We start from the raw sequence: 115,343 nt of genomic DNA, 5'->3' as shown, positions 1-115,343 counted from the left end.
TTACATCAGGTTCTAGAAAAGTAGCTTTAACTTGGATAGAAAGTCATATTCCGCTTTCATCACAACGTGAAATATTATGTGATTTAGACTCTGCACGAAAAGAGATAATGAATCTAAATGGAAAAACGGATGCATTTGATAAAATCACCAAGACCCATGCTAACTTATTAAGGCAATGGGCGGTTACTTAACCGAATAAAACTCATTACAAATTCAATATTTAAAATTCGCTAAAATTAATAAAAAACCCTAAACATGTGTTTAGGGTTTTAGTGTGATCAAAAATTATATTACTATGCTCGTACAATTTTAAGTACACTTTAATTAGGTAATTCTTATTCCATGATTAAAAAACCGTCAGCCGCTTTGCAAACAAAAATTGAAGCTTCTAAATTAAAGTTTTGAGTATAATTATCTTCAACAGCTTGTTTAATGAGTTTTATATCATCGTCACGGCATAAGCACACAATTGCACCGCCAAAGCCACCACCTGTCATACGTACTGCGCCACGACTTTGTAAAGCCCCTTTACATATTTCAACTAAACCATCTGTCGCTGGCACTGTTACTTCAAAATCATGTTTTAAAGAATAGTGAGATGCTGCCATCAGCGCGCATAAACTTGCCATATCGTTGTTTTTTAAAGCCTCTGTGGCTTTTATTACACGACTATTTTCACTAATAACATGGTGTGCACGCTTATATTCATTGCTAGTTAAATCAGGTTTAGCAACATTAAGCATTTCAATAGTGCCATGGCGTAATGTTTTGATACCCAACTTTTTAGCTGCTTGCTCGCAATCTATCCGGCGCTGGTTATATTCACTATCAACGAGCTTTCTTGGATAATTAGAATTGATAATTACTAAATTTAAATCTTCAGGGATCGAAACTGATTTTGTTTCTAAAGATTCACAATCAATCAGTAATGCGTTATTTTTTTGACCTTTTGCTGATATGAGTTGATCCATGATACCGCACTGGCAGTCCATAAAGTCATTTTCAGCTTGCTGACCAAATAACGCCAACCCTTGCTTAGATAAACCAAGATCACTTACATGATTAAATGCACCGCCTACTGCAACTTCTAGTGCTGCTGACGAAGATAACCCCGCGCCTTGCGGTACATTACTTTCAATTAATAAATTCATGCCTTTGAGTTTTTTACCACTGCGCTTTAATACAAAAGCAACTGCTCGAATATAATTGCCCCACTGTGAATCACCTTGTGTAATTTCATCAGCTAAATTAAAGCTGTCTTGTTCATTTGGATATTGAAACGAATGTACTACAATGAGGTCATCGCCTCTTTGAGCAAAGGCAACTTGAGTAGTAAATTCCAATGCACATGGCAAAACATAGCCATCATTATAATCTGTAAATTCACCAATTAAATTGACTCTACCGGGCGAGCTAGCAATGCCAGTTGGTTCACAGTCAAAAATGGCTTTAAATCCTTTAGATAAAGCATCAAGGTTCATTTTATTTTCCTAGTTTATAATGTGTTGTACTGGCTGAGCGTAATATTTTAGCTGCAGTTTCTGCACTGAGATCTCTTTGGCTTTCAGCTAACATTTCGTATCCCACCATATGTTTTTTTACAGACTCAGAACGTAAAAGAGGAGGATAAAAATGAGCATGTAATCGCCAATGACTGTTATCATCTAAATTTGAGGGTGCATTATGCCAACCCATAGAATATGGAAAGCTACAGTTGAATACATTGTCATAACGAGTCGTTAGCGCTTTTAAAGCCAAAGAAAGTGATAACTTATGCGCCTGTGATAGTTGACCAAAATGTCGTATATCCTCTTTAGCTATCAGTAAAGTTTCAAATGGCCAGGCAGCCCAAAAAGGCACAACAACGAGCCAATGTTCATTTTCAAGAACCATTCTTGATTGATTCTCAATTTCTCGCGTTACATAGTCATTTAATAAATTTGTGCCATGCCGCTTTTGATAAGTTAATTGGTTTGTATCTTCTAATAAAACTTCTGTAGATAAATGATCATGAGCCCAAATTTGACCATGAGGATGAGGCTGAGAGCATCCCATAACAGCGCCTTTATTTTCAAAAATGTGTACACAGTTGTATGTTCTAGCAAGCTCAATATAATTGCTTTGCCACGTATTAATGACAGCGTCTATTTCAGCTATCGATAATTCAGGTAAAGACTTATTATGTTTAGGTGAAAAACATACAACACGACATTCACCATTGGCAATATTAGCCTTAAATAATGGATCATTGTTTGCTAAATTTTGTGTTTGTATTTGCTCATTCACTAACGCGCCAAAATCATTAACAAATACAAATGTATTTTTATAATCAGGGTTAGATTCATTATTAGCTCTATTATTACCAGGACATAATGGGCATGTTGCATCATGCTTTGGTAAATCATAATTTGAAGTGGTTTCGGTTGCCCCAAGCCAAGGTCGGTTATTTCTATGTGGAGACACTAACACCCAATCTCCCGTCAATGGATTTTGACGTCTATGGGTAAACTCTAAATTATGCATACTATTTCTCCAGACCCTAAGCATGTGACTTCATCACTTATATTTATTTGTATTATAAATAGGATTTTATTTTTGTATACAAAATAATGTCTGGAAAGTATTTTAATTACATTACGTAATAATTGATTTGGGCGAAATATTCATCCATATATGCATTTCCTCTTGAGGAGATAGAGATTTAATTCCGGTATTTTTATCACCTGCTTCAGCCATATTAATCGCATCAGTACAGTGTGTTACTGGCTCTATACATACAAAACCAGATTTATCTGGGCTATATACAACCAAAAAGTCACAGTTATTTGATGTGGTGATATCAGCTTTTGCTTGCCATTCTGGCCAGTAAATTGAAGCCTGATAAGGGAAATTAATGAATGCATTATCAAGTACCGCATCATTAATTATATGTCCTTGTTTATCTTTAAAATCCTCTGATGCATTAATGATTCTTGTTGGCATACACTCATTATCAACTGCCCACATTTGGGATATATTTGTATGTAACGTGCACCTTTGTGTTCGAGTAAAAAAGGGATGAAAACCTAAACCTGCGGGCATTTCCTCAGCTGATAAATTAGTTAACGTCATCGACATTTTTAATGTCGTATCTATCAGTTTAAAACTTTGTCTTGCAAGATAACTAAATGGCCAAGCATCCGCTTTATGTTTATATTCTATCGTTACTTCACTCCCACTGTGTGATATTACTTGCCACGAGGTTTGCCAGCCATGACCATGAATAACATGTTTTTCAGGTAAGTGATTTAAAGGGAGTTTTATCTGTTTACCTTGCCAATCAAATTGTCCATTTTTAATCCGATTTGAAAAAGGCACTAAAGCAAAGCTTGCACTATCATGTATAGAATTTGCATCATCGGCGTTTCGAAAAACATCACGTAACGTACCATTGATCATTGCTGAGTAATGCAAAATACACCCACCCATATTTGGGTCAATAATTAACTTTGCAACTTCATTTTGTAACGTGATACAGCTCATATTTTAACCTTAGTTTCATTATCTAATACAAACTGATCCTCAGGTAAACCCTTAATGCCATTCAATTGATAAATAAATACATGGCCAGCTTTGTCATCTTGTTTCAGTTGTGATTTATTTAACCCTTGTTTTGCACTTGTTATAAATAACAGATCCATATTTGGTCCACCAATTGCCACACATGAGGGCTGTGATACATTCGTTTTAAGAACCCAATCTATTTCACCATCAGGCTGATAACGTACTATTTGACTGCCTGCCCACTGGGCATTCCAAAGGTAGCCTGCTTCATCAATACATGAACCATCAGGGAAACACCCTTCATCGGTAATGGCAAATCGCTTTTTATTGCTCAGCTGAGCTGTTTTAATATCAAAATCATATTGATAGATTTCTCGCGTTGGGGAGTCTGCATGATACATAGTTTTGCCATCAGGACTGAAACATAAACCATTTGAAACTGTAATGTTACTAAGCAATTCAGTACATTGTTTATGACTGTCACAAAAATCATCATAACAATATAACTTTGCTGTTGGTGCTGTTTCATTTTGATTCATTGTGCCGGCCCAAAACCGCCCTTGGCGGTCAATGCGGCCATCGTTAAATCTATTACCCTTAATTGACATCTCTGGTCGAGCTAACCATTCAATTTCATTGATTTTAATATCAAATAATGCAATACCTGTTTCAAAAGCAATGATCAAACGGTCCGAATTTTCGATAAAACCAAAACAACCAACGCGTTCAGGCATGCCATATTGACACAACTTTTTACTGGTTAAACAATAACTAAATAAACAAGCGTTTTGAATATCTGTCCACCATAAAAGTTGGCTTTGGATATGCCATTGCACACCTTCTCCCAACTGATTGCCAACTTTAATTGTAGTGATTAATTCTGCTGTTATTTTATTGTTCATTCAGTCATTCTCGAAACATTTTAAGTTGATAATATAGTCATTAAAGTGACGTTTATACCATTTACATTAATTACCTGATCACTCAGTAAGAATGGCTATTAATTTAAATCTCAATAAAAAAGCCTGTATACATTTACAACTATCGGTTAATAACTACCATAAATTGCAATGATTACAGGCTTATAAAAAATCATTTATTTATTGGAATTGGTATCACCACCAAGTAGTATAAAAACCTGCCAATATTAAACACACCGCAGCTGTTGAAACGCTAAAACTCTTTGAAGTACCAAAGCTAATGCCTTTTAAATCCACAGCATTTTCATGATTGCCTTTGTTTTCGACTAAAGACACCACAACGGCAAGTAGCATACATAAAATAAACACTAAACCGACTCGATCCATAAATGGTAATTCAGGCCACAACATCTTTAAAGCAAATGATAAAACAGCAGAGCCTAATGCAGCAGCAAGACCGCCATTTGCCGTTGTTTTCTTCCAAAACATGCCTAAAATAAATAAAACGACGATACCGGGTGTGAAGAAACCAGTAAATTCTTGTATATACTGGAATGCTTGATCAAACTGACCTAATAGCGGTTTTGCAACTAACATTGCTACGATTAAAGCTGTAAAGCTTACGATTCGGCCCACTTTTACATAATGTACTTCACTACGTGGATTCTTATCATTTTTGTATAAATCCATAGTAAAAATAGTCGCGATACTATTTGTCATGGATGCTAAAGATGACACAATTGCAGCGATTAATGCAGCAAATACTAAGCCTTTTAGTCCTGATGGCATTAAATTCATTAGTTCAGGATAAGCCTGATCTGGCTTGCCTAAATCTGGTAGCAATAACACAGCAGCAATACCTGGTAATACAACAATAATTGGCATTAATAACTTTAAGAATGCAGCAAACGCAATGCCTTTTTGACCTTCACGCAAATCTTTCGCCGCTAAAGTACGTTGAATAATATATTGATTAAAACCCCAATAAGATAAGTTCATGATCCACATACCACCTACCAATACTGAAATACCTGGCAAATCAGCATAATGCTCACTTTGGGGCGATAAAATCATATCAAACTTTTCAGGTGCTTTATCCATTAATACGTTAAAACCTTGGATAACCCCTTGACCTTGACCTATTAAATCAAGTGCCATATAAGATAAAAACAAGCCGCCAAACACCAATAATACCACTTGAATAATATCAGTGAATGCAACCGCTTTTAAACCGCCATATAAAGAGTAAGCAAGTGAAAAAACAGCTAAAAATATCATGCCATACATCATATCGATACCTGTGATGGTATTAAGTGCAAGCGCGCCTAACCACAATATTGCGGTTAAATTTACAAACACATACACTCCCAGCCAAAAAATCGCCATGATAGTGCGTACGCGACTATCAAACCTTTGCTCCAAAAATTGCGGCATAGTATAAATTTTTCGTTCTAAAAAAATCGGCAAGAAATATTTACCAACGATCATCAAGGTTATTGCAGCCATCCATTCATAAGATGCGATTGCCAATCCTATTTTATAACCTGAACCCGACATACCGATTATTTGTTCAGCAGAAATATTAGCTGCGATCAAAGATGCACCAATCGCCCACCAAGGTAAGCTATTTCCTGCTAAAAAATAATCATTAGCATTTTTTTCATGTCCTGCTTTTTCTCGTGATACGTAATATGCAATGCCGATTAAGGCAATGACGTAAAACACAAAGACTGATATGTCTAGTGTCGATAAAGTCATAACTTACCTCATATTGTTTTAGTTATAGTGCTTGAACTGAATAACGATTTAATAAATTTTAAAACGTGTATCCATCTCAATAGGTTTATTTGTATGATATATAGTATTAGCTTGTTGATTAAAATAAAACTAATATTTTATACAATCTACATTAACGTAAGCCACTAAAGCCTAATAAGGTAATTTTTTCTACATTATGCACAGTCGACTTTATGTTTTTTATAGATAAAACCTCTGAAAAGCAATCACTTAAATGTGGCGCGCCAATAATCTCTATACTTTCAAAACTTTCCATATTCCATTGCGAAGCATTCATTGCAGCCCTGATATCACAACCGATTAAAAAGCCTGATAAATAAGAGCATGCAGCATGCTCACTTAACTGGGAAAACAATTGCTTACTGCGAACACTAAATAAAGAGTGAGAAAATGCACCCTGTTCACTATTTATTGTTTTGTTTGCACCGCTTAAAAAAGCCTCTTGATTGAAATTAGATCCATTTTTTTGAATTAAAATGCTTTGAGTCGTTAATAAATCAAATAGCTCGCCTGTCATTGCAGTTTTAAAAAGTTGAATTTCGCCATCAATTAATAAAACCCATTTAGTATGTGTACCAGGTAAACATAATAAATAACGTCCTTTAAGATGGTTTGGATTTAATTTTAGCCAACCTAAAATTTGTAACTCTTCACCTCGCATAACATCAAATTCATCATTATTTAAGCAACAACTGATCCCTGGAACAATTGATACTTTAAAACCTCGAGCAGTAAAAGATAAAAAATCATTTTTGATTTTATAGGGGTTGATAGGGCAAGGTAAATATGACGCTTCATGCCAACCTATACTTGAGCCAATTTGACCGCATAAATATATTGGCAGCTTACCGTAAAGTTTTAACCAAGGATCAATGCAATCAAACAGAGAACTTTCAAAGCTTGATGTTTGTTTACTGACACCTAAACCTTTTTCAACAGCAATTAAATTAATATCTCCAGATGTCGCGATCTCGCATAGGTAAGCACGAAGGTGAGTTGTGCCCCAGTCAACGCCTATAATATAATTTTTAAACATGAATTATGTTTTACCGCCATCGATTGCAATGCTTTGCCCAGTAATAAGCGCACTATCATTTGATGCCAAAAATAAAGCTAAATTTGCAACGTCTTGGGGTTCTATTCTTTTTTTCAGAGCCATGGTTTGCATCCATCGATTCTCTTCTTCATTTGTAAGCCAACTATCAAGTTGTTTTTGTGTTGCGACCCAACCAGGTAATATGGCATTCACCCTTACGTTATTAATGCCAAAATCATGGGCTAAGGACTTAGTCATACCTATGATCCCCGCCTTTGCAGTGACATATCCTGCCATTTGTTCTTGCCCTAATAATGCATTGATTGAACTAAAATTAATAATGCTGCCTGACTTCTGGTTACTCATAATTTTGTAGGCTGCTTGAGAGGCAAAAAAAGTAGGATCAAGATTTATGCTCATGCACCTTTGCCATTCACTGATGGCTATATTTTCTGGTGAATGACGCATATCATTTGCCACATTGTTAATAAGTACATCTAAGCCGCCTAAGGCTTGCGCAGCTTCATCAACGGCGCTTTGTAAGCTTTGCGGGTTTGTAACATCCAAATTTTTATACCAATATGAATTAGACAAATTTTTTGCAAGTGAGCAAGATGCAGCTTCATCTATATCAACAAAAGCCACTTTAGCGCCCTGATCTGAAAACGCCTTAACCATTGCAGCACCAATGCCACTAGCGCCACCTGTTATAAAAATGACTTTATTTTTTAAATTATAATAATGAGTCGAAACGGTCACAAAAACTCCAAATGAATAGCTTAAAGAAACATCAGTAAGATACTTTCTCACTATCTAATACCATTCTCAAATCAGAAAAATCAAATTAAACACCTTTTCACTCAATTATGATATATTGTATTCAAAATAAAAACATGAAAATTTTGATATCTTGAGGTTTGTCTCGAATTTTTAATCATTTTTGTGTAAATTCCATTTATATGATTTAACACATCAATATTTACATATAGGCTATATCGTAATGATAAGTAATCAAAAACATAACTTAACCTACCAACTTACCCATGAATTAGGTAAAGCGATTGTGACTGGTAAATATAAAATTGGTGAGGGTCTACCTACGGAAGCTAATCTGTGCATTGAATATGATGTAAGCAGAAGTGCCACCCGTGAAGCTGTAAAAATGTTATCAGCGAAAGGCTTAATTGAATCAAGACCTAAAAAAGGCATTAAAGTTTTACCCGCAACTAATTGGAATATGTTTGATACTGATGTATTAGGCTGGATTTTAAGTAGTAATCCATCTTTATCACTTTTAAAGTCATTCACCGAAGTTCGTGCTGCAATTGAACCACAAGCTGCCGCTTTAGCAGCCGTTAATGCCACAAATGACGAATTAGATATGATCGAAGCCGCATTAAAACGTATGAAAGAAGCAGAAAAAGGATTAGATGATACTTTAGATTCTGATATTGCTTTTCATACCAGCATTTTAAAAGCCAGTGGCAATCCTTTTATCATTCAATTAAGTGATTTCATTAGTACAGCACTAAGAGTCAGTATTCGTTACACCAATAAAACAAAAGGTGAAGATGGCGATATCAACAAACATGCTTATATTTTTCAAACCATAAAATCTAAAAAACCAGAAAAAGCGAGAAAAGCAGTTCAAGAAATTTTAGATGAAGCGCTAGAGCTTATAAATTCAAATTTATAATCCACCTTTATTTTTATCTTTATCGGAGTTTTCTTTGCTCGTACTCCTTTCATGGGATCGGAACAATTACTGGCTACAAACATATCTGAACTGATTAACATAAACCACATCATTATTCATTTTTTCATGGAGAACTCCCTCTTGATTGCACTGTAATGATCTATTAATTTCAAATAAATTAAACTTGGACAGCTGGGAAAGTTTGTGGAGAAATTAAAAGCAAACCTCCTCTTTCACAATCTGTATCTAATCCATACTTTCTCCTAACTCCATCAATATCATTATCAAAACAAGAACGAACGTAACAGTAAGGAAATTAGATTAAAATAATATGCACAAAAACGCGCTATTGAAGATAAACATCTTATATACTAAATAAAAACTTGCTGCATGATAGTGAGACTAAACCACCGCTTTAATTTGGTAGTAACATTGAAAAATTTAAAAATAATGAGTGTATTAGCCGTTGTATTTTCACTGCTAAGCTATCAAGCTGATGCGTTAAGCTTTATTGAACTCAAAAAACAAGTTGAGTTAAAGCTGCTAAGCTCTGAGAAAATATCAATTCTATCAAATGTAAAATTAGATTCATTTACAGCAGTTCAAAAGGCAGAGTATTGGCTTTTGTTAGGTAATAACCTAGAGAAACAGCATAAAATGAATGAAGCTCAAACTGCATTTAGTAATGGAATAGCCATCTATAGAAGTAAAAAGCTTTCACCATCTGAGGTTTTAGTTAATTTATATATAATGCGCGCAAGAGTGACATCAAATATAGATCATTTTAATAAAACAGATTGTAAAGATAGAGAGCAGGCATTATCAATATCCAGAAGAATCGAGAAGCCAAATCTTATTGCTAAATCAATCGCTTATTATGCCAAGTGCTTACAAAGTGAAGAACATGGTATGAGTAAAGGCCTCAAGCTATATGATGAAGCTTTTAATATAGCCAAACAACATTACTTATCCTCAGAGATTAAACAAATAATATTTAATCAAGCGGCTTCACTCTCTTTTCGTGCATTAATGTACGATAAAGCATATGAATATAATATGTTGGTGTATAAATCATTTACTCAAACGAATGATACTAAGAGTATTTATAATTCCATTTTGAATTCGGTTCATTACAGTACAGCACTAGCAAATACAAAACTTGCTTGGCAACATCTAGCTGAACTTGATGATTTTTCAAATAAACATCCTAAATTAAAAGACGCAAAACTAAAATTCAATTATCTATCGGCAAAAGTAGCTCAATTAGACAATAACTTAGCATTAAGTATTCAATATTTAGAAGCAGGTTTAAAGGAAGTAAATAACAGTCAAAATGTATCATATATACAAGCTACTTATGAGTTATTAAGTATTAACTATTTTAAAATGGGAAAAATAGATAAGAGTTATCAAACACTTTTAGCTGTAGACAAGTTATATCCAAACAAAAAACCGATTAAAAAAGAAATATCACTGATCAGAGGGGTGATGTCTTCAACACCAGAAGATATTGCAAAATCAGCATTAAAGTTAATAGATAAAGAAAAGCAATCTAAAAATAACTTTGTTAAACAATCAACCATACAGTCAGCGCAGTTATTTGATGATAACCTAAAACAACTAGACAATATAAAATTAGAGCAACGCCTAATAATTGTCATCGTTTCAACAGTTTTTATCATATTACTCTTAGTGGGTTTCTCCTATTTGCAAATGCAAAGAAAAAAATTAGCGCTTAAAGAAACACATTTAATGGATAAACTACTCACAAAAAAAAACCAGCTACTTGCCGATGTTTCTCACGAGTTAACCACCCCTCTTACGGTATTAAAACTGCAAGTTGAATTATTAAAGGATGATTTAGAAGAAGATGTACAGGCTTCTTATCAAGCACTCGATAATAAAATAGATGATATTCAGCACCTAATAACTGATATTAGTCAATTAGCACAATCTGATGTCGGTGCTTTGCAACTCAATATAGCCACATTTGAACTTAACCAATCATTAGCTCTTTGGGAAGATGAATTAACGCAATTTGTTAATAAAAACAAACTCACATTTGAAATTAATAAATCTTTACCGGACAAACTGATGGTAGATCTTGACCCAGATAGAATCAAACAAATATTTACTAACCTTTTGACTAACAGTATTAAATACACACATAAACCAGGACAAGTTAAACTTTCGGCCACAGTTAAAAATAATAAACTAAAGTTAGCAATAGAAGATAGTGCGCCAGGTGTGTCTGATATGGATTTAATCAATATATTTGAGCGACTTTATCGTGTAGAAAGCTCTAGAAGTCGCGCCACTGGAGGTTCTGGATTAGGGTTAGCTATTTGTAAAAGCTTAATAGAAGAGCATAAAGGTAAAATTTTTGCTGAACACTCAGAGCTTGGTGGTTTAAAAGTAATTATGGAATTACCAATTAACTAATACAACTAATACAGTGATTAAATTTAAGATTTAAATCTTAGTTACAGATACTTAGGTATAATATAAGGTAGGTTTTTTAAACCATTAATAAATAAAAAAGTGGGGTTTATGTTAGGGTATTTAATTATAGCAACATGTCTTAGTGCGCTTATAGGTGGTGCTTTTTACCTTATTTTTGACCAACCAAGTGGTGCTGGTATTACAATGCTAGTTGCATTAATATTAGGCGGGATCTCCTGGAAAGTGAAAAATAAAAAATAGCCCCATACAAATAAAATTCGAATTGATAAGGACGTCAAATGAAAAAAACACTCTGGTAGTTGCTTATTATCACTTCAGTTCATACCTGGTCAAAACAGAGTATAGATGTGATTTCAATTGAATATCCCCCCTTTACCAGTAACGACATTAATGGCTATGGCATCAATTTTAAATTACTAGAAAAATATGCCACTGATAATTTTAAAACACCTTATCAACCTTTATTTGTACCTCCAGCTCGCGCACAAAAGCTGATGCGAACCAGTGATTGGTGTATTTCCTTTTATCCGCCAAAACCAAACGATAAATACGCTAAGTTTCTACCTCTTTCTGATGAAGTTATAAAGCTTGGGTTATATAGGCTTAAAAACTATAAACCATTTGAGTGGCAACAATTATCGGAATTAAAAAATAAATCTGTGGCCTTATTAAGACCAAGTAAAGAAGGTCCTATCCATCAGCAATTAATAGAAGCAAAAATGAAACTTGTTTTTGTCGAAACCGTTGAACAGGGACTATCAATGTTGATCCATAAACGCGTAGATTATGCCTTTGGTGACAATACAGCAATCAAGCAAACAAGCAAACAGCTATTGGTAAGATAAATAAAGAAAAGCTACAATTTAGTAAATCTTCTTTATTAGAAGCCCAAGTTGGTTTTTTTTACAATACTCGTTGTGAACATAAAATTTTTAATGACATAACATTTAATAAGAAATAACCATTTACTTATAAATTATGACACATCAAACTATTTACACTTCCCGCTTATAAAAAAATTAATAGAATTTTAAAAACTATTCATTGCTTTGAAATGATAATATTTTAATCCTTACATACGTATGTTTGTTTTCCTTTCATCACTTTTACGTCAATCTAACTACAGTCATAATTATGGAAAAATGAAATGCTTCGTGTACTCGTTAAATTAATACTGTTATTTATCTGGTTTAGTTCACCATTTTTATATGCCAACAACCAAAATAATAATATCATGGGTCCTTTATGGCTGAGCTCTTCTCCTGAGTTTCAAGATTTAAAAAATGATTTAGAGATAGCAAAAAACATAGGCATAAATGCGGTAACAATTGATGTATGGTGGGGTGCAGTAGAGAAAAGCGCAGATCAAAGTTTTGATTGGTCTTATTACGATAAAGTATTTAACCTGATTGAAAGCAAAGATCTCAAAATCATCCCTATCATGTCATTTCATCAATGTGGTGGAAACGTAGGCGATGATTGCAATATCAAGCTACCAAAATGGATTTGGTCTCACTTTAAAAATATTGAAAACAAAACATTAATGTATAAAAGTGAGCAAGGAAACTATTCAAAGGAATATATATCACTTTGGGCCGACACGCTCATTATGTCGCAATATATTGAATTTATGCAGGCATTTAAAAATCACTTCAAACATAAAGCGCATTTATTTGATGAAATAAATATCAGCATGGGTCCTGCAGGTGAACTAAGATATCCATCTTATAATAGCCATGATAATAACTCAGGTTATCCGACTCGTGGCAGTGTACAAAGTTACGGTAAGTTAGCAGTAGAAGACTTCCAACAAAACATGAAACAAAAGTACCACACTATAAAACAACTCAATGAAGCGTGGGAACAAAAATATACGAAATTTAATCACATTAAACCACCTGAAGATATGGCTCAATTTATTTCTAAAGGAAAACACCTAAATACACAATTCGGTAAAGATTATTTTTCTTGGTATCACCAAGCTTTAATAGATCATGGAACACGCATTTTACAAGCTGCTGATATTGCTTTTAATGATACTTTTTCAGATATTCAACTTGGGTATAAAGTAGCTGGTATTCATTGGTTGATGGCCAAAAATGGACATCTTAATCGTGCTGCTGAAATCGCATCAGGCATTATCCCAGCAAACTTAGCATCTACTAATTCGGGCTTGAGTTATCAAAAAGCTATCTCTATCGCAAAAAAAGGAAAGACCGTTAATCGCCAAGTAGTGCTTCACTTTACTTGTTTAGAAATGTCAGATAATCCCACTGCACCCGCTTATTCTAAAGCACAAACCTTAGTTAATTGGATCTCCAAAGAAGCTAACAAGCAAAATGTAATCATAAAAGGCGAAAATGCCTTAGCCGCAGGTATATTAAATAATCACGGTTGGAATAATATAGAAACAGCTTTTGAGCAAGGCATTTATTCTGGCTTAACTATTTTAAGGCTTAACAATACTCGCTCAAAAATAGTACAAAAACGCTACGCTGAATTTATTAAAAAGTGAAAAATATTATAGTTAAATATGGAACATTATTAGCTCAAATGTGGTTACTTGATAACAACATTTGAGCTAATCACTAAAACATACCCTATATATTTACAAATCGAATTAGTTGAAGCTATTTACTTTTATTTTTAAAAGAAAACATTCTAGAAATTGTTTGGTCTTTATCTATAAAGTGATGCTTCAGCGCACCTGCGATATGAAGCACTATCAGTGCAATAATTATTGGTACTAGCCCACTATGCAATGTATGACCAATTGAGGCTATTTGCTCATTTAGTGCAACTGCTTTCCCTGAGATTTCATCATAATTAGCCGCAACTAATTCTAAACCAAAGACATAAATACCATGTCCACCCGCACCTGACATCATCATGCCTGATATAGGGTATACCACTGTCATAGTAATCAAACCCCAGTGGGTCATTTTGGCTAGCAATAGTTGCATTTTTGAAGCTTTGCCTATTGGCGTTGGCCAGCCTTCTTTAATTCTATTTACAATACGATAAACAGCAAAAATAAATACAATAATACCGATAGATTTATGTATTGGATATAAAGAAAATGTCTCTGTATTGGACATATAAATACCAACACAGATCAAACAAATCATAGTAATGGCAATAAGCAAGTGCATGCATTTGGTGGTAATTGACAGTGCCATAAGCTTTCTCGAAATAAGTTAATTAACAAATAATATATGCATAAAGGTTAAACTTGGGTTAAATCTATTTATAAAGTCGTTTAATTTATCATTTTAGACTAAAAACTTGGTTTTATTCTAATGTAAACGCAATATCGACTTGATAGCTTTCACCTTGCTGGGAAATTTCATAATACCAACCAAATTGCGCAGTTAATTTTTCAACTAACTGCATACCTAAGCCAAAACCAAGACTATGTTTATTATTTATTAATACTTCATCATCACATTCAATGTTTTCAATACGTACTTTATCTTTACGTTGCGTAATGATTACATCGCCTTTTTGCGTATGTTGAAATGCATTTCTAATCAAATTATTTAATACTATTACACTGGGTGTTAGTGCCAAAGACACTTTACTGCTATCTGAGTCAACTTTTACATTAACATCTTTTGCAACAAGCAAATAAGATAATTCTTGATGAATATTATTAATCAATTCACCTAAGTTGATTGACTCATACTGTAAATTTTGGCCATCACCTCGGCTCATCCATAATAAGGTCTCGGTCATGGATTTCATCGTTAAACTGGCTCGACTAATACGGTCTCTCACTTCACGTTCTTTTTCAGATGGATTTGGGCTTATTTTTTCTAACAATGCGCTATTACTTCTTAAAACAGCAATCGGTGTTCTAAGTTCATGGCTTGCATAGCCTAAAAAATCTTGTTCACGCTCAATAGAGTTAGCCACTGATACTAAGTTACTATGAATTAATGATGATAAATCATTAAGCTCCTTAAATTTAAAATCCGGAATGTCTCGTTCAAGATCATTTAGCCCTAAATTCTTAGCCCATTTTTGTAACCTTTCCATAGGGCCAGCCATTCTTTTAAAAATACTTAGCAAAACAATAACAAATAACCCAATCCCTCCTAAGCCAAATAAAATTATTCTTACAATAGGATCAATATTAAAATCATGATCTTTATGTATTTTTTTTATTTTTTCATGAACATTTTCATCAAAACTAGATACATATACATATTTTTCGTTATGCTCTACAACCATTAAAGAATAAATTTTCTTCGGAGGAGAGAGATATATCCAATCAACAAATTTTGAATGCAACTTATTTGTTTCTTTGGGTATGTTAGGAAAATGGTCTCGCACTGGTTTAGGGACTTCTTGCCACTGCGTTGTAATATGATAATCTAATATTTGATGCTTTATCGACCCTAGCTCTGGGTATATTCTCCCTAATTCAAGCATCATATCTTCTATAACCATCTGAAAAGATTTAATAAATAAACTTGCACTTTGGTAAGACAACATAATAGCAATCAAGAGCACTAAACTTGTTAATAAACCAAAAATATATTTTCGAATACTCATTTGTATTTACCTAGTTTTAAACTGACTGTTTTAATACAAAACCAAAACCGGGTTCATTTTCTATTTTCAAATCTGCATTTACTTTTTCAAGTTGTTTGCGTAAATGATGAATATGCACTTTCAAACTATTACTATCAGGCTGTTCGTCACCCCATATCTCATACATTAATTCTTTTCTACTTACAGGAGATCCGCTTCCACGTAATAACTTTTCTAACAATTTAAAAGTGATCGGCGTGAGTTTAAGTGTCTGTTCATTATATTTTGCTGTGCGCTCTTTTAACTCCAATACGAGCTTACCCAAAGATAAATTTGATACTTGACCACTTTTTCTCTTAGAAAGCGCATTAACTCTGACGATTAACTCCTCTATTTCGAATGGTTTCACTAAATAGTCATCAGTTCCCGCGTTAAAACCAGCCACTTTATCTTTCAATGAGTCACGTGCTGTTAGCATTAAAACCGGTATGTCGTTACTCTCTTCACGTAGTTTTTCGCAGACACTTAACCCATCTAATTTTGGTAAGTTGAGATCTAATAAAGCAACTTGATATTGATTATTGTTGATTAAAGATAAACCTTGAATACCATTAGCTGCATGATCGCAGCTAATGTTCTCAAATGCCAAGTAATCAACAATCGTCGTTGCTAGGTCAATGTCATCTTCTATCAGTAATACATTAATGCTCATGCACTAATTCCTCTTGTTTTTTACCGATTACTTTTTGTTTTATTTTACTCATGATGGATATCGCATCTTGGTGCATCATTAATAATGACGGCACTAATATTAACGTGATAAATGTAGCAAATAAAATACCATAACCTAAAGACGCCGCCGCAGGAATAATAAACTGTGCTTGTGTAGAAGTTTCACTTAATAATGGCATTAAACCCGCGTATGTGGTGATAGATGTTAAGAGCACTGCACGTAATCGCCCTGTACATGCAGCCACAATTGCCTCAGAAACCTTATCTTTTGTTTGCTTTAACTGATTAAATCTTGATACAAGCATTAAACTATCATTCACCACAACACCACTTAAAGCAACAATACCATTAAATGATAAAACACTGAGCACCATATCATTAAGCCAATGCCCTAAAATTGCCCCTACTAATCCAAATGGAATTGCCATCATAATAATCACTGGCTGAACATATGAGCGTAACGGTATTGCTAATAAAATATAAATTGCTACCAATGCCATCATAAATAAGCGACTCATTGATTGTGCTGTTTCTGCTTGCTCTTCAGCTTCTCCTGCAAAGTGAATTGCTAAATCAGGAAATCGATTTTGTAAACTGGGTATCACGTTTTTTTCTAATGCAATCACCAGCTCATTGGATGAAATAATATCCTTATCTACTTGAGCACTTACATATACAGCAGGCAATCCAGATATACGTGTCAGTTCATTTTGTTGGTATTGAGAATGTAGTTTAGCGACAACAGATAATGGCACAACTTGACCATTATTAAGTCTCACATTAGCATTCATAACATCATTTACCGTTTGACGCGCACTTTGTGGATAACGGATCCTTACTTTAACTTCATCCTTACCTCTTTGATATCGCTGAACTATCTCGCCACCAAAAGCTTGAAGAACTTGCCGTGATAAGTCTTTAGTCGTTAAACCTAAGCTTAAGCCATGCTCATTTAATTCAAAACGTAATTGTGCTTGCCCTGAATCAAAGTTATCATCAATACCGCTGACACCTGATATTTGGGAAATAGCAGATTTTATTTCTTGCCCCGCTGTACGAATAGTCTCTGTGTTCCAGGCCTTTAATTCAACTTTAAAATTATCTCCGCCACCAAAACCAGACCGAATATCAAGCTTACGCACGCCTTCTGGCATTTTGGTTATTGATTTCCATATACGTGAAAACTCGTTTAGATTGTAAGGTGCTTGTTTATCTAACTCTACAACGATATAGCCCGTCAAATCACTGGTACCAATCACTTCAATTGTATCGATGGCAGTCCCTTGCATATCATATTTTTCCATTAACTTTTGATCTGCTTGTCTTGCTGATAACTCTAAATAATTGAGATTTTTATGTGTTTGACCAAAGCTGGCATCATTTTGCATTGATATATTCGCTTCAATAGTACTGCCTGGTATATCAGGGAAAAATGCAACGCGTACACCACCGTTTTGTGGCATACCAATAACAAAAATAAACAAAGCGATAAAACTAAACAAAACGCCATAACGGTATGTAATCGCTTTTTTAATTAGGGGCTGATAAATACGTATGCTAAACCATTGTAATGAATCATCCGCACCTTGCTGAATACGTGGCCAAATGCGTTTCCAACCGACACTTTTGTTACGATGTGTATCTAAATGCGCTAAATGAGCAGGTAAGATTAATTTAGATTCAACCACTGAAAGTAATAAACAAATGGTCACAACAACAGCAAATTGAGAGTAAACTTCTCCCATACCACCAGCGACGTTTGATAACGCAATAAATGTCGCAACCGTAGTTAAAACCCCAAAAATAGTTGGTACAGCAACTTTTTTAGTACCGGCAATTGTACTGTCAATACTGTCACCTTGTTCTTTTCGTGTTGTATAAATGCTTTCACCTACAACAACCGCATCATCAACAACAATACCCAAAGCTAAAATAAAACCAAATGTTGTCATTTCATTGATAGTCATACCAGTGAAACTATCAGTCATAAAAAACAAAGTGCCACAAAAAATAAAAGGTAATCCTGCGGTCACCCAAAACGCCACTCTCAGGTTTAAAAATAAAGCTAAAACAATAAAAACTAACGCGATACCTGATAAAGCATTTTTAACTAAAAGCGCCAGTCTATCTCTTATTAAACTACCGCCATCATTCCAAGTTTCAACCGTTACGCCTTGTGGTAATAAAGCACTTTTTTGCCATTTAGCAACGACTTTATTCGCTTGTTCTACAATCTTTAAAACATCACCTTGATCGTCTACTTTTATTTCAATGCCTAAGCCTGGTTCGCCGTTATAGCGCCCGATAATAAAAACATCATCTGCAAAGCTATCTTTAATTTTTGCAACATCACCTAATCGCAATTGACTGCCGTCAGCATGAGTCAGTAAAGGTATGTTGGCAAACTCTTTTTGCTGATACGCTTGCTCTGCAACCTTTAAGCCGATCACTTTATCAGCATTTCTTAAACTTGTTGATATTGCCGTTGAAGATTCACTATTAACTACATTTGCTACATCAGTAAATGATAAACCATATGCTTGTAGCTTTTGTTCATCTAATTCTATTGACATCATTGGCTCAGCTTCGCCTTTGATCTCTATATTTGAAATCGCATTTTGGGCGAGTAAATCAACTTTTAGCCGTTGTGCGATCGCTTGCAGCGCATCTCGCGTTGTGTCTCCATAAACCTTAATAGAGTAAGCGTGTACAAGTGAGGTCATTTTTTCAATGACAGGATTTTCTGCACCTGCTGGAAAATTATAGATAGAATCAACTTTCGCTTTAACATCTCGCAATAAAATATCCAAATTATAACTAGAATTAGCTTCTACAATTACCTTACTGCCATTTGCATTAGAGGTTGAAGTGATGCGTTTAATCCCTTGAACCGTTGCCAATGCCTCTTCTATTTTTATTGCTATTCCTTCTTCAGAAAGTTGTGCATCACCACTATCAAAAGTCATATTAATGCTAATAGAGTCGCTCGCCCAAGGCGGAAAAGCTTCTTTTCTTAATTGGTTAAATGATATTAAACCAAGAAAAATGATAGAGAGCATGAGTAAATTAGCTGCAACTGAATTCATAGCAAACCAAGCTATGATCCCTGTATGTTTTGTATTTGATGCGACCATTACATTAATTCCTCTACTTTTGGAGAGACTTTCATATTTACCAAATAACTAGACAAAGGACGATTAACAATTCGCGGCATTGCGATATTATTAATGGGTTTAACAAAGACAAAATTATCTTGAGAAAAGACAATAGAAACAGGCATACGCTTTAATAAATCATCATTATTAACTTGCCATACCGTATTATTATCAATCAATGCTGAAGCTGGCAATTTCCACAACGCACTATAAGCATTACCTTTAATATGTGCTTTAACAAATAAGCCTGGGAATAAAGGCACTTCTTGTTCAATTGGTTGCTCAACAACCGCAATTAAAGATCGCTGACGACTTGAACCATTAATATGTTGCTCAAAACGCTCAATACTGGCTATCCATTTATTTAAACTTCCCTCATCAATCAGTTGTATAGCCATTTTTGATAGTTTTTCATTTTGCTTTATATTAGGTAACAGTTCCCATTGCTGAGATGTTAAAGGTAACGAGATTTCAAATAGTGAAATGTCATATAATTGGGCTAAATTAACGCCCACCTGAATATTTGTACCTATCTGAATGTCTTTTGAAACAACTAATGCATCAAATGGTGCAATCAAATGTGTTTGCTTTAAATCATACTTTGCTTTTTCAACTTCTTTTAAAGCCATTAAATGCTTCGCTTTTGCTGCATTAAGCTGTGGCTTACGAAGTGCTAAGTCAGATGCTTGCTCTTTTGCTAAACCTGATTGCAGCCATTCTTGTGCCGCTTGGCTGCTATTGAGCAGTTCTTCTGCTAATGCGAGTTTAGCGTCTGCAAGGTTAGCATTGGCATTAGACAGAGCTTGTTGGTACATTATCGGTTCTATACGCGCAAGTACTTCTCCTTTTCTAAAAGTATTACCTGATAAAAATTTTGGCGACAAATAAACAACCTGACCACTGACTTGGGAAGTGAGTGACAATTGATTTCGAGATCTCACTTCTCCATATGCAGTGACCTTGGATTGATAAGCAGCAGTAGTCACTTTTGTAACCGATATAACCGGAAATTGTGGTTCTATCTTTGGTGGCGGTGCCTTTACTTGATTAGCAAAAAGCACATTATTTATAGCAATAACACCAAATATACCGGTCAGGCCAACTAGTGTTACGATTGTTTTTTTATTAAAAATTTGCATGTTATATTCCTAAACCTAGCGCTAACCCTAAAGAAATTCTGTTACTTAAGTGTTGATAAGTAAGTTGCGTTACTTGTGTTTGTAATGAAAAGGTTTGTTGTTGGATCTGTAACAGATCAATGTATGATGTGGTGCCTTGACGATACCGTTCGGTATAAGTTATTTCGCTGCGCTTTGCACTTGCTAAGGCTGACTTAATTAACGTCAATTGCGCAACTATTGCATATTCTTGTGCAATAGCATTATCAACTTCATTCACTGCTTTTAATAACGTTTCTTGAAACGACCAGTAAGATTGCTCCGCAGATAATTTAGCGATTTCTACTTCACTGGTTAATTTACCTGCATTAAATAATGGCGCGGATAATTGGCCTAATAACTGCCATGCTTGGCTCCCAAAGAGTGCGTCGTGTAAATTACTTTGTGAGTTACTTATAGATGCAGACAAAGATATATTTGGTAGTAAAGCTTTATAAGCCACTTTATGTTGATACTGGCTATATTTAATATCTTGATAAGCTTGTTGTAAATCTGGACGTTGGCCAATGCGGTCAGCGTCAATCTCACTAAGTGGCAAAATTATTTTAGGAAACTGCACTTGAGATGTAATTTGATTTTTTTGTAGACCTGTTAATAGGGATATGTTTCTTAAAGATTGCTGATATTGAGCTTTATGCTCAATTAAGGTCGCTTCACTGCTTTGTGTATTGGATTTTGCAGTATCTAGTTCATTTAAAGACTTTAAACCTTTTTTATAGCGCGAAACAATAACTTGTTCGTTTCGTTTAAATGTTAAAACTCGCTGGCTTTCTATTTCAATCAATTGCGATAATTGAACTAAATCTAAATACGCGCTAATGATATTAGCAGCTAATAAGTCCTTTGCACCTTGATAAGCAAATGCAGTGGCGCTTACATTTGCTTGCTCAGCATCACTTGCATTCGCAAGCTTTTGCCAAAAGTCTATTGTCCAAGCAATATCTATACTACCTGTATAGGCTGTATTAGTATCTTCAACTTTTTTTGAATTAACATTTGCAGTGATATTAGGCCATTGATCAGAAGATGTTACCGTGTATCTTTGCTTTGCTTTTTTCAAAGTAAGTAAAGTCTGTTGTAAATTCGGATTATGATTTAATGCATTTTCTATTAATACATCAACTTCAGAAATTGAAAATAATTGCATTAACGTCATTGAAGACGTTTTATTTTCAATTTTAGCATTCGCTAATTGAGTGAGTTGAAAATCTGCTTGTTGATTAAAAGTGACATCTTCAAAAGATGTACATGCACTCAACACACAAGTAAAAATAATGGAGTAATATAAAGGAATCGGTTTCACTGTTCACCTCAAAACACAAATAATAGAAAAATTGTATCAACGAGGTGGTTAAATGAAGGTTAAAAAGAATTAAATTATCAAATGATTTAAAAAATTATCTTTAGAGATCAGGGCTAGGTATTTGATATTATTTTTTCCATTACATAATTAGTCAATATTTCACCTCTGATTTCAACTTGCTGTGGATTTACAACTTTAAAACCAAAGTGTTCAAAGAAAGGTTTAGCTGTAATACTTACATGAGAATATAAACGTTCAAGCCTCTTTTTATTTGCTGCATCCAGCAAGGTTTGCATTAAAGTTTTACCTATGCCCTTGCCTTGATAGTCACTGTGGCAAAAAAAGTGATCTATATAACCATCGTTTTGCACATCTGAATATCCTACAATTTTATCGTCTATTAAGGCAATAAAAGGAGAAGTAACCTGTATGCGAGACTGCCATTGTGCTTCATCATAGCTTTCTGGTGCCCAAGCTATAACTTGCTTTTGTGTGTAATCATTTATATTAATCTGGCGAATTGTATTGAAAAAAATCTCTCGTAAATATCTTTCATCACCTATTTTATATGCCCTGATTGAAATCACCTGCTACTCCAAATAAATGTGATTAATATCTGAAAATATATCCCATGATAACTTTTGAAGTCAGTCATCATCATGGAAAGTTGTATTATGTTTAAATATGTTAGTAATCATGGACGCATTGAAGTAATAATTAAAGGATCTACGCCATGAAGAAGATATTGTAATTCAAACAATAAAAAGGTGACATTTAATCAGTCACCTTTTTAAAGTTAAACGCACTTAACTATTTTTTAAATTATTGATATCAAATGTCAATTAATGATCCGCAATTAAACTAACATCTGAAAACTGACTATAAGCATTTAACATCACATGATAACGACCTGGTTGTACATTTGATATTGTACATGTTTCATTATTACCATTTTTATATGGACGACATTGATATTGATTTAACGTCGGCTTAGCACCAAATTGCATATAAAGATCGGCATCACCTAAACCACCACTGATAGCAAAGTTTAAACTTGTAGTTCCTTCAGGGACATCAATATAAAAGTATTTTTGTTCTGCAGTAACGGCTGCAACAACGGTTGAAACACCATTTTCTAACTTACCATCAGTTGAGCCTTCATCATAACTTGCCGTTAACTGAGTATTAGAAAAGTTACTATATGCACGCAACATCACATGATAGCGACCAGATTTAATATCAGCAATATTACAAGATTCTGTATTACCATTTTCAAACGGACGACAATCATAGCTATTTTCTGTTGGTGTTGCGCCAAATTTAACATATAAATCCGCATCACCTGTGCCACCTGACATATCAAAATTTAAATTAGTTACAGCACCACCATCAGCAATATCTAAGTAAAAGTATTTTTCTTCACCTTGATTCGCTGACACTGATTGAGTTACCTTATTTTGTAACTCAATTGGATCATTCGGGATTTGTGTGCCACCAATTTTGCTATTTATCCAATCAACAAATTTAAATGTGCGCGCATATACACCATATTTATTGGGCGCTGCACAACCATGCCCCCAACTTACGACTCCAACGCTATAAATTTCATTTTGATAAGCTGCCACCATAGGGCCACCGCTATCGCCTTGGCAGGAATCTTTGCCACCTTGTTGATAGCCAGCACAAATCATAGTGTCATTGATACTTCCGTTATATGAACTCGCGCTATTACAAATTGCATTTGATACAACAGGCACTCTCACTTCTTGTAAAATATCAGGGCTTGTACCGCCACTAGATAACCGGCCCCAACCAGATACTATTTGCATATCTCCATGTGAACCAGCTGCTTGCATCACAGCAGATGTTGGCAACTTTGCTCTGACATAATTTGGATTAATTGTGCCACTGACTTTTAAAAGCGCAATATCATTTCCGCTGCTAGCGCTGCTATATCCTTCATGCACAATTGTTTGAATCACATTATGTGTCTCACCCTGGCTAGAGCTTAAGCTATTCACGCCTACCCTAATACTTCCAGGCCAACTGCTAGAAATACAATGTGCAGCCGTTAAAATCCATTGATCTGCGATTATTGTACCGCCACACCCCCCATTGCCTAATGAAACTTGGTAAGTGCGATCACCTTGCGCAACCGGATCGCCTCCGACGATCATCGGAGTAACAGAGTCAAATTCAGCACTAACCGTTGGCGAACTTTTAAAAATATATTCGTCGTAATTATTAGCATGCACTGAACTACATGCACATATCATTGATAGCGCAAATGCACCTTTAGCTGATTTTAAAGAAGATAAATACTGTTTCATTAAACTATTCCTTTTCAAGTGCAAAACACCAAAATGTACCAATAAAGGTACAAAGATAGCTTAACCACATTTATTTGCAACTTTTAATAACAATATATTTACATACCAACAAGAATAGATATTTAATAATTATCTATCCTGTGCCTTACTATAGACACATTTATTAGCCTTATAAGATTGTAATTACCTATTTATAAAAGTTAATATCTGGCAATAGCTTCTTATTACAGGCATAAAAAAAGATAAAGAATTATAAGTGTGAAATGTTATTTAGATTAGATATATGTGGGCATAAACTTATTACCTAAACATTTCTCTAAATGAGTAAATATTTAAATAGAATGACATGAATAAAGTAGTCTAATAACTCAATTAAAACAATAATTTAAATCGAAAATACTTTTTGACCATCGATATAAGTCGACTTAACTTCAAAATCATCATCAATTACAGCAAAACAGGCACGTTTGCCAATGCTTATACTACCTAGCGAATCGCCTAAGCCTAAAAACTTAGCAGGTACTAAACTTGCCATATGTACAGCTTCTAATAACGGCACTTTAGCCATTTCTACTAGGTTTTTCACACTCACTTCTAAGGTTAAAGTGCTGCCAGCAAGTGACCCTTGCTCTGTTCGCGCAACACCATCTTTTACATAAACATCAAGTTCACCTAAACGATATTTACCATCACTGAAACCACCAGCATTAATACAATCACTGATTAACGCTATTTTTTCTGCACCTTTTAATTTATAAACCAACTGCATAATAGTGGGGTGTAAATGAATACCATCACAAATCACTTCAGCTATTGCATTGTCATCCATCAAAACAGCACCTGCACAACCGGGATCTCTATGATGAATACCGCTCATACCATTAAATATATGCACACCGCCACAAGCTCCGGCCTCTAAAGCATCAACAGCTTGTTGATAAGTTGCGTTTGTATGACCTAACATAACTTTGACACCTAAAGTTTCTAGATATGAAATTACCTCTAGAGAATCTGTAAACTCAGGCGCTAATGCCATCACTTTTAATGTGCCTTGTGTTGCCTCATATATGGCATCTATGCGCTCTTTTGTGAGTCTTAAAAAGAAATCCGAATTATGCGCACCTTTATGTGTTTCAGTAAAAAACAAACCTTCGTTATACGCACCTAATACTTGGGCCCCAGGTAAACTTTGTTTTGAAGCCTCTCCTAATACACTAAATGCTGCAAGCGTTTGTTGCCAATCAGCGGTGACTGTTGTGCCTAAAAAACCAATTACACCGTGTTTTGCCAAAGAGCTAGAAATGGTATTAATAGATGACATTTTAGCATCCATAATATCGCAGCCTTCACGCCCATGAATATGCATATCTATCATGCCAGGCATTAAGTTTACATCGCCTAAATCAATCACACTAATATCAGAATTAAACGTATCTGTGATGTTATTAATTATGCCATTTTTAATTAATACAGCGTGGTTTTCTAACATGCCATTTTCAGTGAAAATACGTTTTGCTTTTAAATAATATTGATTTTTCATATAAACTCTCTGATTTAATTCTTATTCAAAAGATGCCTGCAGCCCTAAAATAGCCGCGCCTCGTACCCCACTAGAATCACCATATTTTGCTCTTAGAATCACAGGCGCATTAAAACCTTTAAATAAGTGGGAGTTTATCGCATCAGGTAAACTTTCTATCACGGCATCCACTAAAGAAATACCACCACCTATTACTATGGCATCAGGTTCAGTTAATTTAACCAAAGACGCAAAAGTATTACCGAGTAAATCTAAGTAACAGGTTAAAACCTTTATCGCTGCTTCATCATTATTAGCTAAATCACAACTCCACTGTTTTGCATCTAAAGTTTTATGGGTGAAATGTTGATATAACCTTTTTATTCCTGGCCCTGCGATATAACTTTCAATACATCCAGTTAAACCACAACCACACTCTGTAATAGGTAAATTATATTTTATCTGTAAATGTGCAGGTAAAGGAATATGGCCGTACTCACCCGCCATGCCTAAACTCGTTTTTTCTAATTTGCCATCAATACATAAACCACCCGCAGCACCTGTACCAATAACGGCACCAAATACGCGTGAATATTGTTTGCCTGCACCATTGGCTTCTGATAATGCAAAGCAGCGGGTATCATTTTTTATCGCAATAGGACGATTTAATAATTTTTCTAAGTCCTGAGCTATAAACTTATCGGTCGCACAAGGTACATTTGCAGATAAAACTTGACCATTATTGTTAATAAGCCCAGGCATACCTATGCCGATATGACCTTGCGTTTGGGAAAACTCATCAGCCTGATGGATTAAGTCACACAAAGTCTCTAGAAAAACCTGATAATCAGTTGTTGGCGTCGAAATACGCCAACTTTTAATAAGATTTAACTCATTATCAAAGATGGCAGTTTCAATTTTGGTTCCGCCAATATCTAAACCATAAACAGCCATTGATATTTCCTTGGTTTTATTTATTTAATGGATAAATAGTAACGCCTTGCACCACGCGATTTACTTCACCTGTTGGACATGGATTATCTGGTGTTAATCCCAATTCTAATGATTTATAAAACGATAATGTTTGGCTATACACTAAATATACTAATCCAATCCAAATATCATCTAAATGCGTTGGTTGTTTAATAAATTCAGGGTTTAACTTTAATACAGATAAAGCTTGCTCATCTTTTACTAGTTCATCATATAAATCATCATCATATTTTTTGGTATAAGCATTCGTTGAACAAAATAAAATAATATCTGTATTTTCATCAACCAGAGATTTTGGTCCATGCCTAAAGCCCAATGGACTTTCACAATAACTCAGTACTTGTCCATTAGTTAGCTCTAAAGTTTTTAACGCTGATTCTCTAGCAAACCCGAGTAATGGACCTGCACCTAAAAATACTAATCTATTACATTTATTTTTCGCTTGAGATTTAATCAAATCTAGCGAATCTTTTAATAAAGCCTCAGTACAAGCAGCAACTTGTTCTAGCTGTTTAATATCAGGTGTAAAAATACATAAAGTAGATACCAGCATAGAGGTATAACTACTTGTCATAGCAAAACTTTGATCCAATGTTTCTTCGGGCATTATTAAACTAAATGCGTTGTCATTATTATGAGTGCCTAAAGCCAACTCACCTTCAGGGTTACAAGTGATCACTAAGTGAAAGCAATTATCGACTACTTCATCTGCTAACTTCACAGCAGCAATACTTTCAGGGCTATTTCCTGAACGGGCATAAGAGATCAATAATGTAGGCGTTTTTTTCTGAAAATATAATTCTGGATTTGCCACAATATCAGTGGTGCTAACCGCAGAAAATAATTTACCTGTTTTATGAGATAAATGAGGTGCTAACGCATCACCTACATAAGCAGAAGTTCCCGCACCGGTTAAAATAATTCTTAATTCTTTCTGCATCAGCAATGGCGATAAAAAATGCATAATTTGAGCATTATTACCTTGTACAGTTTTTAGCGTTTTACGCCAAGATAAAGGCTGCTGCTGAATTTCTCTGGCTGTCCAATAAGCTTTATTTTCTTTTAAATTCACTTCATCAATATTTAAATATGTCTTCATGTTTTAGCCTATTATTTCGATTGCTTATAACAAGCATCAGCATAAATACCTGTCACTTGCATAATTTTATCAATAACTAAGTCTTTTGCTTGGTTATTTAATTTATTTTGTCTAATTGCTTGATATTGTTCTGGTAAAAATTGGCTGATCAAAGGTAAAGGTATAGCTAGATCGTTTAAGTTATCTAATAACTTAGTAACAGCTGAATCAACTCGTGAATTATTCCAATAGTAACGAATGCGATCACTGTAGCTATAACGACGATACAAAAGCCCTTTACTTGGCGGTACTTGATAAAACTTCTGCCAGTAATTTGGTGATTCAAGCATTTCTTGTTCACAAATATCTCGTAGGTGGGATGTTTTTTCAGAAGAAATTAAAATATCTTCAATATAACTCAATGCATATAGTGCTTCACGCATCGCATATGTTAATTGCGGCCCTACTTTTAAAATTGCAAAATGATCTTTGACAAGCTCTTTATAGGCCTGTGGGTTTTGATAATCAGTAGAATGTGCTTCAAAAGCGATATTTGGAATATTTTTAATACAATGACTTAAAGCTTGTGCCTTATTTGATTGATAATCAATTATGCTTGTATGGTCAAATTCAACGCCAGGTTGAACAACTAAACCAATAACTCGCTGCCAAGCATCAGTCAAACCTAACAATTCGAAAGCCTCTTGGTGTAAATTAATTGTTTGCTCAACACGATTAACTGGCGTTAATTCTAATTCGGCAATCTCCTCTGTGGCACCGCCAGGTGGCGGAACTTCAGTACCAACAACATATACGAGCCCTGAATGACCAAAGTGCGCTATTGCTGTTTGCTCTGCTACTAAACATAGATCAGCAGCTCTTTTAGCTACCACTTCATCAGGTAATATTTCAGGATCATCAACACAACCCATACTGGTATCTAAATGTATTTTCTTAAAACCTGCAGCAACATAGCTGGCAATTAAATCTTTAGCTTTAGCCATTGCATCACTTGAGTTCTCATTAACCCAACATACAGGCCCTAAATGATCGCCACCTAGTATTATATGTTCTTTCGGGTAATCATATTTATCCGCGATATCACCGATGAATTTTATAAAATCTTTAGGTTGCATCCCTGTATAGCCACCAAATTGATTTACTTGATTGGCAGTTGCTTCAATGAGAATGGGTGCTTGATCATATTTGGCTTGTTTAATTGCAGCTTCAATAACTAAGGGTTGTGCACAACATATAGCATAAACCCCTTGTAAAGCCCCTTTACGGTTTGCTTGAATAATTCCGATAATATCTTTCATATTTATCCTAACTGATCCAATTTTGATGTTATTACTCAAAAAATAATAATGATTACCTGATACTTTAAATAACAATAACAACTTTCAAAATCTTTCACAATGAAGTTTTGAAATTATATAAACCATTTCAAAACTTCTGCGAAATATAATAAAACTCGCTAAAACACAATTAAATAGGGTTTTAAAGTATTTGGTCACATACTTTCACAATTAAAGTGAAATAAAATGAAAGAATATTTTGTATTTAAATTTTTAATCAGTTATAAATACCTCCCATAAAATAAAAACAAACTCCAAATTCAAGTTCAGGTAGGTAATTTTATGAGTACGATTGATCGACGTGGTTTTTTAAAATCAGTTGCCGCTTTATCTGCAGCAGGCGCAGTAGCTGGTTGTTCAACAACAAATAATGCAAGTTCAGTGTTAACCCCAAAATCAAAAGGTAAATCTGTAATGGGCCTAGTAGTGCCTAAAATGGATGTTGTTCGCATTGGTTTTATTGGTGTTGGTCAGCGTGGTAGTGGTCATGTAAAACATTACACTAATATTGAAGGTGTAGAGATCAAAGCAATTTGTGATACTCATGTTGAAATGTTAGATAAATCAATTGATTTCGTCGTTAAAAAAGGCCTGCCTAAACCTGCTCGTTATACAGGTTCAGATCACGCTTATCGCGAAATGCTAACGCGCCAAGATATAGATATTGTAATTATATCTACGCCTTGGAAGTGGCATACGCCTATGTCGGTTGAAACCATGGAAAGCGGCAAACATGCTTTTGTAGAAGTACCCGCAGCAACAACAATTGAAGAATGTTGGCAGTTAGTTGATACAGCAGAAAGAACGCAAAAAAACTGTATGATGATGGAAAATGTAAACTATGGCCGTGATGAGCTAATGGTCTTAAACATGGTTCGTCAAGGTTTATTTGGTGATTTACTTCATGGAGAAGCCGCTTATATTCACGAACTTCGCTGGCAAATGAAAGAAATAGACGAAAGTACAGGTTCATGGCGTACACACTGGCATACCAAGAAAAACGGTAACTTATATCCAACTCATGGTTTAGGCCCAGTATCTCAATATATGAATATTAACCGTGGTGACCGTTTTGATTATGTGACTTCGGTAAGTTCCCCAGCACTTGGTCGCGCAGCGTATGCTAAACGTGAATTCCCTGCAGATCACGAAAGAAATCAACTTGATTATATTGCCGGTGATATGAATACCAGCATGATAAAAACAGTTCAAGGTCGCAGTATCGTTGTGCAACATGATACAACGAGTCCTCGTCCATATTCTCGTCATAACTTGATCCAAGGTACTAACGGTACTTTTGCAGGTTTCCCAAATCGTATTGCAGTTGAAACACCACCTCCTGCGATAGAAGCTATTTATGAAAATGAATATGCTAAGACATTAGCGCTATGGGAAAAAGATGGCAGTAAAGGCCGTAAACCGAGAAAACCAAGTTTCCATGGTTGGGATCGTGACATGGAAAAATGGCGCGCACAATTTGATCATCCTATGTATGTTCGCATGGGTGAAGAAGCAAAACGCAATGGTGGACATGGCGGTATGGACTTCTTAATGTTATGGCGCATGGTGTACTGCTTACGTAATGGTGAGCCACTAGATCAAGATGTATACGACGCAGCTGCATGGTCTGCAATTTTCCCACTGAGCGTAGCATCAGTTGAAGATCGTAGTAACTCTAAAAATATTCCAGACTTTACCCGCGGTGCTTGGAAAACAGGTAAACCGCTAGGTATTGTTTCTTAATTTGATGTAAATATACCTCGATATAACAACTCGTCATCTGGGAAGTGTTTTATCGGAGAGCTGAGTCAAGCATTGATTTTTAAATTCAAGCTTCAAGTTCGGGTGGTAATATTTCTGATATGACAGCTCGAAATAATATTTGTATTTCAATTTTAGTATAGACAAAGCCACAAGCCTAACTTGTGGCTTTTTTAATGAATTCAATATCAGTAACACCCCATTATATTTTAACAGAACAATATTGAACCCAAATCAGAAACACCATATACTTCCCAAAATGGATTTACATATCAAAGGATTATTATGTCTCAAGAAAAAACAAAACGCTCGGTATTCGTTATAAAGATACTATTTATATGGAGCGTTTGGGCGCAGTAAGGGATTTACTGCGTGCGGCAAAAAAACAATTGTCAATGTCTTTACATCAAAAAATAAATGCATTAAAAGCACAAACAGATGTTGGTAGTTTTGTTTATCGCATTGACGATCATTCCTTCTTTACCGATGATATAGATACCCACTTTAAATTTCCCGCACCACAACAAGCATTTAAAAATGGCGCCGCACCTTTAAGTAATCCTGGTAATGGCGCAGCTCCTCGTCATAGGTCATTTATAACAAGCATTGGCGACCAACAATATTTAGATTCCAAAGTTATCACCACCACCATGACTATGGACATCGTCTTAACAAAAATGAAAACATGGAATAATCAAAGCCATATGCTTGCCCGTTATAGTCAGGGAAATAAACCAACGCCTATCTATATCTTATCTAAAGATGGCTTTATTATTAAAACAACATTTGGACAATCATTTAAACGCTGGCAATCTATTGAGGCTGTTAATGAATAAGATACTATTCGCTTTAATATGCTTTGGTTTAGCTGCTTGTAATAATGATTATGCTAAAGAAAAGTAAGAATTACTTTTAGATGCTAAGCATAAAGCAGCACAATTAATTGATAAAAATAGTACTGAATTAATTAAATTTAGTGAGTACTTATCAGAATCAAAAGGAGTAATGATAGGCTCTGATTATTATGAAGCATATTTATATGCTAAAAATAACATTTCACAAGCTGAAGCCGATAAAGGAAGGAAAACAGATAATAATGAGCTGTTCCAATTAGATAAGTTAGCTTACACATTAGGTATTATAGGTATTAATATTACAGATGATTCCAACTTAATTACTTTTGTTACCTCAAAAACCGTTAACTCAAATTACGTGTTTAATTATTTTATCGTTGATTTAACTTTTGGTGAAAATAATATTGATTTTAGTTACTGTGATGAATTTGGTAATTACTGTAAAGTAAGTGAAGAAGGTCGTTGGTTACAAGTATATTCTTTTCAAAATATTGAAAAGCTTAATAGATACTATAATGTGAATGTTAACTAACAAACCTATGAACAGTATAAAAGCATTAATAAACTAATGCTTTTATACATCTTAATAAGAAATAGTCATTTATGAATAAAATAATAATTAACTAAGAGACGAATTAACTAAGACTTAACTAAGACACCCATCTCAAATTGTATTCATTCGGGTTTTTACTAAACTTCAAATAATGCCATTTTTATCTGAGATTGAAATGGCTGTAGCAAGAAAGCGTCAAGTTAGCTTGGCTGATACACCTTATTATCATTGTATTTCCCGTTGTGTTCGTCGTGCATTTTTGTGTGGTGCAGATAAAACGACAGGAAAAAGCTACAAGCATCGTAGAGAGTGGGTTGAAACCCGTTTACTTAGCCTGAAAAAAACCTTTTGCATTGATGTGTGTGCCTATGCGGTTATGCACAACCATAGTCACATCGTACTGTATGTCGATGATAAAAAAGCCAATCGCCTTAATGATAAAGCCATAGTTCACCGCTGGCACAAAAGCTTTAAAGGCATATTACTCACACATAAATTTATCAATAATGAAGTACTCAATGAAGTCGAAAAACACACATTGAACGCCATCATCAAAATCTAGCGAGAAAGATTAAAAAACATCAGTTGGTTTATGCGCCCCCTCAATGAAGACATTGCAAGAAGAGCTAATAAAGAGATAACTGCACTGGGCGATTTTGGGAGGGAAGATTCAAATCACAAGCACTACTAGATGAAGCTGCCCTTCTAGCATGTATGTCATATGTTGATTTAAACCCTATCAGAGCTAAAATTGCCGACACACCTGAACATTCTGACTACACCAGTATTCAAAAGCGTATTAACGCTGCAAAAAAGGCAAGCAACCAAAAAGCTTAAATAAATTTGCAGGTAGCCCTGGAAAACATATGCCAAAAGGAGTGCCCTTTAAACTGAGTTCATATCTTGAATTAGTTGAATTAACAGGCCGCTGTATCCGTAAAGATAAACGTGGGGCAATCAATCAAGCTGAGCCTTCAATTTTAACCAAACTAAATTACAACCTGAAAACTGGCTAAAACTCACCACACAATTTACCAAAGTGTTTCATGGTGCGGTAGGAAAAACATACTCTCTCACACGATATAGCGAGCATCAAAAAATAAAACGACGAACCAACCTCAGTCATTGTCAAAAACTACTGGCATAATTTTCAAATCACGATTTGTTCATCGCTTTTTAAATCTATAGCTAATCTCACTCACCTTAATTTTGATAACACTCAAAATTCTTGCAATTTTACGCCATAAAGGCAGTTGAGAATCAAAAAAGACAACGTTAAATTGAATCTAATTAGGGTCAAAATCTAGTTTTGTAACTTCTCGATAGAATTTAAATTGGGTGTCCTTTTTGATATCCATATTTAATTTGAATTCACTCTAGACTTTAAACTAGGAGTAACAACAACTTAATATTACTCCTTCAAAAATCACTTGCTTAAGATAACAACACCATCTTCCTCGGAAAAAACTAATTCAGTGTGATTCAACTTATTTTGAAAAAAGTTATTAATTTTTCCTTTTATTATATTATGTATTTTATCAGGCGCTATTGCTGTTGGTAAACCAACGATCCACCTATTTAGGTCATAGAAATCATCATGAGTACTATTTTCGATTGTGATTAAGTGAGTTTCAGCTAGATTGAATTTAAAAGTGGAATCTAACTGTGCTAATGATTCTTCTGAGCTGAGTAATAATAATGGCTTATTTAATGGCTTCTTAGCCGCCTCTCCCAAAACGAGGCCATCTATATTGACTGAAGCTTTACAAAAAAATAAGCTTTTACATGAATTCATTGCAGCACTAGCCCCTAAGCTATATCCCAAAGTTCCTACATTTGACAAATCAACTTGATCATTCAATCGCCACTGATTCCAGAGCATCCAATTATAAATATTTTGTACGTCATTTGAAATTTGAGGTGATACAACCTCATCGAAATATTTTCTACCTATAGGAGTGCCTACATCATGTTTATCATTTGGCAAGTATAAGTTTGCAGTTTGCCCATTTTCAAAAGTAGTTACACCAGAAAGATATGTATGGTTAACTGATACTACTATAAATCCATGGCTAGCAAGATCTTCAACTAATTCGGTATTATCATTTTCAAATAATGCCAAACCATGAGAATAAAACAAAACAGGCCACCCAGCGCCTTCATGCTTGATGATATTCGCATTCTCAACTGACCAAGACCACATAGTGTTAAGGTCATGTTGTAGAGGATGTAATCGAGCTTCTTTTGGGCGTTTGCTCTTTAAATAGTCAACTTGATTACCTAATTTATCAAAATAAGTACTGTAATTTTCATGGTATCCATCAGCTGGATAATGAATCTTAAAATGTATTTTTCTAAGTTCGTCGCTATTAGGACTAACAGAGTCTTTACTGTAGCCCTTTACATCAAATTCATTTACACCAACTTTATATTGACCTCTAGGTGCTGGATATACATGTTTTATCTCTTTATTTTTGGGCTCTGTGATTAATTCTAAATTGTCATCACAACCACTCAGTAATAGTGATAACAATGAAGTTAATAAATAACTCTGATTTTTTATTGCCATTTTAATTCTCCTTTATTGAGAGAATTATTTTATGACTCCATCTAAAATTGTCGTGCGATTAATAAAATAAGACGTACTAATTAGCTAAACGATACCAATTTTTGATGATTTAAACTGTGTTGGTGTCACACCTTTGTATTTCTTAAATGCGCTATTGAATGTTGATTTAGAATTGAAACCTGCTTGCAACGCAATATCTAATACCGATTTATATGGATACAGTTCCATAAGCTCACAAGTATAATTTATTCTTCTGTGGTTAATCATTTCATAAAAACTAACACCCATATAATGGTTAATAACTTGTGATACTAGGTAAGGCTTCATTGATAATTTATTAGATAAAGATTGTAAACTCAAATCAGGATCTTTATATATCTCGTCTTTATCCAATAAATATAGAATTTGATCTGCCAAGACCGCATCAAATTCATTCTCAGTATGGATAGTATCTTGATATTCTTTTTTAAATTTTTCAAAAGTAAGTAAATGAGGATTAATTAACAAAGCGTAGCTAATAACAAACATCATGATACACATTAATAATTGAGGAAGAGGTAAGCTGGTTTGTAACATCACCTTAAATGGGATTGTTAAAATAGCAAAAAGTAAACAGGCGCATATTCCCCAAAGTACCCACAAATTTTCTTTGCTTAAGTTGGCCAGATAATCTTTTTGTTTTTTATGATATTTATATACTGTCAAACATCCCCAAATTGTAAAAAATAAATATATAACAATTAAAAAGTAACCAGCCAAAACATGACGTAAATTGAAATCTACATTTGACGGTTCTAGTAAAAAATCAAAAATTAACACATTGAGCCCGAACCAACTCCCTAAAAATAAACACAGTTGTTTTTTTGAAGGGGGAATCCCTAAACATGAACGAATGAATATAAAGAATAAAATGGCATATATTGCTCCAAAACAAGCATTAATGCGATGTGATATCCACTGTTCATGCTGAGCAAGCAACAATAAAAGGTCGCTACCGAAAACTAAGTGTATAATCATCAATAATGAAAACAAAGGATACTGTTTCGACTTACTGTGTAAGAAACCCGCAATAACAAGGCATTGGCCAAAGCCTGATAGCAAAATAACATCTGTCATTTTTCTTCCCTTAAAAATGATTAAATTGGTGGTTAAACTTAACTCACAATTATCGGCTAGCCGATAAATTTATTTTTAAGCTATCTTACACCTCAAATAATTTAAATATCTGAAAAAGAGGAATTAAATTGGTATCAAATAGTTACCAAAAAAATAATGCCTTGTTTCACAATTAAAGATTCACTTAAAACTAATTAAAAAATGAACCCTGATAAGTTATTTGAAAGTTTATAAACTTTTATGGAATAAAGTTTTCCCGTCTACTTTTGAGCAACCTTCATCATATCCATGAATTTTATAGCCACTTGAAATCATTAATTGCAACATCGCAGGAAATCGATTCATGGATTTAACTTCTATTGCTTGATATCTCGACGATTTAGCCCAAAATCCCTGATATTCACGTAATTTAGTTGCTATACCAAGCTTTCTGTTATTTTTGCCTGAGAAATAACGATTTCTTTGTTAGATTTAATAAATCACTAATCAAAATTCTGATTTCTTTTAATATTATATTGAGTCAATTTTTTATATAAATAAGTACGATCTATCACTAATGACTTTGCAACATGAGTGATATTACCTTTATACTGTTTGAGTTTTTTGATTAATAAAGCTCGCTCCATATTATGCCGAAATTCTTTTAAACTCAGTTCATCATCTATTATAGTATTAGGTTTGCTGGATATCTCATCAGGAATATCTGAAATCAATAGTTTATCATCACCCATGATCAACATTCGCTCAATCGTATTAAGTAATTCTCTTACATTACCTGGCCAAGAATATTGACTTAAAATTGAATAACATTTTGGATCTATAGACTTATTGGCAAATCCATTTCGTTTACTTAAATAGCCAATAAAGTGATTAACGAGTAATGGAATATCTGATTGGCGCTCACGTAATGAAGGAGACTGTATTGGTATCACATTAATCCGATAAAACAAATCTTCTCTAAACTCGCCCTGTTGCACCTTGAGCTTTAAGTCTTTATGGCTCGCAGCTAATAATCTAACATCAACTTTTGTAATTTTATCTGAGCCTACTTTTTGAATTTCTTTGCTTTCTAGCACTCTTAATAAACTCGCTTGAGAAGCTAACGGCATATCACCAATTTCATCTAAGAATAAGGTACCCTTATGAGCCATTTCAAAGTAACCTTTTTTATGCTGTTCAGCACCTGTAAAAGCCCCTTTAACATGACCGAATAAAGCACTCTCGATTAAATTTTCAGGTATTGCTGAGCAATTTACTTTTACTAAATCTTTACTTGCTCTACGGCTTTGCTGATGAATACTTTGTGCAATCAATTCCTTCCCTGTACCACTTTCTCCAGAGATTAAAATTGCAGCATCTGTTTGCGCTACTTTATTAATACTTTTTCTCAATTGCTTCATAGATGAATGTTCGCCGAGCAACTGATCATCTTGTTGAGCTTGCTCTAATGATTTAACTCTATTTTTTAAAAGAGAAAAATCAACGCAATTTTTTACTGTAATACTTAACTTATCAGCATTAAAAGGCTTTTCTAAAAAATCAAAAGCCCCCAGCTTTAATGTTTGTGCTGCTTCATTTAAAGAGGCATTACCTGAGATAAAAATGACTGGCATAACAAGGTTTTCACTGCGCATTTGTTTAAATAATTCAATGCCACATTGCTGACCTAAACGTATGTCTATAATTGCCATATCATAATCATGTGTTTGCATACTTTTTAGTGCCAATTGTGCATCACAAAAGTCTGAAACTATATAACCTTCAGGCAGCAAACACGCTTTAATACTTCTACAAATATTAACTTCATCATCAATAACAATTATATGTTTATCAGTCATTTAATCTTTCACTTATCGGTAGATTTATTTTAAAAGCAGCACCTTTATCTAATAGTAAACATATAATGTCACCATTATGATCTAGTAATATTTTTTTCACTATGGCTAAGCCTAGCCCCATATTCTCAGCGCTTTTTTTGCTGCTATAATGCATTTTAAAAATATGTTTTCTAGTTTCATTATCGATTTTTACACCATCATTAAATAACACCATAGATATTTCAGCGCTATTTTCGCGCTTTAAGCTCATAGATATTTGAAGTGTGCCTTTGGTGGGATTAGCTTGAACTGCATTATTAATAATATTAATTAAACACTGATTAATTAATAAATGGTCCATTTTAACATTAAGGTTTTTCACATCATTTTCGATTAAAACCGTGAATTTAACCACAGGCCAACCATTTTGATGTTGCGTAATAAATCGCTCACAATATTCTGCGATATTAGCCTCTTTTAACACTGGCTCAGGTAGTTTAGCAAATTGACTAAAATGGCTTACCATCTCTTTTAATTTATAAACTTCTTCGCTCACAACGGAGGTCGTTTCGTTTAAATTATCTTTAAAAGACTTAGGGTCAGCATTCAAATAAACCCGATTCAAATTACTCACCATCATTTCTATTGGTGTCAGCGGGTTATTAATTTCATGAGCTAACTTCCCAGCAATAGTTTGCCACTCATTAAAATGACTTAGCGATTGTAGTTTTTCTGCCTTTTTTAAATCACTGTTTAACAATGTTTTATATGAACGTGCAACGTTTTGGCTAAGCCAAACCGCTGCAACTAATGACACTATTAAAACCAATACAAACAGAACTAAATAATATGTAAGATAGGTATCTCTTAAAACTTGCTGTAATAAGCCAGGTTTCTCATAAACAATTAATTCATCAGATGTTTGTAAAAAGCGAGATTTATAAACCTCTGCCTTATCAGGATCCAATGTTTTAAGTAACTTCAAATCATCACGATAATTTTGTAATATCGTTTGTGTTTGCTCTTTAGTAATCATAGATGTGGCACTTTGCAATACCTCATCTAATAAAACATAGGAAGCTAACAAAGGCAGCACAGACAAAGCCAAAATAGAGCCTATTAAATAAAGATTGATGCGCCTATTTTTCATTTATCAAACTCTGCTGTGTGATATTTAAGCTCACTTGTTCACTTCGCCAAAGGGCAGGAATTTCATCAGGATCCATATACTGATCTAAAATCTGATCAAATAACTTTTGAAAACGCGGCCTACCTATTGACGTATCAGCTAAACCAGCCCTTCTTTTAAGTACCCTTTTCCCTTTTTTAACCGTTACTTGGCCACTAGTCATCAACGGCGTGTTATTAGAAGTGACAAGTATATTATTCTCATCACTGTCTGGTTCATAAGTATAGCCTTGGCTTGTTGCTATCCAGGCTCTTATCTTTTTTATACGCTCGGTTTTTACCGGGTTTACCAATACCATAGCTTTTAATTGATGCACCTCAGTAGAATCAATCTCTTTTAAGATATCGGCACTTGTAAAAGTTAAATTGTTTATAAAATCAACTAATAAAGTGCTATTTTCAAAAGTTCTCTTTTGTACACCATCAGCATGACTTATATTCACATTATAAATTTCATCCCATAAATCATAAGTAATTTGGTAATTAACCGAAGTCAAAAAACGCTGCTGTCCATTTCGCGTTAACGATATGATTAAGCTTATATTATTTGGCAAACCACTATTAATATCACGTTCAATAATATTCTGTGGATATTGAATATTATTAACACTAAGATGCATTGCTTGATTTTTTATTCTTGGCTGAAGGTCAATAGCTAATACATTTGATGAAAACAATGTCAACCAACCCAATACTGGTAGCCAAATAGAAATAAATATATTCGACATACCTAGTTTTCCTCTTGGTGAACATAACCTAAAGATAAACGGTAAATCATAGTTTGAGTTTGATAAGTATAACCTGCATTAAAAGCGTAATTGGTAGTTCCAGTAAAACCATTATTCCATTTTCTTTCACCATAATGTACTGATGTATGCCAACCTGAATAAACACCACTGGTTTTATCTACTTGCGTAATATTGGTAAAACGCGCAAATAATTCGCCACTTTTTAAATAGTCTGAACTTGGTACATATTCAAACTGTTCAATGCTAGTATCTATGCCTAAAGAAAGCACTAAATTGGTCGCTAAACTAAAGTTTTCTTTATAAGACATACCTAAGCTTTTTGAATGTGAGTTATAGTTAATCTTACTTAAAAAAGCGCTACCTCGAGTAGGAAATAACAAATCATCTTCACTATTCCACCCATAATCTAGGGTATATGAATTTTGAGGTCTCGCATTTGAGTTATATTCAATATTAAAGCTAACAAAAGAATGACTTGCAAAACGTCTACCCAGTGACATATCCATATTTTCGGAGAGATATTTTGAAGAGCCATTTCCCCTCTCCATACTGCCATCAAAATAATCTCTTTGTAATTTAAAATCTGAAAAATTATTTATTTTTCCTATACTTGCTCTAAAGTAATACTTAGCAGAACCAAATAAGTGAGGGTCGTAATACGCTAGTTTATAGTTATTATTTTCATCATCAAACTGCATAATATCTCTAGAAGTGAAGTCAAGTTGTGGATATTTAGTTAAAGCCCAAAATTTCATTTGACTATCTGTAGTCATGCTATTTTTTCTATTCAAATAGCTTTTCTCAACTGAAAAGGATAGCTCTTTACCTTGCCCTAAAAAGTTAAAATCAGTAATTTTTCCAGTCCAAATATGACCAGCGGTATCATTTATTGTGTTGCCACCAAAGCAAATGCCTGCTCTTTCAATAGAAGAATAAGCACAGCTCCCAAGTTTGTTCCTGTCCTTCTTTTTTTCATAACGATAACCCACATCATATTGAATGTTACTGGCTTCTGTAATATCGAAAACCACCACCACATAACCGCGCTGACTGCCTTTTTCTAGATGAATACGGGTACTTTTAAATTGAATTAATGTGCCAAGTCGTAATTTAGCATCTTCAATTTCATCTGGATTTAATACATCGCCTACATTTTGATAGTACTTTTTTGTAATAAAATCACAATCAGTTGAGCTATTTCCAGTACATTTAATATCATCAATAATTAACTTTGGCGGCTCTGCTTCATTAGCTTGTGCCTGTTCGCTGTTAGAGGATATTGCAAGTAATAAAGATATTCCGACTAAGTACTTTAAAGCCAAAGTGCGCTTTTCCATTTATTAAATTCCTATTTTTATTTAATTTCACTTTGGTTTTGCAAAGGTAATGCCAGTAGTAAAAAACTCATTTAAATGGATTTAATTCATTGTTTTTATTTAATTTAATATATTTAATGCAAGGTGGGTAATGTGCCAGAAGTGTTGCCTAAAAACAACACTTGTTTCTATTATTCTACAATTAAAATATCCTCACTTTGATAATATATTGTGTGCTTTAAATTAATCTAAATGCAAAAATAACAGTTGTTAGGTTTTAACTGAGGCTAAACACGAAAATAGCATTTTTCGCTGTTTAGGCGAGAAAGTATAGTAATCAAAAACAATGCTTGCTCCTGATTTATTTTTAATTTTGATTTGTCTAAGTAAACGTCCAGAAATTGAATAGCCGTTATATTCAGCTAACTTTATAGTTTCTTTTTTATAAAACCGAATATAGTTAATACTACTTTCATCAATTGTAATACCGTTTTCAACTATCTTTCCCTTTCCGGAATTAAATATAGCCAGCCAAGTACTTATAATTACGGTAACAAAAATTGCATAATAGATAAATTCAAAACTGAATGACTCATGATTATAAAAAGAAACCGCATTAATGGCTATTAATGCGATTATAATCCCGATGAACTCAGTATAAACTTTATTAAAAATGTACTGTGCTCTGCTTTGCTCAATCTTCAACATAATTTCTATCTGTAGTTTTTATAGTGAATCTTTATTTGATTTTATCCAATTTTTAACAGGCTTGATCCAGTCTGAAATTGGGCGATAAAATGCACCATGTTCTAAACCTGTATTTATTTCAATTTCTCGAAATGATTTAACATTCACACTTTTTTCTTTTAATGCCACACAGGTATTTGAACGATCGGTTTTTTCATAGATAGATAACACATTACCATATACTTTGATGTCGGTATGTTTATTAGATATTAAACGACCACACCCAGCTAAAATAACAATATTAATCGCTAAATCTGATAGCTTGTCTGAAGTAAGCCCTGTTATAAAGGCACCTCTAGAAAAGCCCATTATTGTAATGTTTTCAGCCGCAACACCTTGCTTTACCAACTCTCTTACTTGAACACTCAGCTTTTGAGCATATTTAAATGGATCAGTATTTTTCGGTCTATGAGCTGCAATAAGATGGTAATTGTCATCTAATAAAGCTTGTTTAATAGCAGGAAAGTCATATACCCCCCAACCAAATTTAGTATTGATAGGTTTTGGGTTTGTACCTTCAACAATGTAACCATGAGAATAAAAAACATACTTATCTGAAGCATTTATATTTTCGGGAAATGCTTCATAAATATTACCTGCAAATATAGGGTTTGAAAACATGCCTACAACTAACAACGGGGCTATCGATTTAATCATTATTTTTATTACTCTTTTTTTAAACTGATAATAGCAAGTTCACTTTCAAACTATGTCATTTATATTGACCTGTTTAGCAATCTAAATATTACTTATAAGTGTTCATCAAATTAGATCTTACATCAACAACAACTCATGGAGAATTAAAAATCACTAACTAGCTAATTGTGTTTGAAAAATACGTGATTATTTGGGCTACAACTTAATGATTTAAGTGCGAGATTTTAAAGTTTGAGGTAATCTAGTTATCGCTTTCATTAACAAAGCAGTCAAACCCGCAACAACACCAAACTGCCCTAACATCAATAAACCCAACTTAGGCCAAAAGTTTACTTCTTCAGTAAAAAGTGGATGCCAAATATAGATTAACGTTAAATTGCCAGGAAATAGATACACTTTATAGCCAGGTAAAGGGCCGCCCCATACATCCCATAAATTCCAACTAAGTGTAAATGCAATCAAACCTATAATAACAGCGATGATCCCAGCAAACACCGACATCTTAAATGTAGCTGATTGCACTATGTGTTTTAATCTGTAATTCATATGACTTTACTGCCCAGTATATTTTTATAAATTGATCTTTCTCATTTTTTCACCCGTATAGTTTGTTGTTCTGTTTTTAAAGTGAGTTGTTATGACATCAGATAAATTAACTATTTTTTACGACGGTGCTTGTCCTTTATGTTGTGCTGAAATGGACAAACTCAAGCGAGATGATATCAATCATCAAATACATCTTATCAATTTGCATAACAATGATTTTGAAAAACAATATCAACATATAAACAAAATTTCTGCTATGAAGATCCTTCATGGAGAGTATCAAGGAAACATTTTAAAAGGGTTAGACGTGACTCATCGTGCTTGGACGATTGTAGGTAAAGGCTTTTACGTTGCGCCATTACAATGGCCTGTATTCAAGCAATTATCTCACTTATGTTATTTAGTTGTTGCGAAATACCGTCAACCTATCTCTAGCTTTTTTCATAAATATTTTGGTGTTGGTTCAGCACATTGCGAAAAAGGAGTCTGTTATGACAACACTGATCATAGGCGCTAATAGTGAGATTGCCAAAGGTATCGCTATCAATGTCAATCAAACCAATGAGCGATTAATTATTATCTCTCGTAATATCGAATTTTATAATGACCCAATATTTAAAGATATCACTATTATAGAAACCAGTAGTTATCATGAAAGTCATATAAAAGCTGCAGTGAAAGAATTAAATGTTGATACGCTTTCACGGGTATTTATCTGCCACGGATTACTCCATGATGACACCTCATATCCCGAAAAAAAGCTCTCTGAGTTTGACCCAACGAGTTTTTTGAATATTTTAAATGCCAATACGCTTACTCCACTATTGTGGTTAAAACATTTAACAACGCAAATGAATCATAAAAATGAATGTAAATTTGTTTTTCTGAGTGCCCGTGTAGGCAGTATTACTGATAATAAATTAGGCGGATGGTATAGCTATCGCAGCTCTAAAGCGGCGCTTAATATGTTGCTTAAATCAGCTGCAATAGAACTTAAAAGGACGGTTAAAAATGTCAAGTTAATTGCTTTTCATCCAGGCACAACTGACTCGCCATTATCTAAACCTTTTCAAAAAAATGTGCCTAAAGGAAAGCTATTTACCCGAGACTTTGTCGCCAGTGCTTTAATTGATATTACCAACAAAGCACAACTAGACGGCGAGTTGAGTTTTGTTGATTGGCAAGGTGAAACAATTGATTGGTAGTAATAAAGGCTGATGTTACTGCCAGCCTATTTTCCATAAATTTTTATCTTTTAAATTTCGCCAATCGATATCGTATTCATTTTGATTCATCACAGCTTGTATAACACATTCAATTATTTTTTGATCTTCATCGAAAAGCACTTTAGTAATCACAAAGTGCTTTTCTTTGTTTTTAACTTGTGTGCTGGTCCATTTACTATGTAGTAAAGACTTAGGGCTTATTTTATTCATCGATGAAATCTCCAAATTCAACTTGATAAACATTTAAAGAAAAATCGGCATTGGTTTTATGAGTCACTAAAAAGCCAACTTGCTCTATTTCATTGGAGTAAACAGGTGGTGCAGAGGTGATAATACGACCTCTGAAACTGGCTTTAAAATCTGATAATTTCATTGTGTAGGTTTGAACTTTATCTTTTTGAGTTGCAAAACTGGTTTTGTACGCAACGCGATAACCATTAATGTTTTTAATTAATCTGATTTGGTAGGTTTTTCCGTCGCCTTTAGCTTTGATCCGCACAGCGTCATAGAATGATTGCATACTATATGGGAAGTAAGCACTACTAAACCCTCCATTATTAGCAGTCGAAATTTGACCAAAAAAGTGCAAATTATCACTTTTAACTGACACCTTACCACGAGATAAACCGCCCATAACACCGTCATTGATCACTTGCCAAGACTGGTTATTTAAATAATCTAAATCAATTATCTGAGGTGTTTGTGCTTTAGCATGACCGAGCATATTACACAGTAATCCTAATAAAATTATTTGGCTTCGCATATATTACCAGCCTTATTCATTATTACTTAATTCAAAACAACAAAGCGACACATATGTATCGCTTTTGTCATATATCAAGCTTGAGATTTATAATACAATAGACACAACTTGGTTTGATGCCATTGAATCTGACATGCCACACATTTCATCATAAGCGGATTCTAAAGTTAATTGTGCCGATGAAATATTGTGTTTACGTAAAACATCTTTTGCCACTGATAACGAAGGGCAAACTTGAATAGTGCCCAATTGTGGCATTGCGCCAAAATTTCCGTCGTCATCTGTAATGCCAACTAAGTAATGACTGCCATCAGAAATACCTAAAATTGTTGTTTGAGATCCCATTTTTAATTCCTCGAATAGAAAAACTATATGGCAATACGAAGCAAAAACACATTTAGATTATTTTTTATCAAATTTTTACCTATGCAAAAAATTACTGCGTTGTTAATTTAACAATTCCCCGCCCGTCAATAGCAATATAAATATAGCCATCAGGTCCTTGGCTAACATTACGTACACGCATTAAGTTATCTTTTATTATTTTTTGCCCTATGATGCGATCGCCTTCTAATAAAAGCTGTATCACTTGGCCAAACTTCAATGATCCAACCAATAAGCTGCCTTTTAAACTAGGATATTTATCACTGGTCACAAATACCATGCCCGAAGGTGCAATTGAAGGTGTCCATTGCCAAGTAGGTTGTGTCATGCCTTTTTGTTCTGTCAATTTTGTAAACTGTGAACCAGAATAATTCACTCCAAAACTAACAACAGGCCAGCCATAATTTTTACCTTTTGCGATAATATTAACTTCATCGCCGCCTTTAGGGCCATGTTCATGTGTCCAAATATCGCCTGTTATAGGATGTTTAGCCATGCCTTGTGGGTTACGATGGCCATATGAGTAAATGGCAGACTTTGACGTGCCATTTTTAGTAAAAGGATTATCCTCAGGAATACGACCGTCATCATGTAATCGATATACTTTACCTGCATCGCGCTGCAAACTTTGAGGGTTGATGTCTCTTTGCCCTCTATCACCAATAGAAAAATATAGATATCCTTTATCATCGAAAGCTAATCGACTACCGAAATGTCTGCCACCTGAATTATATGCTTGCGCTTGATAAATAGATTGTTGCTCAACCAATTGCGTCCCTTTTAATCGTCCGCGCATAATGGCTGTATTTTTATTATTTTGGCTGTTTGCTTTTGTATAAGAAAAGTAAATCCAACCATTGTTTTCATAATTTGGATGCACAATAATGTCTAGCAAGCCGCCTTGGCCGCCTTCAGCAATATCAGGCAATCCCTTAATCGTCTTTGCATGCCCATTTTTTATTAATTTAAGCTCTGCACCTCGCATTGAAACAAGCATTTCACCATTAGGAAGCCAAGTCATCCCCCAAGGAATGCCATTATCAGAAAATACCGATTGAGTAACAAATTTAGCTGGGGTTTGAGCGTCAAGTTTAGCGGCCTGTAAAGGTGAAACATACATAAAGGCAAAAGTTACAGCAAAACCCAATTTCATCAATCTAACATTCATATGCAGCGCCCTAATTTTATTCATCTAAAAACATGTCATTAATAATAAGCAATGTTTTAAAAGTTTAATAGCCATAAATCATTAACTTAAGATTTGGATAAGCAGTTTAGATAAGAGTTTTGTAACCATCGGCATTAAGACAGGCTTATTCGTCATACAATCCAATGAGGTAATTTGATGAATATCAAGGCGCACTAATTCTCTAATAGCTGGCTATTGGGGAGTTAAATCAACGGAAATAAACAAAAAATAACGTGATTGGCAATCCCTTGCCCGCATTAAAGATCCATAAGCCATTACTTTTAACAAATTAAATAAAAAATAATCTCACCACCATTGACCTGTCTATAGCTTTACAGTTTATAGTTAACTTAATCGAAATAAAGAATCAAAAAATATGTATCGTATTTCTCAATTAGCAGAAAAAGTCGGGTTAAGCCGCTCTACGCTTCTGTACTATGAAAAATTAGGGCTTATTTGCGCAATCAGAGCCGAAAATAAATACCGGTATTATGATGAAAAAGATGTTCAGCGCATTAAATTGCTACAGCAGCTACAATCAGGCGGTTTAACACTCAATGAATGTTTGCAATGTTTAGATGAGAAAGTTAATAAAAGTCTATTAAAACATAGACTCGATATGCTGGATAATGAAATACAGCAAAAGCAAAACGCCAGAGAGCTACTTGCATCTATGCTAGGTGAATCATCAATGAGCCCTTGGCATAGTGAAATGAATGAACAGGCGCCGCAAGCACATATCGAATGGTTAATTAAACAGGGGTTTAGCGAAAAACAAGCTTTAAGGCTCAATTGGCTTTCCAAAGATATGAATCAACACGATAGCTATATGACTGACTTCGAAACTATTTTTTCAGAATTAAGCTACCTTGGGCCTAGCTCTGAACAAGATACTTTAAGAGCCTTAACGCATTTTAAGTTAACAAAAGGGGCTTTGCTAGATATTGGTTGTGGTAAAGGTGCCAGCGCATTAACGCTTGCAAACAATAGTAAATTTACAATAACAGCATTAGATAATGATGAGCACAACCTAAAATTTATTGATCAACAAGCCAAATACTTAGCTATCGAAAATGCCCCTAAAACACTCTGTGCCAGTATGACACATATGCCATTTTCATCCCAAACCTTTGATGTTCTATGGTGCGAAGGAAGTGCATATATTATGGGAATTGAGCAAGCATTAACACAATGGCGAGACTTGATAAAACCCAATGGTTACTTGGTTTTTAGTGATCTCATTTGGCTCACTGACACACCACAACATGATGTCACTCAGTATTGGAAAAGTGCTTATCCTGCTATGACAACATTGTCGCAAATGATCAAGACTATCAAAAAATCTGGATATACACTTATTGACTCATTCACCTTAAGTGAGCAGGCATGGCACAATTATTTGACACCACTTGAGCAAAGAATTAACAGCTTATCTAAAGCACTGACAGACTCAAAAGCATTAAATGATTTAAATCAGGAAATTGAAATGCATAAAAAATATTTAGGTCAATACGGCTATCAAATGTTTATATTAGGAAAAAGTTAAAATGAATATAAGACTTGAACAAGCAGATGATATTAACACTATCTGTGATGTTATTTATCTTGCATTTGAAAATCACCCACACCACCAACTAGGTGCGAAACCAACTGAACACCTGATTGTAAATGACTTACGAACTGCTGGGGAACTGACTCTTTCATTGGTAGCACAAGATGAGACTGGCATCGTTGGCCATATTGCATTTTCTCCTGTCATGGTTACCAATAAGCACTGTAATTTTTTTGGTCTGGGGCCAGTCAGCGTATTACCACAACGACAAAAGGAAGGTATCGGTGCCAAGCACATTCATGCAGGCTTAACAGCGTTAAAAGACAGAGGAGCATCGGGCGTTGTATTACTTGGTGAACCACAATATTACGCGCGTTTTGGTTTTACATCTTACCCAGAACTCACATTACCGGGCGTACCCACCGAATACTTTGTTGCAACTGTATTTAATCATAAAGATAACGCGCTCCCCACAGGCGATGTCACCTACCATCGCGCGTTTGAGCAATAGGATTATTAAAAAATGAATATCATCACACCAGACTTACACCAACTTGGTTGGAGACCTTTTTTTGCACAGCAATTAACACTAGAAGAGCTCAATCATTTTAGTGTCGGTCGCATTATAGCCCATCATAGAAGCCGAATTATTGCTGCTTGCAAAGTGGGTGAAGTCATACTGAATCAAAATTCAAAACATGACAAACTATGTGTTGGTGATTGGGTTTTATTTGATTCACTTAATAACATAATTAAACGCTTAGACAGATACTCGATATTTGAAAGAAAATCACCTGGTACTAAAATAACAAACCAATTAATTGCAGCTAACATCGATAGTTTAGTAATTGTATGTGCTTTAAACCAAGATTTTAACCTCAATAGAATCGAACGTTACATTGCCATCGCTCATGAAGCACAAGTTGATCCTATTGTAGTATTAACAAAAACGGATCTTTGCGATGATGTCGCGCAAAAACAATCAAATGTACAAGCACTTGATCCATTTATGCCAATATATGCATTAAATGCGTTAGATAATACCCAGTTACACTGCTTAGAAAATCACTGCCAACCTAATCAAACCATTGCATTTTTAGGCTCATCAGGCGTTGGTAAGTCAACGATAGTTAATGGTTTATTAGGATATCAAGCCCTTGAAACGGGTTCGATAAGACAAGATGATGGCAAAGGCAAACATACAACAACACATAGAGCACTAAAGTTTTTACCCCAAGGCCCTATTTTAATGGATACGCCAGGTATGCGAGAGCTGCAATTGACACAATGTCAGCAAGGCGTAAATGAAACTTTCAGTGAGATAATCGAACTAACACAACAATGCCACTTTAATGATTGCCAACATAATCAAGAACCCGGTTGCGCAGTCAATAAAGCACTGATAGATGGCGTGCTCGATGAGCGCAGATATAACAGTTATTTAAAACTGCAAAAGGAACAAGCATTTAATAGTATGTCGCTTTCGAATAGAAAAGCCAATGAAAAGTCATTTGGTAAAATGATTCATCGAGTACAAAATGAAGCTAAAAAGCGTAAAAGAGGTCAATAAGCATTAATTATAAAAGTTCATATCTAATCTACTAAAACCTCATCTGATAGGCAGTTATGAGCGAATAAGAGACCTTAGAACTCACTTCGTTATGATCTCTAGCTATTATGCAAATTTAATAAATTCTATTTACCAGTAACTTTAATTCTTTCAACATTACTGAAATAAGATACATCTGCTTTATCCGCGAGAACAAATTCAATAGCAACGTAATTATTACGAATTTTTTTAGCTGGTTGAGTGTATACCCATCTTTGAATTCCTAGTATTGCGCTTGCATCAAACAGTCCATCGTGGTCGGAAGCTTCTACTTGGATATCTGAAACATTGCCATCCTTCTCTATACTGAAACTTACCAGAACAGTTCCTTCGATTTTGTTATTAACAGCAAATTTAGGATATACGGGTAAAGCTCTCTTTATTACCGATACATTTGTATCGTTTGAAGCAGCAGTTGCACTTTGAAAAGTAACACAACTCAATATGAGCACAGTTACTGTAAAAATAACGGGCCAGGTAGTTTTTAATCTATTTGTAAAATTTTTTATTTGATCATTCATTCATTATCCTTTTAATAATTACCTTTGTAATTCACGAATTAAGATTACACATGTAATCTTTAATGTCAAATACCAAAGTGCACAGAGTTTAAAAGAAATGATTTTTAGAAAAAATATCTACGGTCCGCTTCTGTGCACTTTGTTGAAGGAAGGTTACGAGCGAGGAGCGGACATTAGAAACTATTTTTAGCACTGATTTTATGGCCTATTGCAATAAAGAATCACTATATTCAAGAAAACAACCAATGGGTCGATATTAAAGTGTTATGGTTCTGGGCTACCCATGAATAGTCGATACATTTATAGTTAGACTTCTACTTTTTGAATTATTTTAGATTGTCGAAACCAAACCAGTGTTCCAGAAATAGGGTATATACGTCAAAATGCCAAAAATAGTGAAAGACAACCATGATGGTACATATACCGTTTATAGCGAAAAAGAGTGGCTTCAACGCCAAGCGGGTACAGGGATGTCGATCATACTTATTATGCTTTGTGCCTTTATTTTGTTGCGACTAATCTAGTCAATACCAAAGTAATAAGGGACTTCGGATTTGGTCAATATATTAGCAACTTCACCCACTTTTACGGAGGAGACCGCTGTGTTTGGATTGCAGGGGATGCCGACCTCAATACTGGTACGTCGTTTAACCTATATGAAAGTACTGACATAAATAGCTGCGTCTTAAAAGAACTGTCTTATCCAATCATGGTTGAATATCGTGGCAAAAACTCGACTGAGGAAACAATTGTCACAGAACACTCAATGTATACGCGACCCGTTCGCTGGAGTGCAGTAACAATCTACAATCACGAAGATATAAAGCTAAATGGTTTTATGGACCGTGGTCTTGATGATAGTGTTCACGAGTCTCATCACTTCGCGATAAAAGAAAACTTGGTCAAGGTATATTCCACTGACTTTGCTCGCCACTATAACTTTGACGACAAAAAGTTACGAGGCAATCGATATGCTTTGCACTTAGATGTACTTTGCAATCCAAGTCTTGTTGAAAACGTAAATTGAGCATAATTGAGGACTCGCTAGTCGTTTGTGCTAGGCGTGGTTTAGAAAGATAATATGAATTATGGTTTTATTTCAATTGGATAGTTTCGCTGGAGATAAAGGAATATCATAAAAATAGACATTTATGGACACTTAACACCCATAAATATCTTATTGATTTTAAAGTTTATACTCACAAAAATAATACTATAAATAATTTTTATAGCTACTTAAATATTGTTTTTGGGAGCCGGTAGCCACAGAAATGTCTATTTATAACTCAAGAGACATAATAGTGAAGAGCATCAGGCGCGATGAAGCACACTACTGAATACTAGCAGCTGCTTTAATCGTTTATTTCTGGATGTAAGCTAATGCTTTCAACTTGTTAAGCGCAGCCTTTGTACCAACTATGCTTATGAGAGTGGGCGCACTTAATTAAAGCTGGCCTCGCGCCTGCGAAATTAGCATACTGTCGCCTAAAGTGATTTATTGTGTTTATCCAGCTATCTGGTTCTATATTGAGTTCTGTTAAAATAGTAGGCGTTTTTAAATCAACAGAACCCACTTATTTTCGGTATTAAACGACAGCTAAAATCAGCTAACTCTAAATAGTCAAACAGTATAAAAGGCAATGTTGCTGGGTCTTTAGTGTGACCAAAATCAATAAGTGACTTTGGTTGTTGTAATACATTTAGCTCATTATTTTTAAGTTTCTTCGTTTGCTGTTTTTGAAATGATTTATATTGTTTTATGCGCTCTTGAATCGAGTTAAAGTTACTACATTCTAAAAGACTCTTACATTGTTATTTTTATAACTCAAGAGATATAATAGTAAAGAGTATCTGTTAATATGAAGCATACTATTGAATATTAGCAGCTGCTTTAATCGTTTTTTTCATGATCGATCTTAAATAATATGAATTAACTTGTAGTTCTGGATAAAATTACTATTTTAAATTGGCTATGGATAAGGTTTTATGGTCAAATTTTAGTTACCAACTTTAAAGCGATTTTTTTATGGAATTCGATTCAAGACAAACAGTTATCATAGCTATTATTGTTCTACTTTTAGGAAAACTTTTAAAAAATAGAGTCAATTTCTTTCAAAAATATAACATTCCAGAGCCTGTTATTGGTGGCATTCTAGCCTCTTTAGTTTTTAGTAGTTTTTATTTCGCATTTGAGAGTGTTATCTCATTCTCTCTAGAGCAACGAGATGCTTTGTTAGTCGTTTTCTTTACTTGTGTGGGGTTATCTGCAAAATTATCTACTCTGATGAAAGGTGGCAAGTCTCTTGTTATTTTACTTGTGATTGCCACAATCTTTTTAATATGTCAAAACATTACAGGGATCGGAATTGCTTGGCTAACAGGATTATCTGACAAAATAGGTGTTTTAGGTGGCTCTGTTTCTTTAAGTGGCGGGCATGGAACCGCAATAGCATGGGCACCTGTATTTGTAGAAAAATATTATATATCTAATGCCGTTGAAATAGGTATTGCGTGTGCTACTTTTGGTTTAGTGCTCGGGGGGGTATCTGGCGGGCCAATTTTTAACTATTTATCTAAAAAGCATAATCTTAAACCTCAACAAGGAGAAGCCAATATTGTTGGTTTTTCCCAAGAAGAAAAAGCTAAGATAACAGTAGATACTGCATACAATGTCTTGTTGGCAGTTTGCATTGCAATAGGAATTGGATTGTCTTTGCATGAATTGAGCTTAGAGCTGGGTTTTAAACTTCCCATTTTTGTACCTTGTTTGTTTGGAGGTATTATTTTAACCAATACAGTGCCTTATCTTTGGAAGTCGGTGCCTTGGGCATCAGGTAAGCCAACACTTGCGCTATTATCTGACTTTAGCTTAGGCTTGTTTCTAGCTATGTCTTTAATGAGCTTGCAATTATGGACCTTGATTGATTTAGCTTTACCCATTCTCTTATTATTGGCTGCGCAAGTGTTACTTGCCGCATTATTTGCAATTTTTATCGTTTTTATTGCATTAGGAAAAACTTATGACGCAGCAGTTATGGCATCAGGTTATGTGGGACTGGGCTTAGGAGCTACACCTACGGCTGTAGCAAATATGACAGCTGTAACACAGAAGTGTGGCCCTTCTACTCAAGCGTTTATTGTTATTCCATTGATAGGTGCTTTTTTTATTGATATAGCTAATGCAATCATAATTCAATTTTTTCTAAGCTAAGTATAATCATGCTAGCAGACTACTTGTAATGTTGAGTTAAGGATAACAAAAAAATAATGAATATTCCCCGTTTAACAAACGTACTATTTGTCGTTTTTACTTTTCTTTTTTGTGTTTCGTGCGCACAAAAGATCGCACATAACCCTCTTTCGAAAAGCGAATATAATGCGATAGATTTTGCTGATTCTAAACGTGCTGAACGTTGGTGGGGCGATGTAAAGCCACCGCTACTAAAGGAAAATTTACATCATCAAGCGATTATATTACAACAACGTTTCCCAAGCGCAATAAAAACCAAAAGTGAAGCTTCACCTGATTTTGATGCTTTAACATTGTCGGGTGGTGGAGCAGACGGTGCCTTTGGTGCTGGTATTTTAGTAGGCTGGACTCAATCCGGGAGCAGACCTGAATTTGAACTTGTTGTCGGGACAAGTACAGGGGCGGTTATCGCTCCATTTGCATTTTTAGGCGCTGAATATGATGACATATTGTTTGAAATATATTCGCAATTAACACAAGAGAAAGTTTACCGTTCACAACTATTGAGCGGCATTTTGGGTGGTTCATCAATTGCCGATACAAAATACCTGCAACTACAGATTAAAAAATATATCACATTAGATCTTATAAAGAAGATTGCTATAGAGCATAAAAAAGCTAGGAGCCTTCTGGTGGTAACCACTCATTTTGATGCAATGAGGCCTATGATTTGGGATATAGGCACAATTGCAATGAGAGAAAATAATGCCGCTGTAGAGCAAATTAGAGAAATCATCTTAGCGTCCGCTTCAATTCCAATTTATTTCCCTCCCGTTGCTATTGAATTGCACGACAAGACTAAACCTTATACTGAACTGCATGTTGATGGAGGATTAACACGTAATGCTTTTTCTTATCCTGCACAAATAAGCATTGATGAAATTGAGAGAATACAGGGTTTATACTTTAATCGTAATATTTATGTAATCCAAAATGGTAACAGTAGTATGCAATATGAACCCGCAGAAACTGACTTATCAAGCATTGCAGCCAGAACGATGCTTGGCTTACTTCAAGATAAAATCAACTCAGATATTGAAAGGATATACTATCTATCACAGCGAGATAAACTAAATTTTAATATGATTGAAATTCCAGATGATTTTATTGCAGACAAAGCAATAGAATTTGATTCAACATACATCAATAAGTTACTTAAACTAGGAATTAAGTTAGGAAAAAGTGGAGACTTTTGGCGCAAAAAACCTCCATCAGAAAGGTAATAATATGCAATTTACGATAACATTTTTAGAGCTGTTTTTTTGGTCAATCTATTTAACATTACCAATAGTATTTTTTTTAAGTTTGATTATTGTTGTCTTGGGTCAAGTAGTTGGTTATATGGAACACTGGAGTAAATTCGATAGTTTATATTGGTCATTAATTACCGCTACAACGGTAGGCTACGGTGACTTTAGACCAATAAAAAAAGTGTCAAAACTTATTTCAACTATAATAGCAATTGTGGGGATGATATTAACAGGTATCATAATTGCTGTAGCATTAAATACAGCATCAACGGCATTAGAGCGCCATGCTGATCAAAACATAATCGAACATATGAAAGAGATTTAATTAATTTAGCGCAATTTTATGAGGCCGAATGAAAGATATTCAATATACTGACAATTTTACTTCTGATTATTTTAAAGATGTATTAACCATCTTTTTCGATGCTTTACCTGATCCAATATTTGTCATCAATGAAAACGGTCTAATTCTTAGAGTTCTCGGCGGTAATTCCCATAAAATCAATTGCTTCCCAGATATTAGAGAAAGCCAATACTTACACGATACTCTTCCAAAAGAGATTGCTGATGCATGCGTACATACAATAAAAAAGGCAATTAAAGATGATTCTCTAACCTGTATAGACTATGAAGTAGACAAGGAGTATCTCTCATCTGAATTTTTCAGTAATCAGTTTTATCAAGGGAGAATATCCCCACTCAAGCAACATGAGTCTGATCTGAGGGCTGTTTTATGGATAGCAATTAATATCACAGAAAAAGTATTATTCACTAAAAAGTTAAATGAACTTGCTACTAAAGATGAATTAACAGGGATTAAAAATAGAAGGTACTTCAATGAGGTCATGAAGAGAACTTTTGATATTTTTCAAAGAGATAAGGTTTCTTTTTGTACCCTAATGTTGGACATAGACTTTTTTAAAAAGGTGAATGATAATTACGGACACGATGGCGGTGATGCATTGCTAAAAAGCTTAACCTGTACTTTAAAAGAGTCATTAAGAGACATAGATTTGATAGCCCGTTATGGTGGTGAAGAATTTATTGCCTTACTTCCTAATACAGAGAAGTCAAACGCGTTTATTGTTGCTCAAAGAGTTCGATTAGCTGTTGAAAAGAGTATTGTTCAGCATAACGCTCACAAAATAAAGGTCACAACGAGTATAGGTATTAGTGAAATATCTCCTGAAGATATAGACTATGAATCTGTTATTAAAAGAGCCGATGTTGCTCTATATGAAGCTAAAAGTACAGGTCGAAATAAAGTAGTTATGCGTTAAATTTATAAGGATTAATTATTTTTCAATCACTATTCACTTAGATTCAACTAGCAGAATTTAGAGGTAAGTTAAGCCTCTGAAATATTAATATTTTTGCCGCTCATCGTAGCAGTAATAAATATTGGTTCAGCACAGATAAGCAAAACGAATCTGAACAAAGATGCTGGTTAAACTACAAAACCGTGGCCAATATTAGTTGACCACATCACTTAGACTGGGGTAGTTTTTAGGTTTAACGTCTAAAACTTTAGACTTTGAAGAGCACCCTATAATTGTCGTAATGAGTAACAAGTTTAAGTAATATAACTTCATAACTTTCTCGTCATTTAAGTTAAGATATTTTTTTAGCCATTTTTATACACTTTTCTTTTGAAAGGAACCAAGCCTTCTTTTTTTCTTTAGCATAAGCTTCAATGTAACCCCCGCCACCCAACTTATCTCGTGATATTGAATCAGCCTTCGCTTTTAACTTGATTGCCAAAAATGGGTTTGAATCTTTAATTTTCAAGGCACATACCTCATATTTTGCGGCAAATGACGCAGCAATTTTTTCGTCAAACCCAGCAGTTGCTGTAAAAGAAGTCATTAATACTGTGATTAGTAGTAGTTTATTCATATGTTACTCCAGTTTATTAAAAATGATGTATCCAATAAAAACATTTTTTTCACCTTACAATCTTACTAATAACCATTATATAAGTATTACTAATAAATTAACAGGGAAATACTACTTTTTATATTGCTTTTGAAATATACGCTTTTAAAAAGTACTTATGAATTTTTTGTGACCTGAGAGTATTGTGTATTCTGTTGATAATTTAGAAACATTTAATCAATTAATAAAAAAATAGTGTAACTATAAATAAAGGGATTTAAACTTTTGGTATTCATATTAGTAGCTAAAAGGTATAAGTACCAACGGAGTGAGCGATGGTACTTATATCAAATCGGTTACTTGTTAGCAGGTGAGTCTATTTTCATAAATATACTGTAAAGCACAGGAACAACTAACAGTGTTAACAATGTGGCAAAAGTTAAACCAAATACAATAACAACTGCCATTGATTGGAAAAACGCATCAAAAAATAGTGGGATAACACCTAACACGGTTGTTAACGTTCCCATCATTACAGGTCTAACACGGCTCGTAGCTGAGTCTATTACGGCATTAAACCTTTCTTTGCCGTTGGCTATTTCAAAGTCCATTTGATCAACTAATACAATACCATTTTTTATCAATAAACCAGACAAAGATAAAATACCCAGTATTCCCATAAACTCTAGTGGAATACCTGTTACAACCAGGCCAAATACGACACCAATCATGGCTAACGGAACTACAAGCCAAATAACCAATGGTTGCTTTATCTTACCAAATAAAATTACAACGACTAAAACCATTGCTAATAACCCCGCAGGAATCGTTGACATGAGATCTCCATTTGACTCTTCTGAATCACCAAACTCACCACCCCATTCCAATGTGTAGCCATCAGGTAATTCTATTGCTTCAATTTGAGGTCTCAACCTTGATAGCAACGCAGAAGGCAATTCACTGGGGTAAGGATCACACTGGGCTTTTATAGTAAAAATTCTGTCTTCACGCCTAATTTGACCATCACGCCAAATCGTTTTAAAACCGTCAGTAACTTGAGTTAGTGGAACATATTGTCCACCAGCATTTAACACTTGAATATCATTAATGTTACTAATACTTTCATTTTCACTATGCGGAACTCTAGAAATGATTGGTATTAAATCTTGCCCTTCCTGATAAACTCCAATTTGCTTACCTAAGTAGTGATTAGAAATTGCAGTAGCAATATTTTCTCTCGATATACCTGCTCTACGACCTTTATTTTCAGAGTAAATAGGTTCTATAACACTAACAGAATTTCGCCAATCATCTTTAATAGAGAGGGTTTTACCATCTGCTATCATAATATCTTTTGCTTGGTTTGCTAGTTGGCGCAATACAACAGGATCTGGGCCTCTAAATTCAGCTTCAATTTTAGACCCACCACCCGGCCCTAAAACAAATCGCCAAGCTTTCGCTTGAGCATCAGGATAGTTTTGAGCAATAAAGTCTTGGACAACAGGCATCATTGCATCAATTTTTCGATAGTCTGTGACCCGAACCAATAGTTGGCCATAAGAGCTATTATTTGACTCTCCTGAATAAGTCAGCATGTATCTAATGCCACCACCACCTATTAATGTTTGAACAGCTTCTACATTGTCCATTTCAAGTATAAAAGCTTCCAGCTCACTCATATCTTGATGAGTTTGTTCAATACGTGTTCCTTCCGGTAACCAATAATCAACAACCATTTGTGGTGAAGTTGATTGTGGGAAGAAACCTTGTGTCATATACTTAGCCCCCCAAAGAGACGCTAGAAATAAACTTATAACGCCAAATACCACTGGCCAACGATACCTCAAAGCACCTTTCATGAAATTTTTATATTGAGTATAAAACTGACTTTCTGTCTGAATAGTTTCTTCATTACTTGCTTCAGGAAAGAGCCAGAAACAAGAAAGTGGTGTAATAGTAACGGCGAATAGCCAACTAAACAGTAATGAAATCATCACTACCCAGAATAAATGCCCTGTATATTCTGCCGTTTCACCTGGTGCAAAGCCAATTGGTGCAAAAGCAATAATACCGACTAAGGTTCCGCCCAATAATGGCCACTTGGTTTGTTGTACTATTTTTTTGGCAATTTCTAACTTTCGTTGGCCTTCTTTAATGCCAACTAATATTCCTTCTGTTACGACAATGGCATTATCAACCATCATCCCTAGTGCAATAATTAATGCGCCAAGTGAGATACGGTGCATTGGAATATTTATCAATTGCATGGTTGCTAATGTAGCTGCAATAGTAAGGATTAGAATGAAGCCAATAACTATGGCTGAGCGCATGCCCATGAATAAGAACAAAGTAACAATAACAATTAATAAAGCAGCAATAACATTAACTATAAAATTATCTACTGAAGCCTTTACAATTTTACCCTGATGATAATATTCAAATACTTCAATACCTAAAGGACGTCTACTTTCTGACTCTGCAAGTTTAGCTACAACAGCTTCTCCTACAACGACTACGTTTCCACCTGTTACACCTGATACGCCTAACGCAATAGCTGGTTTACCGTTGTAGCGAATAATTTTGTCACTAGGTGTTGTGTAAGTTCGATATACTTTTGCAATATCTTTTAAGAAAATGACTTTACCGTCTGTTCCAGTAGAGATTAATAAATTCTCAATCGCATCAATTGAATCTATTTCACCTGAAGGATCAATAACTACCCTTCTAGTACCAACATTTACATTACCTGCCGATACCACTGCATTTTGCTGAGACAAAATATCATAAACGTTTGAGATTGAAACGCCTAATAATGCTGAGGTTTCAGTTGATATTTCAACAAAAATAGCTTCTTGTTGTTCTCCTGCTAGCTGAACTTTACCAACACCACTCACTTGTAAAATTTCTTTCTGAAGTGACTTCGCATAACTTCTTAGCTCTGACGCTTCATAACCCTCTCCGGTAATGAAATAATACAAGCCATATAAATCACCAAAATCATCATTCACTATTGGTGCAGCTGCATTTGGCGGTAATGTCCGTTCTGCATCTTTAATCTTATTGCGCAATTTAGTCCAAATAACTTGTAGTGCTTCTTTATCTTTTGAAAATTGATACTTTATATCTACCGTTATTTCGGACAAACCTGCTGTCGATTTAGAACTGACTTTCTTAACTTCTTGCATCTGTTGCAATGCTGTTTCTAATGGTTCTGTTACTTCTAACGCTACCTCTTGTGGGCTTGCTCCTGGATATTGAGTAAAAATTAAAGCTGTTCTGATAGTAAACTCAGGATCTTCAAACCTTGCCATATCTTTATAAGCAGACCAGCCACCAAAAATTGATAAAAAGATGACGATAATACTGAGTACTTGGTTTTTTATTGAGAATTCTGCGATATTCATAATTAATTATTCCTGAGTCTTAATTTTTAACCCAAGGGCGGACTTGCATTCCCTCAGATAAATATGAAACTCCGGCAGTAATGATTACCTCACCTTTGCTTAAGCCTTGCACAACCTGCAGCCTTTCACCTATACCATCTTTTAAAGTGATCTTCCGTTTAGTTACACTCATGCTTTTTTCATCTAAAACCCACACGAAAATTTTATCGCCTTGTGCAGTAATTGAGGTGATAGGGATATTAACTTGTAGGTTTTCATTACTTTGACTGGGATCTTGAAATACCACTCTAGCATTCATGCCTGGTAAGATATTCAGCCCAGATTGAGGTTCAAAATAGAAAGTTACTTCATAGGTTTGAGAGGCTGGATCTGCCTCTAATGACACTTCTTTTATAAAAGCGGGAATATCTTGCTCTGGTGCTGCGTTAAGCACGATATGAATAGGGTTGTTATAATTTTCAACCTTCGCTTTGGCAACAATTTTTGAAGGTAAGTTAATTTTAGCCTCTAATTGAGTTAGCGCTAGCATAGATATTACAGGGTTACCTTGTTGAATTACCTGATTGTTTTTAAGATCTACTTTAGAGATATTACCAGAGTATGGTGCACGTAATACCGTATCGTTTAAAGCTTTTTGAGCACTTTCTAATTTTGCTTTATTAATATCTCTTTTCGCTTTAATCCCTTCAAATTCCATTCGAGAAATAATACTTTTTTTGAAAAGGCTTTGTGAGCGGATGAACTCTGACTCACTCTCATCATATTCTGACTGAGCAACATCTCGCTGCACTTTATAGTCAGTTGACTCAACGACAGCAAGGATATCACCTTTATTCACCTCTTGAGACTCAGTTACTTTAATTTCAGTGACTATGCCACTCACTTGAAAAGCTAAATTCGAAGAACGTCCCGCTTGAATTACCGCAGGAAAAGAAAGCAAAGCATTATTTTGGTTACCGCCTACAGTCATCATTTTTACGGGTCTAACACCAGTCTCTACCGCAATTTTAAGAGCTGACTCTGTATCACATCCGAGTAAGAATAAGGGAATAAGTAATAAAGGTGTTTTCCTTAAATAATAACTAATTCTGCGCATGCCGTTTCCTTTTTTATATGGATTTGAATGATGTAAATTATATGATAAATAAAACATACAAATGATAGTGTTTTACATTATTTAATGTGTTGTTTTTTTTACTTTAATTATTCAAATTATGTCTATTACCCAAGGGTAAATATAAATATTTCTGAAATAAATATAGATGCTAATATTACTTCGCTGGTCGTAAATTCATAAGCCACCTTATACAAAAATCAATATCAGTAAAGATAATTTAATTTTAATTAGTAATACTAATAAGTCAAGATGTATTAATTGAATGTAGTCAATTAATACGATACATAACGAAGTGCTTTCAATCGAAATAATACTTTTAATTAGCTATTACAATATTAGTAATACTGCTACTATAAATTCAATTATACATACTGGAGATTGAGTTTGTCTTACAATAGCGAAACCTTAAAAATCTTAAATGAAACATGGCAAGCTTTTAAGTTATCAACAAAAACTAACCAAGCAAAAGCTGCAAAGGCAATGGGAATGAATCAATCTGCCTTTAGTCAATATCTTCGGGGTGATATTCCGTTAAATACCGATTTTGTCGCTAAGTTTTCTACTATGACAGGTAGTCAAATAGAAAGTTACCTAACTAAAACGGCTAAAAATCAATTGCATTTACAACCTATTGCCATTAAATATACTCTTTCAGGCCGAAAATTACTTGATTCCTTTGAGTTAATGCCATCACCTGTAAATTTAGACCATGCCTATGCTATTTTAGTTGATTACTGCGACTTCATCTTTCAAAGAGGTACTCTTCTTCTAGTTGATACCGAAGCTGAAATTAGGGAGCATGATGCGGTAGTTGTCATCAACAAAAATAATAGACCTATCTATGGGGTGCTTTCATTTAAAGAAAATGAATGGGAAATACTTGAGCCACATTACTTTGGCGGGAATAGGTTTGTTATAAGAAAAAATATGGTGGTTCATCGTGTGAGTGGCAGTTACAGCCCAGAAACACAGGGAAAAATATTCAAAAAAGAACACTCGTAGCCTGTATTAAAAAAGTAGTTTTATTATTGCCTCCAAGCAGAACCTAGTTGATCGCCATAACTACCTATTTACACTAGATTGTAACAAATATTTAAGTGTAAAGAATGTCCGCTAACGGATGTATTTCCGTTAGTAACTCAAAAGCTAGTATCAGTAATTGGCTAGCTGTTGCCGTAATGTTTTGCAAACATTTAATGCTCGCTCTGACGGATCACTTGCCGCTAGATAAGCCAAGCCTAATGTCTGCTATCGTATGAATGTTGCCATCAATGAATAAATAGCAAAGGTCTGCTAATGGCACATATAATCCAACAAGATTTTGCCTAATTAACCAGACTTAACTCTTAAACTGCTGATTGTTAATACTCTCTTTTTTGAGTCATTTTTTTATATGCATTATTAAAACTCATCTATCAGGTGATTTCTAATCGTTTGTGAAAATATCAATCCTTATTTATTCTAATTGCGTTGATGAGATCTACCCCGATTTCTTAAACATATCATGTTGCTCAAAAAGGATGCCTCCCCACGGCATCCTTTTTATTTTTACAGCCTCCCTTTTTAGAGCATTAGCTTTAAACCCTGCAACATATTGGTGCAACAGCACTAACATTACAGAAGGTTTATCATATAAAGAATCAATAAAGTTAAATTTAACAACAACTTAAACTAACTGGCTTAACTCTTGCGTTTTATGAGTTGGATTAATTAAGAATATCAAACATTATGGCACTACATTCCCAAATTAGAGGTTTAAGATCATTTTGTATCGCTGCAAAATGCTTAAGCTTCAAACATGCAGCATCGCAATTATTTATAACTCCATCAGCCGTGAGCCACCAAATTAAGCAATTAGAAGAACAATTAGATATTGTATTATTTCAAAGAAATACGCGCTCTATTGATTTAACCGAAAAAGGGCAGCAATTTTATCAAGCAATTCAACCTATTATTAGTGAACTAGATACAACAATTGATGAGTTTACCAATGAGCAACAAAATAAAACCATTGGGATCAGTATGCCCGAGTTTTTTGCAAGTGAACTATTCATCCCTAAACTCAGTGAGTGGGCAAAACTCAACCCAGATATCAATTTAAAAGTAGAGACAGTTAAAGCCACTGAAATCACAAAAACAACCTCTGATTTATCCATAGTTTTGGCTAGTGGCAAACCCAATGCCAGTAAAGTGCATGAGTTATTTCCAATTAAATATGTCGCAGCCTGTAATCAACAATTATATCAACAATGGCATAAATCAGGCTTTGATGCATTGAAAAAAGTCCCGCTGATTTTACATAAATCTCGCCCTTGGTCTTGGCATAAATGGGCCGATCAAATCAATATCAATGACTTTAATCCAATGCAGATTATTCAACTTGATAGCATGTTCGGTGTTGCACGCGCAGCACAACAAGGTATGGGCATTGCACTTATTCCACTGCCAATGAGTAAAGCTTGGTTTGAAGATAATTCGTTAATAAAAATATTTGATCATGAGCTAATCACCCATGATAAATACTTTTTAGTTCAGCAAGACGATATTCAAAACAGGCCTGAATTAACCACTTTTTCGAAATGGGTTAAAAGTAATTTTTTATCAGCTATTACGGCTTATTAACTCAATTAATTTAAATCGATATAAGTTAAATAAACTCATCTATCGGGTTTATTTTAATCGTTTGTCACCATAACGCCTGTTCTCTAGAATCTTATTTATCGGATCAGCCGATAGATAAGATAACTAACATAAAAGGAAGAAAATGAAATTACTAACAGTATTAAGCTTAGCTACCACGATACTATTTACATCAAATGCTACAGCAACTAATTTATCAGAATTTAAATTAGCAGTGATAAAAAATGGCGTTGGTACTACAGACATTATAAAGAGTGAATTTAAGCAAAGTATAAAGTCGATTCAAAATGAGCATAACAATACGCATCAATATGAACTGGCAATGGGCTTATGTGTCGCACATTTAAAAACAACGTCACTAAATAAAGCGGGTGATGCTTGTACACAAGCCATCAATGTCTTAGGCACAATTGAACAACCGAGTCAGCATATGCAATATCTAAAAGCCCTCGCATTTAGTAACCGAGCAATCGTGCGATATATTGATGGAAAAATTGTTGATTCGCATAAAGACTTTGTTAGCGCACTGAACTTAAGTGATAGGGATATTATTACAAATAACTTTAGCGTGTTTAAAGACAAGCTAATGAAAACCTCACTAAATAAATTAATGAGTATTTCATCTATGTCACAAACACCTACTTTAACAACATTAGTTAAAGCTGATTAATAATACAATTTTGGAGAGAAATATGTCTATTTTAACGATAAAACAATCACTTAAATCATGCTATTTGTTTACTTACCATTTATGCCATATAAACATAAACCAGTGGGATAGTGAATCTGACTATAATCAATAAATACGCTTACAAAACGAGAACATATGAAAAAAGTTATGATTTATTTTAATTTAAAAAGCCTAATGCCTGCATTAGGCTTCTTTTTAAAACTCATGAACGACCACTTTAAAGTGAATTAGTATTTTTTAGCCATTTTTCAGCCTGATTTAAGACCTGATTTTTCAACACAATATCTTTTTTACGCCAACTACTATATACCATATTAGTACGTGGATTTTTTGAAAAAGCCACTTCATGTAAGTCCATAAAATGCCAATATAAAGCATTAAGCGGACATGCATTATCACCGACAGTTTCAGTCACATTGTATTGACAATCACCACAATAATCGCTCATTTTATTAATGTAATTACCGCTAGCAGCATACGCTTTACTACCTACTATGCCTCCATCTGAAAATTGACTCATACCTCGCGCATTGGGCATTTCAACCCATTCAATTGCATCAATATAAATGCCTAAATACCAATTATCTACTTCATCAGGACTGATACCTGATATTAAACAAAAGTTACCTATGACCATCAACCTCTGAATATGATGCGCGTATGAAAAGTCTAAAGATTGCTTAATTGCATGGTGCATACAATTCATTTTAGTATTGCCAGTCCAAAACCACTCAGGCAATGAATTATCGGCATTTAGATGGTTTAAATTGCCATACTCTGGCATGTTAGCCCAATAGATGCCGCGTACAAACTCTCTCCACCCTACAATTTGTCTGATAAAACCTTCTATCTGCGCTAAAGAAATTTCACCATTAGATTGATGAAAATAAGTGATTGCAGTATCCACCACAGTTTTAGGTGTCAGTATTTTGCTATTTAAAGCAAACCCTAATCGAGAATGATATAGACTCCAGCCGCTATCTTGATCAAAACAGCTTAGCTTTCCTGTCATAGCATCTTGAAACTTTCCAAATAAAGGTAGGCAATATTGGCAAAAATAGGTCAATAATTGATTGGCTTGCTCTTGTGTTACCGGCCAAAGTAAGTTTTTGTCGGCCTTACCTATGGTCTTAATTTTATGATTTTCAAGCCGAGTTAATATAACGGATACATCATTGGCAAATAATAGTGGTTCTGGCACATGTGTTAAATCTGCTTTTTTTAATTTATGTCTATTAGATGCATCAAAATTCCATTGGCCATCCAAAGGTTTATCACCATCCATTAATAAATTAAATTGTTTGCGCATTTTACGATAAAAACTTTCTAAGCGGTGACTTTTTCCTTTCTTAAAATGTGTTTTAAGTGATTTATCTGTGATGTAAAAATGCTCAGTTTCATAGATATTAGAATTAATGCTTAAAGCGTCAGTGAAGTCACTCAGTTGTGACCTCAATCTATATTCATCTGGCAGTTGATATTCAAATGAATTAATTTCAAACTCGGCTATTTTAGCTTGCAACAAACTAGTTAAATCAGCAAATTGTGCAGTGTCATCCAAAGTTAAATGTTGAATCACATGCCCCTTTTTTTTAAGTTCATCAGCAAATGAAGCCATAGCAGAAAAAAACGCACATATTTTTTGCACATGATGTGTTGTGTAATCCGTTTCTTGGTGAAGCTCTGCAATAATATAAAGAACTGAATTATCAACTGAATCAAACCAAGAATGCTGTGCATTTAATTGATCGCCTAATATTAATCTCAAACTTTTAAATTGACGTTTCATGTTCATACTCATTCTGATTTAGTTTACTTTCAATACGCTCAACTATTAAACTTTCCAGCTTAATGTTTAGGAATGCTGTTAAATAATGCTCTCGCATACATGTAGCTCCTGATACTAGATAGACAAAGATACGTTGTTATTTCATAAAAAGTTTATTCAACAATCATGGTTTATACGTCACTAAAGCCTGATCCATTTAATTTTCTTTATTTTTTTGAACGAAAAATCAGAATCAACCGTACTAATAACTATGGCAAGATATCTGTAAGGGAAATATGTGAATTACAACAAAGCTGTTTATTGGTTTACAACAGATCAACGCTTAAATTTCAATTGCGCAATTGATGCACTGCTAAATTACAGTTCTGAAGTTGCTTTTGTATTTATATTTGATTTAAATTGGTTTAAAAAAAATAACTTTGATTTGGAGCCCCTCGGGCAAAATAGACTTAAGTATTTGATTGAATCATTAACAGATTTACAAAATGAGCTCAATGAAATCGGATTTGAACTCACTTTACTTATGGGTGATCCAGTATCGAGTCTACGGGAATTTACAAAATTTAATAAAATAGATACGCTAATTGTCAGTGAGCAAGTTGGATCTAATGAAAGAGCCGCATTAACTGAGATCAAAACCACTATTCCTGAACTCAATATAATTAAATTTTACAATAGCACCTTACTCACCCCTGATGATTTACCCAAGCCACTGAAGACATATTCAAAGTTTAGACAGTTTATAGAAGCGCAAGACTTTGATTTTACGCTGCCAGAAAGCCAATTACCGCCAATACTTCCAAAAGCGATAAGCACACAGTCAGACATTACATTAAACGATATTACTGCTTTATTTGGTAATAACGAAAAAGCAGGTGTTAAAAAAGAACAGCAATTATTTTTTGGTGGAGAAAAAGCGGCACAATATCATCTATCTCATTATTTTAGTACCGATGCACCAAGCTATTACAAAGAAACACGAAATGAACTTGACGGCTGGCTTAATTCAACAAAATTTAGTCCTTACTTAGCGAATGGTAATGTATCAGCCAAACAAATTTGGATGTTGGTAGATCAATATGAAGCTGATGTGATAAAAAACCAATCAACGTATTGGATTAAATTTGAGTTATTATGGCGCGAATACTTTCAATGGATCAGCATACAACAAGATATAAAACTATTTAAATTTGAAGGTATTGCAGATAAGTCGCCTAATACCAAATATGATGCACTTTCATTTAATGCCTGGTGTATTGGCAACACTCCCTATCCTTTAGTGAATGCCTGTATGAAACAACTCAACGCGATTGGCTATATTTCTAATAGAGGACGTCAGATTGTTGCCAGTTGCTTAATAAATGAACTTAATTTAGATTGGCGTTATGGTGCGGCCTATTTTGAAAAACAACTGATTGATTATGATGTTGCTGCAAACTGGGGAAATTGGCAATACATCGCAGGTGTAGGACAAGATGTGCAAGGTGGTAGGCACTTTCATATTAGAAAACAAACCGAACTATATGATCCTGAACATATGTTTATTGATAAATGGACTTAAACTACTTTAAGTCCATTAATGGATAATTGATTAACAAGGCTTTAACTGCTCTTCAAACCAAGATTTTACTTTTTTCAAATGAGTGCGACTTACCATAACTTGATAGTCACCTGTTACCGCAATGCTCCCTTCCCTACCTGATTGCTGCAATGACTTAATATGATTGCGGTTAACCCAGTATGAACGATGGACTTGGCCTAATTGGGCAAGTCCATAATGTTCCTCTAATATGGCAACTGCATTTTTTAAGGTATATAAAATTAATTGCTCTTCATTTAAAGAACCGATTGTAAGGTAATGCAACTCTGATTTAAGAAATACAATATTTTCAGCTCCTATTTTATCAACCAATTGCGTAAATTCATCCTCGAGCTTGATGCTTTGCTGTAAATTAAGTTCAGGGTTTATCTTTTTAGTTTGTTGTTGCTCTGTTTTTTGTGACAATTTTTGTTGAGATACTAAATCGTCAGAATCAATTAAAACCTCAGTTGCTTGTATATCCTGTTGCGTTACTTTTTTATTAGCATAATTAAAGTTAAATCCTAAAAGCCATGGCATATTGATGGCTAACCAACAAATAATTACAGGTGGTGCCATATTTCCCCACTCAGTTAATAATTCACGCATTGTAAAAACTGTATCGTTTTCAATATACACATCAATTAATAATGAAATAGGCGAAAAAATAATAGTAGCGAGTAACCCCGAAAGAATAATTTTTTTCCAACCTTTTAATGGCAGTTTAAAACGACTTAATAATAAATGCATCACAATTAAAAACCCCATCGCCAAATTGGTTTGCAACAGCCACTGTAAAAAATGCAGCACAACATTAGTGTGCTCGCTTTTAATCATAAAGGTAAATAACACTGCAAAAAGGCAGGCTAAACCAAAAAAATATTTAAAAGGATTAATATGACCTAAAGGAAACTGCCCATTCATACAAAAACATGCCCATTCATGCAAAATCAATAACTTAATTAAACCAAAAACATAAGCTGACGTATAGACAAGGAACCTATTTCAACTAAAAAGATTAAAATTATGCTTAAATTTAAGAAAAACCTAATTGTAAATGCGATAGTAATGGCAACTTCATTAACGAGTTTAAATGTACTTGCTAATAACACCGCAAGTGTAAAAGACGACATAGAGTCAATCAGTGTCATTAGCCCAAAAGATAATAGTATCAAGATCAGCTCATCAACATTACTAAAGTTGCCAGGCACAGGAAATGACCCTTTAAAAGGATTAGAAGCATTACCAGGTGTAGTACTTGCAACATCAAATGGTGGAGGACCAGTAGCAGAGCCTGCGGTGCGAGGTAGTTCAAGTAAAGATAATATCTATTTAACAGATTCAATTGATATGGGTTATGTGTTCCATAATGATGGTTTGAGTATTTATAATCCGTTATTAATCGAGAGTTTTGAGCTACAAACTGGCGCTTGGTCGTCACAATATAGTAATGCTAATGGCGGCGTGATCCTCACACAACTAAGAGATCCCAATGGTGATAACCCACAAAATATCTTAGATTTAAGTTTCTTTCGCAGTGGTTTTTTAATCGAGCAAGCGATCACACAAAACAGTGCTTTTTATATCTCTTTTAGAGAAAGTTTAGTGCATACCTACGTAGATAATTTTATTGAAGATGAAGAATTCTCTTTTAAAGTACCACCGAGAAATAGAGATTATCAAAGTAAATTTATGTGGCAGCTTGATGATGAAAATACCATTAGATTTCTCGCTTCAGGCGCCAAAGACTATATAGAAATAGAATTTGATGAAGGTGGGCGTGACATTGCTAAAAACCCAGACTTAGCAAGCGGTATAAAATACCAAACGCAATTTCATAGCCAAGCGTTAAGTTGGCAATATGAAGGACAAGACATTTCATCAAATAGTAGTATTAACTTATTACAACAAAATCAACAGGATCAAGATGGCGATATCTTTTCTTGGTCGGCAGATATTAATAAAATCATTATGAAAAATGACAGTGTTTATTTTGCTGATGCGTATACGCTTAATTTTGGCGCACAATTAAGCGCTAATGAAGTTGATTATCAAACTTCGGGCAGGCTGTTACCTTGTAATACTGAATTTGAAATGTGCCCTGTTAGTTATTTTAGTCCAACATTTGTTGAAAATGACGTTATAAAATATAAGGACTACAGCTTATATGCTCAAGTACAAAGTAATTTAACAGCTGATATTGAATATCAACTCGGTTTAACAGCATTAGGATCCGATTTAAATGATGAGTTTTATATAGAGCCCAGAGCCAATTTAAAGTGGCAAATTAATAATGAAAATTCAGTACGACTTGCTTATGGGCTGCATCATAAATGGGTTGATGACTATCGATTACTCACAAAAGAGCTCGGTAACCCAGATTTAAATGCCAGCCGCTCAAATCATTATTTAATCGGTTTTGATAATGCAATTAATGAAGATTGGCAATTACGTACCGAGTTTTATTATAAAGATTTTGACAATTTAATTGTTGCTAACCCAGATGCGCAAATAACCCAAAGTAATTCCGCTATCATATCTGGTACTACAACTTATAGAGATGTTGCAACGGGCACATCTTACGGGGTAGAGCTATTATTAAACAAAAAGTTAACCGATAATTGGTTTGGTTGGGTCAGCTTAGCTTATAGTAAAACAGAGCGTGAAAACCCGCTAACACAGCAAAAATTCAATAGTGAATTTGACCTGCCTTGGGTCGCGAATCTAGTATTAGATTATAAAATTAACGCACAATGGCAAGCAGGCGTTAAATGGCGCTTTCAAAGTGGTAGAAGATATACACAAGTCAATAACGCAACCCCTTATTATGAAACAGGATCTGAGCCTTTATTTTATATTCCTGAATATGGTGACTTTAATGCTGAGCAAGTAAAAAGCTATCACAGATTAGATGCTCGAGTTGATTATCAAACACAATTAATGGGACTTGACTCAAACATTTATATGGAAGTACTTAATCTCTATGGTTCAAGAACAATTCAAGAGTTTGAATATAATAAAGATTATTCCAACTATGAAAAAGATTATCAGTTTCCTGATATGCCTTTACCCTCAATCGGCATCACTTTGTCTTTCTAAGGCATAAAGCTTATTTATAACCTAGGTGCTTAATACTATTTTAAGCACCTATTTAATTCATTATCAATACATCCATACAACATATCAACATATCAACATATCAACATATCAACATATCAACATATCAACATATCAACATATCAACATATCAACATATCAACATATCAACAGCGCTTTAAACACAGTATTCAAATAATGATAACAATACTTTAATGAAACTGATCTAAAGTACTACTTTGCTACGTACAATAAATTGACTCAGTGACAAGGAAACACAATGAAATATTTGATAATGTTATTCATATTAGCCTTTTATAGCTTTACTGCCATCGCGCAACAAAATAGAGGTGCTCAGCGAGAGCAAATAGAGCCTTATGGCGTGCTGTATGGATTAGGGATAGGTGTTAGCCAAGAAATTTATAAAGGCTACGATTATCGGATTATTCCTTTACCTACTATAGGCTATAGAAGCGAAAAACTACGTATTTTTGGTCCGTTTATCAGTTATGATGCACTTAATTTTTCTGATGTTAAATTATCAATAAAAGCCGCACCTAGATTTCAAGGGTTTGATGAGTCTGATAGCTATATCTTTGAAAATATGAATAAAAGAAAAGTGTCAATGGATGCGGGTCTAGGATTATCTATTGAAAAAAACAACTACAAAGCCGACATTTCAACCATGTTTGATGTGCTTGGCAACTCTAAAGGGTATGAGTCTACCGCTGACTTATCACGGGTTTTTCGTTACGGTCCTGTGTTTTTTGAACCAAAAATTAGCATCAGTTATTTAGATAATAATCATGTGAATTACTATTATGGTGTTAATGCAGATGAAGTAAACGCATTCACTTTTGCTTATCAAGGTAAATCTACCATAAATACGACACTTGGATTTTCTATTTCCACGCCAATATTTTTCGATGGTTTCTCAAGCATGTCTATTGAATATACACAATTTGGTTCAAGTATCACTGATAGCCCTTTAATTGAAGATGATGCTAATTTAAGTGCTCGTTTCTTATTTAGTAAATTTTTCTAAGTGTGAATAAAAAAGTCAGTGTAATAAATAAACCTATTAACTATTAAACCTTTAGTGAACTTCGTTCGTATAAATTTATGCTAATAATTAAATACGCAACAAAAGGTACCAGTATGAAACTTATCAAAAAAATTATTTCTAGCCTGTTTTTAATTTCCGTGAGCATAAATGCTGTCGCTGTGGATTTAAAAATAGGCGATCAAGCACCTAATTTTAAATTACAAGCGACCAACGGTGATTTTTACCAACTGAGTGACTATAAAAACAAACAGGCTGTGGTTCTTGCTTGGTACCCCATGGCTAACACACGAGGATGTACTATTGAATGTAAATCTCTGGTAGAAAAAGGACATTTAATTAGAGCTTTTAATGCAAGTTATTTTATGGCAAGTGTTGATCCGTTAGATACCAATAGAGATTTTGCAAAAAAAACCGGTGCTGACTTCCCAATGCTAAGTGATCCGACGAAAAATACAGCTAAAGCCTATGATGTTTTAAATACTTTTAAAGTCGCAAACAGAGTCACATTTTATATTTCAAAAGCAGGTAAAGTCGTTAAAATCGACAAAAATATTAACCCTTTAACAGCCGCTGAAGATATCGCCATCAATTTAAAACAATTGAAAATAGAAAACAGCCTTGTACTTTAATTTTTATAAAACAGGCATGTTTTAGTAACTAGAATATGCCTCAAAAACTCAATATGAGCTATCGAACTAGCTAAATATCAATCTAAACCGATAGATAAATCAGGAGTATTAAAAACCTATTATGAATTATTTAATTACAGGTGGTACAGGCTGTATTGGTCAAGCACTGATCAAACAATTGCATACTCACAATGTTAATATTACTGTATTGAGCCGAAATATCGAAAAAGCGCAGATGCAGCTTAACTCAAAAGTAATAATAATCCGCAAACTAACCTTAGATAGCATTGAAAATGCCGATATCGTTATCAATTTAGCAGGAGAGCCTATTGCAGATAAACGTTGGTCGCAAAGTCAAAAAGATTTGATATGCAATAGTCGATGGTCAATCACACAAGATATCGTCAATTTAATAAAACAAGCAACAAAAAAGCCTAAACTATTTATTTCGGGCAGCGCAATTGGTATTTATGGTAGACAAAGTGTTGCTCAGATTAATGATAATTTTACTGATTATAATAAAGAATTTACAAACACTGTGTGTGAAAACTGGGAGTTAATTGCAGAAAAAGCAAACAGTCCATTCACGCGTGTCGCACTTCTGAGAACGGGTATTGTGCTATCTAAAAACCATGGTGCACTGGCTAAAATGTTACCGCCATTTAAACTAGGCTTAGGTGGTAAAATAGGTTCTGGTAACCAAGTAATGTCTTGGATACATGTTGAAGATATGGTTAATGCTATTCTTTACATTATTGAAAATGAACAACTAAGAGGTCCAATAAATATGACGGCTCAAAATCCCGTTTCGAATACTGAGTTCACTCGTCATTTATCTAAAACACTAAACAGACCTTGTATTTTTACCACACCCACTTTGTTACTAAAATTAATATTTGGTGAAATGTCAGAGTTACTCACTTACGGACAAAATGTATATCCCGAAAAGCTGCTAGCGAGTGGATTTAACTTTAAGTACACAAATGTAGACAGCGCTTTGAACGCTTTAATAAAAGCGCCATCGTAAATTTTTATCCGCTAGTCAACTTTGCTAGCGGTTCTTGTATTGTGTAGGGCAATATCCTCTACTAACTTTATTTGATCTTAGCTTAAGATGTTTAGTTTTTCTGCCACTTACTCTACTTCTCCATAAATTAAAACTGCTAGGCTTTAAATTCGCCCTCATCAGCCCAACAACTGCTTTTTCTTTTAATCCAAATAGAGTATTTATCGCTTCAAATGGCGTTCTATCCTCCCATGCCATTTCAATAACTCTTGATTTTTCATGTTCTAATAATCTCATTTATGATCCCAATTGATGTATTCAGTGATTAATACGTAGAAATACATAAAATGGTTTTAAAGTAGTAAATTTAAAGCGATAAATCATTCGGCACAATATATTTGAGCAGTTCTACCACTTGCTCTGGGGTTTGTGCCCATGCCATAGCAGACGCATCCACTTCTTTTAATGGATGGATCAATTCTTCATCATGAAGTGTAATATAAGGTTTTGCTAAAGCAGCACAGTAACCCGCTTCAAAGGCTGCATTCCATTGTTTATATTTATCACCAAAACGCACTATGGCAAGGTCACATTTGTCTATAAAAGTTTTGGTTCTGATTGCATTTACCTTTGAAGATTTATGATCGCGCCAAAAGTTTTGCGCTTCCGCACCTAATACATCACCAGCTGCATCACTGCTTTGATGATCTGTCACAGGAGAAGTAAATGAAATTGGTAAATCATTTAATTGGCAACCTTTAATTATTTGCTCTCTCCAATCTGAGTGAATTTCACCTGACAAATATACATTCCACATTTTATTTCTCGCTATATTAATGATTAACTTTTTATTAGATTTATAATGAGTGCAAAAATAAGGCACTAAAAAGCCGAACATTTTCGGCTTTTAAATATGGCTAGTTTCAGTTTTATTGTTTTAAAGCATCTTCTAAGGCTGTTAAACATAGGGCTACATTTTCATTTCTAGCCCCATAACCCATTAAGCCTATTCGCCATGCTTTACCGCCAAAATCACCTAATCCCGCACCGATTTCCAAATTATAGTGATTTAACATATAGCTACGAACTTTGGCATCATCAATACCACTTGGGATTGAAATCGTATTAAGCTGCGGTAATCTTTCATCTTTAGGTACAATAAATTCAATTCCTAATTTCGCTAATCCTTTGGCTAATGTCTCGTGTTGTTGTTTATGTCGTGCCCATGCATTTTCAAGGCCTTCATTATGCAAATGTACCAAGGATTCATGTAAAGCATATAGTGAATTGACTGGTGCTGTATGATGGTAACTGCGTTTTCCTTGTCCTGACCAGTAGCTCATAACGAGAGACTGATCTAAAAACCAACTTTGTACTGGTGACTTACGATTTTTGATAACCTCAACTGCTTTATCGCTAAATGAAATAGGCGATAAACCAGGCACACACGATAAACATTTTTGAGAACCAGAATAAATAGCATCTATACCCCATTCATCAACTTTTAATTCAACTCCACCAAGTGAAGTTACAGCATCTACAATGGTGATACAGTTATGCTTTTGCGCCATTTCACACAAAGTTTTAGCATCTGATAACGCGCCCGTAGATGTTTCGGCGTGCACAAACGCTAAAAATTTTGCATCTGGATTATCAATTAAAGCTTGTTCAACTTTATCGGTTTCAACTGCACGGCCCCATGGAGAATCTACAACGATTGCCTCGGCGCCAATGCGGGTCACATTTTGGATCATACGATCACCAAACACGCCATTGCGACATACAATCACTTTATCACCGGCTTCTACTAAATTAACAAAACATGCTTCCATTCCCGCTGAGCCTGGTGCTGATAAAGCAATGGTAAATTCATTTTTGGTTTGAAACGCATATTGAAGCAAAGATTTCACTTCATCCATCATACCAACAAAAAGCGGATCTAAATGACCAATTACAGGGCGTGACATAGCTGAAAGTACTTCAGAACTAATATCAGAAGGTCCAGGACCCATTAATATCCGGCGTGGCGGGGTAAATGATTTGTATGACATAGTATTGCAACCTATTGTTTATTTTAGTTATGTTTTGACCTGTACTACTATTATTTTTATAGTTACGCACTGCAGGTATTGACAAGAAAGTGCTTCCAGTAAATAACAAGTTGACACAAGTGTCAAGTAAGTGTTTTATTCTTTAATTTAAACATGCTTAATTAACTAGAAAACAAGATTTAAATTGTAAATGATAAAAACCAATTACTTGCTTAATTGTCTTCATCAAATTAACCTAACCATAGGCTTATAACTATACAACTTTATGCCAACTTAATTCCCATAAAAGAATTAAAAAAGGAACTTTATTAGTGCATATTAAAAAAATAACAGCCAGTGTGTTTGCAGTAACGTTTACCTTAGGACTCATTACAGTTAACTTTTTTAATCATTTTTATGCTGAAAAAGCACTGCATAAAGATGCTGAGCAATTGTTATATCAGTTTCATGACGCCATGTTAGAAGCACATGATATCTTAGAAAACTTACCCGATCCCGATACATTTCAATGCTCTGAAGAAGACGTAAAGAAACTTGCAATGCTTGCTTTTGAACACCCAGCAGTTCGCTTAGTTGGCGTATTACATGGACAAGAACAGCATTGTGCCAGTGAAAATGTACATATAGATTTATCTAATTATCATCAAAGAACACTCAACCCAGATAAACATGTATTAAAAGATCAACTTTCTTTAGCTACTGTGACACATAGTGATGAACATTTAGATTTATTAATGGTGCGTTCACATGAAAATTCGCGTTATTTCGCTAGCATTAACCCTTTTATGGTTAACTATTTAACCGAATTTGCTTGTATGAACTGTTTAGAATATGACTTTGTTATTCAAGGGTTACCCAATCTTGAATTTAAAAGTAAAAGAATTAAGCAACCCAGCTATATTGAATATACTGCCAGTAGAATGGAAAGTGATGTCAAAGTCACTCTAAATCTGAGAGGCACTAAAGCGTTTTATATTTATTATCAAGAACTAAGCTGGTTTAGCACTGTCGCCTTTTCATTTGTCTTAGCCACACTTCTGGCCCTATTTGCTTTTAAGTTACTTACAATTCGCCAATCGATGGACCGAATCATCAAAGATGCCATCAAATTTAAAGAATTTACGCCTTTTTATCAACCTATTATAGATAGTAAAAGCAATGAAGTGGTTGGTGTAGAAATGTTAGCTAGGTGGGTACATAAAGATGGGGCGGTTGTCCCCGCTTATCAGTTTATTCCATTTTCTGAAGATACAGGCTTAATTGTTGATATAACAGAGCAATTAATAAAGAAAATGGCTAAAGATATTAAAACGTTAAAATGGGATCAAAGCGATAAATTTGTCAGTATCAATATTGTGCCCGATCACTTTAAAGATAATGCATTATATGAATTACTTGAAAGTTTAATGAATCACTATGAAATTGCCCCATCGACCATTTCATTAGAAATAACCGAACGTATGAAAATTGATAACTTACCTCATGCAAGAGCCTGTTTAGATGATTTTTACAAAAAAGGCATAGACTTGAAACTCGATGATGCGGGTACTGGGTATGGTGGCTTTTCATATATTCAAGAGCTCGGGATCAGCACATTAAAAATTGATAAAATGTTTGTCGATACAATTAATAGCGATGATTTAAAAAGCTCAGTTTTAGATGCCATTATTTCCTTTGCTAAATCATCTAATTTAAAAATGATTGCAGAAGGCGTAGAGCATCAACATCAAGTTGAGTATCTTAAAGAACGCGATGTATTTATGATACAAGGTTATATTTACGCTAAACCTATGCCTATAGCGCAGTTACAAAAGTGGTTGCAAGAACGAGACTAACCCCACATTTATAAAGCTGGCGTATTAGCCAGCTTTATTGCTTTAAATCCCTAACATCATTATCTCTATTTATATCTATTTCTTAATTACTTACCTCTATTTATTCAAAAAAATAAAATACAATGTTTTAAACAATGATTATTAACAATTTTCACTATTCATTAGTTACTTTTTGTACTATTTTTAGTTTTGGAGATTTTTTAACCTTAAATTGGTTAAGTATTTAAAATAAGGATATTCATGTTTATTAGTAGTTTGAAAAAATTTCGTATTTCAATTCATATAACATTGCTAAGTATTTTTATCATAGCGACAGGTTTAACTGCTACCATAGCGATTGGATTAAATTATTATTTTAGTATGTCGATAGCAAGCGACTCTGCTCGAAGTAGCTTTCAAATGACAGCAAAATATACACGAGATTATTTATCAAATATTGATGATAGTGCCACTAAAGTAACAACTGTATTAGCACAAAATTCTTCATTACTAGCACAAAATACCTTAACCCCATCAAGCTACCAAGCCTTTGCGCAAATAATGGCAACTAATCCTATTTTTTATTCCATATATATAGGGCAAAACAACGGAGACTTTAATCAATTAATTAATTTAGAAGCCTCCCCCCTGATACGACAACAATTTTCAGCTTCAATAAAAGATAGATGGTTAAAAGTAAGCTCTAGCGCTCAATCTAAACTGCAAACTATAGAGTACTTAGATAAATCATTTAAAGTGAGGCATATTCAAGAAAACCAAACCGATTTTGACCCCACGAAAAGAGTCTGGTTTGAGCAATCTAAAACGGGCGAAATTTACAAATCTGAACCTTATCAATTTAACTCATTACAAGCACCTGGACTTACATTTTCTACAAAGTTACCTAATACCAAACATGTTTTAGCTTTAGACATCGCACTATCGAGTTTGTCTAACCAATTACAAGAACATCAATTGCCTTTAGGAAGCGAAATCTACCTATATCAGGGCAATGGTGAGCTAATAGCAACCAGTAAAAACAAAACAGCTATACTTAAAGTGCCTGATTCTGCACCGTTAAACTTAACCCAACAAGAAAAACAACTTATTGCTACAAAACCTGTTATTACAATCTCAAACTCAAAAGATTGGGTGCCAATAGATTTTGCAATTTCCGGTCAACCTAAAGGATATTCTGTTGATGTCATTAATCTCATTTCTCAAATGACAGGCATTGAATTTGACTATGTAAATGGCTTTGCATGGTCGAAATTAGTTAACATGTTTAAAAGTGATGAATTAGATGCCTTACAAGCAGTTTACGATACACCAATAAATCAAAACTTAGGGGTAATGAGTGAAGCATTTCTAGGTTTACCTTTTGCATTACTAACACAACCAAGTCAAATGCCTATTACCAAAATTCAGTTTCTTAATAATAAAACCTTAGCGATTTCTCAAGGTTGGTCAATTACCCCCATCCTCAGAAAACAATTACCATTAATTAATATTATTGAATTCGAAACCCCTTTAGAAGCAATCAACGCAGTAAAAAAAGGTCACGCAGATGCGGCACTTGACAGCCGAATTATTTTAAAAAATATGCTATCGCAAAACTTTATCGATGATTTAACAATACAGCCAGCGATTAGCTTTAAGCCACTTACTATTCCAGAAAATTTACATATATTAATAAATGAAGAGCATAGAGATTTATTGCCTATAATTAATAAAGCGATCAGTCATATTTCGACCGAACAAAAAACAGCATTACACAATAAATGGCTAGAAACCGATGTAAACAACACAGGTTTTCAGTCTATCAATGTACCATATGAATCTCTTATTACTGAGGCTAAAAAACTAGGCGTTCATAATAATTTAATAAAAACCACGCTCGCCAGCACAGAATATTATATGTTTATTAGCCCTGTAAATATTCGAGATAAAGTACAAACTTACTTTGCTGTTGTTACCCCATACAAGAGCATTATTGGCAAAAGTTTAGAAAAAGTAAAAGTTTCAATGCTGATCACCGCTTTATGTCTTTTATGCATGCTGCCTATTTCCTTTTACTTTGCGCGTTTTATAGAAAATCCAGTAAAACAATTAGTTAAGCAAAACAATTTAATTAAACATCGCAAATACAATGAAGTTGAAACCTCTATTAGTCACATAAAAGAACTGGATGAATTAGCTGAATCTCTTACAGATATGGGCAGTTCATTACACAAACATGAAAAAAGTCAAAAAGAGCTTATGGAGTCATTTATAAAGCTAATTGCTCAAGCAATCGATGATAAGTCACCTTATACCGCTGGTCATTGCGAAAGAGTACCTGAAATTGGCATTCTATTAGTTGATGAAGCAAGTAGAAGTAAAAAAGACTGCTTCGCTGATTTTGCTCTAAAAACTGAAGACGAACAAAGAGAATTCAGAATTGCAGCTTGGCTACATGATTGTGGGAAAATAACCACACCTGAGCATATTGTCGATAAAGGCACTAAACTTGAAACAATTTATAACCGTATTCACGAAATCAGAATGCGCTTTGAAGTATTACATAGAGATGCCGAAATTGAATACTACAAGCAATTATTGTTAGCACCAGATTCTGGTGTGTTTTACCAACAAGAACTAAAACGTAAGCACATTAAACTACAAGATGACTTTGCTTTTATAGCTCAAACAAACATTGGCGGTGAGTATATGGGAGAAGATAAAGTCGAAAAACTGACCCAAATAGCTAGCCAAACTTGGCTTAGATACTTTGATGATAGCCTAGGCCTATCTCCTATTGAGTTTGATAAACATGCCAATGAAAAGCCTAAAAAGTTACCAATAGCTGAAAAGTTATTATTAGATACGAACAAGCATATTGAACCTCGTACTCGCTGTAAACAATATGACCCAAGCTTTGGTATAAAAATGAAAATACCTGATCTGATTCATAATAGAGGCGAGCTATATAATTTATCCATTTCTCGCGGTACTTTAACTGATGAAGATAGGTTTAAAATCAATGAGCATGTGATCAGCACCATAAAAATGCTTAATAATTTACCATTTCCAGATGAACTTAAAAATGTGCCGCGTTATGCCTCTACACATCATGAGACATTAATTGGCACTGGTTACCCCAGAAAACTAACAGCCACAGATTTATCTATCCCTGAACGCATCTTAGTTTTAGCTGACATTTTTGAAGCATTAACTGCTGCCGACAGACCATATAAAAAAGCAAAGCCTCTCAGTGTCGCCATAGAAATCATGCATAAGATGGTTCTCGAACAACATATAGATAAAAATATATTCGAACTATTTTTAACATCTGGTGTGTATTTACAATACGCACAAAAATACCTACCAAAAGAACAGTTAGATGAGGTTGATATTGGAAAATATTTAAAAGTAAAAAAAGTGGCTTAATAATACTTGAAAATCAAACTATCGAAATGAATTAAAAAGCATCGTTAAATGGTTTTTTGATACTTGAATTTAGTATGTATATTAAACAAAAATAGTTAATTGGATATAAAAAGTTCAAAGCTTCCTTATTTCCTTCACATTTCCCCTGTAAATTTAATATATATTACCGCTAGATGTATTTAAAAAACAAAAATCACAGTAAAATTAACCTAGTTACACTTTTTGTTAAAGTGAAGTAACCTAAAATAACACCTTGCAATAAAATACAATGTGATTTATCGGTATTTAAAGGGTTAAATAAATAGAATGAATTTGCATTAACATTTTTTTTACCTTACATTTTACTATGTAATTAATAATAAAAACAAAGATACGGATTATTAGTGGATTATAAGCAATTATTACAACCTATTGAAGGTGAGTCAGCAACAGGCTGTTATCTAAAAGATGACCGTACAGCCTATCGTGCATTAAGAAATAACTTCAATGCCGCACAGTCATCTTTTAGACGTTTAATTGAAACGCCTGACTCCACAACAGACGAAACTTTATTTGAAGAAAATGAAAAAAACTGGCAAACAGTCAGTGACGCATGTTGGCAAACTTTAACTGAAAAAAGTAAAGATGTAGAAATTTACTGTTGGTGGGTAATGTCTTTAGCTTTTCAAAGAGATTCAATTACAAAAATTGCTTCTGCTTTAGAAACTTTAAATGAGTTTATTGAAAACTTTTGGCCTGATGTTCAGCCATACTTACCAGATAACAAATTAAAATCTGAAGATGCAACTGAACAAGCTGCGCAAAGAGCCGAACTACAACTTAGGCCGTTAATTCAATTATTAGGTGAAAGTGCTAATAGTGGTTTGCTGTATATGCCATTACAAATGCTTTCATTAGTTGGCGAGATAGATCACGCACAATATTTCTCTGCATCTAAATCAGGTAAATTAGCAGAGTTAAAGGCACAAGCTAAAAAAGACTTTTCATCCTATAAAGATGATATTACATCAACTGTTATTGCCCTAGATAACGCATTAAACTCAGTAATAAAACTGGACGTATGGCTAAAAGCAATAACAACTAAGCTCGCTATTTCTGCAGTCAGTGCACAGTTCATTAAAGAAAATTTAAATGACTGTTTGCAAGCAATTAAATACTTAGTGTTTGATAGCTATCCTGTTTGGCCTTTAGATAAACCGGTCGAATCGGCTGCTGAGTCTGTAACTAACACTATAGATGAAGCAATTGATGCACCGCAACAAGAAACAGTCAGTGCTCCCGTTATAAATACCACTGAACAATCAAGTTCAGTACAAAATACGGTACAAATCACACAGCAAGTACTAAATGTTTCAGCGCAGCTAGCTAATAGAGATCAGGCTTTTCAAGAACTCAGAAAAATAGCTGACTATTTTTCAAAAACTGAGCCGCATAGCCCAGTTTCTTTTCTATTAGAAAAGGCAATACGTTGGGGCTACATGTCACTACCTGATTTGATGCAAGAGTTAGTATCTGGCAATGACAAAATTTTAGGTCAAATTAATTTAGTAACAGGTATTGATAGTGAAAAAGCAGATATTAGTGCCTATAAACCTGCACCTGTAGAAATTAAAGAGGTAGTACAACCACCTCAAAAGCAAGAATCAACACCTGTTGTAGAAGCTCCAATAGTTCAAGACAGCAGTGAAAATGAAATACCAAGTAATCAAGAAACATCAAACACATCTACAGATTCCGATTTTAGTTGGTAAACCGGCAGTAGATTTTTAACTTTTATATTTAATGGAGAAAGATCATGGCTTCTATTTACATGAGAATTGACGGAAACGACACAATCAAAGGTTCAGCAACAGTAACTGATATCGGTGGTAAAAAAGGTTTTTTCGCACTTGACTCTATGTCATGGAGTGCAATGCGTAACGTATCAGTAGATATCGGTAACGCAGATAACAATGATGGCGGCATGGTAGCTCTAGGTGAAATCCAGTGTTCTAAACAATTAGATGGTGCCAGCCCGTACATCACAACATTTTTATATGCACCAGGTGAAGCAGGTAAGAAAATTGAAATCGTTTTCACTAAGCCTAACCGTGCTGGTAAAGGCCTTATTCCTTACTTAATCGTAACATTAGAAAATGCACGTATTTCTAGTTATAGCATTTCTGGTAGCGATGGCAGTCAACCAGGTGAAAACTTTGCTATGACATACTCTACACATGCACAGACTTATTATGTAGAAGCTGAAGGCGGCAAAGTTGAAAAAGCGGCCGAAGTAACATTCGATACGACTTCAGCTGAAATTACTTCTCAAGCAGATCTTAAGTAATCATTAAGCATTTAGGATATAAAAAATGGCATTAAATTCTCAACATAAACGCGTAAGTAAAAACCGCGTTAGCATCACATATGATGTTGAAACAAATGGTGCATTAGAAACAAAAGAACTTCCTTTTGTTGTTGGTGTATTAGGTGATTTTTCAGCTGATAATGATAATAAACCAGATGTTGCTGATCGTGAATTCTTTCAAATAGATAAAGATAACTTCGATACAGTAATGAAACGTGTTGGTCCAGAACTTAAAATGAAAGTTGATAATGTTCTGGTAGATGACAACAGTCAAATCGAAGCAAACTTAACTTTTGATTCAATGAAAGACTTCACACCTGAAGCCATTGTTGAAAAAGTTGATGCTTTAAAGCAATTAGTTGAAACACGTAACCAGCTAAAAGTACTCTTAAGTAAAGCAGATAGATCACGCGATCTTGAAAAGTTATTAAAAGAAGTACTATCAAGTGCAGATACAATTAAAGCACTTTCTGACGAGCTTGGTTTAGGTTCTGAGGGAGAGTCTTAATGAGTACTGAACAAGAACAAGGCGCTGCAGCACAGGGCGAAGCACAAGAAGTAAGTTTTCTTGATCGTGCAATTGCTGCTACAACACAAACAGCGCCTGATGCAACTAAAGAGCTTGTTTCGGTTTTAATGGAGCAAGCAACTTCAGGTACTGTAAGCTGGGATAAAAACCTGACTAAAACAATTGAAAATGCAATTTCTTCAATTGATAAAAAGTTATCTAAGCAATTATCAGCAGTAATGCAGCAAGATAAGTTTAAAAAACTTGAAGGCTCATGGCGCGGTCTTAATAAGCTAGTTCGTGAAAGTGAAGTAGGTGCCGACTTAAAGATCAAAATAGCTGATTTTAACCGTGACGATATTTTAGAGCAATTTGAAGATGCGCCTGCAATTGATCGTAGCCCATTATTCAATACTTTATATCAATCGGAATACGGTACTGCCGGTGGCGAACCTTACGGTTTACTATTAGGCGATTACCAATTTGACGCAAGCGATGAAAGCGTGTCATTGTTACGCTACATGGGCGAGACTGCAGCAGCATGTCATGCACCATTTGTAGCTGCAGCGTCAGCCAATATGTTTGAATTAGACAGCTATGAAGTATTTAACGAAGGTAAGCCAGTTGCACCTGCATTTGACTCACCTGCATACGCATCATGGAATTCATTCCGTGAAAGCGATGATGCACGTTATGTTACTTTAACGCTTCCACAAACAATCGCACGCCTACCATATGGTAAAAAAGGCGCTGCAACTAAGTCTTTCGATTATGAAGAATTAGCATTAGATGCTGAAGGTAATCCAAGACCAACTGGTAACGATCAAATCGTTTGGTCAAATGCTGCGTATGATATGGGTCTTAAAATGACACAAGCATACACTGCAAGTGGTTGGTGTACTTCTATCCGTGGTTTAGAAAATGGCGGTAAAGTTGAAGCATTACCAAATCTGACTTATAAATCAGATGCGGGTGATATCCAGCAACAATGTCCAACTGAAGTTAACTTAACTGATGAACGTGAAAAAGAATTAAGTGATCTTGGTTTCTTACCATTAGTTCACTATAAGAATTCTGATTACGCAGTATTCATTGGTGGTCAAACGACACAAAAACCTAAAACCTATGTTGATCCAGATGCAACGGCTAATGCAGCAATTTCTGCGCGTTTACCTTTCATTATGGCAAGCAGCCGTATCGCACATTACTTAAAAATAATGGGCCGCGATAAATTAGGTTCTAACCTTGAAGCGACAGATGTTGAACGCGACCTAAATACTTGGATCAGTCAATTTACTAATCCAGGTGCAATTGGTAACGAACAGCGTGCTAAAACACCATTAGCAGAATCGTCAATTCAAGTTGTTGAGCAACCAGGTAAACCTGGTTCATACTCAGCAATTGCACACTTAAAACCATGGTTACAAATGGAGTCACTAACGACTTCTGTTCGTATGGTTGCAAAAATACCAGGTTAATACCCTGCCAAGGCATTAATTTTTAATGCCTTTATTGATATCAGTCACCATTAATATCGTGGTGACTGATATATAACAATAATAATGAGATGAATGAATAATACTGACGCGTTACAGGCACTTTTGGCAATCAAAAGTGATGATGACTCTTTTTTAGAAAAAGCAATTAAGATCATTGCTCAAGAGTATTCTGCCCAATTAAAATCAGCCGATCAATTTAAAGCATTAATTGTGCAGCTTATCGCCAGTATAGATAAATCTTTAAGTGATCAAATGTCACTTATTTTACAGCAACCACGCTTTGAAGAGTTAGAGGCAAGATGGCGCGGTCTTAATAATTTAGTGTCAGTACCTTTCAATAAACAAAGAATCAAAATTAAATGTTTGGATTACGACTGGCAAACCGTATCAAACGATGTCAATTTAGCAAGCGAATTAAAACGCTCCCAACTTTATAATAAAATCGGCAATAATGAACTCAATACCTTAGGTGGTGAGCCATTTGGCCTAGTATTAGTTGATCATAATGTATCAGCTGAGCTCAATGATTTTAGTGAATACGATGATATATATACCTTAGAGCTATTAGGTGCATTAGGTCAACATTGCTTATGTCCGTTTATCATGTCACCAGATGACTCTTTTTTTGGCGAATCTGATGGCAGCTGGATCAGCGATATCAAACGTGTAAAAAAAATAATCGAAGGTCCTGATTATTCAAGTTGGCAAAAATTAAGAGATGTCGCTTCCAGTCGTTTTATTGGTTTGACCTTACCTAAATTAAAGCTCAGAGAACAATATAAAAACCACTCTTGCGGTTTTGTATTAAACGAAAAATCATGTAAAAAACACCAAGGTTTATATGGAAATGCCCACTTTGCTTTTGCATCAACAATAATAAGAGAGTTCAATCGCATAAGCTGGTTTGGTTTCATGAAATCACGTTGGAATGATAGGTTACAAGGCGCTGTACTCAACTTACCTGAAACGTCAAAAGACCATGCATGGCATCAACCTAGCCCTAAAGTCAGAATATTTGGCAGTATAGGTAAGTTCTATGCTAAACAGGGTTTTATACCACTTGCCCATAGTCCATTAACCACTAAATATTACTTTATGGATAATCACTCTGTATGGGCAGGTCAAAATCATCAAGATGATAAAGTATTATCCCTTATCCAAACAACGCTCATTTGTTGTCGCGTTGCCCATTATTTAAAAGTACAAATAAGAGAGTTATTAGGTAGTTTTGTTTCAGCAAACGAATGTGAACAGCACCTATCAAAATGGCTGAGTAAATATGTTTCAAATGTCTCTTCAGCTAATGATGAAACATTAGCCAAATATCCACTAAGAAGTGCAAGAATATCGGTAAAAGAAACACCTAACAGCACAGGTGAATACTTTTGCGAAGTGTCTCTGCAACCACAATATCAATTTGATATGTTTGCTGGACAAATTCTGCTGACAACCGATTTAACTGAGGGGAAATAATGGTCTTTATCCGCTCATTTTTAAGTGAACTGACAACAAGTGATGAATCTCATTTATTAACTTCAGTAAAATATAACTTAAAACAACTTCTCGAAAGCGAAGCGCCATTAATCGTCTTAGATTCAGGCTTAACTGAATGTAAACGTTCTATATATGCTTATGGTGTTGAAGACATTCAGAGCTTAAATTACCAATTAGGCAAGAATATTTTCACATCAAGAATTAAGAGCCTAATCAATGACTTCGAGTATCGCATAGAAAATGTAGATATCAGCATCTTAGTTAATGAAGATAAATCAAACGCTATCAATTTTATCATTTCAGGTGATTTAGTTGATGGTCATGAATTTCAATTAAATAGCAAACTTAATATCAGTGATTTTAGCTTAACAATGGAGAATGAAATTGTCTGATTTATTAAATCGTTATTTCGAAAGAGAACTCTCTTTAATTCGACGCTCTGCTAGTGAATTCAAGTCAAAACATGCTGGTGTCGCAAATACCATGCATCTTAATGAAAAACGCTATGAAGATCCTAATATAACGCGTTTACTTGAATCTGTTGCTTTGCTGAGCGCTAAAAATGAAATGAAGTTAGATCAACAATTACCGCATATATCAAATGCGCTATGCTCCGTATTGTATCCTTCATTTAACCAGCTTTTACCTTCAGTTATGAGTGTAAAACTCAAGCCTGATACAGAGACTTTTGTAGAAGAAATACACATCAATAGAGGCGAAGCGTTAAAAACAAAAAATGAAAAAAACCAGCTTTGCCAATTTAAGTTTTGTAATGATACCGTTTTTTCACCAGTTACATTAAATACTGTATCAGCAAGATATGCGCCTTTCCCATTTGATTTACCAATTAAACATGATGCTAATTCAGTCATTCAATTACACATTAATACCAACGATCCTGAAGCGTTAATTTCAAACAGTATTGGCAATGTATTGGATTTATATTTACATGGTTTTGGCCAAGGTTCAGCCGGATTAATTGCTTTATTACTATCGCAACTTGAATTTATTACATTATCTGATGATAACTTTGAAAACTTAAGCATATTAGATAAAAAGCTGTTTAAACCGAGATGTATTCAAAGCGACTTCAATGTTTTAGATAAAAAAGGCAGTCAATTTTCAGCGTATCAAATGATGTTAGAATATTTTAATTACTCTGAAAAAAGGAAATACTTTCAATTAGACGGCCTGCAAGATGCGATTAAAAAGCTCAATACCAACAAACTGGTGATCAGCTTTTTTGTTAAAGATATTCCTTCTGAACTAATCGGTTTATTTGATACCAGTGTATTTCAATTAAATACCACCCTTGTTATCAATCAGTTTACTAATCGTGCAGAACCGATATATTACAATCATCAGCAGCTATCTGTACCACTCAATGCTGATGCTTCAAATCAAACATCTGAAATCGAAATAATCAGCGTCGAAAGTGTAAAAGAAGTTAAACCTGATGGTGAGTTTCTATTACAGCCATTATTTGCAAAACGTTATTTTGATAAAAATAATGGATTATTATGGTTTAGTGAAACCCATATTAATCGAGAAAAAAAGTATCAACACCATCTTGCTATCAGCTTTGATCCCAATTCAAAACATGAAGTTAATAATGCAAAAGATCATTTACTGACTACGCAGTTGATATGCTGTAATGGACGTACACCATGTAGTATCAACACTGGCAACCCTTTAAAGTTTGCAGGTTCAATTGAATTGCCAGGGGATTTAATAAGCCATAACGTGCCAACTGTACCTTATTATCCTAATGAGTCTCAGCAGCTTCATTGGAAATTAATCGAATTATTAAGTACTAATTTCAGTGCACTCACCAATGTAGATGAGCCAACAGAGAAACTACGAAATTTGTTGTCGGTCTTTAGTCGCTCTTCACAGCAGCAAGTTCTAACATCTGCAATACAGAATGTAAATTACCAGCAAAAAGTTGCACGCATGTATATTGATGGCGTAAACATATTCACTTCAGGTACTTTAATCAGTATTGAAATGTCGGTCTTTGATAAAAAGAATTCTATGAATATTTGGTTATTCATTCACTTATTAAATGAGTTTTTTGCTGGTTTTTGTAGTTTTGATCGCTTTGTACAATTAGAAGTCACACTCTCAACTGATAAAGGTAAAGAATACATCAGCTTTGATAAAGTGCATGGTGCGCAGCAATGTCTTTAATTCAGCAAGCTCAGGCACAGCCCGATAAATTTGAATTAGTGCAGCTGATCCGAATTATCAATCGTCACCTTGCACAATCTCCCAACCCATTTGAGTTAATTATCGAAGCAGATCCTATGCCCGATAATTTAAACTCAGAAATAAGTGAATTTAAATTTATTGGTAAAAAAGCCATTATATCCAGCAGTAAAACATCTTTAACGTCTGGTTACACGGTTGTACCAGTTTATATATATGAAGAGCTTTTAAAAGCTTTTCATGGTGAAGACTATGCGTTATTTGATTTTCTAAATATTTTTAATGATAGATATTTTAAATTATTTGCTAGAACACAAGAAAAAACTCACTTATTACTAACCGATGAAGTCGATCGCTACTTTAAAAGTGATCGACAATCACATAGTTCAGTGTCACAGCTGACAAATTGCATCGCACAGCTGACATCCCTACCCGATAGCCCACAAACAAAAAAGTGGCTAGGATACAGCTTAATGTTAGGCGTACCAAATCGTTCACAAAAAAATTTACAACAAATTCTCTCCGATTATTTTGGTGTAAAGGTCACAACTTATTGCACTTATTTAAGCAAGCACCAACTGACTCAAGAAAGTTTGACACGATTAGGCCCTGAAAGAAACGCGCAAAATGAGTCTAGTTGCGGACAAAACAACCAATTAGGTCAAGGTTTCCTATTAGGACAAAGATGTTGGTTGTCGAAACAAAAAATTAACATTACAGTAGAAGCTAAAGACGAAGCTGAGCTAAAAAAACTAACCAATGATGATGCTTGGTATAAAGAACTCGCCGATATGACACGTTATTATTTACGCGATAAAACTGAAATAGGCATCTTTTTAAAAGCACCCGATATATGGTTTGAGAGAACTAAGCTCTCGGCAAAACAAAACGAAACGCTTTGTTTAGGTCGAGGTTTTCATATAAAAAGCACACAACAGGATAAACCTGTCGTTTACCTGATCCACTTAGTAAAGGATTGATACTATGCCACAAGTAAATTTACCTAATCTAATTGCTAAATTAGACCCGACAGCAAAACGCGCTTTAGAATTAGCAGCTGGCGATGCGATGAATACTCACTGCCCAGCCATTGAGCTTGAGCATTGGTTAATGCAGCTTATTTATAAGCCAGACCCACAAGTGACAGAGTTTTTTACTAGCCAAAAAATTGAACCTGAAAAAGTAATTAATGAACTTTCAAGTAAACTCACAAAATTAAGCAAAGGCTTTGAAGGTCAACCAAGTTTAAGCGGTAATTTAACCGAGTTAATTAAATCAGCTTGGTTATGTGCAACGGTAGATTTTTCTCATGATCAGTTAACAACTTTGCATATTATACTTACGACACAGCAAGTGAGTAATTTAGGCACTAAAGCCTTATCTTTAAAATGCTTTGAAAACTTCTCTGAATCAGCATTACGTAATCAAATATCAAAATTAAAAGTCACCCATGTTGGCACTAAATCAGTTGGTGCCAGTACTGCTGGTGCAAGCTCTGGTGACGCTCTAGAAAAATATACTACTAATTTAACCCAAGCAGCCAGAGATGGACAATTAGATAACGTACTTGGTCGAAACCAAGAAGTTAGAACAGCAATTGATATCCTCTGCCGTAAAAGACAAAACAATCCTATTTTTGTAGGTGAGCCTGGTGTTGGTAAAACGGCAGTTGTTGAAGGCTTAGCAATAAAAATTGCACAAGGTGAAGTACCTGCTGCTATCAAAGATGTAGAAATTCACAGCTTAGATTTAGGTCTGCTTCAAGCTGGCGCGAGTGTTAAAGGTGAGTTTGAAAACAGACTAAAAGATGTGATCAATGAAGTTAAAACATCTGAAAAGCCAATCGTGGTATTTATTGATGAAGCCCATACCTTAATTGGTGCCGGCGGTGCAGAAGGTCAAAATGATGCTGCTAACTTATTAAAACCTGCGCTTGCACGCGGTGAGTTTAGAACTTTAGCCGCAACTACGTGGGATGAGTACAAAAAATATTTCGAAAAAGACCCCGCTTTAACCCGTCGTTTTCAGGTCGTAAAAGTTGAAGAACCTAACGCCACAGATGCATTGCAAATGCTCAGAGGTGTAGCCGAATCTCTGCAAAAGCACCATAAAGTATATATTCGCGAATCAGCAGTAGAAGCTGCGGTTAATTTATCTATCAGATACTTACCTGCTCGTATGTTACCGGATAAAGCGATTAGCCTATTAGATACCAGCTGTGCACGTATTGCATTAACACAAGGCGCAAAACCTGAGTCTATCGAAAGTTTAGAGCAAACTTTATTATATTCTCAAAATGAACTTGAAGTAATGCAAAGAGAGTCATCAATCTTTGATAATGTCTCTTTTGAAATATCAGAATTAGAGCAAAAAATTGCAGATACAGAAACGCAATTAGCTGATTTAAATATCCGCTGGCAAACTGAATTAACACTTGTTCAAAGTGTGATTGAGTTACAGTCAACAGTAACTGATAACTTAGCCAATGACGTGTCAGATGATGAAAGTCATAAATCATTAAATGACAAACTAGCTGAGCTTGAAGCATTACAATCAGGTGAGCCATTAGTGAATGCGATGGTAGATGATATTACCATTGCGCAAGTGATTGCATCTTGGACGGGTATTCCAATTGGTAATATGCTGAGCGATGAAGTAGCAAAACTATTATCAATTGAAAAGAACCTACATAAACGCGTCATTGGCCAAAGTACCGCAATCAGCGAATTAGCGAAGAGCATTCGTATCTCTCGTGCGGGCTTAACTGATAGCAGAAAGCCTATTGGTGTATTTTTAATGTGTGGACCAAGTGGTGTTGGTAAAACAGAAACAGCCGTTGCTTTAACTGATTTATTATATGGTGGCAGTAATGATATGACTGTTATCAATATGACTGAGTTCAAAGAAGAACATAAAATATCAATGTTATTAGGTGCACCTGCAGGTTATGTAGGTTTTGGTAAAGGCGGTGTATTAACTGAAGCCGTTCGCCGTAATCCATATTCTGTGATTCTATTAGATGAAATGGAAAAAGCACATCCTGGCGTACATGACTTGTTCTATCAAATATTTGATAAAGGGTCTATCGCCGACAGTGAAGGTCGCCAAATAGACTTTAGAAATACTATCATCATAATGACTTCTAATGCAGCCGATCAAGCTATCTGTGATGTCTGTGATGCGAATGAAGAACGCTTACCAAATGAAGCGCTTGTTGAAGAAATACGCCCTGCATTGCAACAATATTTTAAACCTGCATTTTTAGGTCGTGCGACAGTTGTTCCTTATTACCCATTAAACAATGAAGAGCTTGGTAAAATTTGTGATATTGCAATGAACCGAATTCGTAAGAAGCTGATTGAACAATATAAAGCCAGCTTCAATTACGATGATAGCTTTGTGCAATATGTAGTAAATAAAAACACAGACCCAACAACAGGTGCACGTGGCATAGAACAAATAATTAATCGTTCACTTATGCCAAGATTGGCAGAGCAATGCATTACTTTATTAAGTGAAGGTAAAGAGATTAATAAAGTGACTGTAACATGTTCAGATACAGATGACTTTGAAGTCATCATTGAATCTTAGGAGTCGTTTTGTCTCAATATATCATTAAATTTGTAGTGTTAATATTAGTACTGGTATCTAACCTGTCATTGGCAAGTTTAGGTCCCAAAAGATTATTATTAACTACTCAGGAATGGCCGCCGTATCAGACCTATTCATCTGATACCATAGCAGGCCTAGCTGTTACTCGCCTTAAATGTGTATTGAGACAACTAGAGCAGCCCTATCAGCTTACAATGACTAGCTGGGAAAATGCCCAACTTAAAGTACAAAGTAGTGAGCAACACGGTTTTTTTGTTGCAGAGCAAACGACTTTAAGAGATAAATATGCGGTTTTTTCAAAACCACTTATCAACCATCATTGGTATTGGTATTTCTCTAATTCGCTATCTGATACCACATTGAATGAAAGTAATAAAAAACAATGGAAAGTCAGTGCTAAATTTGGCACTAACAAATGGTTTCATTTACATAACTCTGAATATGATGTGATAAAAAAACCAAGAAATGTAAAATCTCTTTTAGACATGCTGATGCATAACGAAGTGGATGCTGTTTTAGTAGATGAACTGGCTATGCAAGTTGAGCTCAAAAAGAAAGGCATGTTAGCAAGCGGATTTAGAAGTAAAGAAGTGGCCACTAAACCTTTAGGTGTTTATTTCAAAAAAGACTTCATAAACAAATATCCTGATTTTTTAAATGAATTCAATCAGTCGATTTCAGATTGTTCGCAATAAGGTAATATTGATAATACAACATGGCAATAACGATACAATTAACCGAAATACCACAAAATGAACATGTAACAAACCGAGTGTTTTCTTTACCAAAACAAGGCGGAACTTTTGGATCTTCATTTGACTGTATGATTGAGTTACCAGACAGAAGCGGTCAAGTCGCTACGACACATGGCCGTTTTGTTGCTGATAACAACACCATGATGATAGAAGCGTTAAATGGTAATAATATAACAATTAACGGCGCTTCATTAGCAACCGGCAGGCTTGCTCCTATTGAAGATGGATCTATGATAGAAGTTGCTGATTACACTATGTTAGTAAGCCTAGTTAAAAGCATTGAAGCTGAAGAAGAAAGTGAAACAAGTATAAATTCAAAGATAAAAGATGTTCATTTTTCATTAGAAGGGTTAAATAATGATGACTTTGATGAAAATATAAAAATGAAAACCAGTCAGCATCATATTAATCAAGGAGAACAAATGAGCCAAGACCAAGAACAGCAACCTCATTTTATCAATAATGGCGTATTTGTTGATGATCCTTTTGATGAAGACCCATTTAAAGATGAAGAGATCAGTATAAAAACTGAATCTGAAATTCCTGCGGCTAAAATAAACAGTGAAGATCAATCAGGACAATTTTCAAAAATAATGCCTGAATTTGAAGAAGAAGACACCCTAGTATTTGAAAATAAGCCGCTTCAGAAACAAACGGTGACCAATGATGAAAGTAACCCAGTAAATAATAATGGGGTTAGCAATAATTCTGTGAGCAATAAGCAGCTTGATCATTTAGTTCGCCTGCTAGATACGCAAATAGTCAGTGCCAGTGAACAGCAATCTAAATTATTTAAAGCGTTAGATAAAACACTCACAACCTTTATAGATGAGTTTTCACCAGCACATCTTGAAGATGTTTATAGTGACTTTGGTACACCCATGTTTGCTTCTAAAGAAAAACAATATTGGCGTTTATACCGAAAATCATTTAATCGACGCTTAGACAAAGGTGAGTACCACAGACTATTTAAGGCGTTACTACTTGAAAACATGCAGAGTAAGGATTGATATGATTAAGTCCTTTTTGACCACGTTATTCTATTGTACGGTAATGTATTGCAGTGTATTACTTATTAGTGGTTGTAGTGTTTTTTCAGGTTCAGATGAGCCGAAACCAACCTTTATTTCAACGATTTTAACTGCAGGCGAAAGTGCAAACCCCTCAAAATTGAGTGCTGCTAACCCTGTTGTAATTAAGTTGTATCAATTAAATTCAATTGATACCTTTAAGTCTGCACAAGTGCTTGACTTATATCAACAAGATACAAAAATATTAGCTGATAGCTTAATAAAGAAGAAAACACTCTCAAGCTTAGTACCTAAAGAAAAAAGAAACTTAAATATTGAGTTACTTTCAGGCACAAAATATTTAGCTGTTTTTGTACAGTTTTCAAATTATTCACAAGCAAAAACCAGAGCTTGGTTAGATGTATCGAATTTAGATGATGTCAAAAACATCACCATATCTATCGATTCATTAACCGTTAATATGCAATCAATCCCACAAGAAAGCTTTTGGTCGTGGTAAAAAATTTAGGAGATTTAACTTGGATCTAGTTAAACAAGTTGTATGGAAAGAAGGGAGTTTTATCTCCCCACAACACTTTCAACAGCAAGCGTTGCATTTTAAATCTTATATGCAAAATTATGCAGGCACGCAAGGTTATTCTGGTCACTATGGTTTAAGTGATATCACTGTAAATACTGATTTGCTAAAAATAGGCAAAATAGCCGTTACTTTTTGTAATGGCTTATTTCCTGATGGCCATTACTTTTTACTTGATGAAGAAATTATCATTGATGTACCTGAAGATGCTGTAAAAAAGACGGTATATATATCAATACCATTAGCATTAAAAGGCGCACCTGCATACGGTGAAAAAAACACTGAAGCTACGAGATATTTATGCCAAACAATCACCAGTTATAATAATACTTCAGCACAAAGTGACTCTGTTGAATTAGAGGTCGCCAAAGATAACGTATGTTTATCTATTGGTAAAACTGATATGGCAGGCTACGTATCATTTCCTATCGCACGTATCTTAGAAACACGTGAAACCGGTGAAGTGGTATTTGATAGTAGTTTTATTCCTGCATGTATTCACTTTCAAGCATCAATTTACTTGTTCGATAAAGTTAAAATGCTACAAAGTCTATTACAGATCAGGGCCAAAGAGGTGCATAAACGCATAGCAGTCGGCCAAGAAAGTAAAAGTGAGCAAACCCTATATAAAGACTTCTTATGGCTGCAAACATTAAATAGATGGCTACCATGGAGCGATTGGGTTGAGCAAGATATGCAATACTCAACACACCAGATTTACCGCGATTTAACCACATTATCAGCTGAACTATCAGGATTAACACCTGAGCTACCACATGCATTCCCAAAACTTAATTATGATGACTTATATAGCGTATTTAGTCCGATATTTATGAAATTACGTAGTCAATTAAGCATGGTACTACAAGATTCAGTCATTGAATTTAAATGGAATGATCAGTTATTCGAAAAACGTCGACTATTGCGCACTATCATCAATGATCCAGATAATATGAGTAAACGCCGTTTTGTAATGAGTATTGAGTCTTCACTTTCAAATGATGAAATTGCGCAAATCATGCCACAAGCAGCTACTTTAGCTGGCAATAGCAATATTGTTGAGTTAGTGCGAAATGCGATGTCAGGTATTGAGCTAATGCATTTAATGGTTGCCCCGAATGAGCTAAAACCAAAATCAACGGCGACTTATTTTGAAGTCAATACTCAAAATAATTTGTGGCAAGATATGCTCAAAAAAGGAGAAACGCTGAATATGCATATTGATAATCGCATACCAGATCTAAAAGTGACCTTATTTGCATTGTCATTAGGGTAAAGTAGAAATATATGCCTAATATCAATACCCCAACAATGCCCATAGATTTTAGCGATAAAGTTCAAAAAGAGCAGTTATTATTTAATTATAATGATAATGCACTCTATAACTTAAGTGTGCCGCTTTTATCTATCATTTTGACTTTATCTCGCTTACCTAGGCCTGAGAATTTAGAGTTATTTAAAAACTTATTAAAACAACACATTGTTGATTTAAGTGAGCAAGGAAAAAATCTTGATTACCCGTCGGCAGTAATAGATAAACTATGTTGTTTACATTGTATTGTATTAGATGAGTTTATCATTCACGGCGCTTGGGGTGGTGACGCTGGGTGGGAGAATAATACGCTTTTAAGTGAGCTATTTGGTTTAAAAAATGGCGGTGATTTATTTTTCACCATAACTGATAAAGCATTAAAACAAGCAGCTAAAATGCAAGGTCTGCTTGAACTGAGTTATGTATTTTTACAAATGGGTTTTAAAGGCAGATATCGCTCTAGGCAATCAGAGCAATTAGGCGTTATTACCAAACAAATACATCAGTCTATCGATAACCCTGACAAAACTGCTGGCATCTTATTAAAAGATGCACCAATTGCTAAATCACTCTTTTTAAAAAATGGTGCGCGATATTTTTCATTTACGGTCGTCATTTTATTAACGCTCACCTTAGTCTTTGCCTTTTTTGATTACTGGTTTAAAGAAACTTATGAGCTGCGCTCAAAAGAGTTTAATGAATTACAAAAAGTCACAGCTAATTATATTTTAAATACGCAAACTAAAGATATTATCTACATCAGTACCGATGAAGACATACATGCGGTTAAAAATTTAACACAAACACATTCTGCAGCTGAACCAATTTCTAATACTGTGTCAGGGCATAAACATAACGATCTAGATTTAACCCAAGTAGAAACAATTAAGCCTGGCAATTTTAGAGTGCAACTCGCATCTTTTTCATCACAGGCCAATGCAAATAAATATCTAAATAAATTATCAAACAGCAATTACGTACTTTCTATCATGCCTATCGGGTCATATTTTATTGTTTACAGTACAGCCCAAACAATAAGCGACGCTAAAGTACAGCAAATATATTTTAAGGATAATTACCAAATATCAACAGTTAGAGTTGAAATTCAAGATAATGGTAACCAACAATGATGACTTTTACGCTCACAAAAAAACACCTGATCGGTGGTATTTTACTTTCCTTATTTACTGGGTTTTCTTTGGCATGGTGGCTTGTCCCTAACCTTGGTTGGATATTTGCTTCAGCTGCCGTTTTAATTTTAATCTCAAGCTGTGTTTTATGGTTTTTAAACCGAGATAATGCCACCATAAAGCAACAAAAAAACCTAGAAAAACAAGATGGTAAACTCGTTAAAACTATGTTTTCGCTCTTTATGACCGGGCTTAAAGACAGAGGCATGATAAAAAGAAAGTACCGTTTACCTTGGTATTTATTTGTCACTAATAATCTTAAAAGCGATGATGCCGTTTTAACACAAATGGGTTTTAGAAATAATACAAACTCAACGATTAATGACCAACTACCAGTAAAAATTTGGCTGAAAAATGATGCCGTTGTATTAACGGTTGAAATATCCGACCAAGACAGACGATCGCTAAACTGCCTAAAACTACTTTTAAAACAAGTAAAGAAATTTAGATCTCGTCAAAGCTTAAATGGTATTATGATCAGCCAATCAGTTGATAATTTAATTAGTAATAATAAAAATAATGCGCAACAGATCACCAGTGATTTACGCTTAGTAATAGATGAAACACAAAGCTTATGTGGTCAAAAACTACCTATTTATGTGCTATTTAATCAAATGGCCGGTTTATCAGATTTTTGTCAGTTTTTTGCATCTTTAGATGAAGAGCACCTCAATGGTAACTTTGGCGCGTTAAATGTCAAAAATGCGAATCTAGGTAAGTTTTCTCTGAGTTGGTTTGAAAAAGCCTACGACACTATTTGTAACCGAATGGGACAAACTGTTTTAACTGCGCTAGATAGCCAATTAAGTGAACAGTTTAGACGTTCAGTTGTCGCCGCCCCTGTTCAGTTAAAACAAATTCAGCCTGATATAGGCTACTTTTTAGAACAATTATTTACAGTAAAAAGTAATGCAAAGAGCTACGAGTTTAGAGGCTTCTTTTTTACCAATACACAGCAAATATCACAAGCAACGGATCCTCTAACTAAGCAAGTGGCGTATCAGTTAGGTTTTAATGAAATGCTGCAAAGTGATAATGTAAAATTACCACATAGTATTTTTATTAATCACTTATTTGATAAATTGATCCGCCCTGAAGCTGGTCTTGCTGGTATTAATATCAATAGTAAGCGCCTTTTTTGGAGCTTTCAAATCAGTTATAGCATAGCGATTGCAACGATAGTTATATCAGCAATCGCATTACTAAAAGTCAATTTTGATTATTACCAACCTTTAAATGCAAAAACACTACAACAACTAAAACAATATAAAAATGTTGTGAGAAGGTCGCCATACGATATTGAAGAACTGGCAATTAACGTCAATAACTTACAAATGTTACGTAATATCTATCTTGAATATAATAAAGCGACACCGTTTTATATTTCAGATTTGATCCCAAATCCCCAGTTGTCAGAATCAGTCAAACAGGCTTACCACAATGAGCTTAAAGACGTTTTATTGCCATCTTTAGTTCATTACTTAGAAGATGAGTTATTCGTTTACGAAACGCTAGGCGACAGTCTTCAAACTGCAAAACTGTTAAACTTAAATGAAGAGTTACAACTGCATGATAAAAAGTCATGGGATCATTTAAAAACCTACTATAAACAATCTTTTATTAAAGAAGGTCACTCCGAAGAAAGTACATTAAAAAACTTAATTGTTTTAATGGACGATTTACATAAATTAGGTGTACCTAAAGTTAACTTAAATCAGGCTCTAATCACCCAAGCTAAGGCCAGTATCAATAAAATAAACACAACAAAGGTATTGTTTGAATATATTAGTGATCTACCTGAGTTTTCATCTATACTCGATATCAGCAGTGAGCTGGGGAATAACTTCTCAAGCTTATATCAATTTAAAAATGATTCACAAAATCAATTTGTGCCAGTTATTTTCACACCTCAAGGATTTGCCGGTATGAATTTAACTGCAAGTTCAGAACTAATGAAAAGTGTGATAAACAATAACAAATCATTGTTAGGCCATTCATTAAACGATTTTGAAATTGATAATATCGCTAAAAGTCTGCAAAGATATTACCAAAGAGAATATGTACAATATTGGGTAGATTTCATTGTTGGCATTAAGCTTAAACCTATCAATAATGAAAACTTAATTCATGCGCTATCTTTAATGTCTTCTAAAACCAATGCACCACAAAATCGCTTATACGAAGCAATAAGCTATTATACTGCCCCTCAGTTATTTACTAAAAAAGCAGACACGCCCGCATCCGAAAAAGAAGAGCAAGCAGCAAAAGCATTATTAGCCCCTGTCAATGACCAAATCGTAATGGCTAATAATATTAGAACTGAATTTTCGGTATATCATAGGTTTGTAAAAAAAGACGATAAAGGTCTCAGTGAGTTAGTCCATTTACACGATAACATCACACAGGTCGCTAGCTGGTATAAAGATATTCAAGACAATAAAGATGTCGGTGCATATTTATTTGAACAACTCACCTCAAATAAAAAAGATCAAAGCTTATATCAACTCGCACAAATGCAATTGTCTATTCCTAAAATTGATTTACATATCTCGGGGATTATTAATACGATTAATCAAGAAGTGAATACATCAGTTGCTAAACACGTTAATAAAATTTGGCAAAAACAAATAAGCAATCCATTTAGCTTACAGTTTGCCAATAAATTTCCATTTAACTTAAACAGCCAAAGCAATGTAAGTTATAAACTCTTTAATAAATTCTTTAAACCTGAAGGTGTATTTGATGAGTTTAATGGCTTTATTTTAAGTAAGTTTTCTCAAAATGAAGACGGCTTAACTTTAAATGGCTTTACACTCGATAGTCAGCTAAATATTTCATCTGATATAAACAAGAAATTTAATGATCTCAAAGTCATTCAACAAACGTTGTATCAAGAAGATGTTAATCAAGCGGCAATTGCTTTTCAGTTAAAAACAAGCTCAATGTCAGCAACATTATTAAACTTTGAGCTCTTCTCTCAAAGAGCCTTATTTAATTATGAACATGGCCCTAAACTATGGGAAAGCTACGTTTGGCCCCAATTCACGGTTCAAAACCCGCTGTTAACCATTTTTACAGATACACAAAATAAAAAGGTAACAAAAGAGTATAAAAGTGATTGGGCATGGCTACGTTTAGTTTATAAGTTTTATCAAACTGGCAATGATAATACCCAAATAAAGATAATTGAGGATAAATCTCAAGTCACCTTATCCTTATTAGTCGAAGGCGAAAACAACCCGTTTGAACCAAACTTCTTTAGTAAGATAAAGTTTCCTGCAAAACTACTTTAAACCAGCTTCATTCTCTATTAATCTCATGGTTGTTAAGCCCTGAGATTAATAGAGAAATTGATTAAAATTATTTACAGAAACCTTGCTTATTCAATAAACCAATGGTTACCTGATGATCACATGCACGCTCTAGATTAGTTTTAGCATTCAAAGAATCTGTAAAAATATTGTTAATGAAAGAGAATAACCTTAGTGACTCACTGCCAAGGCCGCTCCAAAGTATTTGATAAGCCAACGCAGATAAACTTGCCTCATTAAAATTATATTCTCCTTTTTTAGCCTCTAAAGCAGTCATAGTCTGCTCAAAAGTTCCTGATAGCAGACTCTTTATTAAAATCAGAGGTACATCATTTTCACGATTTTTAAGTGGCTGATTGTACAATACATTTGCAATATCAAATGTAAGCTGTTGTTTTAAAAAGTAGCTTATTCCCACATTGCTCAAAATAATAATGCTATGCTTATCATCTATAAAACGCGTCATAATAGAACTATAGCCATCAAACTGACCATCATACATATGAACATTCACATTTTGCTTTTTACTAACGGGTACCTTGCCAACACGCCAGCTATATGAATTTTCGGGATTAAATAAGCGTATTTTACTTTGCTCATTGAGCAACTGTTCACCATATAAAGCTAAATCAAACCGATGAAGATCCTTTGCACTAGCATAAATCGCAGAACCAGCACCAAATAAATTCATATTTTTTGCTACTTGCTCAAGATAACCGTTCTTTTTACCCCATCTATAGCCTTTTACAATACCAGAACTTAATTCAAAACCACTGGCGACACCTGACTTATTCATGTTTAAAGGCAGTAATATATTATCTTTTAAACTCTCTGAATAAGATTTATCAGTCGCTTTTTCTATTACTTTGCCTAGTAGGAAATATCCTAGATTTGAATAAAGGTAATCTGCTCCAGGAGCAAATTTTGGGGAAAGTTTGGCTATCATATTAATAAATGCTTGCTCTGAAGTTTGCTTATGAAAATCCACATCAAACCAACCATTTATGGCAAAGTGATCAGGTAAACCGGATGTGTGGCTTAGCAGGTGATGCAAAGTCACCTTTCGACCAAAATTATTTTTAAATTCAGGGAAGTGATCAGCTAACGTATCGGTTAACTTTAGCTTGCCTTGCTCCTCAAGTTTGAGCATTAATGTTGCTGTAATTGGTTTGCTAAGCGATGCAAGTCCAAAAGCGTGAGAAACACTTATTTTCTGATTGCCGACTCGGTCAGCAAAACCATAGGCCTTTTCAAAAACAACCTTTCCTGATTTTGCGACCAAAATAACGCCTTCAAAAGCATTATTAGAAGTGTAGCTATTTACAACCTTTTCAATTTTAATTTGTGTTTCATTCACCATTCCCATTGCTAAATGATTATCTGCATTTGATGTAAAACTAAGACCACAAAATAAGATAAAACTTATTAATATTTGAATCATTTTTTTAAAAAATAACATTATTTCTCTGCTTATATCTTATTTAACAGCCAATGATTCACGATCGATTGCTTTGCCTTTTACAATCACTTTATCGATTTCATTATAAGCATCTATAGTGAGTAATGGGTTTTGGTTAAGTAGAAGTAAATTAGCGAATTTACCAGGCTCGACTGTGCCATATTTATCATCCAAGCCAAACGCTTTAGCATTATTGATTGTTGCTGCGGCTAAAACTTCTTTATAATTTAAACCCGCTTTAAATAAATGCTGTAACTCCTTGTATGTTGAATAACCTGGCTGAGATACATATAAAGGTGCCGAAGGTGTATCGCTTGCCAGCACCATAGGTAAACCATTTTCTTTTAAATATTGAACAACCTTTTCTCCTTGAAAGATTTTACGATCTTGGTTTTGATGAATTTTTTCTAAAAGCATATTATCGTAATCACCAAGGACAATTTCTTTAAACCATTGCCCTGCTTTACTTTGATACCAATTAAGTGCATTTGTTGAAACCACTTTTTTATAGAGCGGATCTGCCATAGTGTCATTGATAGTGATACTTTTTAAGCCATCCATTACACTAAAGGTTGGTTGAAAAATCATACCTTTGTTAATAATTTCGTCTAACAAAATCCTAATATCTTTAGGAATAGCTGGCTGGCGATTAAAGTCGAGCCAATTCCACATGCCATGGGCAATCACATCAACATCTGACGCAATTGCAATCTGTTGCATATCAAATGCATTAGCATGTGCCATCATCATTAAACCATGCTTAGTTGCCGCAGCCCTTACCCGTTGTAATAACTGCTTGCTGATCAGCGGCCAATCATTGTTATGGCCAAAACCATCCTCAATAAACACTTTAACGCAAATAGCACCATCTTCAGCCATACGTGCTACAACAGCTTCCGGCGTATGTTGCGTAATATCATAGTTTTTTGGCAATTTGATATTGGTATTTTGCTCCAAAATCAAATAACGCTTATTTTTAAGTGTTGTTGCTTCATCAGACCATACCGTTGGATAACCGCCTAATATTGGAGCTGCGCCACAATGAAATAAATCAGGTTTTTGCTCACTTTGATTAAAAGTAACGATTGCTTGTTCGGATTGTGATGGGTCGAGCAATTGTGTGACACCAAAATACAAATAACTTCTCGGCTGCTGCTGTAAAAACTCTTTTTCTAAGGCGACGGCTTTAACTGAATTATTGACTCCAGGCATATTAGAGACATGTACGTGTGAATCCATCAATCCAGGAATAAGAAACTGTCCAGTACCATCGATTTTTATACTCTCTTTACTTTGTAAAATTGCAGACGTAGATACTTCAATTATTTGATCATCGATTATTCTTATATTAGCGTGTTTGAGTGGTTTATGTCTGTCTGGAGATATTAGAGTAACATTCTCAATCAATAGTTCATTAGCAAAACAGCACCCATTTATTCCAATAAGAAAAAGTGAATATAATATTTTTTTACATTTCATTTTTTAACTTTCCATTGTTTATTAGTATCTGCCATCACAGTGTCATTTGAGTCACAAAAAAACTCAATTTTAATCTAAAATTAATCTCAAAATTTTCTGAATCCATATAAATCAATAAGATAAAAAATATAAAAATTGTAAAAGTTTCTGTTAAAATATTGCGCTAATAGTTTAAAGGACAGTATTACTTGGAAAATTTCGATTCATTTTATGTTGGTAAATGGCTCATAGAGCCTGCTCTTAATCGTATCAGCAAAGATCAACAAGAAATTATCTTAGTACCAAAAGTGATGTCTCTTTTGTTACTTTTAGTTAAACATGCAGGAGAGCCAGTTAGTCAGCAAACTATTCTGGACAATGTATGGTCTGAGCAAGTCGTTTCTGACAGCTCTATTTATCAAGCGATAGCACAACTTCGTAAAGCTTTTGGTGATAGCGCTAAGAAAAAGTACTTTATAGAACGCGTTTCAGGTAAAGGTTATCGTTTAATTGCAAAAGTGAGCGAACGATCAAAAGACGTTTTTTCCCATCCCGTTACAGATATTGAAATAAAAAATAAAACATCATCAAAAGAAATATTATCAGGAAAATCTGCTCGTGCTATTTTTGTAAATAAAAAAGCATTTATAGCCATATTTACGACACTGATCTTTTTAAGCTTTTTACTTATTGGATACTTCAAAGGTTTTGAGCAGCAATCGACTAATAGCCCTCAAACCTTAACAAAAACAAAGCCCAAAATACCGTTTGCTATAAATGATATTAACGCTATCGGTTTAGTTAAATTAACAATCTCTCAAACAAGCACCTCTACTAATCTTGAAGCATTAAATGATGTGTTATTAACTCAACTCATGCATTTTAAAGATATTCAAATAATTAACCTAAAATCAAAGGGTAATTCAGTAGATACGCAAGCAATTCTCAGTGGCAATATCACAACCCAAAAGACTGAACTTAGGGTGTATTTAAAGTTAGAACATACTGAAACTCAACAAGTAATATGGGCCAAACAATTTACAGGTAGTACGACTAATATATTTGCAATGCAAGATATGATTGTTGCTGATTTATTAGAATTATTTAATCGCCAGCAACCTATCGATACATTTAACAAAAGTAATATTGATACCATAGCTTTCGACCAATACTTATTAGCGCGCCATTTGTGGGATCAACGAAATGTAAAAAGCTTAAAACGTTCACAGCAGCTCTTTGAATCTTTACAGAACAATGATCAATTATTTCCATTAGCAGCTGTGGGTTTGTGCAATACTTATCAATATTTACATATCTATTCAGATTGGACATTAAATAAAGCGCTAAGCATGTGTGAACCTTTATTAGATCAAGCCTTAGCTGAACAACCTGATTTAGGGCAAGCATTGGCAGCAAAAGCCTTGCTATTAAGTCATCAAGGTGAAAAATCAGAAGCTAAAGCATTATTTGAAAAAGCAATTAACTTAGCGCCAAACTACGCGTTTGGCTATATGTGGTATAGCAGCCTTTTAAGAGATATTGGACAATATTCTCTATCTTTGGAATATAGTAAAAAAGCCTATCAGCTTGCACCTGTGTCGCCAATCATTAATCGAAGTTTAGCCTACTCAATGCTCAACCTTCGGGAAATGTCTCAAGCAAGATACTACTATCAAAGGGCCCTTGAACTTGATCCTGACTATACGGATCGACCTGTGGGCGAGTTAGATTTTTTCAGCTTAAATAGCCAAAGAGCAAAAGCTTTTAATCTATGGTTAGTAAAAAATCAGAGTAAGTTAACTAAACAACCCAATTTTGCTTTAACAAAATCACAAATAGATCTCGCCTTGGGCAATATAGAAACTGTAATGGCAACAATAAAAACATCTAGTACAATTTCAGTTAACCCTTCTTTTTTATTGTTTATCAAAATGGCTGTAGCGACAGCAAAAAATGATCATAAATCAGCGTTGGCATTACTCACAGAACGAGAAAAACTACACTCAAATACAGTATCTTTTTCGATTCCTCGCGCCATTGTTTTCTCGCAAATGGGACTACAAGAAAAAGCATTTTCGCTATTATTAAAATCTAATCCGGAGTTATCAAAAACACACACTAAAGTAACCGAAAAAAATAAGTCGCTATTTATACTCTACTATCAGTTACAGCAATCTTTATTTGATAAAAAAACATTAACTGACTTGCAGCAACAACAACTCGCAGCATTATTTAAAGCGCAATTAAGCCCAAGCATCGCGCAAGCAAGCTGGTACTTACTTCAAGGTGACATAAAGAAATCACAACAAACGCTGTTAGCTATGTTCGAAGCTGGTTGGCTACCAGATTACAATATGGACATGTATCCTGAAGCAAGAATGAAAGATTTATTTAACCAATCAGGTCTAGGTACAAGTAGATACGAAACATTACTCAAAAGGAATAGAGTTTTAGTCAGTCACTAAGCAAATTTGAATTGAATTAGTAACTTAATGCGAAGTCATACATTAGAGCTTAAATACTAAAATATATTGTAAATCGTATTCAATATGGTATAACCCTCGTTAAACGCAGTGCCAGTTATAGGCACTGCGTTTCTTTTTTAAATTAACTAGGTAGTATAAATGAGCGTAGCCCAAGATTTAGCCAAGCTTCGACGATTAAGCAATATCGTACATGGACCATTAAAACTCATTTTAAATGAAGTATTAGCATTAACCCCTTTAGTTGTAGAATGGATTGATGTGCAAACAAGTGGCTCTGCTGTATGCAGATATAAACCAAATAATATACGTCAATATGAAGTCCGATATCAAATAGGCAATTTAGGTAATTTGGTACATGAATTAACTCATGTCGCGATAAATGAATCTTTCGGTTTAGATTTTATCAATTACCCTAATTGGTCAGCTTTAAATTTACCTGAGCGCGATTTAGATACATTAGGCCGATGTAAAAATGAAGATTTACGCCAAACAAAGCAAATGAATCATCAAATGAATATGGCTAATACAGATGTGCTGGTGCGCATACAATCGTGGTCAAATGCTTCAACTGAATTAAGTCCAGAGCAAAAAAAAGAAATCTCGGACAAGCTTGTATATGGCATGATCAATCCCCAAAAAGAAAGTATTACCGTACTAAATCAAATTTTAGTTTGGTTATTTGAATGGGGCTTTCCGATGATTGGTAAACATAAAAATAAACCCATTGTAAATGCCCTTTACGAAGAGCTTAGTTTAGTGGTAAAAAATGCCTATAATGAGCGACAAAAAGGAAAAACACATTTTTTATTACGCCAATCAGCTCAGCAAAGGCGCTTAGCCATGGGTTATGAATAAAAAAGAATAAAGGAGTTTAGATGATAGAAAGAAAACCAGGTATTTACGCTGGCCGCAGTAAATCATCTGCATATAATGATTTAGTCTGGACAGTCGCCACGTCATCAGATACATCGGTTGGTATTGAACAACAGACTAGGCTCACTTTAGCTACCATTCAACAAAACTTGTTAGAGCTTGGCTCTGACAAAACTCAAATTGTTTCGGCACAAGTGTATATAGCAAATATGGCAGAAAAACTAAAGATGGATACCCAGTGGAAGATTTGGGTTGGCGACAATCCTGATCATTGGCCCCAGAGAGCATGTTTAGGTGTTAACCTAGAAGGTGATGTTTTAATTGAAGTGACTGTCACTGCTGTGAGAAAAATATAACCAGTAATCGATTTTACTTTAAGGAAAATAAATGCAAATCACAGAGATCACAAAAAGTGACTTTGAAGCTTTTTGGCCTATTTTTAAAGACATCATTCAAGCACAATAAACGTACGCTTTTGATCCTGAACTAGACTTTGCATCTGCGTATCAGCTTTGGTGTATATCACCTCAAAAGTGTTTCGTAATAAAAGAAGACGACTCCATATTAGGCACTTATTATATTAAGCCCAATGCATCAGGACCAAGTGCTCATATTTCAAATTGTGGTTATATGGTAAGCCCGCACAGTCGAGGCAAAGGCATTGCTCGCAAACTATGTTTACATTCACAAAATATAGCGCTAGAACTTGGCTTTACAGCCATGCAATTTAACTCTGTTGTATCAACCAATGATATCGCAGTGAAATTATGGCAAAAGTTAGATTACAACATCATAGGCACTATTCCCAAAGCATATAATCATAAACGTCTAGGGTTCGTTGATTCTTTTATTATGCACAAGCAATTAGAGTGATAGGTTCGTTAAGGTGACAAAATAAAAGTAACTAATAAGCTCACTTAGTCGTAATCAAATATAAAAATTATTAAATTTCTGAATCAAGTACCAGTCATCACCAATTACCATCCATTGATGATAACTGTTTACTTTGAGCCAGAGATATCAAAACCAAAATGATAATTTATGATTTTAAAACCTATCAGCCACGCTTATTCATATTCGCTCTTTCCATTTCTTTTTCTACTATTTCTCTGGCTTCTTTAATGTCTTCAAAAAAATCATGTTGATACTGAACCAGTTTTTGATAAGTTTTTCCTGAAATTAAATAAAATGCTGATAACATCAAAAATACGGTGAAAAGTGTAAACAAATAATCCTGTTCTATTAGTAAGGCAGGTATACAAACACACGCTAAAATAAGTGCATAATATTTCAAGATATTCGCACAAAAAAATGATCCTCTTGTTACCCGAAAATTCACTATACAAAATACACCTATGGTCGAAAATAATATTCCTATTTGCCATTTAAGCGTTAGTTCCATGTAATAACTAAAAATAGTGATGCCTGAAAATGCAGTACCAGCTATTAGCATCATAGTTACTAACAAAAACCGACCCATTAATCTCCAAGGAGGAAATAATAAACTACCCTTTTCTTCTTCATCCTTCATTATTGAGCTAACTCCTCATATATTCCAACAGCAATGGAATTAACATTTCCTGATAATGCACTACCTGAAAAGCTCATAGAAGCTCCAATGGCATCTTTTAACTGTAATTTAAGTGATTGAGTTATTTTTATCCCTGAGTAACGTTTTGGAAAACGCCCGCTACGCACCATACTTTTTAATAGCTTGTTTGATATCCCTGGATGGTTAGTACGAATAATATCTTGAGTTAATCGCTTTTTTCTGCACGAGATAGCCCTTTCAATATTGCAGAAGTGCTTTTACTGCTATTAGCCATTAAAAGCTTTACAGTTTTAAGCGTTGCCGCTCCGGCAGCCGCAGCACCAGCAAGTAAGATAATATCTAAAGCAGTTGTAATGTCTTGGTACCATTCATTTGAGTCGAGAAAGTCATTCATTTCAGGGTTACGTCGTTCATTATAAATGCGGTAAAGACCATTACCACATTGCATTGAACTAGCTGTACTTGCACCAATAACCAAATAAGTCACAGCAGCACTTGTACCGCCAGTTAAAGGGATAGCAGGACTGCTGCCAAAAACAGCAACCCAACCTAAAAATGCAGCTCCACAACTTAACACTGTGCCTGCCAATTCACCAACCAACTTAGATTCACGGATATTTCCTTGACTGCCTTTTAAATGCCCAGCGAATTCCTTTTGATTCATTAATTTTGGAGGCTCGCGTAAAACGACTTTGATTGGATTTAGGCGACATGAAGGGTCAAAAGGTCTAAGCTCTGTAATTGTGTAATTACTATCAATATAAACTACTGCGGCACCATATAATTCAGGTATATTATCAATATCATGAAACAATTTTTTTTGATCAATATCGTAAGTAAGTCTGCTCTTAAGTTGATTTTCTTTAAAATTGTAGATGTCATGTGCACCCATACTAAATTCCTTTTTAGTTTAATATTTATTGTGAAATGTTACCCGCCACAAAGTACCTTTAAAGGAACTAATTACAATAATTTATTATGAATAAAATTTAATTACTAACTATCACTTCTACTAATCTAAACCCTTCCCCTAAACTGCTTGGGTTAGTGATACCCGCATGTGCTCTATTGGCTGAGCGAACATGTATTGCTTTGGCGCCATATGCACCACCACGACGAATTATCATCGGTCTTCCTTTATTACAACCATCAGTCCAAGCACTGCCATCAGTGGGAGCACCAATATAGTCATTATGTTCACAATCCAACGTATATTCACCAACATTCCCAATCATGTCATACAAGCCATAAGCATTAGGTTTATATTTCCCCACTGCGCTTGTATATTCAGTACCATCATTACAGGCAACACCCGTTTTGTTTAAATTGTAATCCCGTTTTAGCGCTGCAACCCCACTAATATCAAGAATATTAGCGTACTCACATAATTTATTTGCGTCGTTACCAAAGTAGTAATCAGATGTTGTTCCTGCTCGTGCAGCATATTCCCACTCAGCCTCAGATGGTAGTCGGTAAACTTTATTTGTTTTTTCACTTAACCATTGTGCATATGCTTTTGCATCTTCCCAACTGACACACATCACAGGGTGATCATCAGAAGGCGCATATTTTGGTGTTTTCCAATCACCTTTAAGCGCATCTATCCCCCAACTATGTTCTTCAGTGACCTCATTCCAAACCCAACATGTTGGCTTAGCTTGATAATCTGTTGCTTGCACAAACTGGCGAAACTCTTTTACAGTAGTTTCATATTTAGACATTTTAAACGAGTTAATAGAAACTTTATGCTTAGGTTGTTCATTTGAACGTACACCTCCCATCATAAACTCACCAGAAGGTATAGTGACCATGTCTGGCTCAATTACCTTTTGCGAAGAATGTGAGGCAAAGGGAAAGATCAATCCCATCATATATACTATTTTTTTCATCGTGTTCCCTACATTGGCTTTGAAGTAATTTAGATACGCTTTAATATCAAGAAATATAAATCCTTCAATATAATTATTCTTTTAAATTAGCACTTTATAATTAAAATACTTTACTGACAATCTATTTTTCAACAAGTTTTATCTAAATTTATGCTTAGGTTTGATGGCAAATAAAAATAACTAATTACTCAAAAATTCGTTAATATAGATAAAAATAAGACAGGTAAGTCACTATAAAGTCATGCGTTATACATTTAATAATTTTGAATTTAATACTGAAAACTTGCTATTAACTCACAATGACCAAGCCATAACAATTCGTCATACAGAAGCAAAAGTGTTAGCTGTATTTCTAGAAAACCAAGCATCTGTGTTAAATAAAGAAGATATTCTTTCTTATGTATGGTCAAATAAAGTTGTATCGGAGCAAGTTGTTTTTCAAAACATAAGCCATTTACGACAAAGGTTTGGAAATGATGCCATTAAAACTTTTCCTAAACGTGGTTACCAATGGCAAATAAAGACCTTAGTTGTAACCTCACCTTTGGAAGAGAGTTCAGAGTCATCAAACCAAGCTATTCAAACTATCAATAACAAACGTTTAATTTGGCCTGTCATATTTTGTTTTGCTCTTTTGTGTATTTTAATAGCTAGCTTTTATTCAAATAAAGCAATGCTAGATAATACTTCAAACTCAAGTATTAAACTGGCTTTTATTCCAATAAAAGATTTAAGTGAACAATCACCTTATATTAGTTTTGAAGATGATGAGTTACTTGATTTCACCGAATTAAGCTCGTTAAAAACCGAAAAATTCGAAAACGCTATTTCAATTGAATACCCTAAAATAGCAAAAGCGCATCGATTTATTTTAATGGGTAAAATGCGTACTCATAACAATAAACATTATTTAGATTTTAAATTAAAAGGGCCAAGCACTATTTGGCAAGGTCAAATCTCTGGCTCATCAAGACAAGATGTCATTTCTCAACTAACAGCACATTTAAAACATAAGCTGATATATGACTTAATATCCAGCCCTCAGGCACCAGAAGTTAAATTAGCTAAATTATCTATTGCTCATCAAAAATCACCTAACGATCTCATTATTTTACGTGAACTCAGTATGACTTACTTTATGACTGATGAATTTGAAAAAGCCATGGCTTTGGCCGATAAACTGATTAAACTTGCTAAAAATCAAAATAATTTTCAGCACTTAGCTAGAGCGCTCGCTTATCAAAGTAAAGTATTAACTAAAAAAGGTCTTTTTGATTTAAGCGCACAAAAGCTCTCTTTGGCTAAAGGTTATTTTAACCAAATAAACGATTTAAAATACTTAGCTCGCGCTTGGTATTATCAATCATGGTTAGATCATCAAAATAAAAATTATGATGCAATAAAAACAAGCTTAATTAAATCATCTCAACTGGCTTTTAAAGCCAATAATAAACTAGGAGGCATTGAATCACTCATTCATCTAGCGTCAATGGCCCATACTTATCAGCAAGATAAAGATAAATATTTATTTTTACAGCAAGCTGAAACTAAACTGAGAAGCTATAACTTACCGAGTTACCATTTTGCTTTAATTTCATATCGTTACGCAAGTTTTGCTAAAACATCATCAGAAAAAGAACCACATTTAAAAAAGGTACTTGAACTAACAACTTTTACTCCTGAACACTGGGCTGCTCAATCGAGCAAAAGGCAATTAGTTAATTATTACCTCTCTCACAATCGAATAAATGAAGCACAAAAATTGATTGATACAACAACGCTCGATAATGCGACGAACTCTTACCTGAAAGCCTTATTAGCACAAGCACAACTACAAACAGATAAAATGGTAACTTATGCAAAACAAACCTTTGAACAAGCTCAATTATCAGGAAGTCGCACCCTAAGTTTAGATAGCGCATTGCTTTTATGTAACCAAGATATCGATTTTGACTATTATTCTCAATATATAAACAATAATGCAACAGCCTATTGGCGCACCACGAACGCAACTAAGTTAAATACAATAAATTTATAATTACTGCGCTCTTTAGATTAACGTTAGGCTGAATCTGAATTACAAAATTGCGTTATAAGTTTTATTCATCACACTTAGTGAAATATTATTATTACGATGATGCCCTACAATGCGATTTATTGTTAATTGTTTACTACGTACAAAATCAATAAAAGTTTTAGTATAGCTTGGTATCACTTTTGGTATGGTATTGTCAAAAGCAACTTCTAGAAAATCAGCCTGATAGATAATGCCACTTTTTGGAAAGTGCACAAAGCTCTGACGCTTTGAGTGTGAATTTTCTAAAACATAAAAATCAGCGCCTTTAACTGTCTCTTCATGTGAAATGATTTTAAACTTAAATTTAGCCATATCTTGAGAAAAATAAGGATAAGCTTTAATAGCAGATACAGTATAAGCATCAGCCAAAATAGTGACACCTCGCTTAGCATAAGCCCAAAGACCTGCAATATGATCGCCATGGGGGTGTGTTACATAAACCGAACTAATTGTCTTTTTGGGAAACTTAGCTTTTATAGTCTTAATTGTTTTTTCAGCAAATTCTGGGCTTATAGGCGCACCCAATACCATAATTTCATCATTATTAACTTTAAAGAGTATATTTCTACTGGCAGATAGATCAGTGATTAAAAATAAGTCAGCAGCAATCTCCTTAGCTATTAAGCTTTTGTCATGTTTTGGGATGATAGGTCCAAAATCTTCTGGAACTTTAAATTTTGATGGCTCAATTTCTTCAATTATATTCAAACTATCAATTCGATGAACAAAACTTGGTTTAGTAACATTACCAAAATACTTATGAATAGATCGGGCAAAGGTGATGCCATTAGAAGTTTGATAATCAGCATAAACATACTTTTTTTGCTGCGACTTGTTATTTATTGAAGCTAATTGAACTGGGTTATTACCAAAAGTATATTCGATTAAATTATTGTCTGGCGTAGTAAGTGTCAGTGATTTTAAGCCTGTTTTTTGATTTTGATAAAAGTGAGCAACTTTAGAAAGGTTAGGTGTTTCAAGCAATGATTTTACTACCATAAAATCAATATTAATAAATATATGCCCTTCTAATTCTTGGTAAGTATCCATACTTTGCTTAATTATTCGTTTACCTAAAGCTAGACCATTTTTATCATAAAATAGACTGCGTTTATCATCTTGAAACTGCACCCGATTAAAAGTTCTGCCTCCTGAAAAATGATGCACATCATTCTCAACAAACTGCTTTTTAATTAAATCAATTTCAACCATTCTGATCGCTAAGTATCTTTCTGGGGCTTGATAATCCCATGCATAAAATGGACTACGACCTAAATAGTGATAATTTAATGAAAACACTTCAAGAGAAGGTGATTGCTGGTAATGTGTTTTTAATTCTTCTATAAACTTTTCAGCTTGCTCATTACTGGCTTCCACAAAAAATGATGCACAAGTAATCATTAAAATAGATAAGTAACGGTTAAAATTAATTTTCATAAATAACTCCTGTTTGTAATTATCACAAGCGTATGAAAACCAAGATTAAAGGTCTTATCAAAAACATATTATTTATCACGATAAGTTTTTGATATATTCAAAATATTGATTTAACTGTTAATAACTCCTTAATTAAATCTATTAAGTATGCAACTCCATCTCTCCATTTTTACTCCATACTTGTTCCACAATGTTTTTTTATACTTTGATTATAAAAAATATTTTGGAACATTAATGCGTCATAGTTTTATTTTACCAGTTGAAAAAATAGCTAACATATCAGAAGACTGTTTACACAAAGCTTTACTTAAATCTATCAATACGATTAGAAATATTTACTTTTATATTAAAGAAAATTTTTATTTAAGCTGCCTTTTAGGCAAACATGTACCAAATAAAGATTGGGTGAGAGATTTTAAAACAAGTAAAATGAAATGTAGCTGTTTAAAATGTGACGCCATTATCATTGGCAATAAATAACCTTATTTAAAAAGCTGACCTAGTTAATTCATTTTAACTAGGATAAATCATTATTAAGTATCACTTCATTTACACTGGATCTTATAATTGTTAAATTTAGTCACTTTAAATAAATCCCTTTTATTATCCTCCCTATCCGTAAGTACTTTTTAACTTTCAATATAATACCAATGAATTATGTCAAAAATTATAGAGAAAATATCAGTAACGATAGATATCATCAAAGTTAATTTCCACTATTTAAAATACATTTAAACAATGATAATCTCGCTGTTTAATTCTGATACAGAAACATCAGTAAATGCATTTAAATCAGCTTATTGTATCCCTATAAAACTATAAAACTAT

General features: G+C 34.4%; 97 protein-coding genes and 2 pseudogenes (1 of these 99 running past the window's edge). 51 read left to right on the top strand and 48 right to left on the bottom strand.

Translation table 11 applies throughout. The features are described 5' to 3' along the window. Positions 1-191 carry the 3' end of a Fe2+-dependent dioxygenase gene (locus KO527_RS22525; protein ID WP_216042495.1) on the top strand. It extends 481 nt beyond the left edge of the window, so the window shows 191 of its 672 coding nt (coding positions 482-672); the start codon falls outside the window, past its left edge; it ends in the stop codon at positions 189-191. 144 nt (positions 192-335) lie between these two features. On the opposite strand, the gene galK is transcribed toward KO527_RS22525, so the two are convergent. The 7 genes from galK to KO527_RS22490 form a co-directional block, all read right to left on the bottom strand. Then, entirely contained in the window at positions 336-1,481 is a 1,146-nt protein-coding gene (gene galK / locus KO527_RS22520; protein WP_216042494.1) for a galactokinase, read from the bottom strand. Position 1,482: 1 nt separating this feature from the next. Then, positions 1,483-2,523, bottom strand: a complete 1,041-nt coding sequence (locus tag KO527_RS22515) for a UDP-glucose--hexose-1-phosphate uridylyltransferase (RefSeq protein ID WP_216042493.1) — start codon at positions 2,521-2,523, stop codon at positions 1,483-1,485. A gap of 111 nt (positions 2,524-2,634) precedes the next feature. Further along, positions 2,635-3,522 (bottom strand): aldose 1-epimerase, encoded by an 888-nt coding sequence (locus tag KO527_RS22510; RefSeq protein ID WP_216042492.1) that lies wholly within the window; start codon positions 3,520-3,522, stop codon positions 2,635-2,637. After that, positions 3,519-4,445: an SMP-30/gluconolactonase/LRE family protein gene (locus KO527_RS22505; RefSeq protein ID WP_216042491.1), complete on the bottom strand. Its 927-nt coding sequence runs from the start codon at positions 4,443-4,445 to the stop codon at positions 3,519-3,521. Before KO527_RS22505 ends, KO527_RS22510 begins: the two co-directional genes overlap by 4 nt. A gap of 213 nt (positions 4,446-4,658) precedes the next feature. After that, entirely contained in the window at positions 4,659-6,221 is a 1,563-nt protein-coding gene (locus KO527_RS22500; RefSeq protein ID WP_216042490.1) for a sodium/sugar symporter, read from the bottom strand. 151 nt (positions 6,222-6,372) lie between these two features. Continuing rightward, positions 6,373-7,296, bottom strand: coding sequence for a 2-dehydro-3-deoxygalactonokinase (locus KO527_RS22495; RefSeq protein ID WP_216042489.1), 924 nt, complete (start codon positions 7,294-7,296; stop codon positions 6,373-6,375). 3 nt (positions 7,297-7,299) lie between these two features. Beyond that, on the bottom strand, positions 7,300-8,055 hold the full coding sequence (locus KO527_RS22490) for an SDR family oxidoreductase (protein ID WP_216042488.1): 756 nt from the start codon (positions 8,053-8,055) through the stop codon (positions 7,300-7,302). Between the two features lie 241 nt (positions 8,056-8,296). Here KO527_RS22490 and KO527_RS22485 point away from each other — a divergent pair, with 241 nt between their 5' ends. From KO527_RS22485 to KO527_RS22465, 5 genes are all read left to right on the top strand, one after another. Beyond that, entirely contained in the window at positions 8,297-8,992 is a 696-nt protein-coding gene (locus KO527_RS22485; RefSeq protein WP_216042487.1) for a FadR/GntR family transcriptional regulator, read from the top strand. A gap of 432 nt (positions 8,993-9,424) precedes the next feature. After that, a complete protein-coding gene (locus KO527_RS22480; protein WP_216042486.1) occupies positions 9,425-11,434 on the top strand; it encodes an ATP-binding protein in 2,010 nt (669 codons plus the stop codon). Between the two features lie 108 nt (positions 11,435-11,542). Further along, on the top strand, positions 11,543-11,695 hold the full coding sequence (locus tag KO527_RS22475; RefSeq protein WP_216042485.1) for a hypothetical protein: 153 nt from the start codon (positions 11,543-11,545) through the stop codon (positions 11,693-11,695). Between the two features lie 107 nt (positions 11,696-11,802). Further along, positions 11,803-12,300, top strand: a complete 498-nt coding sequence (locus KO527_RS22470) for a hypothetical protein (protein ID WP_216042484.1) — start codon at positions 11,803-11,805, stop codon at positions 12,298-12,300. A 302-nt stretch (positions 12,301-12,602) separates the two neighbouring features. Further along, a complete protein-coding gene (locus KO527_RS22465; RefSeq protein ID WP_216042483.1) occupies positions 12,603-13,970 on the top strand; it encodes a family 14 glycosylhydrolase in 1,368 nt (455 codons plus the stop codon). Between the two features lie 115 nt (positions 13,971-14,085). Here the strand turns inward: KO527_RS22465 and KO527_RS22460 are convergent, their stop codons facing one another. The 12 genes from KO527_RS22460 to KO527_RS22405 all read right to left on the bottom strand — a co-directional run bounded on the left by KO527_RS22460 (position 14,086) and on the right by KO527_RS22405 (position 29,598). Beyond that, positions 14,086-14,634 carry a cytochrome b gene (locus KO527_RS22460; RefSeq protein ID WP_216042482.1) on the bottom strand — a complete coding sequence of 183 codons (549 nt, stop codon included), beginning with the start codon at positions 14,632-14,634 and terminating at the stop codon, positions 14,086-14,088. 112 nt (positions 14,635-14,746) lie between these two features. Beyond that, complete coding sequence (locus tag KO527_RS22455; RefSeq protein ID WP_216042481.1) at positions 14,747-16,012, bottom strand: HAMP domain-containing sensor histidine kinase; 1,266 nt, start codon at positions 16,010-16,012, stop codon at positions 14,747-14,749. Between the two features lie 16 nt (positions 16,013-16,028). Beyond that, entirely contained in the window at positions 16,029-16,703 is a 675-nt protein-coding gene (locus tag KO527_RS22450; protein ID WP_216042480.1) for a response regulator transcription factor, read from the bottom strand. Then, a complete protein-coding gene (locus KO527_RS22445; RefSeq protein WP_216042479.1) occupies positions 16,693-19,857 on the bottom strand; it encodes an efflux RND transporter permease subunit in 3,165 nt (1,054 codons plus the stop codon). The genes KO527_RS22450 and KO527_RS22445 overlap by 11 nt, the downstream gene beginning before the upstream one ends. After that, positions 19,857-21,017, bottom strand: a complete 1,161-nt coding sequence (locus KO527_RS22440; RefSeq protein ID WP_216042478.1) for an efflux RND transporter periplasmic adaptor subunit — start codon at positions 21,015-21,017, stop codon at positions 19,857-19,859. Before KO527_RS22440 ends, KO527_RS22445 begins: the two co-directional genes overlap by 1 nt. Position 21,018: 1 nt before the next feature. Continuing rightward, on the bottom strand, positions 21,019-22,359 hold the full coding sequence (locus KO527_RS22435) for a TolC family protein (RefSeq protein WP_216042477.1): 1,341 nt from the start codon (positions 22,357-22,359) through the stop codon (positions 21,019-21,021). 113 nt (positions 22,360-22,472) lie between these two features. Then, positions 22,473-22,946, bottom strand: coding sequence for a GNAT family N-acetyltransferase (locus KO527_RS22430; protein ID WP_216042476.1), 474 nt, complete (start codon positions 22,944-22,946; stop codon positions 22,473-22,475). 255 nt (positions 22,947-23,201) lie between these two features. Further along, positions 23,202-24,689: a trypsin-like serine protease gene (locus tag KO527_RS26340; protein ID WP_216042475.1), complete on the bottom strand. Its 1,488-nt coding sequence runs from the start codon at positions 24,687-24,689 to the stop codon at positions 23,202-23,204. 385 nt (positions 24,690-25,074) lie between these two features. Next, positions 25,075-26,229 carry an N-acetylglucosamine-6-phosphate deacetylase gene (gene nagA / locus KO527_RS22420; RefSeq protein ID WP_216042474.1) on the bottom strand — a complete coding sequence of 385 codons (1,155 nt, stop codon included), beginning with the start codon at positions 26,227-26,229 and terminating at the stop codon, positions 25,075-25,077. A gap of 21 nt (positions 26,230-26,250) precedes the next feature. After that, positions 26,251-27,162, bottom strand: a complete 912-nt coding sequence (locus KO527_RS22415; protein ID WP_216042473.1) for an ROK family protein — start codon at positions 27,160-27,162, stop codon at positions 26,251-26,253. Positions 27,163-27,178: 16 nt separating this feature from the next. Beyond that, entirely contained in the window at positions 27,179-28,300 is a 1,122-nt protein-coding gene (locus tag KO527_RS22410; protein WP_216042472.1) for an SIS domain-containing protein, read from the bottom strand. An 11-nt stretch (positions 28,301-28,311) separates the two neighbouring features. Next, positions 28,312-29,598, bottom strand: coding sequence for a D-tagatose-bisphosphate aldolase, class II, non-catalytic subunit (locus KO527_RS22405; RefSeq protein WP_216042471.1), 1,287 nt, complete (start codon positions 29,596-29,598; stop codon positions 28,312-28,314). 321 nt (positions 29,599-29,919) lie between these two features. On the opposite strand from KO527_RS22405, the gene KO527_RS22400 reads away from it, so the two are divergent. The 4 genes and pseudogenes from KO527_RS22400 (at position 29,920) to KO527_RS22385 (ending at position 33,952) form a co-directional block, all read left to right on the top strand. Next, complete coding sequence (locus KO527_RS22400) at positions 29,920-31,380, top strand: Gfo/Idh/MocA family oxidoreductase (RefSeq protein ID WP_216042470.1); 1,461 nt, start codon at positions 29,920-29,922, stop codon at positions 31,378-31,380. 356 nt (positions 31,381-31,736) lie between these two features. After that, the gene (locus tag KO527_RS22395) at positions 31,737-32,234 is read left to right on the top strand and encodes a hypothetical protein (RefSeq protein WP_216042469.1); all 498 of its coding nucleotides are present in this window, start codon (positions 31,737-31,739) and stop codon (positions 32,232-32,234) included. A 169-nt stretch (positions 32,235-32,403) separates the two neighbouring features. Beyond that, positions 32,404-32,784 (top strand): hypothetical protein, encoded by a 381-nt coding sequence (locus KO527_RS22390; protein ID WP_216042468.1) that lies wholly within the window; start codon positions 32,404-32,406, stop codon positions 32,782-32,784. A gap of 196 nt (positions 32,785-32,980) precedes the next feature. Next, a pseudogene (locus KO527_RS22385) lies at positions 32,981-33,952 on the top strand (transposase). Positions 33,953-34,231: 279 nt separating this feature from the next. On the opposite strand, the gene KO527_RS22380 reads toward KO527_RS22385, so the two are convergent. The 9 genes from KO527_RS22380 to KO527_RS22340 form a co-directional block, all read right to left on the bottom strand. Next, positions 34,232-35,374: a hypothetical protein gene (locus KO527_RS22380; RefSeq protein WP_216042467.1), complete on the bottom strand. Its 1,143-nt coding sequence runs from the start codon at positions 35,372-35,374 to the stop codon at positions 34,232-34,234. A gap of 84 nt (positions 35,375-35,458) precedes the next feature. Next, positions 35,459-36,490 (bottom strand): helix-turn-helix domain-containing protein, encoded by a 1,032-nt coding sequence (locus KO527_RS22375; RefSeq protein ID WP_216042466.1) that lies wholly within the window; start codon positions 36,488-36,490, stop codon positions 35,459-35,461. A 482-nt stretch (positions 36,491-36,972) separates the two neighbouring features. Continuing rightward, positions 36,973-38,328, bottom strand: coding sequence for a sigma-54 dependent transcriptional regulator (locus KO527_RS22370; protein ID WP_216042465.1), 1,356 nt, complete (start codon positions 38,326-38,328; stop codon positions 36,973-36,975). Beyond that, entirely contained in the window at positions 38,321-39,457 is a 1,137-nt protein-coding gene (locus tag KO527_RS22365) for an ATP-binding protein (RefSeq protein ID WP_216042464.1), read from the bottom strand. The genes KO527_RS22370 and KO527_RS22365 overlap by 8 nt, the downstream gene beginning before the upstream one ends. Further along, complete coding sequence (locus tag KO527_RS22360) at positions 39,447-40,223, bottom strand: hypothetical protein (RefSeq protein ID WP_216042463.1); 777 nt, start codon at positions 40,221-40,223, stop codon at positions 39,447-39,449. Before KO527_RS22360 ends, KO527_RS22365 begins: the two co-directional genes overlap by 11 nt. Before the next feature lie 2 nt (positions 40,224-40,225). Next, entirely contained in the window at positions 40,226-41,581 is a 1,356-nt protein-coding gene (locus KO527_RS22355) for a hypothetical protein (RefSeq protein WP_216042462.1), read from the bottom strand. Positions 41,582-41,830: 249 nt separating this feature from the next. Next, the gene (locus tag KO527_RS22350; RefSeq protein WP_216042461.1) at positions 41,831-42,268 is read right to left on the bottom strand and encodes a hypothetical protein; all 438 of its coding nucleotides are present in this window, start codon (positions 42,266-42,268) and stop codon (positions 41,831-41,833) included. An 18-nt stretch (positions 42,269-42,286) separates the two neighbouring features. Beyond that, positions 42,287-42,964 carry an alpha/beta hydrolase gene (locus tag KO527_RS22345; protein WP_216042460.1) on the bottom strand — a complete coding sequence of 226 codons (678 nt, stop codon included), beginning with the start codon at positions 42,962-42,964 and terminating at the stop codon, positions 42,287-42,289. Positions 42,965-43,174: 210 nt separating this feature from the next. Then, positions 43,175-43,510 (bottom strand): hypothetical protein, encoded by a 336-nt coding sequence (locus KO527_RS22340; protein ID WP_216042459.1) that lies wholly within the window; start codon positions 43,508-43,510, stop codon positions 43,175-43,177. 91 nt (positions 43,511-43,601) lie between these two features. Between KO527_RS22340 and KO527_RS22335 the strand changes: the two genes are divergently transcribed. Together KO527_RS22335 and KO527_RS22330 are read left to right on the top strand one after the other, a co-directional pair. Further along, positions 43,602-44,027 carry a DUF393 domain-containing protein gene (locus tag KO527_RS22335; protein ID WP_216042458.1) on the top strand — a complete coding sequence of 142 codons (426 nt, stop codon included), beginning with the start codon at positions 43,602-43,604 and terminating at the stop codon, positions 44,025-44,027. Beyond that, the gene (locus KO527_RS22330) at positions 44,002-44,715 is read left to right on the top strand and encodes an SDR family NAD(P)-dependent oxidoreductase (RefSeq protein WP_216042457.1); all 714 of its coding nucleotides are present in this window, start codon (positions 44,002-44,004) and stop codon (positions 44,713-44,715) included. The genes KO527_RS22335 and KO527_RS22330 overlap by 26 nt, the downstream gene beginning before the upstream one ends. Before the next feature lie 15 nt (positions 44,716-44,730). On the opposite strand, the gene KO527_RS22325 is transcribed toward KO527_RS22330, so the two are convergent. The 4 genes from KO527_RS22325 to KO527_RS22310 all read right to left on the bottom strand — a co-directional run bounded on the left by KO527_RS22325 (position 44,731) and on the right by KO527_RS22310 (position 47,051). After that, positions 44,731-44,946, bottom strand: a complete 216-nt coding sequence (locus KO527_RS22325) for a TIGR02450 family Trp-rich protein (protein WP_216042456.1) — start codon at positions 44,944-44,946, stop codon at positions 44,731-44,733. Beyond that, complete coding sequence (locus tag KO527_RS22320) at positions 44,939-45,499, bottom strand: CIA30 family protein (protein ID WP_216042455.1); 561 nt, start codon at positions 45,497-45,499, stop codon at positions 44,939-44,941. The genes KO527_RS22325 and KO527_RS22320 overlap by 8 nt, the downstream gene beginning before the upstream one ends. A gap of 87 nt (positions 45,500-45,586) precedes the next feature. Beyond that, positions 45,587-45,844 (bottom strand): DUF6482 family protein, encoded by a 258-nt coding sequence (locus tag KO527_RS22315; RefSeq protein ID WP_216042454.1) that lies wholly within the window; start codon positions 45,842-45,844, stop codon positions 45,587-45,589. Positions 45,845-45,935: 91 nt separating this feature from the next. Continuing rightward, entirely contained in the window at positions 45,936-47,051 is a 1,116-nt protein-coding gene (locus KO527_RS22310) for a PQQ-dependent sugar dehydrogenase (protein ID WP_252733989.1), read from the bottom strand. Positions 47,052-47,448: 397 nt separating this feature from the next. On the opposite strand from KO527_RS22310, the gene KO527_RS22305 reads away from it, so the two are divergent. Genes KO527_RS22305 through rsgA form a run of 3 tightly spaced genes read left to right on the top strand, consistent with a single transcriptional unit; the run spans position 47,449 to position 50,194 of the window. Then, positions 47,449-48,618, top strand: a complete 1,170-nt coding sequence (locus KO527_RS22305) for a MerR family transcriptional regulator (protein WP_216042452.1) — start codon at positions 47,449-47,451, stop codon at positions 48,616-48,618. 1 nt (position 48,619) lies between these two features. Beyond that, positions 48,620-49,135 carry an N-acetyltransferase gene (locus KO527_RS22300; RefSeq protein ID WP_216042451.1) on the top strand — a complete coding sequence of 172 codons (516 nt, stop codon included), beginning with the start codon at positions 48,620-48,622 and terminating at the stop codon, positions 49,133-49,135. Positions 49,136-49,147: 12 nt separating this feature from the next. Further along, on the top strand, positions 49,148-50,194 hold the full coding sequence (gene rsgA / locus KO527_RS22295) for a ribosome small subunit-dependent GTPase A (RefSeq protein ID WP_216042450.1): 1,047 nt from the start codon (positions 49,148-49,150) through the stop codon (positions 50,192-50,194). A 125-nt stretch (positions 50,195-50,319) separates the two neighbouring features. Here the strand turns inward: rsgA and KO527_RS22290 are convergent, their stop codons facing one another. Beyond that, positions 50,320-50,754 (bottom strand): energy transducer TonB, encoded by a 435-nt coding sequence (locus tag KO527_RS22290; RefSeq protein WP_216042449.1) that lies wholly within the window; start codon positions 50,752-50,754, stop codon positions 50,320-50,322. A 766-nt stretch (positions 50,755-51,520) separates the two neighbouring features. Between KO527_RS22290 and KO527_RS22285 the strand changes: the two genes are divergently transcribed. The 5 genes from KO527_RS22285 (at position 51,521) to KO527_RS22265 (ending at position 56,534) form a co-directional block, all read left to right on the top strand. Beyond that, positions 51,521-51,781, top strand: coding sequence for a hypothetical protein (locus tag KO527_RS22285; RefSeq protein WP_216042448.1), 261 nt, complete (start codon positions 51,521-51,523; stop codon positions 51,779-51,781). Between the two features lie 999 nt (positions 51,782-52,780). Continuing rightward, complete coding sequence (gene gltS / locus KO527_RS22280; protein WP_216042447.1) at positions 52,781-53,965, top strand: sodium/glutamate symporter; 1,185 nt, start codon at positions 52,781-52,783, stop codon at positions 53,963-53,965. 56 nt (positions 53,966-54,021) lie between these two features. Further along, a complete protein-coding gene (locus tag KO527_RS22275; RefSeq protein WP_216042446.1) occupies positions 54,022-55,227 on the top strand; it encodes a patatin-like phospholipase family protein in 1,206 nt (401 codons plus the stop codon). A 4-nt stretch (positions 55,228-55,231) separates the two neighbouring features. After that, positions 55,232-55,579, top strand: coding sequence for a potassium channel family protein (locus KO527_RS22270; protein ID WP_216042445.1), 348 nt, complete (start codon positions 55,232-55,234; stop codon positions 55,577-55,579). Positions 55,580-55,607: 28 nt separating this feature from the next. After that, a complete protein-coding gene (locus KO527_RS22265) occupies positions 55,608-56,534 on the top strand; it encodes a sensor domain-containing diguanylate cyclase (RefSeq protein ID WP_216042444.1) in 927 nt (308 codons plus the stop codon). Between the two features lie 331 nt (positions 56,535-56,865). On the opposite strand, the gene KO527_RS22260 is transcribed toward KO527_RS22265, so the two are convergent. The 3 genes from KO527_RS22260 to KO527_RS22250 form a co-directional block, all read right to left on the bottom strand. Beyond that, complete coding sequence (locus KO527_RS22260) at positions 56,866-57,150, bottom strand: hypothetical protein (protein ID WP_216042443.1); 285 nt, start codon at positions 57,148-57,150, stop codon at positions 56,866-56,868. Between the two features lie 335 nt (positions 57,151-57,485). Then, positions 57,486-60,533 carry an efflux RND transporter permease subunit gene (locus KO527_RS22255; protein ID WP_216042442.1) on the bottom strand — a complete coding sequence of 1,016 codons (3,048 nt, stop codon included), beginning with the start codon at positions 60,531-60,533 and terminating at the stop codon, positions 57,486-57,488. Positions 60,534-60,552: 19 nt separating this feature from the next. After that, on the bottom strand, positions 60,553-61,629 hold the full coding sequence (locus KO527_RS22250; protein ID WP_216042441.1) for an efflux RND transporter periplasmic adaptor subunit: 1,077 nt from the start codon (positions 61,627-61,629) through the stop codon (positions 60,553-60,555). A 405-nt stretch (positions 61,630-62,034) separates the two neighbouring features. Here KO527_RS22250 and KO527_RS22245 point away from each other — a divergent pair, with 405 nt between their 5' ends. From KO527_RS22245 to KO527_RS22235, 3 genes are all read left to right on the top strand, one after another. Then, on the top strand, positions 62,035-62,652 hold the full coding sequence (locus KO527_RS22245; protein ID WP_216042440.1) for a hypothetical protein: 618 nt from the start codon (positions 62,035-62,037) through the stop codon (positions 62,650-62,652). A gap of 726 nt (positions 62,653-63,378) precedes the next feature. Further along, positions 63,379-64,272 (top strand): LysR family transcriptional regulator, encoded by an 894-nt coding sequence (locus KO527_RS22240; protein WP_216042439.1) that lies wholly within the window; start codon positions 63,379-63,381, stop codon positions 64,270-64,272. 142 nt (positions 64,273-64,414) lie between these two features. Next, positions 64,415-64,960: a hypothetical protein gene (locus tag KO527_RS22235; RefSeq protein WP_216042438.1), complete on the top strand. Its 546-nt coding sequence runs from the start codon at positions 64,415-64,417 to the stop codon at positions 64,958-64,960. A 238-nt stretch (positions 64,961-65,198) separates the two neighbouring features. On the opposite strand, the gene KO527_RS22230 is transcribed toward KO527_RS22235, so the two are convergent. Beyond that, a complete protein-coding gene (locus KO527_RS22230) occupies positions 65,199-66,776 on the bottom strand; it encodes a cryptochrome/photolyase family protein (protein WP_216042437.1) in 1,578 nt (525 codons plus the stop codon). 271 nt (positions 66,777-67,047) lie between these two features. On the opposite strand from KO527_RS22230, the gene KO527_RS22225 reads away from it, so the two are divergent. Continuing rightward, positions 67,048-68,331, top strand: coding sequence for a DASH family cryptochrome (locus tag KO527_RS22225; protein ID WP_216042436.1), 1,284 nt, complete (start codon positions 67,048-67,050; stop codon positions 68,329-68,331). A 30-nt stretch (positions 68,332-68,361) separates the two neighbouring features. Here KO527_RS22225 and KO527_RS22220 read toward each other — a convergent pair whose 3' ends face one another. Further along, positions 68,362-69,273, bottom strand: a complete 912-nt coding sequence (locus KO527_RS22220) for a LytTR family DNA-binding domain-containing protein (protein WP_216042435.1) — start codon at positions 69,271-69,273, stop codon at positions 68,362-68,364. A 102-nt stretch (positions 69,274-69,375) separates the two neighbouring features. On the opposite strand from KO527_RS22220, the gene KO527_RS22215 reads away from it, so the two are divergent. The 4 genes from KO527_RS22215 to KO527_RS22200 all read left to right on the top strand — a co-directional run bounded on the left by KO527_RS22215 (position 69,376) and on the right by KO527_RS22200 (position 74,167). Further along, positions 69,376-71,448, top strand: coding sequence for a TonB-dependent receptor plug domain-containing protein (locus KO527_RS22215; protein WP_216042434.1), 2,073 nt, complete (start codon positions 69,376-69,378; stop codon positions 71,446-71,448). Positions 71,449-71,725: 277 nt separating this feature from the next. After that, a complete protein-coding gene (locus KO527_RS22210) occupies positions 71,726-72,490 on the top strand; it encodes a MipA/OmpV family protein (protein ID WP_216042433.1) in 765 nt (254 codons plus the stop codon). A 113-nt stretch (positions 72,491-72,603) separates the two neighbouring features. Next, positions 72,604-73,140, top strand: a complete 537-nt coding sequence (locus tag KO527_RS22205; protein WP_216042432.1) for a redoxin domain-containing protein — start codon at positions 72,604-72,606, stop codon at positions 73,138-73,140. 121 nt (positions 73,141-73,261) lie between these two features. Next, entirely contained in the window at positions 73,262-74,167 is a 906-nt protein-coding gene (locus tag KO527_RS22200) for a TIGR01777 family oxidoreductase (RefSeq protein ID WP_216042431.1), read from the top strand. A 24-nt stretch (positions 74,168-74,191) separates the two neighbouring features. Here KO527_RS22200 and KO527_RS22195 read toward each other — a convergent pair whose 3' ends face one another. The 3 genes from KO527_RS22195 to KO527_RS22185 form a co-directional block, all read right to left on the bottom strand. Further along, a complete protein-coding gene (locus KO527_RS22195) occupies positions 74,192-74,443 on the bottom strand; it encodes a TIGR03643 family protein (protein ID WP_216042430.1) in 252 nt (83 codons plus the stop codon). A 70-nt stretch (positions 74,444-74,513) separates the two neighbouring features. Then, positions 74,514-74,963: a YtoQ family protein gene (locus KO527_RS22190; RefSeq protein WP_216042429.1), complete on the bottom strand. Its 450-nt coding sequence runs from the start codon at positions 74,961-74,963 to the stop codon at positions 74,514-74,516. A gap of 112 nt (positions 74,964-75,075) precedes the next feature. Continuing rightward, on the bottom strand, positions 75,076-76,197 hold the full coding sequence (locus tag KO527_RS22185) for an alanine--glyoxylate aminotransferase family protein (protein ID WP_216042428.1): 1,122 nt from the start codon (positions 76,195-76,197) through the stop codon (positions 75,076-75,078). 311 nt (positions 76,198-76,508) lie between these two features. Here KO527_RS22185 and KO527_RS22180 point away from each other — a divergent pair, with 311 nt between their 5' ends. The 17 genes from KO527_RS22180 (at position 76,509) to KO527_RS22100 (ending at position 101,266) form a co-directional block, all read left to right on the top strand. Continuing rightward, positions 76,509-78,032, top strand: a complete 1,524-nt coding sequence (locus KO527_RS22180; RefSeq protein WP_216042427.1) for an EAL domain-containing protein — start codon at positions 76,509-76,511, stop codon at positions 78,030-78,032. 240 nt (positions 78,033-78,272) lie between these two features. Beyond that, complete coding sequence (locus tag KO527_RS22175) at positions 78,273-81,440, top strand: HD domain-containing phosphohydrolase (RefSeq protein WP_216042426.1); 3,168 nt, start codon at positions 78,273-78,275, stop codon at positions 81,438-81,440. Between the two features lie 383 nt (positions 81,441-81,823). Beyond that, the gene (locus KO527_RS22170) at positions 81,824-83,191 is read left to right on the top strand and encodes a type VI secretion system ImpA family N-terminal domain-containing protein (RefSeq protein WP_216042425.1); all 1,368 of its coding nucleotides are present in this window, start codon (positions 81,824-81,826) and stop codon (positions 83,189-83,191) included. A gap of 44 nt (positions 83,192-83,235) precedes the next feature. After that, the gene (locus tag KO527_RS22165; RefSeq protein ID WP_216042424.1) at positions 83,236-83,766 is read left to right on the top strand and encodes a type VI secretion system tube protein Hcp; all 531 of its coding nucleotides are present in this window, start codon (positions 83,236-83,238) and stop codon (positions 83,764-83,766) included. Positions 83,767-83,791: 25 nt separating this feature from the next. Beyond that, entirely contained in the window at positions 83,792-84,295 is a 504-nt protein-coding gene (tssB, locus tag KO527_RS22160; protein ID WP_042152040.1) for a type VI secretion system contractile sheath small subunit, read from the top strand. Beyond that, positions 84,295-85,773, top strand: coding sequence for a type VI secretion system contractile sheath large subunit (tssC, locus tag KO527_RS22155; protein WP_216042423.1), 1,479 nt, complete (start codon positions 84,295-84,297; stop codon positions 85,771-85,773). The genes tssB and tssC overlap by 1 nt, the downstream gene beginning before the upstream one ends. Before the next feature lie 93 nt (positions 85,774-85,866). After that, positions 85,867-87,267, top strand: coding sequence for a type VI secretion system contractile sheath large subunit (locus KO527_RS22150; protein ID WP_216042422.1), 1,401 nt, complete (start codon positions 85,867-85,869; stop codon positions 87,265-87,267). Next, positions 87,267-87,680: a GPW/gp25 family protein gene (locus tag KO527_RS22145; RefSeq protein ID WP_216042421.1), complete on the top strand. Its 414-nt coding sequence runs from the start codon at positions 87,267-87,269 to the stop codon at positions 87,678-87,680. Before KO527_RS22150 ends, KO527_RS22145 begins: the two co-directional genes overlap by 1 nt. Further along, positions 87,673-89,478, top strand: a complete 1,806-nt coding sequence (tssF, locus tag KO527_RS22140) for a type VI secretion system baseplate subunit TssF (protein ID WP_216042420.1) — start codon at positions 87,673-87,675, stop codon at positions 89,476-89,478. The genes KO527_RS22145 and tssF overlap by 8 nt, the downstream gene beginning before the upstream one ends. After that, positions 89,469-90,476 carry a type VI secretion system baseplate subunit TssG gene (locus tag KO527_RS22135; protein ID WP_216042419.1) on the top strand — a complete coding sequence of 336 codons (1,008 nt, stop codon included), beginning with the start codon at positions 89,469-89,471 and terminating at the stop codon, positions 90,474-90,476. The genes tssF and KO527_RS22135 overlap by 10 nt, the downstream gene beginning before the upstream one ends. Before the next feature lie 4 nt (positions 90,477-90,480). Next, on the top strand, positions 90,481-93,087 hold the full coding sequence (gene tssH / locus KO527_RS22130) for a type VI secretion system ATPase TssH (RefSeq protein WP_216042418.1): 2,607 nt from the start codon (positions 90,481-90,483) through the stop codon (positions 93,085-93,087). A gap of 8 nt (positions 93,088-93,095) precedes the next feature. After that, positions 93,096-93,803, top strand: coding sequence for a transporter substrate-binding domain-containing protein (locus KO527_RS22125; protein WP_216042417.1), 708 nt, complete (start codon positions 93,096-93,098; stop codon positions 93,801-93,803). Positions 93,804-93,823: 20 nt separating this feature from the next. After that, complete coding sequence (locus KO527_RS22120) at positions 93,824-94,873, top strand: hypothetical protein (protein ID WP_216042416.1); 1,050 nt, start codon at positions 93,824-93,826, stop codon at positions 94,871-94,873. Position 94,874: 1 nt separating this feature from the next. Further along, complete coding sequence (gene tssJ / locus KO527_RS22115) at positions 94,875-95,393, top strand: type VI secretion system lipoprotein TssJ (RefSeq protein ID WP_216042415.1); 519 nt, start codon at positions 94,875-94,877, stop codon at positions 95,391-95,393. Between the two features lie 19 nt (positions 95,394-95,412). Then, entirely contained in the window at positions 95,413-96,747 is a 1,335-nt protein-coding gene (gene tssK, locus KO527_RS22110) for a type VI secretion system baseplate subunit TssK (protein ID WP_216042414.1), read from the top strand. Between the two features lie 11 nt (positions 96,748-96,758). Next, on the top strand, positions 96,759-97,913 hold the full coding sequence (gene icmH, locus KO527_RS22105) for a type IVB secretion system protein IcmH/DotU (RefSeq protein WP_216042413.1): 1,155 nt from the start codon (positions 96,759-96,761) through the stop codon (positions 97,911-97,913). Then, the gene (locus KO527_RS22100) at positions 97,910-101,266 is read left to right on the top strand and encodes a type VI secretion protein IcmF/TssM N-terminal domain-containing protein (protein WP_216042412.1); all 3,357 of its coding nucleotides are present in this window, start codon (positions 97,910-97,912) and stop codon (positions 101,264-101,266) included. The genes icmH and KO527_RS22100 overlap by 4 nt, the downstream gene beginning before the upstream one ends. 67 nt (positions 101,267-101,333) lie before the next feature. Here the strand turns inward: KO527_RS22100 and KO527_RS22095 are convergent, their stop codons facing one another. Both KO527_RS22095 and KO527_RS22090 read right to left on the bottom strand, forming a co-directional pair. Further along, on the bottom strand, positions 101,334-102,743 hold the full coding sequence (locus KO527_RS22095) for a serine hydrolase domain-containing protein (protein ID WP_216042411.1): 1,410 nt from the start codon (positions 102,741-102,743) through the stop codon (positions 101,334-101,336). Positions 102,744-102,761: 18 nt separating this feature from the next. Then, a complete protein-coding gene (locus KO527_RS22090) occupies positions 102,762-104,222 on the bottom strand; it encodes an amidohydrolase family protein (RefSeq protein WP_216042410.1) in 1,461 nt (486 codons plus the stop codon). 188 nt (positions 104,223-104,410) lie between these two features. Here KO527_RS22090 and KO527_RS22085 point away from each other — a divergent pair, with 188 nt between their 5' ends. From KO527_RS22085 to KO527_RS22070, 4 genes and pseudogenes are all read left to right on the top strand, one after another. After that, complete coding sequence (locus KO527_RS22085) at positions 104,411-106,666, top strand: winged helix-turn-helix domain-containing protein (RefSeq protein WP_216042409.1); 2,256 nt, start codon at positions 104,411-104,413, stop codon at positions 106,664-106,666. Between the two features lie 159 nt (positions 106,667-106,825). After that, on the top strand, positions 106,826-107,542 hold the full coding sequence (locus KO527_RS22080) for a hypothetical protein (protein WP_216042408.1): 717 nt from the start codon (positions 106,826-106,828) through the stop codon (positions 107,540-107,542). 20 nt (positions 107,543-107,562) lie between these two features. Then, positions 107,563-107,916: a RidA family protein gene (locus tag KO527_RS22075; RefSeq protein ID WP_216042407.1), complete on the top strand. Its 354-nt coding sequence runs from the start codon at positions 107,563-107,565 to the stop codon at positions 107,914-107,916. Positions 107,917-108,076: 160 nt separating this feature from the next. Continuing rightward, a pseudogene (locus KO527_RS22070) lies at positions 108,077-108,433 on the top strand (GNAT family N-acetyltransferase); the annotation flags it as partial. Positions 108,434-108,617: 184 nt separating this feature from the next. Here KO527_RS22070 and KO527_RS22065 read toward each other — a convergent pair. From KO527_RS22065 to KO527_RS22050, 4 genes are all read right to left on the bottom strand, one after another. Then, positions 108,618-109,091: a hypothetical protein gene (locus KO527_RS22065; protein WP_216042406.1), complete on the bottom strand. Its 474-nt coding sequence runs from the start codon at positions 109,089-109,091 to the stop codon at positions 108,618-108,620. After that, a complete protein-coding gene (locus KO527_RS22060) occupies positions 109,091-109,261 on the bottom strand; it encodes a hypothetical protein (protein WP_216042405.1) in 171 nt (56 codons plus the stop codon). Before KO527_RS22060 ends, KO527_RS22065 begins: the two co-directional genes overlap by 1 nt. Before the next feature lie 56 nt (positions 109,262-109,317). Continuing rightward, positions 109,318-110,004 (bottom strand): hypothetical protein, encoded by a 687-nt coding sequence (locus tag KO527_RS22055; RefSeq protein ID WP_216042404.1) that lies wholly within the window; start codon positions 110,002-110,004, stop codon positions 109,318-109,320. Between the two features lie 97 nt (positions 110,005-110,101). Continuing rightward, positions 110,102-111,001 carry a formylglycine-generating enzyme family protein gene (locus KO527_RS22050; RefSeq protein WP_216042403.1) on the bottom strand — a complete coding sequence of 300 codons (900 nt, stop codon included), beginning with the start codon at positions 110,999-111,001 and terminating at the stop codon, positions 110,102-110,104. Between the two features lie 241 nt (positions 111,002-111,242). Here KO527_RS22050 and KO527_RS22045 point away from each other — a divergent pair, with 241 nt between their 5' ends. Continuing rightward, positions 111,243-113,039 carry a winged helix-turn-helix domain-containing protein gene (locus tag KO527_RS22045; RefSeq protein WP_216042402.1) on the top strand — a complete coding sequence of 599 codons (1,797 nt, stop codon included), beginning with the start codon at positions 111,243-111,245 and terminating at the stop codon, positions 113,037-113,039. 39 nt (positions 113,040-113,078) lie between these two features. Here the strand turns inward: KO527_RS22045 and KO527_RS22040 are convergent, their stop codons facing one another. Then, positions 113,079-114,515, bottom strand: a complete 1,437-nt coding sequence (locus KO527_RS22040) for a hypothetical protein (RefSeq protein ID WP_216042401.1) — start codon at positions 114,513-114,515, stop codon at positions 113,079-113,081. A gap of 234 nt (positions 114,516-114,749) precedes the next feature. Between KO527_RS22040 and KO527_RS22035 the strand changes: the two genes are divergently transcribed. Next, positions 114,750-114,995, top strand: a complete 246-nt coding sequence (locus KO527_RS22035) for a hypothetical protein (RefSeq protein ID WP_216042400.1) — start codon at positions 114,750-114,752, stop codon at positions 114,993-114,995. Positions 114,996-115,343 lie beyond the last annotated feature (348 nt).

The organism is Pseudoalteromonas sp. C2R02, from assembly GCF_018860845.1.
Classification (GTDB): Bacteria; Pseudomonadota; Gammaproteobacteria; order Enterobacterales; family Alteromonadaceae; genus Pseudoalteromonas.
Note: the sequence above shows the minus strand (reverse complement) of the source record. Positions and strands in the feature narration are given on the sequence as shown.

Excerpts from the sequence above, each read along its gene's own strand:
- galK (WP_216042494.1), bottom strand. The coding sequence starts at position 1,481 with ATGAACCTTGATGCTTTATCTAAAGGATTTAAAGCCATTTTTGACTGT.
- KO527_RS22515 (WP_216042493.1), bottom strand. The coding sequence starts at position 2,523 with ATGCATAATTTAGAGTTTACCCATAGACGTCAAAATCCATTGACGGGA.
- KO527_RS22510 (WP_216042492.1), bottom strand. The coding sequence starts at position 3,522 with ATGAGCTGTATCACGTTACAAAATGAAGTTGCAAAGTTAATTATTGAC.
- KO527_RS22505 (WP_216042491.1), bottom strand. The coding sequence starts at position 4,445 with ATGAACAATAAAATAACAGCAGAATTAATCACTACAATTAAAGTTGGC.
- KO527_RS22500 (WP_216042490.1), bottom strand. The coding sequence starts at position 6,221 with ATGACTTTATCGACACTAGACATATCAGTCTTTGTGTTTTACGTCATT.
- KO527_RS22495 (WP_216042489.1), bottom strand. The coding sequence starts at position 7,296 with ATGTTTAAAAATTATATTATAGGCGTTGACTGGGGCACAACTCACCTT.
- KO527_RS22485 (WP_216042487.1), top strand. The coding sequence starts at position 8,297 with ATGATAAGTAATCAAAAACATAACTTAACCTACCAACTTACCCATGAA.
- KO527_RS22475 (WP_216042485.1), top strand. The coding sequence starts at position 11,543 with ATGTTAGGGTATTTAATTATAGCAACATGTCTTAGTGCGCTTATAGGT.
- KO527_RS22465 (WP_216042483.1), top strand. The coding sequence starts at position 12,603 with ATGCTTCGTGTACTCGTTAAATTAATACTGTTATTTATCTGGTTTAGT.
- KO527_RS22460 (WP_216042482.1), bottom strand. The coding sequence starts at position 14,634 with ATGGCACTGTCAATTACCACCAAATGCATGCACTTGCTTATTGCCATT.
- KO527_RS22455 (WP_216042481.1), bottom strand. The coding sequence starts at position 16,012 with ATGAGTATTCGAAAATATATTTTTGGTTTATTAACAAGTTTAGTGCTC.
- KO527_RS22450 (WP_216042480.1), bottom strand. The coding sequence starts at position 16,703 with ATGAGCATTAATGTATTACTGATAGAAGATGACATTGACCTAGCAACG.
- KO527_RS22445 (WP_216042479.1), bottom strand. The coding sequence starts at position 19,857 with ATGGTCGCATCAAATACAAAACATACAGGGATCATAGCTTGGTTTGCT.
- KO527_RS22440 (WP_216042478.1), bottom strand. The coding sequence starts at position 21,017 with ATGCAAATTTTTAATAAAAAAACAATCGTAACACTAGTTGGCCTGACC.
- KO527_RS26340 (WP_216042475.1), bottom strand. The coding sequence starts at position 24,689 with ATGAAACAGTATTTATCTTCTTTAAAATCAGCTAAAGGTGCATTTGCG.
- nagA (WP_216042474.1), bottom strand. The coding sequence starts at position 26,229 with ATGAAAAATCAATATTATTTAAAAGCAAAACGTATTTTCACTGAAAAT.
- KO527_RS22415 (WP_216042473.1), bottom strand. The coding sequence starts at position 27,162 with ATGGCTGTTTATGGTTTAGATATTGGCGGAACCAAAATTGAAACTGCC.
- KO527_RS22410 (WP_216042472.1), bottom strand. The coding sequence starts at position 28,300 with ATGAAGACATATTTAAATATTGATGAAGTGAATTTAAAAGAAAATAAA.
- KO527_RS22405 (WP_216042471.1), bottom strand. The coding sequence starts at position 29,598 with ATGAAAGATATTATCGGAATTATTCAAGCAAACCGTAAAGGGGCTTTA.
- KO527_RS22400 (WP_216042470.1), top strand. The coding sequence starts at position 29,920 with ATGAGTACGATTGATCGACGTGGTTTTTTAAAATCAGTTGCCGCTTTA.
- KO527_RS22395 (WP_216042469.1), top strand. The coding sequence starts at position 31,737 with ATGGAGCGTTTGGGCGCAGTAAGGGATTTACTGCGTGCGGCAAAAAAA.
- KO527_RS22390 (WP_216042468.1), top strand. The coding sequence starts at position 32,404 with ATGATAGGCTCTGATTATTATGAAGCATATTTATATGCTAAAAATAAC.
- KO527_RS22380 (WP_216042467.1), bottom strand. The coding sequence starts at position 35,374 with ATGGCAATAAAAAATCAGAGTTATTTATTAACTTCATTGTTATCACTA.
- KO527_RS22375 (WP_216042466.1), bottom strand. The coding sequence starts at position 36,490 with ATGACAGATGTTATTTTGCTATCAGGCTTTGGCCAATGCCTTGTTATT.
- KO527_RS22370 (WP_216042465.1), bottom strand. The coding sequence starts at position 38,328 with ATGACTGATAAACATATAATTGTTATTGATGATGAAGTTAATATTTGT.
- KO527_RS22365 (WP_216042464.1), bottom strand. The coding sequence starts at position 39,457 with ATGAAAAATAGGCGCATCAATCTTTATTTAATAGGCTCTATTTTGGCT.
- KO527_RS22360 (WP_216042463.1), bottom strand. The coding sequence starts at position 40,223 with ATGTCGAATATATTTATTTCTATTTGGCTACCAGTATTGGGTTGGTTG.
- KO527_RS22355 (WP_216042462.1), bottom strand. The coding sequence starts at position 41,581 with ATGGAAAAGCGCACTTTGGCTTTAAAGTACTTAGTCGGAATATCTTTA.
- KO527_RS22350 (WP_216042461.1), bottom strand. The coding sequence starts at position 42,268 with ATGTTGAAGATTGAGCAAAGCAGAGCACAGTACATTTTTAATAAAGTT.
- KO527_RS22345 (WP_216042460.1), bottom strand. The coding sequence starts at position 42,964 with ATGATTAAATCGATAGCCCCGTTGTTAGTTGTAGGCATGTTTTCAAAC.
- KO527_RS22340 (WP_216042459.1), bottom strand. The coding sequence starts at position 43,510 with ATGAATTACAGATTAAAACACATAGTGCAATCAGCTACATTTAAGATG.
- KO527_RS22335 (WP_216042458.1), top strand. The coding sequence starts at position 43,602 with ATGACATCAGATAAATTAACTATTTTTTACGACGGTGCTTGTCCTTTA.
- KO527_RS22330 (WP_216042457.1), top strand. The coding sequence starts at position 44,002 with ATGACAACACTGATCATAGGCGCTAATAGTGAGATTGCCAAAGGTATC.
- KO527_RS22325 (WP_216042456.1), bottom strand. The coding sequence starts at position 44,946 with ATGAATAAAATAAGCCCTAAGTCTTTACTACATAGTAAATGGACCAGC.
- KO527_RS22320 (WP_216042455.1), bottom strand. The coding sequence starts at position 45,499 with ATGCGAAGCCAAATAATTTTATTAGGATTACTGTGTAATATGCTCGGT.
- KO527_RS22315 (WP_216042454.1), bottom strand. The coding sequence starts at position 45,844 with ATGGGATCTCAAACAACAATTTTAGGTATTTCTGATGGCAGTCATTAC.
- KO527_RS22310 (WP_252733989.1), bottom strand. The coding sequence starts at position 47,051 with ATGAATGTTAGATTGATGAAATTGGGTTTTGCTGTAACTTTTGCCTTT.
- KO527_RS22305 (WP_216042452.1), top strand. The coding sequence starts at position 47,449 with ATGTATCGTATTTCTCAATTAGCAGAAAAAGTCGGGTTAAGCCGCTCT.
- KO527_RS22300 (WP_216042451.1), top strand. The coding sequence starts at position 48,620 with ATGAATATAAGACTTGAACAAGCAGATGATATTAACACTATCTGTGAT.
- rsgA (WP_216042450.1), top strand. The coding sequence starts at position 49,148 with ATGAATATCATCACACCAGACTTACACCAACTTGGTTGGAGACCTTTT.
- KO527_RS22290 (WP_216042449.1), bottom strand. The coding sequence starts at position 50,754 with ATGAATGATCAAATAAAAAATTTTACAAATAGATTAAAAACTACCTGG.
- KO527_RS22285 (WP_216042448.1), top strand. The coding sequence starts at position 51,521 with ATGTATACGCGACCCGTTCGCTGGAGTGCAGTAACAATCTACAATCAC.
- gltS (WP_216042447.1), top strand. The coding sequence starts at position 52,781 with ATGGAATTCGATTCAAGACAAACAGTTATCATAGCTATTATTGTTCTA.
- KO527_RS22275 (WP_216042446.1), top strand. The coding sequence starts at position 54,022 with ATGAATATTCCCCGTTTAACAAACGTACTATTTGTCGTTTTTACTTTT.
- KO527_RS22270 (WP_216042445.1), top strand. The coding sequence starts at position 55,232 with ATGCAATTTACGATAACATTTTTAGAGCTGTTTTTTTGGTCAATCTAT.
- KO527_RS22265 (WP_216042444.1), top strand. The coding sequence starts at position 55,608 with ATGAAAGATATTCAATATACTGACAATTTTACTTCTGATTATTTTAAA.
- KO527_RS22260 (WP_216042443.1), bottom strand. The coding sequence starts at position 57,150 with ATGAATAAACTACTACTAATCACAGTATTAATGACTTCTTTTACAGCA.
- KO527_RS22255 (WP_216042442.1), bottom strand. The coding sequence starts at position 60,533 with ATGAATATCGCAGAATTCTCAATAAAAAACCAAGTACTCAGTATTATC.
- KO527_RS22250 (WP_216042441.1), bottom strand. The coding sequence starts at position 61,629 with ATGCGCAGAATTAGTTATTATTTAAGGAAAACACCTTTATTACTTATT.
- KO527_RS22240 (WP_216042439.1), top strand. The coding sequence starts at position 63,379 with ATGGCACTACATTCCCAAATTAGAGGTTTAAGATCATTTTGTATCGCT.
- KO527_RS22235 (WP_216042438.1), top strand. The coding sequence starts at position 64,415 with ATGAAATTACTAACAGTATTAAGCTTAGCTACCACGATACTATTTACA.
- KO527_RS22230 (WP_216042437.1), bottom strand. The coding sequence starts at position 66,776 with ATGAACATGAAACGTCAATTTAAAAGTTTGAGATTAATATTAGGCGAT.
- KO527_RS22220 (WP_216042435.1), bottom strand. The coding sequence starts at position 69,273 with ATGAATGGGCAGTTTCCTTTAGGTCATATTAATCCTTTTAAATATTTT.
- KO527_RS22215 (WP_216042434.1), top strand. The coding sequence starts at position 69,376 with ATGCTTAAATTTAAGAAAAACCTAATTGTAAATGCGATAGTAATGGCA.
- KO527_RS22210 (WP_216042433.1), top strand. The coding sequence starts at position 71,726 with ATGAAATATTTGATAATGTTATTCATATTAGCCTTTTATAGCTTTACT.
- KO527_RS22205 (WP_216042432.1), top strand. The coding sequence starts at position 72,604 with ATGAAACTTATCAAAAAAATTATTTCTAGCCTGTTTTTAATTTCCGTG.
- KO527_RS22200 (WP_216042431.1), top strand. The coding sequence starts at position 73,262 with ATGAATTATTTAATTACAGGTGGTACAGGCTGTATTGGTCAAGCACTG.
- KO527_RS22195 (WP_216042430.1), bottom strand. The coding sequence starts at position 74,443 with ATGAGATTATTAGAACATGAAAAATCAAGAGTTATTGAAATGGCATGG.
- KO527_RS22190 (WP_216042429.1), bottom strand. The coding sequence starts at position 74,963 with ATGTGGAATGTATATTTGTCAGGTGAAATTCACTCAGATTGGAGAGAG.
- KO527_RS22185 (WP_216042428.1), bottom strand. The coding sequence starts at position 76,197 with ATGTCATACAAATCATTTACCCCGCCACGCCGGATATTAATGGGTCCT.
- KO527_RS22175 (WP_216042426.1), top strand. The coding sequence starts at position 78,273 with ATGTTTATTAGTAGTTTGAAAAAATTTCGTATTTCAATTCATATAACA.
- KO527_RS22165 (WP_216042424.1), top strand. The coding sequence starts at position 83,236 with ATGGCTTCTATTTACATGAGAATTGACGGAAACGACACAATCAAAGGT.
- tssB (WP_042152040.1), top strand. The coding sequence starts at position 83,792 with ATGGCATTAAATTCTCAACATAAACGCGTAAGTAAAAACCGCGTTAGC.
- tssC (WP_216042423.1), top strand. The coding sequence starts at position 84,295 with ATGAGTACTGAACAAGAACAAGGCGCTGCAGCACAGGGCGAAGCACAA.
- KO527_RS22150 (WP_216042422.1), top strand. The coding sequence starts at position 85,867 with ATGAATAATACTGACGCGTTACAGGCACTTTTGGCAATCAAAAGTGAT.
- KO527_RS22145 (WP_216042421.1), top strand. The coding sequence starts at position 87,267 with ATGGTCTTTATCCGCTCATTTTTAAGTGAACTGACAACAAGTGATGAA.
- KO527_RS22135 (WP_216042419.1), top strand. The coding sequence starts at position 89,469 with ATGTCTTTAATTCAGCAAGCTCAGGCACAGCCCGATAAATTTGAATTA.
- tssH (WP_216042418.1), top strand. The coding sequence starts at position 90,481 with ATGCCACAAGTAAATTTACCTAATCTAATTGCTAAATTAGACCCGACA.
- KO527_RS22120 (WP_216042416.1), top strand. The coding sequence starts at position 93,824 with ATGGCAATAACGATACAATTAACCGAAATACCACAAAATGAACATGTA.
- tssJ (WP_216042415.1), top strand. The coding sequence starts at position 94,875 with ATGATTAAGTCCTTTTTGACCACGTTATTCTATTGTACGGTAATGTAT.
- icmH (WP_216042413.1), top strand. The coding sequence starts at position 96,759 with ATGCCTAATATCAATACCCCAACAATGCCCATAGATTTTAGCGATAAA.
- KO527_RS22100 (WP_216042412.1), top strand. The coding sequence starts at position 97,910 with ATGATGACTTTTACGCTCACAAAAAAACACCTGATCGGTGGTATTTTA.
- KO527_RS22095 (WP_216042411.1), bottom strand. The coding sequence starts at position 102,743 with ATGTTATTTTTTAAAAAAATGATTCAAATATTAATAAGTTTTATCTTA.
- KO527_RS22090 (WP_216042410.1), bottom strand. The coding sequence starts at position 104,222 with ATGAAATGTAAAAAAATATTATATTCACTTTTTCTTATTGGAATAAAT.
- KO527_RS22080 (WP_216042408.1), top strand. The coding sequence starts at position 106,826 with ATGAGCGTAGCCCAAGATTTAGCCAAGCTTCGACGATTAAGCAATATC.
- KO527_RS22075 (WP_216042407.1), top strand. The coding sequence starts at position 107,563 with ATGATAGAAAGAAAACCAGGTATTTACGCTGGCCGCAGTAAATCATCT.
- KO527_RS22065 (WP_216042406.1), bottom strand. The coding sequence starts at position 109,091 with ATGAAGGATGAAGAAGAAAAGGGTAGTTTATTATTTCCTCCTTGGAGA.
- KO527_RS22060 (WP_216042405.1), bottom strand. The coding sequence starts at position 109,261 with ATGGTGCGTAGCGGGCGTTTTCCAAAACGTTACTCAGGGATAAAAATA.
- KO527_RS22055 (WP_216042404.1), bottom strand. The coding sequence starts at position 110,004 with ATGGGTGCACATGACATCTACAATTTTAAAGAAAATCAACTTAAGAGC.
- KO527_RS22050 (WP_216042403.1), bottom strand. The coding sequence starts at position 111,001 with ATGAAAAAAATAGTATATATGATGGGATTGATCTTTCCCTTTGCCTCA.
- KO527_RS22045 (WP_216042402.1), top strand. The coding sequence starts at position 111,243 with ATGCGTTATACATTTAATAATTTTGAATTTAATACTGAAAACTTGCTA.
- KO527_RS22040 (WP_216042401.1), bottom strand. The coding sequence starts at position 114,515 with ATGAAAATTAATTTTAACCGTTACTTATCTATTTTAATGATTACTTGT.
- KO527_RS22035 (WP_216042400.1), top strand. The coding sequence starts at position 114,750 with ATGCGTCATAGTTTTATTTTACCAGTTGAAAAAATAGCTAACATATCA.